The organism is Actinoplanes ianthinogenes, from assembly GCF_018324205.1.
GTDB classification, from domain to species: Bacteria; Actinomycetota; Actinomycetes; order Mycobacteriales; family Micromonosporaceae; genus Actinoplanes; species Actinoplanes ianthinogenes.
This window is the reverse complement of sequence record NZ_AP023356.1, coordinates 1,766,628-1,879,679: the sequence shown is the minus strand read 5'-3', so window position 1 is coordinate 1,879,679 and position 113,052 is coordinate 1,766,628. Positions and strand designations below refer to the sequence as shown.

The following is a 113,052-nucleotide window of genomic DNA, read 5'->3' as shown; positions in this document are numbered from 1 at the left end:
CAGGTGGAGGACCTTTCCGATCAGCTCGGCCTCCATGGTGGCCAGGGCGGCGTCACTCATGGACGTCCCACACCCCTTTCAACTGCTCGGCCGCGTCCTCGTCGTTGCGTTCGTAAAGGTCGGCGACTCGGTGCAGGGTCACGCAGAGGTCGAGGGTCTTCTCCCCGGCCTGCGCCAGCAACCGCGCGGTCTTCTCCTGGATCTCCTGATAGGTCGCGAGGAACGGGGTCCGGGCGACCATCTCGGAGACCTCGTGCGCGGTCAGCCCGAGCCCGCTCGCCTCGTCCGCCGCCAGTTTCGTCACGTGTGAGACGCGTTCCCAGGTGTCCGCGTCGTGTCGCAGGGCGTCGAGCGCCACCCGTAATGTCATCTGCCCGTGCCTCCCCGCTCACCGCAACCGCAGCCGGGTGGCCAGCTCGAACGGATCCTGGACGGCCCGTTGTGCCGCACCCAGCCGGCTCTCGGCGATCACGGTGTCCACGCTGTCCCGGGCAGCCAGGGCATACGCCGCCTGGAACGCCGCGACCGTCTGCCGGCCGATGTTCGCCTCGTGCGCCTCGGCCAGCCAGCGGCTGTGGTAACGCACCTCGCTCACCTCGCCGCCCCCGGTGACCGTCACGGTCACGTCCCGGCGCGGGCTGTGCCCGGTGTAGTTGTTCGACCGCGCCGCCGTCACCCTGTCGAGCGCCTGGTCGAGCCCCTGCTCGACGTCCTCCAGGATCGCCAGGAGTTCGCTCAGCGCCACCCGGCTGTCGTCCGAGCTCATCCGCCGCGTCGCCAGCCGACTCAGCTCCCGGGCGAAGTCGCCGCTGCCAAAGCCGGAGCCGGAGCCCGAGGCCAAGGCCGAGCCGTGACCGGAGACCGCACCCCCGCCGCCCCCGGCCGGCTGCGCGCCGTCGGCGAACGTCGCACCCCAAGCCGCAAACCGCGCCATCCCTGCCGCCCGCACCGCCTCCACCACGGCATCCCCCAGCGCCGAGGCCGCGACCCGCTCCCGCCAGCGCTGCGTCACCCGTACCGAAGCCACCCGCCCGTTCCCGTCGAGCCTGACCAGCACCGCCCCGCTGTCGTCCTCGCCCTGGCCGCTCAGTTCGGCGCTGCGCATGGCCGCCGCGGCCCGGGCCGCGAGCGGCTCGAAGTCGTTGCTCATGGACACTCCCGCCCATCGGTGAGTTCGCCGGTCTTCGATAACAACACCTGGCCGGACCGAAAGGTTCATCGACCAGCTTGATCACCTTGGGGCGCGTCGCTGCGGTCCGGATGCGGCGCGGTGTCCCCTCCTCGCCGCCTATGACCGTTTTTGATTCCTAGCCTGGCGGTATACCATCCGGCGCACGCTCGATCGACGATTGACTCCGCGTCACCAGCGCGGCGATCGTGCCGGGGGCGATACGGGGGACGTGGCGGAGGTTCGACGGGCATGAGCACGGACGCGGGAACATCCGACCGGGTCGCGCCCGCGGTCCTGCTGCCGCTGGTCGAGGCGAAGACGTCCCGCCCGCAGACGGTCCGTGCCGGCGTCGCCCGCCAGCGGCTGCACGACCTGCTGGACGCCGCGATCGGCAAGCCGGTGACGCTGGTCTGCGCCGGCGCCGGGTGGGGCAAGACCACTGTGGTGTCCGGGTGGGCCCAGCGGCATCACGCCCCGGTCGCCTGGTTGAGCGTCGACCGGCACGACAACGATCCCCAGGTCTTCTGGGCCTACCTGCTGGCGGCGCTGCGGGTGGCCGGCGTCGTCCCGGCGGGCAACCCGCTCGCCGACCTCGGGGCGGTCCCGGCCGATCCGCGAGAGCGTGGCCGGCTGTTCGCCGCCGGACTGGCCCGGCTGGCGGCCGGCACCGTGCTGGTGATCGACGACGTCCAGGAGATCGACGACGCGGACGTGCTGCGCGAGCTGACCGATCTGCTGCGCCACCCGCCGGCGTTGCGGCTGCTGCTGATCGGCCGGTCCGAGCCGCCGCTGCGCCTGCACCGGCTGCGTGCCGCCGGGCAGCTCGCCGAGATCCGGGCCGAGCAGCTGGCGTTCGGGCACGACGAGGCGGCCGAGATCGTCGGGCGGCACGGGCTGTCGCTGTCCGCCGAGGAGATGACCACCCTGGTGGACCGCACCGAGGGGTGGGCCGCCGGGCTCCAGCTGGCGGCCGGCTTCCTGGCCGCGCACGACGGCGCCCGCACCATCACCGAGTTCGCCGGCAATGTGCGAGGCGTGGACGACTACCTGACCGAGGAGGTGCTGGCCGACCGCACCCGGCGGCAGCGGCGGTTCCTGTTGCAGACCAGCATCTGCGAGAACGTCTGCGCCGGCCTGGCCGACGCGATCACCCAGCGGACCGACGGGCAGCGGATCCTCGAGGAGCTGGAGCACGACAACGACTTCGTGGTCCGGCTCGGCGCCAAGCCGCTCTGGTTCCGCTATCACCAGCTGCTGCGCGACGTGCTCGGGCACCGGTTGCGGGTGGAGACCCCCGGTGTGGTGCCGGACCTGCACCGCCGCGCGGCCCGCTGGCACGCCGCGAACAACTCGGTGCTGGAGGCGCTCGCCCACGCGGTCTCCGCGCGGGACTGGGCCTTCGTCGGACGCCTGGTCGTCACCCAGGCCGCGCCGCTGATCGTGTCGGCGCACCGCGCGGCGCTCGTGAAGATCCTCCGCGGCGTGCCGGCCGAGCAGCTGACCACCACTCCCGAGCTGATGTTCTGCGCGGCCCTGCTGCTGTTCCACGCCGGCGACTACGACGGCATCCCGGCCCGCCTCTACGCCGTCCGGGAGCTGTCGCACGACCGGCCGGACAGCGTCCGCGAACCGGTCGAGATCATGTCGCGCACCCTGCAACTGGCCGCCGACCGGGCTCGCGGCGACATGCCCGCCCTGCTGGCCGGTGCGAGCCTGCTGCTCGACCTGCTCGGCGGGGCCAAGGCCGTGCCGGTCTCCGCGATCGCGCAGAACCGGGCGATCGCCCTGGGCAACCGCGGCCTGGCCCTGCTCTGGCTGGGCCGGACCGAGGAGGCCGAACGGGAGCTGTGGGCCGGGTCCTCCGCCGCGCGCGTCGCCGGGGTCGAATTGACCGAGATCAACGCGTCCGGGCACCTGGCGCTGCTCAAGGTGATGTCCGGGTCGGTGCACGAGGCCGCCACGCTGGCCACCAGCGCCGTCGACCTGGCCGAGCAGCGCGGCTGGCGCTACGCGTTGCAGACCGTGCCCGCATACTTCGCTCTGGCCCTGGTCCGGCTGGAGCGGCACGACCTGGACGGCGCCCGGCAGGCGGTGCAGGACGGGCTGCGCGGTCACCACAGCGACCCGGAGGCGGCGCAGCACCTCATCGGCCTCGGCGTGCAGGCCCGGCTTGCGGCCGCCCGCGGCAACCTCGGCGCCGCCCGGAAACTGTGCGACGAGGCCCGCGTGGCGCGTACCGCGCGGATGCGGATGCCGGCCGTCGACGACTGGCTGGCCCGGATCGAGGCCGCCGTCGACCTGGCGGCGGGCGCCGATCCGGGCGGCGCCGACCCGCTTCTGCTGGCCCGGGCCGCCTACCTCAAGGGCGACTTCCGGCAGGCCCAGCGCTTGCTCGCCGAGGTGGGCACCGCCGAGCAGGACACGGTGGGCCGGGTCGAGGCCGGCATCCTGGCGGCGCTGCTGGCCGACGTGCGCGGGCAGTCGGTGCAGGCCGCCGACCTGCTCGCCGACGCGGTCTCGGTTGCTGCCGGGGAGGGGATCCGCCGACCGTTCCTGATCATGGATGACCCGCGGCTCGACGCGCTCCTACACCGGATGCGGCTGCTCGCCCCGCTGGTCGCGGACTTCGTCGGCGAGCTGCGCCCGAGCCGGGCCCGGCACCCGGTGGAGAGCCTGAGCGAGCGGGAGACCGAGGTGCTGCGCTACCTCGCGACGATGCTCACGGCCGCCGAGATCGCCGCCGACCTCGGTGTCTCGGTGAACACGGTGAAGGCACACATGCGGGCCGTCTATCGCAAACTGGGCGCCTCGCGGCGCACCGAGGCGGTCACCCTGGCCCAGGACCGCGGCCTCCTCTGACCGATCACAATCAAGATCAAGACCCGCTTTGCGTACGCCGCGGGAGCGCGTGCTCCGGGCGTACTCAAATCGGGTTTTTCCGGTCAGTAACTCATAAACCGTCCTGTGCGCCCAGGTACGCCAGGACGGCCATCACCCGGCGGTTGTCGTCGGTCGACGGCGGGAGCTGCAACTTCGCCAGGATGCTGTTGATGTTCTTGGCGACCGCCTTCTCGGTCACGAACATCGCGGCCGCGATCGCCGCGTTCGACCGGCCCTGCGCCACCAGCCCCAGCGTCTCCAGCTCCCGCGCGGTCAGCGAGGCGAGCCGGTCGCTGCGCCCGACCATCCCGGACACCACGTCCTCGTCCATCACGGTGCCGCCGCCGGCGACCGTGCGCAGCGCCGCGATGAACTGCTCGCCGTCGAAGACCCGGTCCTTGAGCAGGTAACCCACGCCGCCGGCCCCGTCGGCGAGCAGTTCGGTGGCGTAGAGCTGCTCGACGTACTGGGAGAGCAGCAACACCGGGAGACCGGGCCGGGCCCGGCGCGCCTCCAGTGCCGCCTGGAGGCCCTCGTCGGTGAAGCCGGGCGGCAGCCGGATGTCGACCAGCGCGACGTCGAACTCCTCGGCCGCCAGCGCCGCGCGCAGCGCCGGCCCGTCGGTCACCGCCCGCACGACCTGGTGGCCGTGTGCCTCCAGCAGCTTGACCAGGCCCTCCCGGAGCAGGAATTGGTCCTCCGCGAGAATCAGGCGCACGCGATGACCCTAGTCGATTGTGGTCCCAGTACCACTGACCCGGCGGCGTCCGGTTGGCATGCTTCGGACATGCTCAATGACTTGGTGCGCGGGCTGAAGCTCGCCGGACTGGCCCTGGTGGACTCGCTGTTGCTGGTCTGGATCAACTTCTGCGTGAGCGTGCTGACCATCGGCATCGGGGTGCCCCTGCTGCCGAAGGCGCTCGACGCGGCCCGGGCGCGGACCGCGCGGCAGCGGCAGCTGGCCCGGGAGTGGACCGGCGTCACCGTGGAGGAGCAGTACCTGCCGATCCCGGCCGGGCAGCCCGGCTTCATCGGCCACGTCCAGCGGGGCTGGGCCATGCTCGGCGACACGGCCACCTGGCGCGACCTGCGCTGGCTGCTGCTGAACCCGGTGGTCGGCTCGTTCCTCGGCCTGCTGCCGGTGCTCATGGTGATCGAGGGGCTGTTCGGTCTCACCGCGCCGTTCACCTGGCGGATCGTGGTGCAGGACTGGGGCTGGGAGAACAGCTGGTTCCTGTTCGTCCCGCTGGTCGACCAGGTCACCGCGAACCTGGCCGCGGTGGTCGCCGGCGCCGAGATCGCCGCCGGGTTGTACCTGAGCCGGGTGTTCCTGCGGCTGCACGGCAACTGGGTCGGTGCCATGCTCGACGGGCGCAGCCGCGCCGAGCTCACCCAGCAGGTGCGGCACCTCACCGACAGCCGCTCCGACGCGGTCAGCCAGCAGGCCGCCGAGATCCAGCGGATCGAGCGGGACCTGCACGACGGCGCCCAGGCCCGGCTGGTCTCGATGGGGATGACCCTGGCGGCCGCCGAGACGCTGATGAAACGCGACCCGGAGCAGGCGCTGGCGCTGGTCACCGAGGCCAAGAACAGCTCCGCGAACGCCCTGCGCGAACTGCGCGAACTGGTCCGCGGCATCCACCCGCCGGTGCTCGCCGACCGCGGCCTGGTCGACGCGGTCCGGGCGCTCGCGCTGACCCTGCCGCTGCACGTCGACGTCACCGCGGACGTACCGGGCCGGGTGTCGCCGCCGGTCGAGTCGGCCGTCTACTTCGTCGTCTCCGAGCTGCTCGGCAACGTGGTCAAGCACGCGCGGGCCACGCACGCGAGCGTCGACCTGCGCTACACCGACGGCAGGCTGCGGGTCACCGTGCACGACGACGGGGTGGGCGGCGCCGACCCGAGCCGGGGCACCGGGCTGACCGGGATCGAGCGGCGGCTGTCGCCGTTCGACGGGTTCGTCACGGTGTTCAGCCCGGCCGGTGGCACCACCGACGTCGCGATCGAGGTGCCCAGCGACCTCGTCACGATCGGCTGAGAGCCTGATACGTCGGGGATCCGACCGCGTGAAGAGGTTTTGCGGACGGACGTGCAGCCCCACCATGAAGAACGTGAATTTCGATCGAGTACGGGCGGAGTCCAGTGCCGTGGCGCTGGCCGAGGGACGCAAGCGGATCGCGCTCGCCGTCACCTCCGTGGCGCACGACTGGTCACCGGCCCAGCAGGAGATGCTGGCGCTGGTCGAGGAGCAGCCCGAGGACATCCTCGCAGTGATCGACCGGCTCAAGGCCGTACAGAAAGTTCTGGATCTTCTTCCACCGAGCCCGGGCACCAACCGGGTCGCGGCCTTCAACACCCTCTACCTGACCATCACCGAACAGGTGGCCGAGAGCCTGCGCAGCCCGGACTGCGTCGACCCGGAGTGGCTCGAGGTCCTCGACGTCGAGTTCGCCCGGTTGTATTTCAAGGCGCTCGGCGCCTGGGGCGTCCCCGGCAAGGACCCGGCCGACGCCTGGGAGGTCCTGTTCCGCCGCGCCTACGACGACAAGGTGACCGTGATGGACGCCGCGGTCCTCGGCGTCAACGCGCACATCAACCACGACCTGGCCCTGGCCCTGCTGGCCACCTGGGACCGCCTCGGCTACCCCGGCGACGGCCCGCAACACCCGGACTACCTGCTGGTCAACAAGATCTTTTACCAGCAGATCCCGCTGCTGCGCCGGCGCTTCGCCACCGCCTGGCAGCTCCAGATCGACAAATGCGTCGGCGACCTGGACGACTGGAGCCAGCGCATCCTGGTCCGCACCACCCGGGCCATGGCCTGGGAACAGGCCGAAACCTTGTGGGCCCTCCGCGACGACCCGAAGGATTACGACCACGCCCTGCGCGTCATGGACCGTGCCTCGGCCTGCGCCGGCGAGGCCCTGCTCAAGGGCACCAGCCTGCTCCAGGTCCTCTGGCTGACGGCCACCGCCTGGGCCACCCGCCTCTGGCGTCGCCTCACCGGCCGCCCGACGAAGCCCTGACCACCCGGGCGGGATCGCCGCCCGGTTCGGTTCGCCACCCTCGAGGCCGCTACGGCAGGCCCGCGATGCCGGCGCCGCGATGCCGTCTGGTCGCGTCGCCACCGTAGCGTTGCGACAACCTGACATGCCGCTATCCGGAGCCGATCTAGCGTGGCCGGATCGAACCGGCGGCGAATGGGTGCGCTTCGTGTCTGACGACGTTCTTGCGGTCTGGTCCTCCTCGAGCCCCAACGGGTCCCGCAACTTCGAATACGGCATCAGAACCCGGACTTGGGGATTCAAGAGTTTCGAGCCTGACTACCGCAGTTCCGTTCGTTGGGTCTTGTTCGGCTATTCGCACAGCAGCGGTGGACCGAGGCAGCCGGCCGCCGATTGGCAGAGTGGCGTCGCCGACATCCTTCTCTGCGAAGTCAGCGGTGATTTCTACACCGGTCATGCCCCGCATTGGCCGGACGAGATCGAAGATAACAAGATCATTTATCCGTGCCGGATCGGGATCACCGTCATCGGCGCTGCCACTGGCGTGAGTACCAGCGCCAACGGGCCACTCGGACTGGCCGGAAGTGAGGCCTTGCGCCTTTCCGGCACCGGTAACCGTGGCGTGTACTGCCGGGTGGACCTCAGTGACCTTCGCCAGGTGTTGGACGCACCTGTCACGTCGAGCGGAGTTGTCGATCTCAGCCGTACCGCTGGTGACGTGATTCCGGAACGGCCGAACCGTCGAAGCCAAGGGCAGGGCCGGTCCCAGGACGCCGCACTCAACAAAGCGCTCGAGGACCACGCCGTCGCGATGGCGATCGAGCATTACCGCGGTCTCGGCTGGGACGAGATCCGGACCCTCGGCAAACCCTATGACCTGGTGTGTACCAAAGTCACCGGCGAGGAGAAGCACGTCGAGGTGAAGGGCACGACCGGTGCCGGCGGGGACGTCAACTACACGCCGAACGAGGTCCAGCATTTCCGCAGCTGTCCGTTCGGAGCGGACCTGGTGGTGGTTCGCGACATCCAGGTGGATCGCTCCGTCTTCCCGCATGCCACCAGCGGTGGCGAGTTGCTTCACGTCGAGAACTACCAGGCGCCCCCCGAGGACCTGAAAGCTACCGGTTGGACCGGGAGAGTCAGCGGCTGGCACTGAGCTGTCTCTCCCGGATACCGGCCCCCCGAGCTGCTGGGGAACCGGATCGGCGGCATGCGAGCGGACTGTCAGCGGTGGGGGCGGTCTCGGCGGACGGTGGGGCGGCGGCCTCGGATGGTGCTGTGGCTCAGGGCCCGGATGACCCGGTCGGCGTCCGCCTCCGGGACCTCGACCAGCGAGAAACGGTCGGTGATCTGGATGGCGCCGATGTCGCGGGCGGGCAGGCCCGCCTCGCCGGCGATCGCGCCGACCAGGTCCTGCGGGCGCAGGCCCGCGCGCCGGCCCAGGCCGACGAAGACCCTGGTCACGGCGCTGTCGGCGGAGCGGCCGCGGCCCGGGCCGCGGTCGTTGTAGCGGTCGGCGCCGGGGCCGTTGCGGCGGGCGGCGCGGTTGTCGAACTCGCGTTCGCGCTGGGGTGCGATCGACGGGATCTCCGGCTCGTCGACGTCGCCGCCGTTCGCCTCGTGCAGCAGGTTCAGGCAGGCGAGGGCGACCTGCTCCAGGTCGGCCTCGTCGGTGAGGGAGGCCAGGACTGACCGGAAACGGTCCAGGTCGTCGGCGTCCAGACCTTCCACGACGGTGGTGCGGACCATCTCGAGGCGCCGGGCCCGCAGGTCGGTCACGGTGGGGAGCTTTTCCAGTACGATCCGCTGACCGGTCAACCGCTCGATGGCTTTGAGCATGCGCTGCTCGCGCGGCTCGGCCAGGGTGATGGCGGCGCCGGTGCGCCCGGCGCGGCCGACCCGGCCGATGCGGTGCACGTAGGCTTCCGGGGCCGACGGCACGTTGAAGTTGATCACGTGGGTCAGCTGTTCCACGTCCAGGCCGCGGGCGGCCACGTCGGTGGCGACCAGCAGCTCGGTGGTGCCGGCCCGGAGACGGCCCATCACCCGGTCACGCTGGTCCTGGCTCAGGCCGCCGTGCAGGGCCTCGGCGCGGAAGCCCCGGCCGTTCAGGCTCTCGGTGACCTCTTCCACCTCTTCGCGGGTCCGGCAGAAGACGATCGCGGCGGTCGGCGCCTCGACGTCGAGCACCCGGCCGAGAGCGGCGGCCTTGTGCGCGCGGGCGACCAGGTAGGCGCTCTGCCGCACGGTCGGCAGCGCGTCGGCCGTGGCGGTGTCCCGCCCCATCCGGATCCGCTGCGGGTCACGCAGGTGCCGCCGGGCGATCGCGTCGATCCGGGGCGGCATGGTGGCCGAGAACAGCACGGTCTGCCGCTCCTCGGGCGTCTCGGCCAGGATCGCCTCGATATCCTCGGCGAAGCCCATGTCGAGCATCTCGTCGGCCTCGTCCAGCACCACGGTCCGGATGGCGTCGAGCCGCAGCGTCTCCCGCTCGATGTGATCGAGAATCCGCCCCGGCGTGCCGACGACGACGTCCACCCCGCGCCGCAGCACCTGCAACTGCCGGTGGATCGGCTGCCCGCCGTAGACCGGAAGCACCCGGACGTTCAGCTCCCGCCCGTACCGATGCACGGCCTGCGACACCTGCTCGGCCAGCTCCCGAGTCGGCACGAGCACCAGCGCGACGGGGTCATCGGAGGTGCCGGTGGTCAGACGCTGCAACAGCGGGAGGGCGAACGCGGCCGTCTTGCCGGTGCCGGTCGCTGCCTGGCCCACCAGATCGTGCCCGGCGACGAGTGGGCCGATGGCCTCACGCTGGATGGGAGTGGGCTCCTCGTAACCGAGATCGGCTAGGGCACGCAGCAGTTCGGGACGCAGCCCCAGCTCAGCGAAGCCTGCATCGGTGCTGGTAGTGGGGTCTTCGTCCATGTGGGCAGGATACGGAGTGTGCCTGCTGATCCGCACATCGGGCGATTCACGCCACATCCCGGTGGGGGCGGGGCTGCGGGTGTCGGCGGTTCCTATGAGAGACCGTGCACGTCCCACCAGTCGGCCTGCTTGTGCTTGGTGACCACCCCGTCGATCCGGGTAAGCAGCAGCCAGTTCCCGTTCAGGTCCAAAGAGACGTCCTCGGCTCCTGAATCCAGCACACGCTCGACTACACCAACCATTGCCCGTAGGGAAGGACCTAAACTGGCCTTCTTGTTCATATGAAAGGTGAACCGCACGAATGCGGATGGCTTCCACTCCCACATGCCGTTGTCGGCTTCGGCTTCCAGATAGCCATCCCGCCCGGCATAGGCGGTGACACCGAAGCCGTATTTTTCGTTCAGGTCTGTGAGAAGAAGTGGTGGCGTGCCGCTCATGTGCTCGTCTGGATCGGGGAAGGCCCTATTGGCAAGATCCTCGACAGGGTTTCGGGTGGCTACTATCAGCCGATACTCGATCGCCATGTATTCGCTCTCACGTTTCATCCGGATGAGGGATGATCTGTATGATTTGATCATCAGGGGTGATCATCTTTACCTCTTTGATCTTAGGGAGGGGCCAGTCCCGGAATTGTCGCCATATCATCGACATGTCACCTTTCCAGTATTTGAGGTCCATCACGACGCGCTGCGTCTGCCCGTCCTCTCCTTTGTCTCTCACCTCACTCCATGCGTTGCGCGCGTTTGTGGCCGGATTCGGCGAATAGCAGTCGAATACTCGGCCTTCAAGTATGTAGTCGGGATCTTTCATCGGGCTGCCAAGATCCCCGTGTGCTTGGCGTGCTTGAGCTATCTCGGCCTTGCTGGGATTCTGCTGGATCCGGTAACCGTTTGCGGCCAGGAGCGAGGCAGCCTCGTTTTCGCGTCCAATTGATCGGCGGCCCTCCTCGTTCTGGTCGCGATCGATTTCGGTGCGCGGGCCGGTCGGAGTGCCGCCCTTCGTGCCGGTCGGTTGGGTGATGAGGGGATTGGCTGCCTGATGCGGGTCGGTGATGGGTTGTTTACCGCCGGAGCGGCCGCCCCGGCTGATCTGTTGCGCGTTCGAGTGACCTGCCGACACGTTACGGGCTTCGGGTCCGCCGCTCTGATGGTGGCGTCCGCCGCGCGGTGAATTGTTCTCACCTTCAGGTCTCTTCGACCGAGACATGAGTTACCCGTGAATGAGGTGGGAGAGGTTGGTGAGGCTGGTGGTGAGGGCGGTGGTGTAGCCGGCTATCCGGGCGGCCCACTTGGCGACCGCCAGGACGATCTGGGTGGCGACCACCGGGAGGGTGACCACGGCCATGGCCTCGAGCGCCCAGACGATCACCCGGGCCACCAGGTCGGCGATCAGATCGCGGACCAGGTCTCGGGTGAAGCGCACCAGGTTTCCCGCGGCCTCGGTGGCGGCCGACATGGCGGAGGCCGTGCCGCTCAGGATGCCCAGAGCCGCGACGTTGTGCGACATCATCGACGAGTACGCCTCCGCCGCGGTGCCCTGCCAGTCCGGGAGGTCGGCCGCCAGCGAGTGACGCAGGCCGGTGGCCGCGTCGTTCAGGGAGCCGGCGATGTTCTCCCAGGTGGCGGCGTGGGCGCTGACCTGCTGCGGCGCGCCGGTCAGTTCGTCGAGCAGGTGCCGGAGGGGCTCGAAGTACTCCATCGCCCATCCGAGACCGTTCGCCAGCAGGGAGCCGAAGGGATCGATGGCGACGGAGCCCACGCTGAGGCCGGTGGTGGCTCCGGTCAGCGCGCTGTCCACCCAGTCGCCGCCTCGGATGGTGGTGACGAGGTCGGCCATGTCCCCGATCACCGTGGCGCCGATCGCCGCGTCCGGCGCCTCCGGAGCGGCGATGAGCGATGTCATGCCGGCCCGCCCGCGTTGCGGATGGTGGTGGCGGATCGGTGGTCGGTCGTCTCGTAGTCCGTGGCGGTGGACTCCAGGTCGTGGATCAGGAAGTCGAGGTTTTCGGCGACGTAGTCGGTCAACTCCGCCTGGCGCCGGTGCCGCGCGGCCAGGATCGCCGGGAGCCAGCTGCACAGCCTCCCGAACGCCGCGTGGTCCTCGGTGATCGCGGCACTCGCCGCTCGGACGGCGTCGAAACGATCCTGGAAGCCCCGCAGGGTGCCGGCGTGCCGGCGGAGCTGGGCAGCGTCGACGAGCACCCGGCCCGGGGCTGTCACGGCTGCTCAGGGGTGCCGGTCACCATGGCGCGGATGGCGGCCGAGTCGGCGCCGACGGTGTCCGTGATGACGGCGACGGCCCGGTCGGTGGCCTGGCGGCGCGCCTCCGCGAGGGTGCTCAGCACGGTCCGGGACAGGGTGTCGGGGGCGAGGTGCGGCACGCGGGCGCTGAAGCGCAGGTCCATCAGCATGCCCTGCGCGTCCACGGTGACCTCGACCAGGTGGCGAGGATCGCTCAGGGTGAGCCGTAGCGCGGCCAGCCGGGCGCTCATCGCGCGCGTCCGGGTGACCAGTCTGTCGATGTCGTGCTGCCAGGCGGCGATGCGGTCCAGCGCCATGCCCGGCTCCAGCAGGGGTTCCACGTTCGAGGCCATGCGAAGCTCCCTCATCGCGGGTGTCCGCGAAGAATCGGCGGGCACCCGCGACGGTCGCGGGTGCCCGTGCGGGTGGTCCGAAGGGTCTTGGCTGGCCGGCCGGGTTCGACGCTAGGCGATCGCCCGGCACGTCGCGACAACGAAATTTATGCCTGTGGATAACTACGGAGAGTCGCCGTCAGCCGCAGCCGGGCAGCTGCTGCTTGGTCCACCGCTGCACGCCGCTCTGGTTGACCACGACGACCTCGTCGACTCGCTTGCAGAGGTCCGAGCCCGCTTTGCGGAACGTGGCGTCGAAATAGTCCCGGGCCGCCGCATGCGGATATCCCGCCGGCGCCTCCAGATAGAGCCACACCGCCCGGGAGCTTCCCGGCGGCGCGCCCTGCTGCAGCTCCTTCACCGCGCTCTGGAGATTCGTGCTGACCGAATCGCTGCTCACCGACTTGGTCTGGATCGCGACGGTCTGCCGGCCGGAGTGCACCAGCACATCGGCCCGGTACTTCTTGCCGTCGACCACCTCGGTCCCGTCGAGCGCCACCCGCGCTTGCGGATCCTGGCGCAGCATCGCGGCCGCGATCTGCAACTGCCGCCGCGAGCCCAGCTTCTCGTGCACCGGCGTTCCGGGCGCCCCGGTGTCGTACTCGAAAATGAGATTCTGCAGTTTCGGGTAGAGAATTTCGGGGTTCTCCAGGCGCCCGGAGCCGATCAGCTCACCGACCTCCGGCAAACCGCCGTAGGTCACCGTGTCCTCCATCGCCTGGACCGCTTTGTCGGCGTCGAAATGAGGTGCTTTCCGCATCGCGTCCAGGGCCAGCAACACCGTCGGCAACTGGCTGGGATCGAGCCCGCTCAGCAGTTCCGAGCGGCCGACGACGACGCCGTCCTCCTGCAGACGGCGCATCACTTTGAGATTCGGGCCGTGCAACTGCTCGGTGAAGACCTCGGCGCGATAGTCCGCGGAGACGTCCTGGTTGGTCGGCGCCGGGTTACGGAAACTCATTGTCGCGGTGGTCGCGATCGCTCCTGGTTGCAGCGTGCCGAGCGAGGTGACCTGGGTCTGCGTCATTCCCGGTGATACCGAGGCGACCACCGAGGCCTTGCCCGCGGCCGTCCCGGTGTTGGTCACCGTCACCGACCAGGTGCAGGTCGTCGTCCGGCAGGTGGTCGCATTGACCTCCACCTCGAAAGCCGGCCGTTTCGCCGTCGCGTTCTCCTCGACCACGGCGGCGTCCGGGAAATCGGCGACCTCGGCGTTCTCCGGCGGCGGATTCACCAGCGCGCTCACGTAGGGCGGCGTCGGCGGGGTCAGCTGCGACGACCGATAGTTGATCGGTTTACCCGGCTGGAGCGGGGCGATCGGCGCGCGATCCTGGACCGCACCGCCGAACCACACCAGCCGATGCGGCTCGGCGCTGCTGAACAGGAACGTCCAGCCGCCGCGCCGCAATCCGACCACCGGCTGCCCGGCGACGGTGCGCACGTCGGTGGCCGCCGTTCCGCCGCTGCGGACCCAGTCGATCATCCCGGCCAGGGAATCGGGTTGCAGGGCGGCTGTTTCGACCGGAAAGGCGAGGCCTTTCGGGCGTACCCAAACGCCTTGGAGAGCAGCGACCCGAGCGGCGTCGCGACGTGCCCACCAAGCCTTGTCCCCGCGGACCGCGGTGTCCGCGCGCGCAGCGCGGAAATCGGCCTTTCCGCCGCCCGCGTCGGTGAGCGTGCCCTGCGCGGTCCCACCCGCGGTGACGGTCAGATCGCCGGTCACGTCCAAACCGGTCTGGTCGAAGAAACTCACTTTGAGCGACGTGGCGTCCTGTCCGCGCAGAGCGGTCGCGGCCTGCGCCGCGGCGGCCTTCGGATCCGGTGACGAATCGGACCGGGTCTGCAGGTAAACGAGGCCGCCGGCGGCGGCGAGAACCACCAGCAACGCGATGCCGATCAGCAGGACATGTCGCCGAGGCGAGTCCGGGGGCGCTTCGATCGCGGTTTCGGTCGTTTGGGGTACGGCCGGAAGAACCATGTCGGGTACGTGCGGCGGCCGGCCGGGCGGCGCTTCCCAAGCACCCGGCGGCGGGGCCGGCTGGTGTCCCGGAACCGGCGAATAGACGGCCGGCGGCGGTGCGGGAACGGCCGGCGGCGGTGCATGAACGGCTGGCGGGGGTGCATGAACGGCCGGTGGCGGTGCATGAACGGCCGGTGCCTCCGGCGGATGTTCTCGCCGGGAGATGGTCTCGGCGCGCTGCCGGGGAACCTCCGGAACGGGGAGGGGCGGCGACTGAGGGACCTCGGGAGCGCCGAAGGGTGGCCGCCGCGGCGGCGAAGGAGTCGGCGGCGGCGCGACGGGCCGGGCGGAAGGTGGTGCCAAGGGCTGGGAGGCGGGCCCCGCGGGCCGAGTGACCGGCGGGGTGGCCGCTGAGCCCGGCGTCGGCGTGACGGGCCGTGTGGCGGGTGGCGCGGCCCAGGCAGGCGACGATCGTCCGGCCGACGGCGGAGCGTGCGGCGGCGGCGTGAGAGGCGCCGGTGCCTGCGGCGGGGGCGTCAGCGCTTCGGGCAGGCGCGGAGCGGGCGCGACAGGCTCCGGCCGGCGGGGTGCGGGAGCGGTCGGATCCGGAATGCGGGGCGCCCGACTGGTCGAGTCCGGACTGAGCGGCACCGGACTCGCCGAGTCCGGACGGTGCGGCGGGGTGGGAGGTTTCGCGGCCCGGGGCGGCGCCGCCGACGCCCACGGATTGGCCAGCCGGGTTGTCGTGACGGGTGGCGACTCCGCGGGTGGCGACGGCTCGGGCGGCGGCGAGGCCTGCCTCGGAACGGTCGGCCTCCGATGCTTGCCGGACGAACGACTGATCGGAGGAGCCGACGAACCCGAACGAGCGGGCAGGCCCGGAGGGGCCGGCGAGCCGGGAAGAGCAGACGAGCCCGGAGGGGCCGACGAGCCCGGAGGGGCCGACGAGTCCGGAGGGGCCGGCGAATCCGGAGGAGCCGGCGAACCCGGAGGAGCAGACGAGCCCGGAGGAGCAGACGAGCCCGGAGGGGCAGACGAAACCGTAGGGGGAGCGGGCACGGGGGGATCCGCGGACGACGGCGCGGGACCACCCTTGCTCGGCGGCGGCGTGTCCCACGGCCCCGGGCTCCGTGCCCGCTCCGCGTCGTTGCGCTCCGAATCCATCCATACCTCCCGTCCGTAACCGGACGGGACGATATTAGTGACGACGGCCGACAATCGCCCAGCGATTCAGGTATCTGGCACGTTCGCTGAACCGTGCGGGGTCGTCGGTGCCGGGTTAGGGTCGATCGCATGGGGGTGCGCACCTGGATCGAGGGCTGGCCGGTCTACCGGCAGCTCACCGGCACCGACCCACTGGGGCGCGGCGTCGCCGTCCAGAGTGCCCGCACCCGCGCGCTGACCGCCCGCACCGAGACCGCCGACTCGGTGGCCCGCTCGGTCTGCCCGTACTGCGCGGTCGGCTGCGGCCAGCGGATCTATGTGAAGGACGGCGAGGTCACCCAGATCGAGGGTGACCCGGACAGCCCGATCTCCCGGGGCCGCCTCTGCCCGAAAGGTTCGGCCAGCAAGAGCCTGGTCACCAGCGACCGCCGGCAGCGCACGGTGCTCTACCGCCGTCCCTACGGCACCGACTGGGAAGAGCTGGACCTGGACACCGCGATGGACATGATCGCGGACCGGGTCCTCAAGGCGCGCGCCGAGACGTGGGAGGACGCCGACGCCGAGGGCCACCCGCTGAACCGGACGATGGGCATCGCCAGCCTCGGCGGCGCCACCCTGGACAACGAAGAGAACTACCTGATCAAGAAGCTGTTCACCGCGCTGGGCGCACTGCAGATCGAGAACCAGGCGCGCATTTGACACTCCGCCACCGTTCCCGGTCTGGGAACCAGCTTCGGCCGTGGCGGGGCCACCGGATTCCTCCAGGATCTGGCGAACGCCGACTGCATCATCATCCAGGGCTCCAACATGGCGGAGGCCCACCCGGTGGGTTTCCAGTACGTCGTGGAGGCGAAGAACCGCGGCGCCAAGGTGATCCACATCGACCCGCGGTTCACCCGGACCAGCGCGCTCGCGCACAGCTACGTGCCGGTGCGGGCCGGGGCTGACATCGCGTTCCTGGGTGGGGTGATCAACTACATCCTGGCGAACGAGAAGGACTTCCGGGAGTACGTCGTGGCGTACACCAACGCGTCCATGATCGTGAGCGAGGAGTTCCAGGACACCGAGGACCTCGACGGGCTGTTCTCCGGCTACGACCCGGGCAACCGCGCCTATCACCAGGGCAGCTGGGCGTATCAGGGGCAGCACGACACTGCCCCGGACCATGAGCAGACACACATCGACCGGGAGACGGCCTCCGGCCTGGAGCAGGAGTCGCACGGCCCGCCGGTGCCCGCCGACGTGCCCCGCGATCCGACGCTGACCGACCCGCGCTGCGTCTACCAGATCCTCAAGCGGCACTACGCCCGGTACACCCCGGAGGTGGTGGAGCGGGTCTGCGGCGTGCCGCGGGACACGTTCCTCGAGGTCTGTGAGGCGTGGACGAGCAACTCCGGCCGGGAGCGCACCACCGCCCTGGTCTACTCGGTCGGCTGGACCCAGCACAGCGTCGGTGTGCAGTACATCCGCACCGGCGCGATCATCCAGCTGCTGCTGGGGAACATCGGCCGTCCGGGCGGCGGCGTGATGGCGCTGCGCGGGCACGCCAGCATCCAGGGCTCGACCGACATCCCGACCCTGTTCAACCTGCTGCCGGGCTACCTGCCGATGCCGCACCACACGCAGCACGAGACGTTCCGCCAGTGGGTGGACGCGATCCGGCACCCGGAGCAGAAGGGTTTCTGGGCCGAGGCCGAGGCCTACGCGGTCAGTCTGCTCAAGGCCTACTGGGGTGAGTCCGCGACCGCGGACAACGACTGGGGGTTCGGGTGGCTGCCCCGGCTCACCGGCGATCACGGTACGTATCAGCAGGTCCTCGACATGATCGACGGCAAGATCAAGGGGTACTTCCTGCTCGGCCAGAACCCGGCGGTCGGCTCCGCGCACGGCAAGGCCCAGCGGCTCGGCATGGCGAACCTGGACTGGCTGGTGGTCCGCGACCTGTTCATGATCGAGTCGGCGACGTTCTGGAAGGACGGCCCCGAGGTCGCCACCGGCGAGATCGTCCCCGAGGAGTGCCGGACCGAGGTGTTCTTCATGCCGGCCGCCTCGCACGCCGAGAAGGAGGGCACCTTCACCCAGACGCAGCGGCTGCTCCAGTGGCGCGAGAAAGCGCTGGACCCACCCGGCGACTGCCGCTCCGAGCTGTGGTTCTTCTCCCAGCTGGGCCGCATGGTGAAGGCCAAGCTGGCCGGCTCGACGCTGCCCCGCGATGCGGCCGTGCTCAAGCTGAACTGGGACTACGACCCGGAGGACGGCGAGAGCGTGCTCAGGGAGATCAACGGGTACGAGGTCGCCACCGGCAAGCCGCTGCCCAATTTCACCGCGCTCAAGGCCGACGGGTCGACCGCCTGCGGCTGCTGGATCTACTCGGGCGTCTTCAAGGACGGGGTGAACCAGGCGGCCCGCCGCAAACCCGGCCACGAGCAGGACTGGGTGGCCGCCGAGTGGGGCTGGGCCTGGCCGTCCGACCGCCGCACCCTCTACAACCGGGCCTCGGCGGACCCGGCGGGCAGGCCGTGGTCGGAGCGGAAGAAGTACGTCTGGTGGGACGCCGAGGCCGGCGAGTGGACCGGTTACGACGTGCCCGACTTCGAGAAGACGAAGGCGCCCGATTACCGCCCGCCGGAGGGCGCGTCCGGTGTCGCGGCGATCGCCGGCGACGACCCGTTCATCATGCAGGGCGACGGGAAAGGCTGGCTGTACGCGCCGAGCGGCCTGATCGACGGCCCGATGCCGACGCACTACGAGCCGGCCGAGTCGACCGTGCGCAACCCGCTGTACGGGCAGCAGGCGAACCCGACCCGCAAGACCTACGACCGCCCGGACAACCCGATCAACCCCACGTCCGACGTCTTTCCGTACGTCTTCAGCACCAGCCGCCTGACCGAGCACCACACCGCCGGTGGCATGAGCCGGCAGCTGGCGTACCTGTCCGAGCTGCAACCGGAGATGTTCGTCGAGGTCTCCCCGCAGCTGGCCGCCGAGCGCGAGCTGGAGCACCTCGGCTGGGCGCACGTCGTCACCGCCCGCGCCGCGATCGAGGCCCGGGTGCTGGTCACCGATCGGCTCCGGCCGTTGCGCGTCGACGGCCGGGTGCTGCACCAGATCTGGCTGCCCTACCACTGGGGCGGCTCCGGGCTGGTCACCGGCGACTCCGCGAACGACCTGATCGGGATCACCCTCGACCCGAACGTGCTGATCCAGGAGAGCAAGGTCGGGACGTGTGACATCCGGCCGGGCCGCCGGCCGCGGGGGCCGGAACTGCTCGCGTACGTCGCCGGGTACCGGAAACGGGCCGGCCTGGACACCGGGGAGCACTGAGGTGGGGAAGAACAGCCTGTACGGCCCGCTCGATCCGGCGCCCGACGCGGGGTATCCGGAGGCGCCGCCGCGGATGGGCTTCTTCACCGACACCAGCGTCTGCATCGGCTGCAAGGCGTGCGAGGTGGCCTGCAAGGAGTGGAACGCGGTGCCCGACGACGGGTTCCAGCTGCTCGGGCACTCCTACGACAACACGGGTGGGCTGAGCGCCGACTCGTGGCGGCACGTCGCGTTCATCGAGCAGCCGGCGGTCGCCGGGGACCGCGGGGCCGGTGCTCCGGGCGTACCCAAATCGGTTGATGTCTTCGCGGAGGCCGCGACCAGCGGCGGACCGCAATTCCTCGGGATGCCCGGACACGATCTTCCCGGACGCACGCCGGACGCGCCGCGCAGCGATTTCCGCTGGCTGATGATGTCCGACGTGTGCAAGCACTGCACGCACGCCGCCTGCCTGGACGTGTGCCCGACCGGCGCGCTGTTCCGCACCGAGTTCGGCACGGTCGTGGTGCAGGAGGACATCTGCAACGGGTGCGGGTACTGCATCCCGGCCTGCCCCTACGGCGTGATCGATCAGCGCAAGGACGACGGCCGGGCGTGGAAGTGCACGATGTGTTACGACCGGATCGGTGACGGCCTGACGCCGGCGTGCGCGAAGGCGTGCCCGACCCAGTCGATTCAATACGGTGAGCTGGACGAGTTGCGCGGGCGGGCACGGCACCGGGTGGAGAAACTGCACGAGCAGGGCGTGACCGAGGCTCGTCTCTACGGGCACGATCCGGACGACGGTGTCGGCGGGGACGGCGCCTTCTTCCTGCTCCTCGACGAGCCCGAGGTGTACGGCCTGCCGCCGGACCCGGTCGTCACCACGCGCGACCTGCCGCAGATGTGGAAACGTGCCGGACTGGCCGGACTCGCGATGGCCGCCGCGGTGGTCGTGTCGTTCCTGGGAGGGAAGCCGTGAAGGATCGGCCGATGGTGCCGGCAGCGGATTTCCGTTCCTATTACGGCCGGCCGATCGTGCGGCCCGCGGTCTGGACCCACGACATCGCGGCCTACCTGTTCACCGGGGGTCTCGCCGCGGGCTCCGCGATGCTGGCCGCCGGCGGTGACGCGACCGGGCGGCCCGCGCTGCGCCGCGCCGGCCGGCTGACCGCGCTCGCGGCGCTCGGCGCCAGCACCTACTTCCTGATCAACGACCTGGGCCGGCCGGACCGCTTCCACCACATGCTGCGGGTGGTCAAACCGACCTCGCCGATGTCGATGGGCACCTGGATCCTCAGCGCGTTCGGCGCCGCCGCCGGGATCTCGGCCGCCGCCGAGGTGGCCCCGCGGATCCCCGGGCTGCGGACGCTGGGGCGGGCCGGGCAGTACGGCGCGGCGGCCGTGGCGCCGGCCCTGGCCACCTACACCGCGGTGCTGCTCGCCGACACCGCCACGCCGAGCTGGCACGCGGCGTACCCGGAACTGCCGTTGATCTTCGGCGGCAGCGCGCTGGCCAGCGGCGCCGGTGTCGGGCTGCTCGCGGCGCCGGTGGCGCAGGCCGGGCCGGCCCGGCGGATGGCGGTGCTGGGCGCGGCGCTCGAACTTTACGGCGCCCATCGGGTCGAGACGAGCAAAGGCGTTTTGAGTGAACCGTACGCCCAGGGCCGCCCCGGCCGGCTGTTGCGTGCCGGGCGCGTCCTGACCGCGGCCGGGGTGGCCGGCGCGGTGCTCGGCCGGCGCAGCCGGGTGGTCTCGGCGCTGTCCGGCTTGTCGCTGCTCACCGCGTCGCTCGCCACCCGGTTCGGGATCTTCGAGGGTGGGGTCGCGTCGGCGGTGGATCCGAAGTACACGGTGGTACCACAGCGCCATTCCGGGAAAATCGCTTAAATCTCGCTCGAAGCTGCATTTCTCCTGGAATACCCGGAGGGAAACTCCTGGCGTGGGTTCGGTACGCTGCGGTCCTGGTCGATGGATTGCCCGTCGCCCACGGGGGAGGAAATGGACATGACGGATCGATGCAGTCGCGCTGAACGCCATTGATCGTTCTAAAATTGTTGACTATTCGCGTTGGTCGATCTGTTATCCGTCGAACCCTGTCCGCACGTCTTCAGCTCGGGGGAGCACTATGACCCAGCCGCCGTCGGGTTGGCAACCACCACAGCCGCCGCCGTCCGGTGACGGGCAGCCGCCGCAGGTGCCGCGTCAGCCGCAGCCCCAGTCCGCATCCGAACCGGAGCCGCCGACCACACCGACGCCGGCGGAGCAGCCGGCCGAGCCGGTGTCCGCCGACCAGCCGACCGCGCCGGTGTCCGCCGAGCCGCCGACCGCCCCGGTGTCCGCCGCCCCGGTTTCTGCCGCCCCGGTCTCTTCCGAGCCGCCGGCCGCGCCGAAGTCCGCTGAGCCGCAGACGCCCGCCGAGCCTCCGACCACCGCGCTGTCGGCCGAGCCGCCGACCGCCCCGGTGTCCGCCGCCCCGGTGTCCGCCGGGCCGTCGGCCACGCCGACGCCCGCCGAGCCGCCGACCACGGCGTTGCCGGCCGAGCCGCCGACCGCCCCGGTCTCCGCCGCCCCGGTCTCCGCCGAGCCGTCGACCACGCCGACGCCCGCCGAGCCGCCGACCACAGCGTTGCCGGCCGAGCCACCGGCCACACCGGCTGATGTGGACCCGCCGACGACGGCATTCCCGCCGCCGCCGGCCTGGACCCAGCAGCCGCCCTCTCCGGAGCAGGGCTGGCCGCAGCATCCCGCGCCGCAGCCGCCTCAGCCCGGCTGGCAGCCCCCGCCGCCGCAGCAGCCGGGCTGGCAGCAGCCGTCCCAGGGCTGGCCCCAGCAGCCGGCTCAGCCGCAGCCCGGTTGGCCCCAGCCCGGTCAGCCCCAGCCCGGTCAGGCTCAGTCCGGTTGGCCCCAGCAGCCCGGTCAGCCGCAGCCTGGTCAGCCGCAGCCCGGTCAGCCGCAGCCTGGTCAGCCGCAGCCCGGTTGGCCCGCGCCCGGACAGCCGCAGCCCGGTCAGCAGCAGGGCTGGCCGCCGCCGCCCCAGCAGCCGGGCTGGCCGCAGCAACCGCAGCAGCAGCAGCCGGGCTGGCCGCCCCAGCCGCAGCAGGGCTGGCAGGCCCCGATGGCCCCGCCGATGCCGCCGCCCCCGCCGAAAGAGCCGAAGAAGGCCGACAAGATCGCCGTCGCGATCGCCAACGCGTCGTTCCTGAGCATCGGCTACTTCATGATGCGCCGGGTCGGCCTGGGCCTGATCACCCTGCTGGCCAGCTTCATCCTGCTGTTCTTCGTCGTCCCGTCGGTGCACACCGTGCTGATCGAGATCGTCGTCGTGCTCTGGTGGGCCGCGATGATCGCGCACGGCTACTTCCTGGCCAAGGGCCCGGTCGAGCCGGCCGCCAGGCTCCGCCAGCGGATCGTCGGCGGCGCGGCCGCCGCGGTCGTGCTGCTGGTGCTCGGCCTGCTGCGGGTGCAGGCCGGCAGCATCGGTCAGACCGTCACCGACGCGAAGGCCAGCGGCGACTGCAAGCACGCCATGGAGAGCCTGGACAAGGTGTGGCTCGGCCTGCGGATGGCCGACGCTCCCCTGGCCGCCGAGGGTGACGACACGGTCAAGGCCTGCCGTCAGCTGACCGAGGCCGGCGAGACGCTCACCTCCGGCGTCACCGAGGCCGACATCACCGAGCTGAACACCGGCTTCAACCAGATCAACACGGTGCTGGCCACGCTGCCCGGGCACGAGAAGATGGCCGACGCGGTCGTCGACAAGTTCATGACCCAGCTGCCGGCCAAGGACGGCTGCGACACGGCGACGATCATGGATTGGCTGGCGAAGCGGCCGAAGACCAGCAACACCCTGGACCGCACCGCCGACCTGGTGCCCCAGCAGGAGCCGGCCGCGTTGCTCAGCTGCGGCGACTCGTTCATGGCGCTCAGCGCGTGGACCGACGCCCGGGGTGTCTACCAGCACCTGATCGACGCGTACCCGAACGACGCCGGCAAGGCGAAGGCGCAGGAGGGCATCGCCAAGGCCAACCTCCAGATCGAGCTGAAGACGGTCAAGGAGAAGCTGGCCACCGGCAGCGGCAGCAGCAATCCGACGTATTGCAGCAGCCCGTCGAAGTACAGCGCGGCCAAGCCGTACGGCAAGGGCACCAACCGGGCGCTGTTCTACGGCAACTCCGGGCAGTCCGGCGTGCTGCCGAAGACCTGGTCGGCCGGCGACGTCACGAACGCGACCCTGGTGGTCTGCATCGGCGCCGACGCGCAGGGTTCCTCGGTGCAGACGTGCAGCTATCGGAGCAACTACGGGTCCGGCCCGAGCTACAAGGTGACGTTCCACAAGGTCAAGGTGTCGGTCAAGGCGATCGAGATCCGCACCGCCCGAGTGGTCTACAGCGGCACGATGCAGTTCGGCGGGTCCGCCTGCCCGGAGACGGTGCACTACCAGTCGGCGTTCGGCACCGACCTCGGGCCGCCGCGTCACATGGACGTCGACGTCAGCAAGTCCGACGTGACGAAGCAGTTCCAGAAACTGATCGTCAAGTAAGCGCGGGACAGGAGCGCCACCCGGCCGAGCACGACGGCCGGGTGGCGCTTTCTCGTCATGCGGATCAAAACCGCTTTTCGGTACGCCCGGAGCACGGTCTCCGGTCCACCCGCCGGGGACCGTGCTCCGGGCGTACCGAAAGCGTTTCAGCGGACCGTGAGCGTGATGCCCTCCCGGGCCGGGAGCAGTTCGCCGATGATCGGATATCCGGGGACCTCGCCGGCGATCAGCAGGCCGCCGGACGTCTGCGCGTCGGCGAGCAGCAGCAACTCGTCCTCCGTGAGGGCGCCGGTGTCGAGGTGCGGGCGGACCCAGTCGAGGTTACGGCGGGTGCCACCACTGACGTAGCCGTCGGCGAGTGCCTGGCGGGCGCCGTCGAGGTAGGGGACGGCGGCCGCGTCGACGCGCGCGGTGACGCCGCTGGCGCGGGCGAGCTTGTGCAGGTGGCCCAGGAGACCGAAACCGGTCACGTCGGTCGCGCCGCGGGCACCGGCCGCCAGGGCGGCGGTGGAGGCGGCCCGGTTCAGCTCTGTCATCGTGGCGACGGCCTGCGGGAACACCTCGCCGGTCTGCTTGTGCCGGGAGTTGAGCACGCCGATGCCGAGCGGCTTGGTCAGGGTGAGCGGCAGGCCGGGGCGGGCGGCGTCGTTGCGCAGCAGGCGGTCCGGGTCGGCGATCCCGGTGACCGCCATGCCGTACTTCGGCTCCGGGTCGTCGACGCTGTGCCCGCCGGCCACGTGGCAACCCGCCGCCCGGGCCACGTCCAGGCCGCCGCGCAGCACCTCGGCGGCCAGCTCCATCGGGAGCACGTCGCGGGGCCAGCCGAGCAGGTTCACCGCGACGACCGGGGTGCCGCCCATGGCGTAGACGTCGGAGAGCGCGTTGGCGGCCGCGATCCGGCCCCAGTCGTAGGCGTCGTCGACGACCGGGGTGAAGAAGTCCGCGGTGGCCACCACCGCGGTGCCGCCGGCGATCCGGACGACCGCGGCGTCGTCGCCACCGTCCACACCGACCAGCAGATCCGCGTTGGCGTCCGGCTGCGCGCCGCTCAGACCGGAAACGATCTGCTCCAGTTCACCGGGAGGGATCTTGCAGGCGCAACCGCCACCGTGCGCATACTGCGTCAGACGCGTCATAACGACACACACTATGACGGCAAGCTTCGGCTACGGTGATCACGGAGGCGTTCAGGCGGCTGGTGCTCCTCGCGGTCTTCAACACCGACGTGACCCGGTATCCGGGTCAGGCGGGTTCGATTCCCGTCCGCCTCCGTTCATCACCCGGGAGGTCTGTCGCCGCCACGGCATTCGTCTCCTTCGCGGCACGGGAGGTCTGCGTGGATCGGCGACGGGACATTCCCCGGACGGACGTGGTGCTGGCCGATCCCCGGCTGCGGGCCGCGACGGAGCGGCTCGGGCGGGAGCCGGTCAAGGCCGCCGTCCACGCCGCTCAGCAGCGGGCGCGGGCCGGGAAGCTGGCCCCGGAGGACGTGACGGACGCGGCCGTGGCGGGCCTGCCGGGCACCGCCGGTGGCCTGCGGCCGGTGCTCAACGCCACCGGCGTCGTGCTGCACACGAACCTCGGCCGGGCTGCCCTTTCATCCGCGGCGGTCGATGCGATCGTGGCGGCGAGCGGGGCCACCGACGTCGAGCTCGATCTGAGCAGCGGCAAACGGGCGCGCCGTGGGCGTACCGCGCTCGCCGCCCTGGCCGCCGCCGTCCCCCGGGCCGAGGCGGTGCACGTGGTCAACAACGGCGCGGCCGCCCTGGTGCTGGCCGCCACCGCGCTCGCCGCCGGTCGCGAGATCGTCGTCAGCCGCGGTGAGATGGTCGAGATCGGCGACGGGTTCCGCCTGCCCGACCTGCTGGAGTCGACCGGGGCGCGGCTGCGCGAGGTGGGCACGACCAACCGCACGTCGCCCGCGGACTATGCGGCGGCGGTGGGGCCGGAGACCGGGTTCATCCTCAAGGTGCATCCGTCGAACTTCGTGGTGCGCGGCTTCACCAGCGCCGCCCCGGTGCGGTCGCTGACCGGGTTCGGTGTGCCGGTGGTGGTGGACATCGGTTCCGGGCTGCTGGCGGCCGATCCGCTGCTGCCGGACGAGCCGGACGCCGCCGGGACCCTGCGCGACGGCGCGGACCTGGTGATCGCGAGCGGGGACAAGCTGCTCGGTGGCCCGCAGGCCGGGCTGCTGCTGGGCTCGGCGGCGCTGGTCGAGCGGCTGCGGCGGCATCCGCTGGCGCGCGCGTTGCGGGTGGACAAGCTCACCCTCGCCGCGCTGGAGGCGACCGTCGCCGGGCCGGTGCCGCCGACCTGGCAGGCGCTGCGCTACGACCCCGAGGAGCTGCGGGAACGCACGGTTCGCCTGTGCGCGCGGCTGGACCGTGCCGGGGCCGAGGTGATCCCGTCGGTCGCGGTCGTCGGTGGCGGGGGCGCGCCGGAACTCCAGCTCGCGTCGTGGTCACTGTCGCTGCCATTGGCGTACGCCGAGCCGCTGCGTCACGCGGATCCCCCCGTCGTCGGCCGGGTCGAACGGGGGCGCCTGCTGCTCGACCTGCGGTGCGTACCGTCCGCGGCCGACGAGCTGGTGCTGCGCGCGATCCTGGCGGCGGGGGACTGAACCATGTGTGTAGTGGTTGTTGCCGCGTTCGCCTCGTTCGTCGCGTCGGCCCCGTCGGCCCGTTGGGCCGCGTGCGTTGTCTTCGCCCTGTCCGCCCCGTGGGCCCGGCGGGCAGTGTGGGCCGCGTGCGCCGGCCTGGCCTCCGCGGTTTCCTCTGCCTTGGCGGCGTCCTCCTTTGCCGCGTTCGCCTCTTCCGCGGCTGCTGGGGAGCTGGTCTGACGATGCATGTGGTGGCCACCGCGGGGCACGTCGATCACGGGAAGTCGACGCTGGTCCGGGCGTTGACCGGGATGGAGCCGGACCGGTGGGCGGAGGAGCGGCGGCGGGGGATGACCATCGACCTCGGGTTCGCCTGGACGGCGCTGGGGTCGGGGGAGACGGTCGCGTTCGTGGACGTGCCGGGGCATGAGCGGTTCGTGCCGAACATGCTGGCCGGGGTCGGGCCGGTGCCGGCCGCGATGATCGTGGTGGCGGCGGACGAGGGGTGGATGCCGCAGTCGGCGGAACATCTGGCGGCGCTGGACGCGCTCGGGGTCAAGCATGGGCTGCTGGTGGTGAGCCGGGCGGACCTGGCGGATCCGCGGGCGGCCACGGCGGCGGCGCTGGCGGAAATCGCGGAGACCTCGCTCGGGCGGGTCGAGGCGGTGGCGGTCAGCGGGGTGACCGGTGCGGGGATCGATGAGGTGCGGGCCGCGCTGGATCGCCTGGTCGGACGACTGCCGACGGCGGACGCGGGTGGGGCGGTGCGGCTCTGGATCGATCGGGCGTTCACGATCCGGGGCGCGGGGACGGTGGTCACCGGGACGCTCGGGGCGGGGGTTCTGCGCGCCGGGGACGAGCTGGAGCTGGCCGGGAGCGGGCGGATCGTCCGGGTGCGCGGGTTGCAGAGCCTCGGGCAGGCGGTGGCCGAGGCGGGCGCCGTGGCCCGGGTGGCGGTGAACCTGCGCGGGGTGGAGAAAGAGCTGGTCGGGCGGGGAGAGGCGCTGCTGACGCCGGGGCGGTTCCGGAGCACCGACGTGGTCGACGTGCGGGTGCGCGGGGACGCGGTGGCGGCGCTGCCGGAGACGGTGACGCTGCACGTGGGGTCGGCGGCGGTGCCGGTGCGGGTGCGGCCGTTGGGGGTGGACACGGCCCGGCTGCGGTTGGGCCGGGCGTTGCCGCTGCGGATCGGGGACCGGGCGCTGCTGCGGGATCCCGGGCGGCACCACGTGGCCGGCGGGGTGACCGTGCTCGACGTCGCGCCACCGAGCCTGCGGCGGCGGGGATCGGGGGCGGCCCGCGCGGCCGAACTGGCCGAGATGGACGGAAGCCCCGACCTGGTCGGCGAACTGCGGCGACGCCGATTGATCCAGCGCGACGACCTGCTCCGGATGGGCTTCGCCGAGTCGTTGCCCGGCCGTGCGGCGAGTACCTCCCGGACGGCCCGCTCCGCGGCGGTCTTGGCGGCGGATCCTGGGCCTGCCGGGCAGGCGGCGAATGCTGCGGTCGTGGCGGTCGTGGTGGGGGACTGGTTCGTGGATCCCGGCTACTGGGCGGCCCTGGGGGCGCGGCTCGTCGCCGAGGCGACAGACTATGTCGCGAAAAATCCTTTGGAAACGGGCGTTCCGGTGGAGACGATGCGGCATCGGCTCGGGCTGCCGGATCGGCGACTTGTCGAGGCGCTAGTGGAGGCACCGATGAGCTTGCAGGGCGGGCGGATCGGGCCTGCGGCCTCGGGAATGCCTGCGGCCCCGGGAATGCCTGCGGCTCCGGGAGGGACTGCGGGTTCGGTGGGGGCGCTGCGGGAGGCGGTTCGGGCGGCGTTTGATGTCGAGCGGCCGTTTGTGGCGCCGGAGAGTGGGCGGCTGGCGGAGCTGGGGATCGGGGTTCGGGAGATCGGGGCGGCGGTTCGGCTCGGGCTGGTGGTGCAGCTGGCGCCTCAGGTGGTGCTTCCCGCCGATGGGCCGGGGCGGGCCGCGGCGATTCTGGCGGAGTTGCCGCAGCCGTTCAGTGTGAGTGAGGCTCGGCAGGCACTCGGGACCAGTCGCCGGGTCGCCGTGCCGCTGTTGGAGCTGCTGGACCGGACCGGTGTCACGCAGCGGGGGGCGGGCGATCGGCGTACCGTCAAGCGTCTTTGATCTTGTCGGCCCGGCCTCGGGCGGCCTCGACGGTGTAGCGGGTCGCGGAGTCGGCCAGTTTGGCGAGAGCGGCCTGGACCAGGTCGATGCCGAGGACGTCGGCCAGCCGCACCAGATAGATGGTGACGTCGCCGATCTCCGCCCGAACCCGTGGCCCGAGCTCCGGGTCGGCCATCACCTGCGCCGACTGCTCCGGGGTCAGCCACTGGAGCTCGGCGAGCAGCTCGCCGACCTCGCCGGCCAGGGCCATCGCCAGGTTCTTCGGGGTGTGGAACTGCTGCCAGTCCCGCTCGTGCGCGAAGGCGCGCACCCGTTCGGTCAGGTCCTCGACGTTCGGCACGACCGACGATCGTAGCCGTCAGCCGACGGCGACGGCGGGAGGGCCGTCGCCGTGGGCCGAGGTCAGGCGGTTGCCGGGGACTTGCGCAGGGCGTTGCTCTTGAGCTGCTCGAACTCGGCGGCGCTGATGGTGCCCGCGTCGAGCAGTTCCTTGGCGGCCGCGATCTCGCCGGCCGCGCCGGACGCCTGGGCCGGGGCCGGGGTGGCCACCTGCCGGATGTAGGCCTCCTGGCGCTTCTGCGACTCCACCGCGGCCTGCATCGAGCGCTCGGTCATGCCGTTGCCGCGGGCGATCAGGTAGACCAGCATCGCGATCACCGGCAGGAAGATCAGGAAGAGGGTCCAGAGGGTCTTTCCCAGGCCGCCCAGGTCCTTGCTCCGGAACAGGTCACCGAAGATCCAGAACAAGCACATGAACCAAGCCAGGAAGATGAAGAATTCCAGTGTTGCCAGCAGGAACGATCCGTTGTTATCGAACATGGACACAGTGCACCGCTCGACGGTCACCCTCTACCTCATCCGCAACGGACCATTTCTGTCCTGGAGTCGGGTGATGAACGTCGATGAGGCGCGGAATCGGCTCGCGGTGCGCGAGGTCAGCAAGGGCGTCCGGGATCAGGGGCGGTATCACCACTTCCGGCTGGACCGCGCCTGACATGTTGATCCACGCCGCGCTCGGGGAAGCCGCCGGTGGCCCGTTCATCCTCCACGAAGGAGAAGTCGCGGGGTGCAAGACCATGAACCTGAGCTGATGCCGTAAGCCTGTGGGTCTGAGCGGGTTTGGGGTTCGGTGAGCACCCGCAGACGGTGAAAGCATCCCAGGTGCCAGGGGTGTCAAGCGGCTTGGCCCCGTCCCGCGTCTGCCCAGGGCGCTGGGGCAGCCGGGAAGTGTCCGGCTGGTCCTGGTGGCCCTATCCGGGCATGGGTTAGGGCGGTGGGGGCCAGCCGGGGGGTGTCGGGCTGGTCCTGGTGGCCCTATCTGGGGACGGGTTAGGGCGGTGGGGGCCAGCCGGGGGGTGTCGGGCTGGTGTTGGTGGCCCTATTCGGGGGTTGGATAGGGCGGTGGGGGGCAGCTGGGGGTTGATCTCCGGGAGCAGCGGCGGACAGTGAAGAGGGCGGCGATTGGTTTGGACGCGTCAGCGGCCAGATCGCCGGCCTCGGCCCGCGCGGGAGCGTGCGGTCTGTAGAACGCTGGGCGCGCGTAGATGAAGATTTTGAAGGGTGGTGGGGTGAGAGCGCGGGGGAGCAAGAAAATGATCTCTTGTAGGCTCCGCCTGGTGGACACAGGGGATCGCTCGATGGATGAGTCCGAGTTGCGTGCGGACCGTACCCAGGAGATGTTTCTTCCCGCGGTGGTGAAGCCGGTGCCGCCGCAGCATGGCGGGGCCGAGGTGATCGAGGTCGCGGCCTATCGCGGGGACACCGTTTTCGAGCGCGAGGTGATCGAGAAGCTGGCCGCCGCCGCGGCGCGGTCGGTGCCCGGGGTGGCCGAGCTCGGTGGGGACGTGGCGCGGTTCTTCAACTCGGTGCTCGACAAGGTCGGCCTGGACAAGGTCGGCGACGCGACGCGCGGGGTTACGGCCAAGGTGGACGGCATCGACGTGGACATCACCGTGGTGCTCTGCCTGCGGGCCGGCGAGGTGATGTCCGAGGTGACCAGCGAGGTGCGCGGCCGGGTGATCGAGGCGGTGGAGAAGTACGGCGTGCACGTCAGCAACTGCACGGTCAAGGTCGACGACATCCTGATGGCCTGAGCGTGCTCCAGCACGAGCTGATCCGGCGGGTCGGCGAGCTCTGCCGGGGTGACGACGACCTGGTGGCGGCGCTGACCTATGGGTCGTTCCCGGCCGGGGAGGCGGACGAGCACAGCGACATCGAGTTCTGGCTGTTCTTCGGTTCGGCGCAGCCCAATCCGGTGGGGTGGCTGGAAATGATCGCCCCGTTCCGGCACGTGGTGGTCAACGAGTTCGGGTCGCACGTGGTGTTCTTCCCGGGGCTGGTGCGCGGGGAGTTCCACTTCGCCACGGCGGACGAGATCGGGTCGGTGCGGACGTGGCCGGCTCGCAGCGCGGACCTCGGCCGGATGATCGTGGTGGATCGGACCGGGGAGTTGCGGGCCGCGCTGGCGTCGCTGCCCTCGTCACCGGAGCTGCCGGATCCGGCGGAGCTGTGTGGGCGGTTCGCGAACTGGCTCGTGCTCGCGCACCGGGTGGCGCAGCGCGGAGAGTTGCTGCGGGCGGTGGACGCGCTGGGGCAGGTGCAGCGTCATCTGCTGTGGATGGTGCGGCTCGCCGAGGGGCGGACGGAGCACTGGCTGACGCCGTCCCGGGCGGCGGAGGAGGAGTTGCCCGGGCCGGTGGTGGCGGCGCTGGGCCGGGCTACGGCCTCGGCGGCGGATCCCGGGGCGGTGCGGGAGGCGATCGCGGCGGCGTGGGGCTGCGGGGCGGGGTATTGGCGGCGGCTGGTGGATGCGGTTCCGGAGGAGCTCTTCGCGGACCTGACCGTTTTGTCGATGGGCGCCCAGCGCCACGACTAGTGCGGCGGGGCGGTGCTCTCGCGGATCACCAGGCTGGTGGTCATCTCGACGTACGGGGTGGTCAGGGGCTCGCCACGGACCAGCGACAGCAGGGCGCCGGCCGCGTATCCGCCCATGTCGCGCAGCGGCTGGCGGACCGTGGTCAGCGGCGGTGACGCCCAGCTCGCGCCGGGCAGGTCGTCGAAACCGACGACGCTGAGCCGCTCCGGGATCGGGATCCGCCGCCGCCGGGCCGCCTCGTAGACGCCGAGCGCCATCCGGTCACAGGAGGCGAAGATCGCGGTCGGCCGGTCCGCCCGGTCCAGCAGCCGGAGCCCGGCGGCCAGCGCCGAGCCGAAGTCGAAGTTGCCGTGTTCGACCAGGTCCGGCCGGTACGCGACACCGCCCTCGTCGAGCGCGGCCCGATAACCGTCGAGGCGGGTCCGGCTGCACCGCAGGTTCGGGGCACCGGCGATCATCGCGATCCGCCGGTGCCCCAGGCCGAGCAGGTGCCGGGTGGCGCTGCGCCCGCCGGCCCAGTTGGCCGCGTCGACCGTGGGGATCTCCGCGGACACCGGGCTCGCCGGGTCGAGCGCGACGACCGGCACGTTCAGGCTGCTCAGCGCGGTCCGCATGGCATCGGTCCCGCTCTGCGCGGCCAGGATCACCCCGTCGGTGCGACCGCCCCGCAACCGGCGCAGCAGCTGGCCGGTCGCGTCGCCGCCGCCCCACAGGGTGTTCACCACGATCCCGACGCCGGCCGCCGAGGCCGCCGCCTCGATGCCGCGGATGTGCTCGGTCTCCCAGGCGCAGGTGATCTCCGGGAAGACGACGTCGATCAGGGCCGAGTGCTGCGCGTGCCGGGCCCGGTAACCCCGCTCGCGCAGCAGGCCCTCGACCCGCTCGCGGGTCCTGGGGGAGACGCCGTCCCGCCCGTTCAGCACCCGGGAGACGGTGGGGACGGACACGCCGGCGGCCTGAGCGATCGCCACCATGGTCACCCGTTCGGAGGTCATGACCGACCATCTTCCATGGACGGTTACGGCGTCAACGTCAAAAGGTGGGGCAAAGCCGGGTCCGGACCACGGTGATGATGCGCGCGGCGGCGGCCGCGCCCAGCCCCTCCGGCGCCTGCGGGGTGGTGAAACGCTGGTTGGCGGCGGCCGTCCAGTCCTTCTCCGGGCGGACCTTGAGGTCGCGGCACTGGTCACGGCCACGGTTCACCAGCGCGGCCGGATCGCCGGAGGAGACCAGCGCCGGGTCGATGCTCTTCAGGTCGGCGAGGTAGGCCTGCGTGGTCCGCTCGTCCGGCTTCGGCGGGAAGCCGAGCTGCGCCTCCATGCTGGCCCGCAGGTCAGGCTGCGACTGGCCGGACACCGGCGGCGGGGAGTTCTGCGCGGCCGGGGCGATCGTCGAGTCGGAGCCGCTGGAGCAGCCGGCGAGGGTGACGGCGAGGGCGGTGGCGGCGATGACAAGCGTGCGAGACATGCCCGGCTCAACGACGAGCGTGCGCGGTCGGGCACGGGCCCGGGTGGTCAGCTCATCCGGCGAACCGCGTCGCGCAGCCGCAGGACGTCGCGGCGGCGCTGCTCCATCGTGGTGGCGATGCCGACGAGCAACAGGCCGCTGATCGCGAGCGGCACCCACCGGGGGACGAGGTCCCAGAACCGGACGAGTTCGTGCAGCGCGATCAGCACGACGACGGTGCCACCGGCGATCACCGGGGCCTGCAGACGGGCCCGGGCGCCGATGATCAGGACCACCAGGCCGCCGACTCCCAGCACCAGGCGGCGCAGGTATTGGGGGTCGCCGGTGTCGCTGTTGGCGATGATCGCCAGGCTGGGGAGGAAGCCGGCGGCCAGGGCGGGGCCGTAGGCGGTCCAGGACGGCAGTTCCAGGCGGGATCGGCGGGCTTGCCAGCCGCCGGCCAGGGCCACCAGAGCGGCCGGGACGGTGTAGATCTCGACGGTGCCCACGTGGCGGGAGGTGAGGAACAACCACCAGCCGAGCAGGGCGCATGCGGCGGCGGCCAGCGCGTAGCGGGCGCGGATCGCTCGGTGTTCGGCGGGGCGCAGGGCGCGGATCGCCAGAACCAGGGACCAGAGGGTGGCGATCAGGGCCGCCCGGGCCGGTGTCCCGGCGATCAGCAGGGCGATCACGGCTGTCGAGTGGGCCACCGCGGCCAGGGCGGGAGCCTCGCGCGGGCGGCGGGCGGCCAGGAACCACTCCAGGGTCGCGGCGACGGCCGCGGCGGCCAGGACGGGCAGGGCGGGTTGGCGGGTGGCCAGGTCGGCGGCGGTGTAGGCGACCACGGACAGGGACAGGCCGGCGACGGTCCAGCCGGTGATCCGGGCTGGTTCGTCGCGGGCGGCGGTGCCGATCGTCGCGCCCGATATCACCAGCAGGGCGAAGGCGGCCAGCATGGGGCCCTGGAGCGGGGTGGTGCCGGCCAGGCCGGCGCCGGCCAGCCAGCCGAAGGCGACCAGCAGGGGAGTTCGCCACGGGGCGGGCACCGGCAGCAGGGTGCCCGCGATGAGGCCGGCCAGGCCGGTGACGAGGGTCGTCAGCGGAACTGCCGGCCATGGGGCGTCAGCGGCTGCGGCGGTGAGGGGGATGGCGAGGCCGGCCAGGGGCGCGACCGCCCAGACGGCGTGGCCGAGAGCCTTCATCGAGAACCACGCCGCGACCGCGCTCATCAGCACCGCTGCCACGGTCGCCCACGACCCCGGCGCCGGCTCCGGAACCACCCCCGACCAGGCCGACCCCACCGCCCGATACGGATCGACCAGCACCGCGAGCAGGTCCGGCCCGGCCGCGACGACCAGCCCGGCGACCAGCACCGCCGCCGCGCCCAGCGACCCCGGACCACGCCCCTGCGGCACCGCCGTCAGCGACGCCACCAGCAACAACCCGGCCGCCGCAGACAACGAGACCGGGTCGTCACCGAGAATCCCCCAGAGCGGCGCGCCCGCCGCGAACAGCAGCGCCACCCCGGTCACCTGCGCCACATACCCCGGCGTCCGCCGCGCCACCAGGCACAGCGCCACGGTCACCACGAGCAGGGCGCGTACCCGTACGGTCGCCGAGGCCTCCACCGCCAGCAGCCCGAACCACACCGCCGGGCCGATCGCGAGCAACCCGGTGGTCAGCCCGCCGGCCCCCACGTCCGCCCGGCGCGGCCCGGACCGCACGAGCACCGCCACACCCACGCCGGCCAGCGCGATCGTCGCGCACACCCCGGCCACGACCGCGGCCGCCCCGAAAGCGACCACCACCGCGTGCCCGCCCAGGATCACGCACACCGCGAGCCGCACGTCGAGACCGCGCACGTCGCGGGCCCGCGCCGCGAGCGCGAGCGCCACCACGGCCACGATCGTCCCGAGCACCGCGGCGCTCCACCACGGCAGCCGCAGCGCCGCCGGCGCCAGCAGCGTCACCACAGCGAGGCCGCCCAGGGCCAGGTCCGCCCGGGGCAGGGTGGGCAGCAGGATTGCGTACGCCGAGAGCACCGCCACCGCCGCGACCGGCAGATCCCAGCCCGCCCCGCTGACCGTCACGTCCCACCCGGCCGCCAGCAGTGGCCGGGCGGCCTCGGCGCTGCTCACCACGGCTCGCACGGTGGCCGCCAGAACCCCGGCGGCGGGAACCGTGGCGACCAGCAGCGCGCCGGCCCACGGCCCCTGCCCCACCGGCTCCGGCAACCGGGTGCGCAGCAGCGCGGCGGGGACGGCGACGGCCAGGGCGATCACGGCGAGGCGGAGGACGGGCGTACCGGGACTGATCAACAAGGCCCACCCGGCCACCGCGACGCAGGTCGCGATCGTGAGCAGCCCGGCCGTGACGGTCTGCGCGGTCCGGTGCCGGGCGAGCACCGCGGCGCCGGTCGCCACCGCCGTGACCAGCACCAGCGCCCCACCGGCCGCCGCTGCCCCGCTCGCGCTGCGCGCCATCGTGAGGTCGGCGACGGCCGCGGCTGCGGCGCAGGCCGCGGCGATCGAACCGCAGACGTACGCCACCAGGCCCGCCCCGGCCGGAGCGAATCGCAGCCGCCACAGCACCGCGACGTTGACCGCGGCGACCCCGGTCAGCGCCACCGACCACCCGGTCACGCCGGCGTCCGCGGCCACCGCGATCAATGGCACCACCGGCTGGACCAGGAGCAGGGCGGCGATCCGCGGCCCCGGCAGCCGGACCAGCTTGCTGTAGGCGAACGCCGTCCCGGAAGCGACCGCGCAGACCACCGCCGCGTAGGCCGCGGGCGCCATCGCGCGTACGCCGAGGAAGTCGACCGCCCAGGCCGCGTATCCGTCCAGCAGGATCATCAGCAGCCCGACCGCGGCGAGCGTCTCGGCCGCGCCGGTCAGACCCCGCCGCACCGCGAACGGCGGCACCGCCAGGATCGCCCCGGTCGCGATCGCCAGGATCGCCGCTCGCCCGACGACCCCGACCTGCGCCCAGGCCACGGCCGTGAAGACGGCCGCCGCCACGACGAGCAGCAGTCCACCGAGCGCGAACAGCACGTTCTGCGCGGTGAGGGTGGTGAGCCGGCGTTCCTCCAGCACGCCGGACGGCCGCCCGCCCCACGGCTCCGGATCCGGGTCCTCCCGCCCGGTGCGCACCGCTCGCGGAGCAGCAGCCTGCCCCGCCCGGACCGCTTGCCGGACTCGTTGCGCCGCCGCGTTCCGCCGCGCCGCCACGTCCCCGATCCACGCCTCCAGCGTGATCACTTCGTTCCGGGCCGCCCGAAGCCGCTTGTGCAGCCCCTCGAGTTCGACGTTGAGCCGGATCACCTCGACCGCATCCGTGTCTGGTCCCCGCCCGCACCCCGGGCAGCCCTGCGTCACCGACGCCACCGCCGAACAGTGCGGGCACGGATACGTATCGACAGCGGTGCTCATCGCGTCAGTCTCACCCACCCCCGCAAGCCGTAATTCCTGATCACCGCCCCTGCCCCTTGTCGCTAGTCACCTGCTCCGCGTAAAGTTGTCCCATGCCATCCATTGAACCCGAACAGGGATCCGCAGAAAGCACCACGTCCGGCACACCGGCGGCAGACCGCAGATTCGAGGAACTGCTCAAGGCGTTGCTGATGGCGAACCCGAGAGACACCCTGCGCCTGCTCTGCAACGTCCCCGTGGACGACGACACGGAGGTCGAGGTCGTGGACCTGGGTCTCGCAGGTCAGTGGGAGGCGGTGGTGCGGAGGAAGGACGCCGGCGACACCTGATCCGAGGCCGCGGATCAGGGGGCGGGTGGCGCGAGGCTCACGGCGTACCGGAATGCAGGGATGCGCAGGCGGGACCGTGAAGGAGGGGGAGCAGGGACTCCGGCGGGAGGGGCCGGGAGAACAGGTAGCCCTGTGCGGTGTCGCATCCCAGCTGCCGCAACCGGTCCGCCTGGTCCCTGGTCTCGACCGCCTCGGCGGTCACACTGCACTTCAGGGCATGCGCCATGGTCACGATCGTCCGCACGATCTGCTCGTCCACCGACGACGAGTGGCGCAGCCCGTCCACGAACGGCCCGGCCAATTTCAGGATGTGCACCGGCAGTCGCCGCAGATAGGCGAGATTCGAATACCCGGTCCCGAAATCGTCGATCGCGATCCGGATCCCCCGAGCCGCCAGCCCGTCGAGCGCCGCCAGCGGCGCCCCATCCGTGTCCATGATCGCGCTCTCGGTCAGCTCCAGGACGAGCCGCCGGGGATCCAGCCCGGTCTCCGCCAGGATCGCCGCCACCTCGGCGGGGAAACTCGGCTCCCGCACCTGCGCCACCGTCACGTTCACCGCGACGAACACATCGGTCCACGAGGCCGCCTGCGCACACGCCTCCCGCAGCACGTGCCGCCCCAGCGCCACGATCACCCCGGTCTCCTCGGCGAGCGGGATGAACGTGTCCGGCGAGAGCAGCCCGAGCAGCGGATGCTGCCACCGGACCAGGGCCTCGACCCCGCACAGCCGCTCGTCGGCGAACGCCACCAGCGGCTGGTAGACGACGGTGAACTCGCCGCGTTCGAGGGCGTCCGGGATGGCCGCGGCCAGTGTGTACCGGGCGGCCTGCCGCGCGTTGCGGTCCGCGTCGTACATCACGAAGCGGGCCTTGCCCTCCGACTTCGCGACGTACAGGGTCAGGTCGGCGGCCTTCATCAGCTCGGCCGGTGACGTGCCGGACACGTCGCTGTCGACCACCCCGATGCTCGCGGACACCCGCAGCCGGTGCCGCCCGATCTCGTAGGGCCTGGTCAGCTCGGCCAGCAGCCGTTCGGCCAGCTCCCGCATCTCGGCCGGCCCGGACGGGTCGCGGACCGCGAGGACGAACTCGTCGCCGCTCATCCGCCCGGCGATCCGGCACGGCTCGTCGGCGCACGCCGCGATCCGCTCGGCGACGGTGACCAGCAGCTCGTCGCCGACCTGGTGGCCGAGCGTGTCGTTGATCCGCTTGAATCCGTCCAGGTCCAGGTAGCACAGGCCGACCCGCCCGGCGGTCGCGAAGACCCGCTCCAGGTGGGCGGCGATCATCACCCGGTTCGGCAGGCCGGTCAGCGGGTCGTGGCTGGCCTGGTGCTCCAGGCTCTCCTTGAGCAGGCGCCGGTCGGTGATGTCGTGCACCATCGCCATGATCAGCTCGGGTTTGCCGTCCTCGTCACGGATCAGCGAGGACGTCAGGTCGGTCCACACCACGGTGCCGTCCTGGCGGTAATACGCCTTCTCCAGCCGCACGTGGTCCCGGTCGCCCCGGATCATCTCGTCGTAGAGCCGCCACATGCCGGGCGGGTCGCTGGGGTGGGCGAGCTGCGGGACCACCATCGTGCACAGCTCGTCCGGCGTGTACCCGAGCAGGTCGGCGAACGCCTGGTTGACCCGCACGATCCGCCCGTCCATGGTGCACACGCCGATCCCCACCGCGGCGCTGTGGAAGATCGCGCGCAGCCGGGACTCGCTGGCCCGCAGCGCGCGTTCGGCGGTGGCGTGCGCGTCCAGCACCGCACGGCCGAGTCGCTCCTGCTCGGCCATGGTGGCCTCGCGCAGGGCGTGCGCGTACCCCTCGGCGACCGCGGCCTGGATCTCCGCGAGCCGCGCGCTGGGCAGGGCCGCGCCGATCGTCACGATGGTGGCGGCGAGCACGGCAGGATCGGTCAGGTGGGCGTGGACCAGTTCGGCGCCGACCTCGCGGGCCGCCGCCGGATCGTCCTCGAGAAGCCGGCGGGTCAGCCGGTCCAGCAGGGCTTCCAGGGCGGCACCGTCCAGCGGCACGAAACCCTCGGGCGCCACCCGCTCCCGCCAGAGCTGGGCGAAGTCGGTCATCCCTTGCGGCCGACTCCGGCGTAGGCGCCCACCCGCTCAGGGTGCTCGTCGACCGGATCGCTCGGATCCGGCCGCCACTGCGGGATGAAGACCAGGCCAGGTTCGACCAGATCGAAGCCCTTGAAGTACGCCTTGAGCACGCTCGCCGGCCGCAGCACGATCTCCGTCCCGGTACGCCCGGACAGCCGTTGCGCCTCGATCACCTCGGGCGGCTGCCCGTCCGCCGTGGCGTGCGAGATCAGCAGGTAGCTACCCGGCACCACGGCCGCGCCGAGCGCCGCCACGAGCGCTCCCGGGTCGTCGCCGTCCGGCACGAAGTGCAGCACCCCGGCCAGCAGCACCGCCACCGGCTGGGTGAAGTCCAGCCCGGCCTTCTCCGCCTCGGCCAGCACCCGGTCCACCTCGCGCACGTCGGCGAGGATCACCCCGGTGCCCTCGATGCCGGCCAGGATCGCCCGGCTGTGCTCGACCGCCACCGGGTCGATGTCGACGTAGACCACCCGCGCGTCCGGGGCGGCGGCCAGCGCGATCTCGTGCACGTTGCCCGCGGTCGGGATGCCGGAGCCGATGTCGAGGAACTGCCGCACCCCCTGCTCGGCCAGGAACCGCACCGCCCGGCGCAGGAAGACCCGGTTGGACCGCATCGTCTCGCCGATGTTCGGCGTCATGGCGGCGATCTGCTCGGCGAGTGCCCGGTCCACCGCGAAGTTGTGCGCCCCGCCCAGGAAGTAGTCGTAGACCCGGGCGGCGCTCGGCTGGTTGACGTCGATCCCGGCCGGCACCCAGTCGTTCGGCTCCGTCACGGCCACCCCTTCACGATCCCTATCGGACAGACATCACTGTCTATCGTTCGCGGTCCGGAAAGGCAACCGTCAGAGCCCGGCGCGCAGCACCGCGGCCCGTTCGTCGTAGGGCGGGCCGGCCCGATCGACCTGCCGCAGCAGATGCTCGATCTCCGCCCGGTCACCAGGGCGTTCACCGTGCCGCAGCCGGATGCTCAGCGCCTCGGCCAGGTCCAGCCGGGCCTGTGCGCGCTGCCCGGCGGGCAGCCGTTCGCCGAGGCCGCGCCGGATCAGCGCGATGCCCTCGTCGATCCGGCCCGGCGTGTTGCAGCAGAGCAGACCGAGCGCGGCGCTCTCCCGGGCCCAGTCCGCCCCGCCCGGCGGCGCGGCGTCGATCGCGGCCCGCAGCTCCGTCTCGGTGCGCCGGAACAGCTCGTCGAGCCGGCCGGGCAGGGCCGGATCGTCCTCGGGCAGGGCGTCGGCCAGCCGGCCCGCCTGGAACATCAGGAACTGCGCACGGTGACTGTGCAGCTGGGTGCGGCCGCCGGGGACGTCCGGGTGGCGCTGCACCAGGTCGGTGAGCACGGCCAGGGCGGCGGCGTAGGGACGCTCGTCCCGCGTCTGCTCGGCCCGCCGGCTCTCCGCCTCGACGAGGTCGTCCGCAACCCCTAGCGCCGCCGCCGGATCGATCTCCGGGTCGCTGATCGCCATTTTGAGTACGGGTAGAGCGGCGCCCGGCCCGGTCCCGTCCAGCAACGCCCGCGCCTGGGCGAGCTGATCCGGCGGCGCCGGGGCGGGCCCGCTGGTTGCCGGTGCGGCCGGCGGCCGGGGAGGCCCGGTTCGTGCCGGGCTCGGGGACAGGGCCGGGGCCGGCCCGGTCGGCGCGGGTTTTGTGGCCGGCGGGGGTGGCCCTGTCCATGCGGGGCTTGTGGGCGGCGGTGGGGGCGCGGTCCGTGCCGGGTTCGCGGGCGGCGGCGGGGGTGGCGCGGTCCGTGCCGGGTTCGCGGGCGGCGGCGGGGGAGGCGCGGTCCGCGCTGGGTTCGCGGGAGCCGGGATGAACGGTGGCGGCGTCAGAGCTGTCGGCGGCGGTGGCGTCGGCCAGGTTCGCGGGTGCCGGGGGCGTGGGGTGGTCAGGTGGATCGCGGTGGCGCCGGTCAGCAGCACCAGCCCGGCCGGGATCGCCCAGATCAGGCTCAGCCCGAGCAGGGCCAGCAGCATCGTGGTGACCGTGGCCGGGAGCACGGTCAGGCACAGCGCCAGGGTCCGCCGCGCGGCCCGGCGGTCCAGCGCGCGGAACCAGGCGCTGCCGGCCATCCGGCTGACCCCGACCGCGAGCAGCGTGGTCAGCAGCGCCGCGCCGGGCAGCGCCAGCACCGGGCCGTAGGGCAGGCTGAGCACGCCCCAGAGCAGCAGGAACAGCAGCGGGAAGTGGAGCGGCGAGAGCAACCCGCCGGCGTTCAGCTCACGTCTCATCGGCCTGCTCCGCACCGGACTCGTCGGCGTTCCCGACGCCGGCCGCCCCGCCGTGTTCCTGGGTGAACGCGGCGCGCTCTTCGGTGAACGAGGCGCCGCGCTCATCAGTGAACGAGGCGCCGCGCTCATCAGTGAACGAGGCGCCGCGCTCATCAGTGAACGAGGCGGTGGGCGAGGCGGCGAACGAGGCGCCGCGCTCATCAGTGAACGAGGCGGTGGGCGAGGCGGTTAACGAGGAGGTGGGCGAGGCGGTGGCTGAGGCGGTGAGGGAGGCGGCTGGCGACGCGGTGACCGGTGTGGCGGATGGCGCCGTCGGTGGCGTGCCGCGCCACACGACCACGGCGGTGCGGTCGTCGTGGGAGCCCTGCCGCCGATACCGCAGCGCGTCGCCGACCCCGAACGGCAGGTGCGGCACCCGCCAGCGTTCGCCCAGCCACGCCCGCAGGTTTCCGGAGTTGCGCAGGTCGTTCGCGAGCCCGTCGGTGCCGAGGACCAGCACCGGAGCGGGCGGCACGTCGACCAGCTCGATCTCCTCCTCCCGTTCGCCGGGCATCGACGCGGTCACGATGTTGACCAGGCCCTCGTCGGCCGCGAACAGCTCGGCGAACTCCCCGTCGACCAGGCTGAACGCGGAGACGTCCCCGATCCGGGCCAACCGGCCGCCCGCCTCGGTGATCACCGCCACCGCTCCGACGAACCCGGCCGCGCGCGGATCCTGCCCGTAGACTCCTTCCACCAGCTCGGCGGTGCGCCGGCTGGCCTGGCGCAGCAGCGCCGCCGGGTCCGGCTCACCGGTACCCGCGTCCTCCGCCTCCGCGGCGGCGAGCAGCACCGACTCGGCGAACAGGTGCGAGCCGAGCTGGGAGACCGGCCGGGAGCCGAGGCCGTCGGCGACCGCGATGTACAGGCGCCCGGAGTCGCCGACCATGAAGTTGTAGGCGTCCTGCCGCGGATGCCCGGACGCCAGGTGGCCGGTTCCGATCATCGAAGCGGCGGCCACCCGGAAGGTACCGGCGGTGGTGCCGTCGAGGGCGATCGCCGGTGGCCGCAGCGGCGTGTCCGCGTTGAGGCGGCCCAGGTGCGGCGCCGTCGCCCGCCCGATGGTGGGCGCCTCGGAGGCCAGGTCCACCGGCCCGGCCGGCGTCGGCTCCTCGTCTGTGCGAGCCGCGGGTGGCGTGGAAGCCGCGGGGGCGCCGGGAGCCGTGGAGGCCGCGGGATGCCCGGGAGCCGTGGAGGCCGCGGGATGCCCGGGAGCCGTGGAGGCCGCGGGATGCCCGGGAGCCGTGGAGGCCGCGGGATACCCGGGAGCCGTGGAGGCCGCGGGATACCCGGGATCTGTGGAAGCCGCGGGAACCAGGGGAGGGCCGGGCGACCCGGAAGCCTCGGCGTTCTCGTCCGGCGGCGCGGGCGGCTCCGGGACCGGTTTCCGCAGGCGGGACAGGTCGGGGAAGCGGCGACGATCAGATGTGCGCATGACCACCCGATCAGATCGTCAGCGTCGGCAGCTGGGTGAACGTCTCGGTCGGGGTGTCCAGGTACAACCCCTGCGCCTTGGACGGATCGGCCAGGCTGGTCGACGTGGTCCGGATGCTGCGCACGATCGCGCTCATGATCTCCCGCACCTGATTGACCGTGTCGTCGCCCTTGGCCTGGAACGCGAACCGGGTGGCGATCTTCTGCAACGACTCCCGCTGCGACGCGCCGAACCCGAAGGTCACCACCTCCGGCGCGAACTTCCACCCGTCCCGCAGATCGCGCAGCGGTCCCACCCAGTCCTCGTGCGACTGGTGGGCGCCGTCGCTCATGAAGAAGACCACCGGCCGATAGACCGGGGTGCCCTTGGGCAGCGAGGTGAGTCCGGATTCGATCGCCTGCTTGACGCCCCGGAACGCGGCCGCGAAGTTGGTCCCGCCCTCCACCATCAGCTCCGGCAGATGCGCTTCGGCCAGGTCGCACATCGGGATGACGACCCGTGCCTCGTCGGAGAACGTGGTCAGCCCGATCCGGGCGATCTCGCCGACCATCGGGTTGACCCGCATCTCGTTCTGGATGTCGGGCAGTGCCTTGTTGACCGCCTCGATCGAGCCGCCGGCCATCGACGCGCTGACGTCGACCAGCAGGAAGACGGGGAAGACGGTGAAGAGTTCGGACTGGGTCATCGGATTCTCCTGGAAGGACGGTCAGCTGAAGGCGCTGAGAAGTTCGGCGGTGCAGATCGCCAGGACCACGCTGCTGCTGACCACGGCCGGGGTGCGGCCGGGCCGGTCGTGGTCGACCTTGAGGGTCTGGAGCAGGACGATCAGGGCGAGGATCCCGGCGACCGGGAAGAGGCAGAGGGTCATCAGGCCGATCGGCAGGTACCAGCGGATCCCGCCGTCCATCGCCCAGGTCGCGAGCGTCCCGGCCGGCTTCCCCGAGGGGTGCGGCGGGAACCGGGGCGGCGTGGGTTGCGGCGGGAACCGCGGCGGCGTGGGTTGCGGTGGGAACCGGGGCGGCGGGAACCGGGGCGGCACCGGCTGAGCCGGCGGCATCCGCGGCGGAGCCGGTGGCGGCGGCCGCATCCCCGGTGGCATCCCCGGCGGCGGAGCGGCCGGCGGACCCGGGGCCGGCGGTGGCGGGGTCGGCGGCAGCGGCGTGAACGTGACCGGGTCCAGCTTCGCGAGCGCCGCGTCGTCGTACCTGCCGTCGACGATGTACACCGCCATCAGCGTCGACACCCACTCGGCCGGCTCCGGCCGCCGGCTCGGGTCCAGCGGGTCGGTCAGCCCGCGCCGCAGCAGCGCGGCGATCCGCGGATCGAGGTCGGCCGGGATCTGACCGGGCGGCGCCCACTTGCCGTTGACCTTCGGCAGGTTCCCGCCGGCCGGCAGCAGCAGCCCGCGGTAGAACGCGAGCGCCAGGCAGTACCAGTCGCTGTAGTGGTCCTGGGCGGGCACCACCCGGTCCACCACGCGCGGATCGGTCCAGTAGTTCGCCTGCACCCCGCTGACCGGCGGCGGGTCCTGCGGCACCATGCCGTCACAGTCGATCAGGTACGCGGCGGGCTCCGGCCGCAGCGTCCAGGCCACGTTCTTGGCGTTCACGTCACCGTGCACCAGCCGCTTGCTGTGCACGAAGGCGAGGATCTCGGCCATCCGCAGCAGCACCACCATCCGGTACGTCGCGGCCGGCGGCTTGGACCGGCGCATGACCAGGAACTCGATGGTGTTCACGCAGTTCAGCGTCGGGTGGAAGTAGCGGTCCGGGATGGCCGGCAGGACACAGCCGACGATCCGGCCACCGGACCCGCGGACGATGTCCACCGGCCAGTTGATCGACGACTCGGGCCGCGACCCGATCTCCTGCCCCTGCCGGATCAGTACGTCCCGGCCGATCTCCACCAGCCGTTGCAGGTGCTCCGCGGGCGGCGCCTTCTCCGGCGAGTGGTACTCCTTGTACACCCACTTCGGATCGGTGGTGCGGAAGATGCTGCCCACCCCGCCCGCGTTGATCGCCTCGCCGACCACCGTGTAGTCGCCGTGCGCCCCGCGCACCCTGCGGGTCGTCTGTGCCGGGCTCATGCCGCCACCTCCGCTTCGCTCCGGCGTCGGCATGAGCTGATGACTGAGCTGACCGATTCGCTCGCAAGCTCGCTCATGCGGTACCCAGGCCGGAGACGGAGTCGATGGTCCCGGTGATCCGGCCGGAGTTGCCGCACCGCGGACAGGTGAAGATCTCCCAGCTGTCGTCATAACAGCTGAGCTCCTTGCACCGGCCGCAGTGCACGAACCCGTCGGCACCGCAGTAGGGACAGCCCGGGTAGTCCGGGGTGGTGCCGAACCCGCCGTGCACCGGGCCGCCGTCACCCGGTGGGATGACACTTCCCGGTCGCTGCTTGGACGCTCCCACCGCCAGGAACATGCTCCCGTCCCAGCGGAACCGCAGGACCGTGGGCAGGCGCTGCGAGCTGCAAACCATGCTGACGAACATCACTTCCTGGTCCATCGCCGGCGCGCTTCCTCTCGTACGTCTTCTTCGCGTCCTCATCTGACGGACAGGACGGCGCGGCTCCGGGCGTACGAAAACGGTCCGTCAGATTCCGGTGGTGAGACGACCTGGAGGTGGCGGGATGACCGAGGCGGGGATCGGCGTGCGGTGCGCGGCCATCGGCCGCGCCGCACGCGGCGAGGGAGATCTCGACGCGGCGGTCGCGGACCTGTTGCGGATGCCGGCCGGATTTCCGGTACGCGGACCGCTGGCCGCCGCCCTGATCGGCAGACTGTTGCGGGACACCGCCGACGGTTCCGACGTCCGCCGGATCCAGCAGGTCGACGCGCTGCTGACGCTCGCCGACGCCGATCCGCCGGCCGACCCGGGGTGGCCCCGGCGGCGATGTGCCGCCCGGGCCGCGTCGATGCTGCTGGCGATCGCCGAGTCGAGGCTGGCCGACCCGCGTGCCGCGCTCGCCGAGCTGGCCACGTTCCCGGACGACCCGGCGGCCCGCACGCTGGTCGGGCTGGCCCGGATGGCGGTGCTGCGGGAGCAGGCCCGGGCCGACGGGGACGAGGCGCCGCTGCTGCGCGTCGACGAGGAGATGGCCGCGATGCGGGAGCGGGCCGCGGGGCTTCCCGGGGCGGCCGCCCACGTCGATCTGCTCGACGCCGCGTATCGCGCGTGGACCGCCAACGAGCGGGGGGAGAATCCGGCTGCCGCGTACCGTGAACTGGGAAAGGTCTTCGATCGGCTGCCCGCCGGGCATCCGATGCGATCCGGCCTGGACGACCTGATGCGGGCCGCGGAACCGTTCGCCCGGCTGCTCGACGACCCGCACACCCCGCTCGACCCGGAGCAGGTCGCCGCGCTCGGCGACCTGGCCGCCCAGCCCGGTCTGAGCGACCACGACCGGGCGCTGCTGCTCGGCGGCGCGGGGCTCGCCGAGTTCGCCGCGGACAGCGACCGGGACCGGGCGGACGCCGGGATCGACCGGATCCGCCAGGCGCTGCGGGTGCTTCCGGCCGGCAATCCGCAGCGGGTCGGTCAGCTCGGACTGCTCGCCTCGGGCCTGTTCCGCCGGAGCGAGCTGGGCGGCGGGATCGCCGACCTGCGGGCCGCGGCCGAGGCGCTGGAGGAGGCGCGGACGCTGGCCGGTGGGCCGCGGCACCCGCTGTGGGCGACGATCAACGAGATGCTGTCGGTGGCCCGGCGGCGGCTGCCCGGCAGCACCGACGCCGGGCGGGCGTCGCTCGACGGGCTGCGCCGGCACGCGTGGCGGGCGTTGATCCAGTCCAGCCCGGCGGCGACCCGGTCGGCGGTGCGGGACGCGGCCCGGGACGCGGTCGACGTGGCGCGGCAGTTCCTCGGCGACGACGATCCGGCGGGGGTGCTGCGGGCGCTGGACTCGGGGCGGGGGCTGGCGCTGTACGCGGCCACCGAGACGGCGGGGGTGGCGGAGCGGCTGGACCGGGCCGGGCACACCGGGCTGGCGCGGCGCTGGCGGGCGGCCCAGGCCGGTGGCGATCCGGGTGATTCGGGGAGCGGGCCCGCCGCGGTGCGGGCTTCGCGGGCCGGTGGTGATCCGGGGAGCGGGCCCGCCGCGGCGCGGGCTTCGCGGGCCGGTGGTGATCCGGGGAGCGTGCCGGCTGCGCTGCGGGCCGAGGTGTGGTCGGCGCTGGCCGAGAGCGGGGACACCGCGCTGCTCGACCCGCCGTCGCTCGACGAGATCCAGGCCGCGCTGGCCCGGCTGGACGCCGACGCGCTCGTCTACCTGGTGCCGGCCGACGGGGTGCAGCCCGGGTTCGCGGTGCTCGCGCCGGTGAGCGGGCCGCCGGCGTACCTGATCCTGCCGTTCCTGCGGGTCGACGCCGAGGTCGACGTGGAACGCTACCTGCGCAGCCTGGCCCGCGACCTCGGACCGGCCGCGGCGCCCGGCGGCGACGACCTGGCCGGCGCCGTCGACCGGATGTGCGACTGGGCCTGGCGTGCGGCGATCGGCCCGCTGATCGAACGCGCCCTGCCCCAGGTCACCCAGCCGGTCCCGGGCCGGGTGCCGCGGGTCGTCCTGGTGCCGATGGGCGAACTGGCCCGGATCCCGTGGCACGCGGCCCGCGGCGGCGACGGCCGGTACGCCGTGCAGCGGATCGCCGTCTCGCAGGCCGCCTCGGCGCGGATGCTCTGCCACTCGGCCGCCCTGGCACCGGTGCCGGTCAGCCCGCTTGGCCTGGTCGTCGGCGACCCGGACACCGGCGGCGCGGCCCGGGACCTGCCCGCCGCCCGGGTCGAGGCGTTCGCGGTGCAGCGCACGTTCTACGGCGGGGCCCGCTACGTCGGCCGGCTGCCCAGCGGGAAGGTCAGCCCGTCCGGGGCGGGTACCGCCGCCGAGGTGCGTGCCTGGCTCGGCGGCGGTGGGACCTGGTCCGGTGATCTGCTGCACCTGGCCTGCCACGGGGTGGTCGACACCGCCGCCGGGGAGGCGTATCTGCTGCTGGCCGGCGGCGACCGGCTGACCGCGCGGGACCTGGCCGGCGGCCGGGACCTCGGGCTGGTGGTGCTCGCGGCCTGCCACACCGGGCGGTCGGTCCACGGGTACGACGAGGCGTACAGCCTGGGCACCACGTTCCTGGCGGCCGGGGCGCGCTCGGTGCTCTCCACCCAGTGGGCCATCCCGGACGGGGCGACCGCGCTGCTGATGGTCGTCTTCCACCACCACCTGGTGGTCCGGGGGATGCCGCCGTGGCAGGCGCTGCGCGAGGCCCAGCTCTGGATGCTCGACCCGGACCGGGACCGGGATCTGCTGCCCGGGCCGCTCCGCGCGCAGCTCGACCGTGCCGACCCGGCCGACCTGGTCGCCTGGGCCGGCTTCACCCACTGGGGACAGTAGGAGCCGACCATGTACGACGACCGCATCACCGCCCTGCGTACCGAGCTGTCCCGGCGCACCGGCCCGGCCCGGTACCGCCCGCTCGCCGAACTCGGCCAGTTGCTCGCCGCCCGGGCCTGGGAGACCGGCATCGGCACCACGGGGGCGAAGCCCGACGTGGACGCGGCCATCGAGGCGCTCACCGAGGCACGCTCCTGGAGCGATCCGGAGGATGTCCACCGGGCTCGGCTAGCGGCGATCCTCGGGAGCATGCTGGCGGGTCGGGTGCTGGCGTACGGCGGGCCGGACGCCGATCGGGAGCGGGCCGTCGAGATCCTCGAGGAGGCGCTGGACGGGCCGGCGGTGCGGGGGCCGGTCGACGACGGATGCCAGCTGTTTCTCGGGCTGCTGTTGATGAGCCGGGCAACGGGGTCGCTGCGGGACAGCAATCTGCTGCTCACGGCCGTCCGGACCGGCGCGTCGCTCGCCGGGACCGGTGATCTGGACCGGGCCATCGGGCTGTTCGAGCCGCTGATCGCGCGCCATCCGGCCGATGCGGAGATCGGGCGGATGGCGCGGACGTCCCGGTCGGCGGCGGAGGCGATGCGGGACCTGATCGGTGGGTTGGGTGGGGGAGCACCGGGTTTCGACTTCGGGGCGATGATCGGGGCGTTGCGGCGCTTGCAGGAGACCCAGCAGCCGGCCGCCGGGATGAGGGTGCCGATGCCGTCCTTCCTCGACGCCGAAGCGATGATCCGGGGCGACGCCCTGGATTACCCGGTCGCCGTGGTCACCGCCACGCCCGCTCCCGCCACGCCCGCTCCTGCCCCGGCCGCTCCCGCCCCGGCCGCTCCGGCCCCGGCCGCTCCGGCCCCGGCCGCTCCGGCCCCGGCCGCTCCGGCCCCGGCCGCTCCGGCCGCTCCGGCCCCGGCCGCTCCCGCTCCCGCTCCGGCCGCTCCGGCCCCGGCCGCTCCGGCCCCGGCCGCTCCGGCCGCTCCCGCTCCCGCTCCCGCTCCGGCCGCTCCGGTCGTGCCTCGGCAGCGGGTGAGCGCCGACGCGGTGGACGCGCTGCGTCGGTCGGCCCGGGAACGGCTGGTTCGCGGCGCCGGACTGTGGACCGCGGTCGCCACCCGGCTGCTGCCCGGTGCGGCGCCGCTTCCGGCCGACGTGGTCGACGACCTCGCCGGGATCACCACGGCGGTCCTGCACCAGGGCGGCGCCCGGGCCGGTGACCACGTGCTCGCGGCTTTTGCCAGATATCAGCGCAGCAGACTCAGCGGCAGCGACGCGGGGGAGTGGGACGACGACCCGCGGATGGCCGGCCGGCATCTGCTCGACGCCGCCGATCTGCTCCTGACCGAACCCGCCGACCTGTTCTCCGTGACCTGCACCCTGGCCGACCTGCTCGACCGGCAGTTCCCGGCCGGTGCCGTGCGGACCGGCCTGGAGGAGCGGCTCGCCCCCGCCCTGGAAGCGGTCCGCCAGGCCGGGGCGCAGGCCCTCGCCATTCCCCGGCCCGGCGGTTTCACCCTGGTGGGCGCCACCACCGCGGACCGGGTCATCGCCCTCGGTCCCCGCCCGTTGCCCGGCTGTGACGGAGTCGTCTCCTACGTCCCCACGGTCGCAACCCTGATCGACCTGGCCCAGCGACCCCGCCCGGCCGAACGCATGCCGGTCTTCCTCAGCGATCCGAGTGGTGCCTCGTCCGCGCTCTACGAAGCCTTCTACCGCCACCCCGCCGCAGCCGACCGTCTCGTCTCCTACCTGGACGAGTCCAGCACCCCGGAGGAACGGCACGGCCTGGCGATCCTCAGCCGCCCCACCGGCACCGACTTCCCGGATCGCGCCGACGCGCTTCTGGCCGCCGGCCTGACCAGCGTCATCGGCTGGCACCGCCCGGTCCCGCCGGAGGCAACCGCCCCCGCCCTCTTCGTCCTGCACCATCACCTGCTGAGGCAGCGCCAGTCCCCGCCTGTCGCCGTGCACCGGACCCGCGAATGGATGCGTGACCCCGCCCGCCCCGACATCCCCGGCCTGCCGATCCGCCCCGCCGACCGGAGCCTGCGCGACCACGCCGACGCCCTCCTGGCGCGAGGCATCTGACGCGGATCAGCGTCCGATTTCGGTCAGCAGGCCGGCGGACCGTGCGACCCGTACCGGGAGACTCTCGTCCCACCGCACCGTCCCCAGTGCGCCGAACGGCACCACCACCACCCGCCCGGGAACCCCGGCGCACCGCCCGAGCAGTTCCTCCAGCACCGCCTGCCCAGCCCAGTCCCGCAAATCCTCGATCCGGGCCCCGAGCAGCGGCGACGTCACCACCTCGACCGACCCGTCCACCGTGATGACCACGGCCCGCCCCGGCAGCACCTGCACCAGCACGTCCGCGTCCACCTCACCCAGCGCCGCCCGCACCGCGCCCAGCCCGACCGGCGCGGCCGTCCGTCCCAGCTCCCGGTTCCGCGCCGCGTCCAGCGCCACCACCAGATCCTCCGCGGCCCCGGGGTCGCTTCCCAGGTCGGCGGCACACCAGCCGATCACCTGCGCCACCCACTCGGCCTGCTCCTCGACGACCGCTCCGGTGGCCGGGTGGCGCAGGGCGTCCAGGCCCAGGCGGCGTACCCGGGCCAGGTCCGCGGTGCCGCTCAGGCGCAGCATCTCGCCGAGGGCGATCCTCAGATCCGTGCCCTCCACGGTTCGCGGACCGCCGTTCAGTCGCATCGCCCGCTCGTGCAGCCGCACCGCGTGCGCCGCCGCCTCCAGGTCCCCGATCAGGCCGCGGGCCAGCGCCGCGTCCACGTTCGCGGCCAGCGCGGCAATCCGGGCCCGCAGCGGCCCGTATCCCTCGGCGACCCGGTCCACCAGCAGCTCCAGGGCATCCCGCGCGGACCGCACGCCCGCCAGGTCACCTTTCTGCCCGGCCTGCACCGCGGAGGCCGCCGCCACGGTCATGGCCCCCGCGACCTGCATGACGTCCATCTGCCCACCGCCCGCCGCGCCGGCGCCGATATCCGGGATTCCGGGCATCTCCCCGTGGCCGGCCAGTGAGCTGAGCACGCCCCTCACGGTTCGCAGATACGGTTCCGCCTCGCTGCCGTCCACCAGGCCCTCGACCTCACCGGCCAATGCCCGGGCCCCGGCCAGATCGCCGTCCCGCAGCTTCGCCATCACCCCGATCAGCAGGTCACCGGCGGCTGCGCCGGACGGCGCCGGTGCCGGCGGGGGCGGCGTGCCGCTCCGGGCGGTGAGGGCGTCGTACTGGCGCAGCAGCGTGCGCACCTGCGCCAACGACTCCGCCCAGTCCGGGCCGCCGTCGCGGGCGCTCTCGGCCAGCGGCAGCAAGGCGCGCACCCGCTCGCCGTCGAACGGGCCCAAGTCCGCCTTGACGGCCATCACCTCCGCGCAGGCGAGCAGTCCGGCCAGCACCGCCCGCTGCTCCGGGTCCTCGGCGCGATCCAGCACCCGGAGCCCGTCGGCGATCAGGGCCCGGATCGGCGCCGGCCCCGCGCCGACGCCTGTCCGTCCGCTTTCGATCAGGCCGACCTCGGTGCGCAACCGCTCCTGCATAACCAGCACCAGCACGTCGTCCGGCAGCTCGCGCCGCCGCAGTTCGTCCAGGGTTCGCGCCGAACTCTCCTGCGCGGCGACGTCGCGGTGCTGAAAGCCGGTCATCCGCTCCGCCGCCGCGCTCTGCAACCGCTCCCGCCAGTCCTCGCCGCTCACGAGGGATCCCCGCCGAGCGCCGCGCCCTCGCCGAGCCGCGGCACGAAGATCTCCAGCGGCACCGTCGCCGTGGTCCAGTCGTACGCCCCGCCGCCGTCCCGGGCCGCCCCGAGATCCCGGTGGACCGCCGCCTCACCCAGCCGCTCCAGCAGCCCCCGCCGCCCGAGGGCCCCGCGGCTCGCGACCGGTTCGCCCAGCTCCGGCATCAGGAACGGCTGCTGGCTGAACTGCTCCTCGGCCACGAACAGCTTCAACCGGTCCCGCACCCGGACACCCGGTTTGACCGGCGCCCCGTCCGGCAGGAACGCGCGGACCCGCTGCCCGTCGAGTGCCACCCCGCGCTCGCCCGGCCCGATGAAGTCCCCCGGGAACAGCAGCGCGTGCACCTTGAACCGCGGTGTCAGGTCGAGCAGCACGCAATACAACTTCCGATCGCTGGTGTTGTGCAGCCGCAGGAGGAACTCCGGCGGGTGCCAGCCGGTGCCCGACCACCGGTACGGCAGCCGGTACACCCCGTCGACCGAGCCCAGCGACTCCCCGCCGGTCCGAGGCGCCAGCGCCTGCCCCGGCTCCGGCCTGATCAGCTCGATCCGCACCGCCCCGCTCAACGACGGCGCCGGATTGTCCAGCCGGGCCAGCAGCCGCCACCGCGCGATGTGCTCGATCGCCGCCACCGCCCGGTCCGCACCCACCTCGGCCAGCGCCCCGCCGTGATGGTCCACGATCGTGACCCGCCCGGCCCGACCGGCTCGGACCCGCAGATCCGGCACCGTCAGGTCACCGGAAACCACCCGCACATGCGGCGACCCGGCAAGCCCTGCGAACCCGGCCGCGTCGACAGCCACCGTCGTCCGGGGCAGCGGCACCTCGGTCACCACCACCGGAAACTGCTCGCCCACCCCCGGCGTCCACCCGTCACCGGGCTCGACCAGGCTGGTCACCGCCCGCACCCGGGTGACCACCGCCTCCTGCTCCGGCCCGCCCCGTGCACCCCCACCCGCACCCCGCCGTCCTCGGGCAGCCCGTGCACCATCCCCGCGTCGATCACCCACCCCTCCCGGGTGAACCGCATCCGCATGCCGGTTCCCACCCGGCGCACCGTCCCGTCCAGGAACACGTGGTCGGCGAGCGGCGAAGCACCCGGCCGCAGCTGAGGCACCTGCCGCCGGGACCGGAACTCCACCGCGGTCTGCGTGGCCGCCAGCAACTCCCGATACGTGGCACCGGGGCCGAGCCGCCGCACCGCGTCCAGCAACGCCCAGCTGAACACCCCGTGCACCACGCCGCCGATCGTGCGTTCCTGCGCCGACTCGTCCGACCGGCAGGCGGCCAGCGCCACGTGCTCCGGGGCCGGCCGCCCGGCCCGCCGCAGCACCTCCTCGGCCAGCGAGTCCAGGCCGCGTTCCGGGGCCGGCGGCACCGACCGGGCGCGCGCCGCCGGTTCCTGGTCGGCGAGTTCCCGGGTGGCGCCGTCGGCGTGGCAGCTGTCCAGCACCACGGCCACGTGACCGGCCCGTTCGGCGATCACGTCGAGCAGCACCGACAGCTCCTTGTCCCACAGGTCCGGCACGCCCGGCGTCCGGCTGTCCGCGCAGACCAGGGTTTGCAGCATGCCGGTCGGTTCCCGGAACCATGCCCATGCCGGTACGGCCGCGGCCGACCCGTGCCCGGCGAACCAGAACAGCGCCGTGTCCGCCTCACCCGCCCGGCCCAGATGGGCCCCGATCGCGGCGACCACCGCGGCCCGGGTCGCCTCGCCGTCGAGCAGCATCCGGGTGTGCACCCGGCACCCGGGCGCCGCGTCGGCGGTGAGCTGGGCGGCCGCGGCGCGGACGTCGTTGGCGCACCCGTGCAGAGACGGGATGTCCGGTGACTGGTACCGGTCGATGCCGACCAGCAGTGCGTACAGATCCCCCATGAGCGTCCCCTCCGGCGGTCGGCAACCACGACACCGGTGTCTGACGGACCGGACGGGCCGGTATCCACCGGAAGGGTCGCCCGGGGTCGACGGATATCGCCGTGGGTGGGGCTATTGGTACTGAACGCGTACCTGAACCGGGTTACCCCGCGGGCCGGGCTCTCGCGAAGTGCCGGGCGGCCCGGCAAAGCTGCAAGTCGGCGAAGGCCAGGCGACAAGGAGTTCAGGTGGGCGAGACGAGCGTACGAATCCGGCCGGCGCGACCCCCGGGCGGCACGCTCTACGCCTCGAAGGCCGCCGGGCCACGGGACGCGGCGACCGGCGTACGCATGCTGTCCGATCTTGCCGCGGACGGTCTGCTCGCCGCGGCCGCGGCCCCGGGCAGTCCCCGCCGGGCGGCTCTGACCCGGGCCGCCTACGACCTGGTGTGGCCGATCGTGTTCACCCGGCTGACCCGCCGCGTCGAGTTGCGGCGCGGCCATCCGGCCTGCGCGTCCGGTGTGGAGCGGCTCGCCGACGGGTGCCTGGACCGGTTCCACGACGACGTCGAGGCGGTTGTCGACGACCTGCTCACCCACGCCCACCGGCCGATTCTGCGCCTGGAGGCGTGGGTGGCGGCCCGGGTCGGCGCCGCGACCGTCAACGCGCACCGGCGCCGCCGCGGCGAACGCGGCGCGCTGCAACGGCCCCGGCTGCCCGGGTGGCTCGCCGCCGAGCTGGGCGGGGACCGCTGGCTGTGTGCCCTGGCGATCGACATCCTGGTCTGGGTCGGCGTCCGGGGCACCGCCGGGACGGGCACCTGGCCGCTGGAGTCGTGGGCGCAGGACCGGGCCCGGCACACCGGTGACTGGGTGGCCAGCGACCCGGGCACCGTGGCGCGCGAGGTCGACCGGGTGCTGGCCGCGATGCGACGTCGCCCGTCTTGGTACGAGTCGTTCGTCGAACGTCCGCTGGGCGCCAAGCAGCCGCCGGTCGCGGTGGCGAGCGTCGACGCCTGGGGGGAGCCGGTCGCGCCGTTCCCGGTGTCCGCTCCGGATCAGCAGGTCGAGTCCGAGTTGCAGCGCCTCGCGGCCGAGGCGGTCCGCACCCTGCGCGCCCGCCTGGCCACCGGCGAACCCGCCGAGCCCGCCGTGGTCGAGGTGATCCGCACGGTTTTCGGCGGCATGCTGACCAGCACCCTGGACCAGCCGCCCCACCTCACCTGCGATCCGGTCGGCGGCATCACCGGCGCCCTCACCGAGCCGGCCCGCCGCGACCGGATCGTCGCCGCGGCCCTCACCATCGTCGCCGGCCCGGACTGACACCGGGCGGCACCCGCGGCGCGGCGCGTCCGTCAGAGATGGGCGGACCCCGGGAGGTGCCATGGCGGGTGCAGAATCTTCACATGATCACCAGGTGCGGACACCGCTGATGGAGCTCAGCCCCGAGCAGGCCGCCCGCCTGCGGCGCCTGCTCGAGGACGAGCTGCGAGCCGCCGCCCGGGCCGCCCGCGACGACGGCGTCCCGGCCACGGTCCTGGCCGACGAGCTGGCCGCCCGCCGCCGGGCGCTCGAGGAGCTAGCCCACGATCTCGCCGATGAGCCGGACGACCCGGCCGATCAGGGCGTCCCGGGCGACGGGGTCACCGAGCAGCGCTGACAGCCGCGCCTCCGCCCAGGCCCCGGCCCCCGGCGGCCGATCGATCTCCTCCACCCCGGTCCCGTCCAGGAACAGCGTCCGCAGCACCCGCTCCACCGTCCCCGCCACGTCCCGCCCCGACGCCAGGCCCGCCGCGAGCGCCTGGACCGCCGCCGCCGCGGTCTCCACGATCCGGGTCTCGGCGATCTCCCCGGGATCGGCGGTCAGCGGTCGCGGATCGCCGGGACTGTCCCCGGGCGACCCGGCCACCGGCGCGGTCTTGCCGCCCAGCGGCCGTTCCACGTGCGCCGCGTACCAGTCCGGTCGCCGGCGCATCGCCGCCAGCACGACGTCGACCTCGGCCTGCACCCGGGCCGGGGTGCTGCCCTCCCGGTCGCCGGTGAACGCGGCCCGGTCCCGCGCCCACACCTCGATCGGCCAGAGCACCGCGCCCGCTCCGACCGGCAGCCCGACCCAGACCAGCAGGCGCAGCGCCAGCTCGTGCAGCCACGGGTCGTCGGGCAGGGCGGCGGCCAGCGTCCGGGTCATCCGCGGGCGTTGCAGGGCGCCCCGGTCGCCGCGCCGGCGGCGGTGCCCGTCGATGGTGGCGTTCGGCGCCCGGGCGGTGAGCCACGCCTCCAGGTCGTGGATCGGCCGGCTGGTCGCGAAGAGGTGATCGACGACGGCTTCCACGTCGTCGTGGAACCCGTCCAGGCAGGGACCGTCGAGCAGGCGCAGGCCCCGGGCGCAGCGCGCGTGGCCGCGGCGCTGCTCCAACCGGCGGGTGACCGCGTCGAACACGATCGGATGGGCGACGCTCCACGCCGCCCGGTAGAGCGCACGCCGGGCCGCGCCCGAGGTCGTGCCGAGCTCGCCGCGAGCGGCGAGCTCGCGCAGAGAGGCCGGTTCGCTGGAAGGTGCCCCCCACCCGTCAGCGACAGTCATCAGACCCTCACTTTCAGTTATGAAACCTCCGTCTGGCCCGCAGGTCCGGGCCGGTGGAAGCACATTGGAGCACCCTCGGGGCAGTGACTTTCCGTTATATGGCGGAGTCCGCTCAGGTCCACTCGGCGTTCTCGACCAGATCGCGCAAGCCGTCCTCGTCGAGCACCACGATCCGCCGGTACCCGGTCCGCAGCAGGCCGTCGGTGCGCAGCTGGCGCAGCGCCCGCTGGACGGTGTCCTCGCGCGCGCCGATCAGGTAGGCCAGCTCGGTCTGGGACAGCTCCACGGCGATCCGCACGCCGTCCTCGACCGCCTCGCCGCAGCTCGTGGCGATCTCCAGCAGCACCCGGGCCAGCCGCACGTGCGCCGGGAAGGCGGAGAACTCGGTGCGGCGCTCGTTCGCCCACCGCAGCCGCCGCCCGATCGTTGCCGCGACCTGCACCGCCACGTTCGGATGCCGGCCGACGAAGTCCATGAAGTCGCGCTGCCGAATCACCGTGGACACCACGTCGCCGCAGGTGGTCACGGTCGCGGTCCGCTCGCTGCCGGTGAACGCGGCGAACTCGCCGACGATGTCCCCGGGCAGCCGGATGGCCAGCAGCCGCGGCACCCCGCCGACCTGCCGGGTCACCTTGACCTGTCCCTCCCGCAGCACCTCGACCTGGGTGTCCCGATGCCCCTCGGCCAGCAGCGTGCGCCCGGCGGGCAGCCGTCGCGTGGCGCCCAGTGCGAAGAGCTCGTCCCGCTCGGCCGCGGTGATCAGGTCCAGGAAGGACCCCGGCGCCCACGCCGGCTCGCCAGCACCCGTCATGCCGACATTGCATCCGTTCGCCGGTCGGCTTCGCAACACCACAAACCGCTTTCGATACGCCCACCGCCCTCCCGGACCCGCTGGTTGCGGTTCTGCGCGCCAGGCCACCCGGGCTGTCGGCCGCCGGTCACCGCCGACCGATGCTCCGGTCCGCTGTCCACTCGCCGCCCGAAGTCCGACTTTTCCGGTACGCCCGCAGCCGTGCCCCGGGCAGCGTCCCCTGCCTCGCAGTGCACCACCCCGGCTGGCCCTGGTGGCCCTATCAAGGCGCCCGATAGGGCCGTGGGTGCCAGCCCGGTAGTCGGGGCTGGTCCTGGTGGCCCTATCGGGGCGTGGGATAGGGCCGTGGGCGCCAGCCCGGCAGTCGGGGCTGGTCCTGGTGGCCCAATCAAGGCGCCCGATAGGGCCATGAGTGCCAGCCCGGCAGTCGGGGCTGGTCCTGGTGGCCCTATCGGAGCGTGGGATAGGGCCATGGGCGCCAGCCCGGCATTCCCGCCAGCCCCGGCAGTCGGGGCTGGTCCTGGTGGCCCTATCGGGGGATGGGATAGGGCCGTGGGTGCCAGCTCGGTAGTCGGGGCTGGTCCTGGTGGCCCTATCGGGGCGTGGGATAGGGCCGTGGGTGCCAGCCCGGCATTTCTGCGAGCCCGGCCGGCTCGCGTGGCCGGGACCGGGAATTCCGCGTCGTGGGGTGACGCTGAGGTCGTACCGTCAAGCGGGTCTCAGCGGTCGTATTGGAAGATCTTGGCGGCCAGGTCGGCCATCACCTCCGTGGCCCCGGCGCCGATCCCGAGGATCCGGCTGTCGCGGTAATGCCGTTCCACCTCGGACTCGCGCAGATAACCCATCCCGCCGTGCAACTGGACCGCCTCGTCGACGACGTGCTTGCAGGCCTCGACCGCGGCGTTCTTGGCCAGGCAGACCTCGCCGGCCACCCACTCGCCGGCGGCGTGCCGGGCGGCGACCCGGCGGGTGAACGTGCGGGCCAGCTCGATCCGCTGCCGCATCTCGACCAGCTTGTGCCGGACCACCTGCCGGCTGATCAGCGGCCGGCCGAACGTGTCCCGCCGCCGCACCTGCTCCAGGGTCAGGTCCAGGCAGCGCTGGGCGACCGAGTAGGCGTGCACCGCCGCGATGATCCGCTCCGGCACGAAGACCTGGGCGATCAGCGGGAAGCCGCCGTTCTCCGCGCCGACCAGGTTGGCGGCCGGCACCCGGCAGTCGGTGAACGACAGCTCGGCGGTGTCGGAGCAGAGCCAGCCCATCTTGTCGAGCTTGCGGGACACCGCGAAGCCGGGCGTGCCGCGCTCGATCACCAGCATGCTGATCCCGGCCGAGCCGGGGCCGCCGGTGCGCACCGCGGTGGTCACGAAGTCGGCGCGGGTGCCGGAGGTGATGAACATCTTGGCGCCGTTGACCACGTAGTCGTCGCCGTCGCGGACCGCGGTGGTGCGCAGCGCACCGACGTCGGAACCGGCGTCCGGCTCGGTGACCCCGAGCGAGCACAGCACGGAGCCGGCCAGCGCGGGGCGGACGAACCGGTCGATCAGTGCCGGGTCGCCGGTCGCGATCATGTGGGGGAGCGCGATGCCGTGGGTGAACAGCGCGGCGTGGCAGCCGGACGAGCCGCCGGCCTCCAGGAACGCCTCGGTGGCGACCACCATGTCGACGGTGTCGCCGCCGTCACCACCCACCTCCTCCGGGAAGCCGACGGCATAAAGTCCCGCCTTCGCGGCGCCGGCGTGCAGCTCGCGGGGGATCTCGCCGGCTCGCTCCCAGTCGTTCAGAAAGGGCAGGACCTCTTTGCGTACGAAAGAAGCCATCGCCTCCCGCAGTGCGGTGCGTTCCGCGGTCTCGAACGGGTCTTCGTACATCCTCAGGTTCCCTTCGCGCGTTCGACGAGGGTGTCCGGGGCGCGCCGGCCGAGCAGGATCGCGGCCGCCCTCTTCCACCGGCGGATCAACAACTCGCGGCGGCCCAGCTCCCCGCTGACGATGCCGGTCATCACCAGGCCGGTCATCACCTCGAAGGTCATCTGGACCACGGTCGGCACCCGGGGGTCGTCGCCGAGCAGCGCGCTCGCCCGCTCGTGCAGCACCCCGAAGATCTCTTTCTCCACCGGCATCAGCGCGGCGCGCAGCTCGGCGTCGGTGCGGGCCGCGTTCCACAACTCCAGCGCGGCCCAGAACAGCGGGGCGGAGAAGTGGTGCCAGACGCCGTCGATGAACGCGTCCAGCTCGTCCGCGTCGTCGGGCAGCGCGGACAGCTCGGCGGCGAGCGCGTCGAGCCGCCGCCGGGCGACGTGCTGCACCGAGGCGACCAGCAGGTCGACCTTGGTGGGGAAGTGGTGCAGCAGGGTGCCGCGGGGCACGTCGGCGCGGGCCAGCACCTCGGCGGTGGTGGTCTCGGCATAACCCCGCTCGACGAGTGACTGGCACGTGGCGTCGAGGATCCGGAGCCGGGTGGCCTCGCTGCGCTGGGCTTGCGTCCGCCTCACGGCACTTACCGTACGACCTGACGGTTAGTGGAGTCCACTGCGGATTTTCCTGGCCGTTTTCGGTCTTGTCGTGATGCAGGTCACTGGATTACCGTCACGCGAGACTGTTTGGGGGTTCGTCGATGCGGTTTCGCCGCCGAGCTGTGCCCGCACCACCGCCCGTCGTCGAGCCGCCACGGCTGCTGAGCCGCCCCTGGACCCTGTCCGTCTCCGTGGCCGCGCCGCCGGAGCGGGTGCTCGCCCATCTCACGGACCCGGCGCGGATGGCGGACTGGCTGGTCATGCACAGCGGGTGGCCGGCCGCACCGCCGGGTGCGCTGGTCGAGGGCGGGCGGTTCGCGCAGCGGGTGAAGCTGATGGGGACGCCAGTCGAGGTGCGCTGGACGGTCCGGGGTCTTTCCGGCCGGACGGTCTGGCTGGACGGGACCGGGCCGATGGGGATCGAGGTCGGGGTCTACCTGTCGGTCGCGCCTTCGGATGGCGGGACGCTGGTCCGGCTCGACGGTGGGGTGCAGGGCGGGCCGACCGACGGTCCGCTGGGGCCGATGGTGGCGCGGAGTCTCACCGAGGCGTTGCGGGCTTCGCTGGAGCGGCTGGCTCGAGCCGACTTCACCGGCCCGTCCAGCGGCTCTGACCGAACTTTGACACTGATAAAGCGCGAAAAGCCCGGAACGATCAGGCATCTGCGGACGGGGCGGGAGATCGATCCGTGGACGCCCGTCATCGTCGGCATCGGTCAGTGTCGCGAGCGCACCACCAACCCGGCCGCGGGCGATCCGGTCTCTCTCGCCGCCCGCGCCATGGAGAGCGCCTCCACCGACATCCTCATCGAGCACAACCTGGTGACCTCGGCCGACACCGTCGGCTGGGTGGCCAGCGTCTCCTGGCAGTACCCGGACGGCGCCGCCCTGCTCGCCGAGCGGGTGGGCGCCCGCCCGGCCCGGACCGTCCAGACCGGACTCTTCGGCGGCGACGGCCCGCTGCGCCTGGTCAACGACCTCGCCGCCGCGATCAGCCGGGGCGAGAGCCGGATCGCGCTGATCGCCGGCGCCGAGGCCGCCGCCACCGCCGCGGCCGCGGAACGCGCCGGCAAGCCGCTGGACTGGCCGACCCAGCCCGACGGTACGGCACCGACCCGCACCCTCGGCACCGACCGGGAACCGAACAATGCCGCCGAGACCGCCGCCGGCCTGGTCTCCCCGCTGCACTTCTACGCCCTGATCGAGAACGCGCTGCGCCGCCGCGACGGGCTCAGCGTGGCCGAGCACCGGAAGAAGATCACCGAGCTCTGGTCCCGGCTCTCCCAGGCGGCCGCCGGCAACATGTACGCCTGGCTTCAGGAGTTCCGGACCCCGGAGCAGCTCGCCACCGTCGACGGCGACAACCGTCTGGTCTGCGCGCCGTACACCAAGCTGCTCGCCGCGAACCTCCAGGTCAACCAGGCCAGCGCGCTGATCGTGTGCAGCGCCGAGGTGGCGCGGGAGGCCGGGATCGACCAGCGGCTCTGGATCTTCCCGCACGTGGGGGCGCACGCCACCGACGAGTGGCACGTGACCGAGCGCGCCGACCTGACCCGCTCACCCGCCATCCACGCGATCGGCCGGGCCGTCCTTGACCACACGCGGCTCACCATCGACGACATCAGGTACCTCGACCTGTACGCCTGCTTCCCCTCCGCCGTGCAGATCGCCGCCGCCGAGCTCGGCCTGCCGATCGACGACCCGGAGCGGCCGCTGACCGTCACCGGCGGCCTCACCTTCGCCGGCGGCCCGGGCAACAACTATGCCGGGCACTCGCTGGCCAACCTGTGCTTCCGGCTGCGCCACGACCCGGGCAGCTACGGCCTGGCCACCGCGGTCGGCTGGTACATGACCAAGCACGCGGCGACGGTTCTCTCCACCGACCCGCCCGTGGGGGAGTTCCGCGACATCGACGCGGACATACGGCTGCACCGTCCCACCCGCTCGGTCGCCTTAAATGCTGATAGATCGGGCATTGTTGAGGCGTATACCGTCACCTACCGCCGGGACGGCACCCCGGAGGCCGGGATCGTCACCGAGATCCTCGACGACGGCTCCCGGGTGGTGCGGGCCACCGAACCGCTGGACGGGGATCCGTTCGACGACACCCCGGTGGCGCTGCCGCCGCCGGGGGAGCCGCCGGTGGTGGTCGAGTGGCACGGCCCGGTCACCGTGATCCGGCTCAACCGGCCCGCCGTCCGCAACGCCGTCGACCTGGCCACCGCCCGCGGCCTGGAACGCGCGATCGACGAGTTCGAGGCCGACCCGGACGCCCGGGTCGCGGTGCTCACCGGCAACGGGCCGATGTTCTGCGCCGGGATGGACCTGAAAGCCGCCGCTCGCGGCGAGTACCCGATCACCGAGGGCCGTGGCCTGCTCGGGCTGACCGCCGAACCGCCGAGGAAGCCGCTGATCGCGGCGGTCGAGGGTGCGGCGCTGGCCGGTGGGTTCGAGCTCGCGCTGGCCGCCGACCTGATCGTCGCGGCCGAGGACGCGCTGTTCGGCATTCCCGAGGTCAAGCGCGGGCTGGTCGCCGCGGCCGGGGGAGTGCTGCGGCTGGCCCGGAGCCTGCCCCGGGCGACCGCGCTGGAACTCGCGCTGACCGGGGAGCCGATGCCGGCTCGGCGGCTGCACGATCTCGGGCTGATCAACCGGGTGACTCCGGTCGGGAAGGCGTACGCAACGGCCTTCGATCTGGCGGTCTCGATCGCGGCGCACCCGGCGCTCGCCGTCCTCCTGGCCAAACGCATCGTCGACGAGCAGGGCGACTGGACGAGTGCGGAGGCCTTCGACCACCTGTCCGAGATCGCCGGTGTGGTGCTCGGCTCCGCGAGTTTCGACCTACCGAAGGCCTACCGAAGGGCTGATCGTGAGCGCTCTTGAGAACCTGCACGCGGTGCTGCGGATGCACCAGATCGGCATCGTCAACCTGCTCCGGCCCGATCATCTGGTGAGCGCCGCGATCCGCAACGGACGGCTCGGGCCGCAGGCCGCCCTGATCATGAAGGCGGCGATCGAGCACCCGCACGGGCCGGCCCTCACCGACGAGCGCGGGACGCTGAACTATCGGCAGCTGGACGAGCAGTCCAACGCGCTCGCGCACGCCCTCAAGAGCCTGGGTCTCCCGGACAGATCGGTCATCGGGGTGCTGGCGAGGGATCACCGGGGACTGGTGCTGACGATCAGCGCCGCGGCGCGTGCCGGGCTGCGGCTGGCGCTGATGAACACCGGCCTCGCGCCGCAGCAGTTCGCCGAGGTGGTGGCCCGGGAGAACGTCCGCGCGGTGCTGTACGACAGCGAGTTCGCCGATCTGATCGACGCCCTGCCGGACGCCGTCCCGCGATACCTGACCTGGGCCGACGAGGGCGCCGCCGACAAGACCATCGACATGCTGATCGCCGGGCAGCCGGTCACCCCGCTGCCGCTGCCGGACCGCCCGGCCGGTTTCATCATCCTGACCAGCGGCACCACCGGCCTGCCCAAGGGTGCCCCGCGCACCAAGGTGTCGCCGCTGGCCAGCGCGCTGATCGCGGACCGGATCCCGTTCCCGCGGCAGGGGACCATCGTGGTCGCGTCGCCGCTGTTCCACAGCACCGGGTTCGGCGCCTGGACGGTCGGGATGTCGCTCGCCGCGCACGCCGTGCTGATGCGCCGGTTCGACGCCGAGGGCATCCTGCGGGCCCTCGCCGAGCACCGGGCGCAGATGCTGGTCGCCGTGCCGACCATGCTGACCCGGATCCTGTCGCTCGGCCCGGAGATCATCGGCAAGTACGACACGTCGGCGCTGCGCACGGTCTTCGTGGCCGGCTCGCCGCTCGCGCCCGAGCTGACCAACCGGTTCCAGGACCAGTTCGGCGAGGTCATCTACAACGTGTACGGGTCCACCGAGGTCGCGGTCGCCTCGGTCGCGCAGCCGGCCGAGTCGCGCCGGGCGCCCGGGACGGTCGGGAAGCCGCCGGTCACCGTGCGCGTCGCGATCTACGACGACCAGGACCGGCGGGTCGATCGGCCGCACGTCACCGGGCGGGTGTTCGTGCGTACCGGCATCCCGTTCGAGGGCTACACCGACGGGCAGCACAAGCAGGTCATCGACGGCTACATGTCCACCGGCGACCGGGGCCACTTCGACGAGCACGGCCTGCTCTACATCGACGGCCGCGAGGACGACATGATCATTTCGGGCGGGGAGAACGTGTACCCGCTCGAAGTCGAGAACCTGCTGGCCGAGCGGGACGACGTCGTGGAGGCCGCGGTGATCGGCGTCGACGACCCGGAGTTCGGCCGCCGGCTGCGCGCCTTCATCGTCCCGACCGAGGACGCCAGCCGCGACCCGCAGGAGATCCGGGACTATGTGCGGGCGCTGCTCGCCCGCTACAAGGTCCCCCGCGACGTGGTCTTCATCGACGAGCTGCCCCGCAACCCGACCGGTAAGGTGATCCGCCGTGACCTACCCACCGGCCCCCTCCCCTGAGCAGTGGTCCCGCCTGGATCTGGGGGCCGCCGAGGCGGTGGCGAGGTCGATCGCCGCGCGGTCCGGCGCCACGCTGATCGAGGTCCGCGCGCACGAGTACGCCGGCCGGCCCGGCCCGGTCGCATTCTTCCTGGTGGCCGGCGAGCGGTTCGCGTTCGTGCCGGGCGGGGAGGTGACGGTCGGCTTCGACGGCGACCGGTTCGAGCCGACCCCGCGGCAGGCGGCCAGCTTCGCGGAGAGCGCGGACGAGTACGGCATCGAGCAGGACATCCGGCAGTTCACCGACGCGGTCACCGCCGCCCGCCGGACCGTCGTGGTGCCGCCGCTGCTGGTGGCCGTGGAAGCCGCCGAGGCGGGCGTGGTCGCGGTGCCGCCGGACCATCCGGAGATCGTCCGCCGTGTCGAGCGGGCCCGGCGGCGTCCCCGGCCGGCGGCGGAGCCCGCGCCGGGAGAGATCGAGTGGTCGGGCGCCGCCCGCGCGATCCTGCGACCTGACTGGACCGTTGAGGCTGCCTGGCTGCTCGGCAGCCCGTCCTACGACGGCGAGGTCGACCGGCTGGCCGGGCTCGGCCAGCGGCTGCTGACGCCGGACGAGTGGGAGCACGCCTGCGGCGGCGGCGTGGCCACCCTGTTCCGCTGGGGCGACGACAACCCGGACGGCGACCCGTGGTCGGCGGAGACCGGTCCGCACCGCGAACCCAACCGGTTCGGCCTCCACATCGGTCAGGATCCCTACCGCGAGGAGCGCACCGCCAGCCGGGACGTGGTGTGTGGCGGTGACGGCGGGAGCGCCGTCTGCGGTGGCGCCGGCAGCTTCCTCTCCTGGCTGACGATCGCCACGGCGTACCGCGACTCCGGCTACGACGGTGACTACGGCACGATGCGCATCCGTCCCGCGATCCCGCTGGCCTGAACGGCGGTTAGATTGGCCGGATGGCTTGGACTTTCCGGCGGGTCGGCACCGGTGACTTCGAGCTGCTCGCGCGGTGGCTGTCGCATCCGCACGTGGCGCGCTGGTGGAACCACGAGTGGTCCGCCGAGGCGGTGGAGCGGGACTTCGGGCCGTCCGCGCGCGGCGAGGAGCCGAACGAGGACTGGCTGGCGCTGCTCGCCGGACGCCCGGTCGGGCTGGTGCAGCGCTGCCTGTGGACCGACTACCCGGAGTACCTGGCCGAGATGGCGCCGGTCTACCCGGTGCCGCCGGGCGCGGTCAGCATCGACTACCTGATCGGCGAGCCGGGTGACGTGGGACGCGGCCTGGGCACCGCGATGATCGCCGCCTTCGTCGCGCGCACCTGGGCCGATCTGTCCGAGTCGTCGTGCATCGTGGTGCCGGTCGCCAGGGCGAACCGGGCGTCCTGGCGGGCCCTGGAACGGGCCGGGTTCGTGCCGGTCGCCCAGGGCGAGCTGGAGCCGGACAACCCGATCGACGACGGGCAGCACCTGGTGTTGCGGTTGGACCGCTCCGGCGGCTGGACACCAAGATCGACGGGTGGTTGAGTGGCCGCTGTGCGTGCCCGCCTCGTCCCGGTCCTGGTGGCCGCCGCTCTGCTGGCCGCCGCGGGCGGATGCGGCGGGGAGGCGCCCGATCCGCGGGAACGTCTCGCCGTGTGCCTGACGCCGACCGCCGAGCGCCCGGCCGGCAAGCAGGTCCGGATCGAGTTCCGCACCGCCGGCAAGATGGTCGCCGGCGGCTCGATCCCGGTCGGCAACGTCTTCCACGCGCCGATCCCGGCCGGCGCCGACATCGAGGTGTACGTCGACGGCAGCCTGGTCGGCGACAGCGGGTCCGCCCACGTTGCCGGGGAAGCCCTGTACCTGCGGGGCGAGGGCTGCCCGGAGATCCCGGACGTCGACGACGACGTCGAGTGACCGGCGGACGCCGAGGAGCACGCCGGGTTCCCCTCAGCCCGGTCCGCGGACCGAGGTCGGCACGGGCATGTGCAGCGCGAGCTGCCCTCGGTGACCACGTCGAGCTGGATCGTCCGCAGCGGCCGCAGGGATCGGACGTCGTCGGAGAGCCGGCCGTTGCCCAGCTCCAGGCGTACGCCCCGGGGAAAGCGGGAGGTGCCGGCGGAGAGCACGTTGGTCTGGCTGAACGTCGCGTGCCAGGCCCCGCCGATCGTCGTGTACGACGTCAGCGCCGTGACCACCTCGCCGCTGCGGTGTGCCGTCTGCCGCGGCGTGGCAGCGGACAGCGCCAGATCACCCGCCACCCGGGCGCTCGTGCGCCGTCCGTCGATGTCGACGTCGAGATCGGCCACCCACTTGGGGAAGCCGTAGCCGTCGTGCCCGCGGACCTGGGCGATCTGGCTGCTGACCGGCAGCGACAGCACGTAGGAGTACAGATGCTCGTTCGTCAGGGCCGCGACCGTGTCGACGAGGCCGAGCCCGCCGTGCCGGGCCGGCCGGACCGCGACGCCGACCGCGGCCTCGGTGTAGAAGTCGATGTCGCACACGTCGTAGCGGAAGAACATGACCGAGACCAGCCCCAGGCCGGGCGCCACTTCGAGGGGCGCCAGCTCCCTGGGCAGTCGCCCGCGGATCGCCCGGGAGGGCGCGACCATGGTGAGCCGGGCGGTGGAGATCCGGTAGTAGAAGTTGGGCGTCAGGGTCTCCCCGATCGGGGAGTCGACCCGCGCCTTGGGCAACTGCCGGAAGAAGTCGACGCTGCTCACCCGCGGGTCCCCGGCGACGACGTCGAGGTCGGCGCCCATCCGGTAGCGGTCGTACAGCCCGCCCTCGGGGACCTCGACCGGGCGGCCGCCGAGATCGACCGTGACCATCCTCTGCGCCATCGCGCCACCTCTTCATGTTTGCGGTGCTTACATGGCGAGGCTAGGGCGCGATGTAAGCATCGTCAACACTGCGGACCGACAGGATGGCGGCCAGGGCGGCGCGGACGTGGGCGGCGACCTCCTCGTCCGACCGCGCCGGGAGCTTGCCGTCCAGGTGCAGGAACGCCAGCCCGTGCGCCAGTGCCCAGCCGGCGGCCGCGAGCCCCTCGGCGTCGCCGGCCGGAAAGACCCGTGCCATGGCGAGCCGGAGCAGGTCGTGTATCTCGGCGGCGGCCTTGACCCGCTCCTCGCTGCCCTCGTCGCAGGCGTTGCCGAACATCAGCCGGAACAGGGCCGGGCGGCGCAGCGCGAAAGCGACGTAGGCGACCGCCAGGTCACCGAGGTCGTCCGGCGAGGCGGGCGGGTCCCGCCCCTCGGTCAGGTCCGCCCGCAGGTCGCGCAGGCCCTGCGCGGCCAGGGCGGACTCCAGGGCGTCGCGGTCGGCGAAGTGACGGTACGGCGCGGCGGTCGAGACGCCCGCCTCGCGCGCCACGGCGCGCAGGGAGAACGGTTCACCCGCCTCCAGCATGCCCATCGCGGCGGTCAGCAGCGCGGCGCGCAGGTCGCCGTGATGGTAGCCACTCTTCTCCGAAGTTGACACCGCTAACATCCCCTCTTTACGCTCATGTAAGCACCGTAAACATACCGCAACCCGGGAGCCATGATGTCCTCGGTCTTCACGCCCTTCACCCTCCCCAACGGCATCGAGTTGCCGAACCGGCTGGTCAAGGCCGCCATGGAGGAGAACATGGCCGTCCGCGGCCAGCTGCCGGACGCCGCGCTGTTCCGGCTCTATCGACAGTGGAGCCGGGGCGGGGTCGGCCTGATCATCACCGGCAACGTCATGGTCCACGCCGAGGCGCTCACCGGCCCCGCGGGTGTCGTCCTGGACGCTCGGGCACCGCTGGAGCCGTTCCGGGAGTGGGCGACCGCCGCCAAGAGCGGCGGCGCCCGGGTCTGGATGCAGATCAACCACCCCGGCCGGCAGGTGCGCGCCGACATGCCGGGCGTCGCCTGGGGCCCGTCCGCGATCCGGGTCGACCTCGGGAGGAACAGCAAGCGGTTCGCCGAGCCGGTGGCGATGTCGCAGCGGCAGATCGAGGAGACGGTCGCCCGGTTCGCGACCACCGCCCGCCGTGCCCACGAGGCCGGCTTCGACGGTGTGGAGATCCACGCCGCCCACGGTTACCTGCTCTCCCAGTTCCTCTCACCCTTGGCCAACCGGCGCGCCGACCGGTGGGGCGGCTCCCTGGAGAACAGGGCCCGGCTGCTGCTCGACGTCGTCCGCGCCGTGCGTGCCGTGGTGCCTGCGGAGTTCGCCGTGGCCGTCAAACTCAACTCGGCCGACTTCCAGCGCGGTGGCTTCGACGCCGACGACGCGCGAGCGGTCATCGCCATGCTGGCGCCGCTGGGCGTCGACGTCGTCGAGCTCTCCGGGGGCAGCTACGAGAGCCCGGCGATGACCGGGCAGGCCGGCGACGAGCGCACCCGCGCCCGGGAGGCGTACTTCCTGACCCTCGCCGAGGATCTGGTGCGGACGAGCGCGATTCCGCTGATGCTGACCGGGGGCGTGGTCCGCCGCCCGGTCGCGGAGGAGGTGCTGGCCGGCGGCGTCGAGCTGGTCGGCATGGGCAGCGCCCTGGCCGTCGACCCGCACCTGCCGGACAGGTGGCGCCACGACCCGGCCGCCAAGGTCGAGCTCGCGCCGGTCCGCATCGAGGACAAGGCGATCGCTTCGGCCGCGGGCATGGCCCGGGTCCGCGGGCAGCTGCGCCGCCTGGGCGCTGGCCGCCCCACCAAACCGGGCATCAGCCCCCAACTCGCGCTGCTGACCGATACGGTACGGCAGCGCGCCGCCCTGCGCCGATACCGTAGCTGGTTGCGGGACCGTCCGGCGCACTAGTGGGGAGCAGCGCATGCAGGGCTGGATCGAGCACGCCGTCTGGTGGCACGTCTATCCGCTCGGCTTCTCCGGCGCCCTCCGCGCCGGACCCGGCCACCGGCTGCCACATCTGATCGACTGGCTCGACTACGCGGTCGAGCTGGGCGCGTCCGGCCTGCAGCTCGGCCCGATCTTCGCCGCCGAGACGCACGGGTACGACACGGTGGACCACTTCACCGTCGATCCGCGGCTCGGTGACGACGCCGACTTCGACAAGCTCGCCGGCGCGGCCCGTGACCGTGGCCTGCGCCTGCTGCTCGACGGCGTGTTCAACCACGTGGGCCGCGGCTTCCAGGCCCCGGAGTCCTGGTTCCGGCGGACCGGGCCGGGATCCGCCGACCGCGCCGTCTTCGAGGGGCACGACTCACTCGTCGCCCTCGACCACGACGAGCCCGAAGTGCTCGACCACGTGGTCCGGGTGATGGATCACTGGCTGACCCGCGGCGCGTCGGGCTGGCGGCTCGACGCGGCCTACGCGGTGCCACCCCGGTTCTGGCGCGCCGCGCTGGAGCGGGTGCGGCCGCTGCACCCGGACGCCTGGTTCACCGGCGAGGTCATCCACGGCGACTACGTGGCGTACCTGCGGGACAGCGGCCTCGACTCGATCACCCAGTACGAGCTGTGGAAAGCGATCTGGAGCGGGCTCAACGACCGCAACTTCTTCGAGCTGGCCTGGGCGCTCGACCGGCACAACGACGTGCTCGGCGCGGGCCTGCCGCTCACCTTCGTCGGCAACCACGACGTGACCCGGCTGGCCACCCGCCTCACCGACGAGCGGCACGTCGGGCACGCCCTGGCCGTGCTGTTCACCGTCGGCGGCGTGCCGAGCGTCTACTACGGCGACGAACAGGCGTTCCGCGGGCTGAAGGAGGATCGCGCCGGTGGTGACGACGCGATCCGCCCGGCCTTCCCGGACCGGCCGGAGTCGCTGGCCCCGTTCGGCTGGCCGACCTATCGCCTGCACCAACGCCTGATCGGCGTGCGCCGCCGGCACTCCTGGCTCGCGCACGCCCGCACCCGAGCGATCCACCTGACCAACACGGCCGCCGCCCTGGAGTCCGCCGGCGCGGCCGACCGGCTGGTCACGCTGCTCAACGTCGGCGACGCCGCCGTCGACTTCCCGATCGATGCGGCCGAGCTGACCCTGCTCGACGCCGACACGCCCGGTGACGGGCGCGGTCGCACGACCGTCCCGGCCCACGGCTGGTCAATCCTGGGGACCTGAGCTGCCCACCGGGTATTCCAGCAGCGGGACCTCGCCGGCCCGCCAGGCGGCCTGCACCGGCTCGACGATCCGCCAGCACTGTTCGGCGACGTCGCCGCGCACCGACAGCAGCGGGTCGTCCTCGAACACCCCGCGCAGCACCTCGCCGTACGGCGGCAGCTCGCCCGGCCCGAACTCGGCCTCCAGGGTCACCGGGTCGAGCACGAAGGGGTCGCCCGGCCCGTTGATGTCGAAGTCCAGCGCCAGCCGGTCGGGTCCGAAACTGATCCGGAGCCGGTCGGGCTGGTCCGGCCCCCGGAACCCGTCCGGGATGCGCGGCGGCTCCTTGAACAGGATCACCGCCTCCTTGCGCCCGGTGCCCAGCGCCTTGCCGGAGCGCAGCCGGAACGGCACCCCGGCCCACCGCCAGTTGTCCACCGCCAGCACGATCTCGGCGAGCGTCTCGGTCTGCCGGGCCGGGTCCACCCCGGCCTCCCCCGCGTACCCCGCGTATCGGGCCCGCACGCTGGACGCCTTCGGGTCGCCGCCCCACAGCCGGACGGCCCGCAGCGCCTCCGCGATCCCGTCCCGGAACACCTGCGGGTCCAGCGACAGCGGCGCCTCCATGGTCAGCAGCGCCAGGATCTGGAGCAGATGACTCTGGATCATGTCGGCCAGCGCACCCGCCTTGTCGTAGTAACCGGCCCGCCCCTCCAGGGCCAGCTCCTCGTCGAAGACGATGTCCACCGATTCCACGTGCTCCGAGCCGAGCAGCGGTTCGAAGATCCGATTGGCGAACCGCAGTCCGAGAATGTTCAGCACGGTCGACTTGCCGAGGAAGTGGTCGACCCGGTGGATCCGCTCCTCCGGTGCGAGCCGGGTGAGCAGCCGGTTGAGCGAGGCGGCCGACGACGCGCTGGTCCCGAACGGTTTCTCCAGCACCAGCCGGGTCCCCTCGGGCAGCCCGACGTCGAGGAGCGCCTCGCACGCCTTCACGGTCACCGCGGGCGGCAACGCGAAGAAGATCGAGATCGCCCCGTCCGCCCCGTCCAGCAGCCTCCGCAGGTCGTCCGGCTGGGTGACGTCGGCCCGCACATACCGCGTCCGGTCCAGGGTTTCCGCCGCCCGCTTCGCCTTGCCGTGCTCACCGAAGGCCGTCGCCACCCGTTCCCGCCACCGCTCGGCGTCCCACTCGTCCGTCCCGGCCCCGACCAGGGTCACCGGCGGCGCGTCCCCGGCGGCCAGCAGCGCCCCGAGCCCGGGCAGCAGCAGCCGCGCCGTCAGATCCCCGGAAGCGCCCAGAATCACCAATGTCTGCGTGGCGTCCTGTTTCGTCATGACTTCCAGGGTTGCCCCACCAACCTCGAATACAACCCCGATTCGGGTACGGCGGGTCCGCCCGCCCCGCGAAGCTCTCGAACGGCCCGACCGTGGACCGGCAGCCGCCGCCGGCACCTCAGCTCCCGAGCCGCTCCCGCAGGAAGCCGGCGATCTCCTCCCGGGCGGCCCGCGCCTGCGGCACCACCCCGGGCATGCTCACGAACGCGTGCGTCGCCCCGGGGTGCTCGGTGAGCCGCACCGGCGTCCCGGCCACCCGCAGCCGCTCGGCGTAGGCCCGCCCCTGATCGGCCAGCGGATCCACGGTCGGCACCACCACCAGCGCCGGCGCCAGCCGGGCCACGTCCCAGGCGTGCAGCGGCGACACCGCCCGCGGGTCCGCCCCGTCCGGCACCGCCATCCGCTGGAGGAACCGCATCACCCCCAGGCTCAGCCCCGGGCTGTCCGCGTGCTCCCGCATCGACGGATAGTCGAACGCCGTCGCGGTCAGGTCGGTGCACGGATTGACCAGCACCTGCGCCCGCAGCGCCAGCCCGGCGTCCCGGGCGCGGAGCGCGGCCGTCCCGGCGATCGCCGCGCCGGCGCTCTCCCCGAACACCGCGACCCGGCCCGGGTCGACGCCCCACCGCGCCGCGTGCCGGAACACGTGGCACAGCACCTCCCAGGCGTCGTCGACGCCGGCGAGCAGCGGAACCGCCGGCGAGACCAGCCGGTGCTCCACCGACACCACGACGGCGGGGAGCCGGGCGGCGAGCGAGCTGTTGATCCAGTCGCTCTGCGCCGCGGTGCCCACGAAGCCGCCGCCGTGCACGTGCAGCACCAGCGGCAGCTCACCCGGCGCCGACTCCGGCCGGTGGACCCGGACCGGCACGTCCCGCCCGGTCAGCGCGACCCGCTCCCACGCGATCGTCACCCCCGGCTCTGGGAACCCGGTGATCACCCGCATCAGCCGGGACGCCCGTCGCCGGTTCTCCGTCACCTGGAGGGCGGCCAGCCGCTCGGCGGTCATGGTCGCCCAGTCCGGCTCCCGGCGCACCCGGTCCAGCAGCCGCACCGCCAGCGGCGCCTCGATCGTGTTCGGCATCGGCCCTCCCCAATTACGCTACCTTCGGTATCGATACTAAAGGTAGCGTAATTGATAGGGTGCTGCCATGCCCAGCACCGCCGAACCCGCCCGCCCGCCCGGCCGGCCCCGCGCCGGCGTCGACGCGACCGTCTTCGCCGCGACCCTGCGCACCGTCGACGAGGTGGGGTACACGCGCGCCACGGTCGACCGGATCGCCGCCACGGCCGGCGTCGCGAAGACCACGATCTACCGGCGCTGGCCGTCCAAGGGCGAGCTGATCGTGGCCTGCCTGCTGGACGCCTTCGGCCCGGTGCCGCTGACCGGCGCCACCCGCGGCGAGATCCTGGCGAACGCCGTGCGCTGGATCGACGCCCTGATCGGGGAGCCCGGCATCGGCGCGGCCTTCGCCGGTGTCTTCACCGACGCGGTCAACGACCCGGCGCTGCGCGAGATCCTGGCCACCCGTTTCCAGGATCCGTACCGGCTCGCCTTGCAGGACGCGCTCGGCGAGCCGGAGCACCGCGTGCTCTTCCTCATCGACGTGATCGTCGGCACGCTGCTGCACCGTCTGGGCATGACCGGCGAGCCGATGGCGCGGCGCGACGTGGACGCCCTGATCGCGATCACCCGGCATGCCTTGGAAGGCTGATCGACCCCTATGTAGAAAAAGTTGCTAGGGCTATGTAGCGTATGCCGGCATGGCGTCACCCCTACGAATGACGGCCGCCCTGGCCGGGGTCATCCAGGTGTTTCTGGACGACCCCGCCGCCGAGCGCTACGGCCTCGACATCATGCAGGCGACCGGCTGCCCCAGCGGCACGGTCTACCCGATCCTGATGCGACTCCATCGAGCCGGCTGGCTCGAGTCGCACTGGGAGGAGATCGACCCGTCGCTGGCCGGACGGCCGGCCCGCCGGTGGCACCGGCTCACCCCGGACGCGGCCACCACGGCCCGGACCGAGCTCGCGGCGTACCGTCAGCGGCACGCGACCGCGGGCGCCGCGGTGAAGGCGAGGCCGACATGGGTTTCCTGACCCGGCTGACCGCCGCCTGCCTGCGCGCGGCGGCCCGGCGCTGGCCCGCCGACCTGCGCGACGACCTGGCCCGGGAGTGGGCCGCCGAGCTCGCCGCCCTGGAGGGCCGGTCCGGCACCGCCTGGCGGCGGCTCGCCTTCGCGATCAGCCTCGCCGTCACGCCGCTGACCTTCGACGAGGAGGGCGCGCCGCGCGGCGGCTGGGAGTGGCTGCGGGCCGGCGCCGCGCTGCGGTCGGCGTCGCAGGTGGCGCTGGCCGGCGCGTTCGGGATGGGCCTCGCCATGGTCGTCCGGTCGATGCTGGGCAGCGTGCTCTCCGATTACGGCGACAATGAGAACTCCTGGCTGCTCATCGGGGCGCTGACGGGCATCGGCATGGCCGTGCTGATGTCCGGTTACGCCGTCCTGGCCGGCCGGTGGATCGGCCGGCGCGGGGCGCCCGACCCCGGCCCGGCCGGCAGCCTGGGTGTCGCCGCCACGGTGGTGCTGCCGCTGGCCGCGCTGCACTCGTTCTTCCTCCTGGTGCGCAGCGAGGGCATCTTCCTGAACTGCCTGCTCGCCGCCGGCGCCTGGGCGATCCTGATGATCCCGCTGGTCGCGGCCACCGTGCGAGCGCTCAGCGCCGGCCGGCACACCCGAGCCTGGGCGCTGGCCGTGGTGGGCGTCCCGCTCGCCTCGGCGCTGCCGGTCGCCCCGCTCTACCTCGGCGACTCACTGGTGATCGAGCCGATCTACGTGCTGTCCGGCGTGGTCGACATGGTCGCCTTCCTGCTGCCCTGGTCGGTGTTCGCCGTGGTGTTCGCCCGGGCCACGGTCCGCCGGTGGGCCAGCCCGGTGGTGCCGGCCGACCCGGAACCCGAGCCGGTCCCGGTGGACCGGGCCGCCGCGCCGGCGCCCTGGTGGCGGCCGGCCCTGGAAAGGTTCGTGCTCGCCGGTCTGGCCTCCGCCGGTGCGGCGTTGTGGGCGCTGGGCGTGACCGTGCTCCAGCCGCTCAGCGAGCCGGTCCACGATCTGGACGCGACCGGGGAGAACAACACGTACTGGGCTCGGGAGCTGCGCTGGGGCGCGCTCTTCGCGGTGCTGATGATCCTGCTGGTCGCCGTGCGCGGCGACCGCCGGGCCACCCGGCGGGTGCTGTTGGGCGGCCTGCTCTGGCTGGTGGTCGACATCCAGCTCGACCGGATCGATCCCACCTCGGGCACCGTCCTGCTCGCCGCCGTCGCGGTGGTGGCCGCGCTGGTGGCCGGCACCGTTCCGGTCGTGCCCCGCCACCGGGTGCTGCTGACCGTGGCGCTGACCGCCGCCGTGATGGCCGCGCTGGCCACCGAGACCGAGTCGCCGACCGACGTGGAGCGCGCGCTCAACCTCGGCAGCGCGGCGGTCGGCTCGCTGCTGGCCATGGTCGCGGTCGCCGTCGCGGTCCGCGCGGCCGGGACGGTCAGCCGGCTGCGCGGCGCCGTGGCGCTGCTCTTCGGCGCTCTCGCCGGGGCCGGGCCGTGGCTGATCCGGCTGCGCCATCCGCAGCCGGACGACGGCCGGTTCCAGGAGATCCTGCTGCTGATCGTCCTGCTGCTGTTCGCGGTCGTGGTGCTGGCCGGCCCGCGTCCCCGGCACTGGCGGGACTGGTTGCGGTACCCGGCGTCGACGGCGATGGCCGTGGTCGTCGTCCCGGTGGTGCTGGTGCCGTTGCTGTACGCGTCCATCGCCCTGCCGGTCGCCGCCCTCTTCACCGCTCTGGCCGGCAACCCGCCGGTCAACGGCGCCGACACCGACCTGATCGCGGTCCTGATGGCCATCCCGGCCGGCCTGGTCGCCGGCCGCCTGCCGCTGACCCGTCCCTACCCGCCGGGTCGCACCCGCGTGGCCCGGCCGGTGCCCCCGCCGCGGCCCGTCCTGGTGCCACCGGACCCGAGCTGACCGGCCGTCCGTATGGGGGGGGACCGGCGCCGGCGATCGCTCGCCGGCGCCGGTCCGGGCGTACCGGAAACTCGGTTTTAAGGTTTCTTAAGGGTTTGATCGGGACCGATCGGTTGACCCGGGTATCGACCGCCTGCTTTATTGGCAACCAACTTGCCAATTCCCCCTCAGGCAAGGCCGATCCCTATCGCATCGAGGTCTCTCCCATGCGCAAGCGCACTCTGCTGGCCCTCGCCGTCTCGACGGTCGTCGTCGGCGGGCTCGGCGTCGCGGGCATCACCGCCGCGTCGGCGGCCACCCTCGACCCGGCCCTGCCGCCCGGTGGCAACTTCGACCTGTCCGTCTGGCAGCTCCAGCTGCCCACCGGCTCACCCGGCAAGCCGGACACCATCCCGCCGGCGCAGCTCAAGGGCACGAACGGGTACAGCAACCCGGCATACTTCTGGACCGACAAGAACGACGGGTCGATGACCTTCTGGGCGCCGGAGAAGGGCGTCACCACGCCGAACTCCAACTACGCCCGCTCCGAGCTGCGCGAGATGAACCCCAACGGCAGCGCCGCGGACTGGACCCTGGCCGGCAACCACACGCTCAGCGCCCAGCTGCGGATCCCGTCGGTCACCAAGAACGTCTGCGTCGGCCAGGTGCACCTCGGCTCCGGCGGCTCGTCGACCAAGCCGCTGCTGGAGCTGTACTACCGGCCGAACGGCGACATCTACCTCGGCACCGAGAACTCGCCCGCCGGCGGGCAGACCCTGCACAAGGTGGGGAACGTGGCGCTCGGGGTGAAGTGGGCCTACGTCATCAACGTGACCGGCAACACCATCAACCTGACCGTGAACGGGACCAGGACCAGCTACCCGATCCCGTCCTCGTTCAACCCCTACCGGCAGTACTTCAAGGCCGGCTCCTACAATCAGTCCTCGTCGGACAGCACCACGAACGGCGCGAAGGTCAAGTTCTACAGCCTGACCGTCAAGCACGGCTGAGCGCGGGCGGGCCGGGAACCGGGCGAACCGCCCCGGCCCGGCCCGCCGTCGTGAGAACGTCAGAGGGGAACCGAGGAGGAAACCATGATCACGGTGTCCGCCGGAAGCACCCTCACCCTGCGCTGCCCGGACATGGAGACGATCCCGCTGATCTGCCTCGCCGAGGCGAAGGCGCCGTTCATCGCCGACCTGCCGCCGATGCCGGTGCTCACCTTCGACGACCCCGGCCCCGGCGTCCGCCGTTACGGCATCCTGGAGCTGACCAGCAACGCCGGCGTCGCCTGGGTCGAGGCGGAGCTGCGCGGCGGCCTGATCACCGTGCTCGGCGACTCACCGACCGGCGTGGTCCAGCGCCGCGACTCGCCCCGGCGCCCCGGCTCCTACCCGGCTACCGGCACCGCGCAGGTGGACACCGGTGCGGACCAGCGCCTGGTCGCGCTGGCCGGCGAGGTCCAGGACATCTCCACCAGCGGCCTGCTGCTGCGCGCGACGGCCGGCGAGGACAGTCCGCACCTGCCCTCGGCGATCCTGCGGACGCTGCTGCACGTCACCATGCCGTGGGGCGAGATGACCGCCGCGGTGAGCACCGTCGACCAGCGCTCCGACCAGCTCCGCGGCACCTTCGAGTGGATCGACCCGGGCGACGCCAAGGCGCTCGCCGCGTTCGTCCTCGGCCGCGCCTGATGCGCTCGCCGCGTTCGTGCCCGGCCGCGCCTGATGCGCTCGCCGCGTTCGTGCCCGGCCGCGCCTGATGCATGAGTCTTGCCGAGCCGGGCAATGATCGAAGTATGACCTGGCTGGAATTCGCGCTGCTGCACACGCCGGCACCGACCACGGTGCGCGTCACCGCCCGCCACGGCAACCGCTACGCCGAACCCACCGTGATCGGCCCCGTCGTGGTCAACCCCACCCGGACCGTGGTCTTCTGCCCACCGGACACCGACGTCCCACCCGGCTCCCTGGTCACCCTGCCGACCGGCCAGACCACCCGGGTCCGCGCGACGTGCCGGCTGGACGCGCTCGGCTTCCGCCTGCCCGGCCACCTCCAGCTCGACCTCGAACAGCCCGCGATGACCTGACCGCCGTCTCAGGCGGTTTCGGCCGGCTTGCGCTCCGGGCGGCGCCGGCGGTCACGCACATAGATGACCGCCGTCTTGCCCTTCTCGGTCGGCCGGCGCTCCGATTCGAACAGGCCGACGGCGGTGAGCAGATCGCTCAATTTCGTGTACCCCCAGTTCCGCGCGTCGAAATCGGGACTCTGCTTGGTCAGGATGTGCCCGACCGCCGCCAGCGCCGCCCACCCGTCGTCGTCCGAGGCCGCCTCCACCGCATTACGCAGTTTGTTGACGAGCGCGCTGTCCGACCGCAACGGCGCGGTGCCGGCCGCGGGCCGGGGCGCGACCGGCGAATCGTCCGGCTCCGCGGTCAGGTTCTCCGAATAGATGAACTTGTCGCACGCCGCCACGAACGGTTTCGGCGTCTTCCGCTCCCCGAACCCGTACACGATCAGCCCGGACTCCCGGATCCGCGCCGCCAGCCGGGTGAAGTCACTGTCACTGGAGACGATGCAGAACCCGTCCAGCCGCCCGGAGTACAACAGATCCATCGCATCGATGACCATCGCCGCGTCGGTGGCGTTCTTCCCGGTGGTGTAGGCGAACTGCTGAATCGGCTGAATACTGTAGGCGAGCAGGTGCTCCTTCCACCCGCGCAGATTCGTCCCGGTCCAGTCGCCATAGGCCCGCTTCACGTGCGCGGTCCCATATTTCGCCACCTCGGCCAGCAGCCCCTCGACAATCGACGGCTGCGCATTGTCCGCGTCGATGAGCACGGCGAGGCGGGCGGTTTCAGTGCTGACGGTCATCGGTTCTCCTGCTCGCGGTTGTCCGCTTACGGTAGGCGATTCTCACCGCCAACCCGCATTTTGTACGCCTACCCCTGAGCCAACCACAACGACCCTGTCCCGTGGCTGCACGCGAGGCACGCTCGCCGCAAGACCGCCCGGCGACCGCCGGGCTGAATCCCGGCTCCCGGTCGCCGGTCCCGCATCCCGCGCCAGTTCCGGGTCCTGTCGATCCATGCGTCCCACTTGCCGCGCCGGTTCTCGGTCCGGTCGGTCCGTGCGCCCCCGTCTCGCGCCGGTTCTCGGTCCGGTCGGTCCGTGCGCCCCCGTCTCGCGCCGATTCCGGTTCGGTCGGCCCGTGTGTCGCGCGCCGGTTCCCGGTCCTGTCGGTCCGTGCGTCCCGCAGTCGGCTCCGCTTTCCGGTCCGTCGGCCCGCGGGTTTCGCCGGGCCCGGAGCTACGCCCGGGACAGCCGGTCGTGAATCTCAGCGAGCATCGCCGCGTTGCCGGGCCGCATCATCCCGATGTCGACCACGAACGCCGGTGCCCTGCGGCGCCGCACCGGACGCTGGGCCGGCACGCCACCCTCCATCACGATCACCGCGTCCACCGTCTCCGGGGTGATGACGAGTTCGGCCAGCGGCCCGGCACACCGCACCCGCACCGAACGCACCGCCGTCCACGGCACGAACCGTGCCGCCCGCCGATAGGCGGCGAACGCCAGGCCGGCGTCCGAAGTCCGCACCCAGGCGAACCGCTGCCCTTTGCGCCCGATCAGCAGCCGCCCGCAGACACCGGCCTGCGTGAACAGGAAGATCAGAACGGTGTCGCGCAATGCTTGCCAGAGGTGGGCGGTGTGCCCCAGGAGTGAGAGCAGCGCATATGACAACCCCAACCCGACCGGAAGCAGCACCGCCAGGATCGTCACCATCCGGAGCGCCATCCCCGACCGCCGGACCTGATAGGTAACCGATCCCGCCGCTCCCGCCGCCGAGTTGATCTTCATCACCGGCCGAGTATTTCCCAGCCCGACAAGCCCGTGACCAGCCATTCAGCCAGTATTCAGCCGGCGGTAGCCCGTGACGACGGCCGTCGAGCGGCGCTCGGGTTCCGGCTCGCGCCAGGGCCGGTTGGTGGTGGTCGGTTGCGGGGTGTCGCTTGCGCTGAAGGCCGGTTGCGCGGCGGATGGTTGCGGTTTGTCGGCTTGGGCTTGGCGCCGGTTGCGCGCGGATGGTTGGGGCTTATCGGCTTGGGCTTGGCGCCGGTTGCGTGCGGATGGTTGGGGCTTATCGGCTTGGGCTCCGGGCCGGTTGAGCGCCGTTCGAGCGCGGGTTGTCGGCTCGCGCTGAGGGCCGTTCTCGGAGGTGCTCAACGGCCCTGAGCGCAAGTCGGGTGCCGGCTCCCGTGGCGGAGGCGGCGGAGGCGCGTGGCGGTCCCGGGTGGGCCGGGCCTCGCGTGGGGTGGCGCGGGACGGATGCTCCGGGCGTACCGAAAGAATCAGTCGGCTCGGCGGACCGCGATGATGCCCTTGATCAGGCGGTAGAGGCCGTAGAGCATCGGGCCCCACGCCACGATGTAGACCGCGGCACCCGACGCCATGGTGGCCAGCGTGATGAAGATGCCGGCGCCGAGCCAGATGCTGCCGACGGTGATGTCGCGCTTACCCTGGGCGGCGGCCTCGGCCCGCTTGATCTGCTGCTGCGCGGGGTTGGACAGGTCGCCCTCGGCGGTCCACTGGTGATAGGGCGCCGGGGTGCCCGGCTGCTGCCCGTACTGGCCCGGCGCGGGCGGGTAGGCGCCGCTCTGCTGACCGTATTGGCCGGCCGGGGGAGCGCCGAATGGCGGTGCGCTGGACGGGGGAGCGCCGAACGGCGGTGCGCTGGACGGCTGCGGGTGCTGGTCGGCCTGGGGAGCACCGAACTGCTGGTACTGGTTGGCCGGCGGAGTGCCGTAGTGCTGCCCGTACTGGCCCGCCGGCGGAGCGCTGGACTGCTCCGGGTACTGACCCGCCGGGGCGCTGGACTGGGGGTACTGGCCCGCCGGGGCGCTGGACTGCGGGTACTGGCCCGCCGGAGCGCTGGACTGCGGGTACTGACCCGCGGAGGTCCCGGACTGCGAGGAGTACTGGCCCGCGGAGGTGCCCGGCTGCGACGAATACTGGCCGCTGGACTGGGGCGAGTACTGGCCCGCGGAGCCGCCCGGCTGCGACGAATACTGGCTCGGCGGGTACTGGTCCGCGGAGGTGGAGGAGTACTGGCCGGGCGAGGTGCTGTACGGCGGGTACTGGTTCGCCGGAGGGCCGCTGTACTGCTGCGGGCTGTACTGATGCGGCACCGCGGCCGACCCGCTCTGCTGCGGATGAGCGGAGGAGCCGGGATAGGCCGAAGCGTCCGGGTAGGCGGGAGATCCGGGATAAGCGGAGGCCCCCGGCTGCTGCTGGCCCGGCGCGGCGGGGCGGGGCGTGACGGCCGGCCAGCCGTCCTGGTCCGCCTGCGGCGGCGGATAGCTTGCCGGGTTGGGTCCGGCGGTCGGGTCCGGGTACGTCATGGTGCACCTACTTCGTCAGTCAGGCGGAAGATGTCCGGCCGGTCACCTGGGAGTACCGGTGTGTGACGGATCCGGTTCAACGAGCAACCGGAAAGGGGTCATTCAACCGGAAGTCGCACAGATTCGCTGCCCGTCCGACCTGTGAATCCGGTCCACTCCGAGACATGGCACTTCTGCGCACCACACTCGGCGCCCTGTGCGCCGCCGTCCTGACCGCCACCCCGGCCCTGGCCGCACCCCCGCCCGGCCACCTGGAGCTCCAGTATTTCGGCGATCTCACCGATCCGTCCCATGTAGCCGACAGCAGCGGCAACCACCTGGACGGCGCCATTCTCGGCGGCGCCGGCGGTTTCGTGACCTCGGTCACCGAGCCGGACGGCAACCGCATCCTGCGCTTCCCGGGCGGCAGCTGCACCACCGCCGTGCCCTGTCCACAGGCGATCATCCGCCCGTCGAGCACCGTCACGCTGGTCCCGGGCGACGACGGTGAGGGGCGGTTCGTCTACGGCGCGGACGTCCGGCTCACCGAGACGCCGTCGCCGGACGCCGGGATGAATGTCTTCCAGTTCGGCGCGGCCGGCGCCGGTCTCAGTCAGTGGAAGCTCCAGGTCGACTATGGCCGCCCGTCCTGCCGCTGGTCGGACGGTTCCCGTTTCGTCCTGCTCCCGGCCGGCCCGGACGACTTCACCATGACGGTCGGCCGGTGGTACCGGGTCACCTGCATCCGGCTCTCCCCGGTGCTGTTCCAGATCCGGGTGCACGATCCGCTCACCGGCCGCCAGCTGCTGCCGCCCGCGCAGCAGACGAGCCCGCTCGCCGACATCCTGCCCAGCGGCTTCGTGGTGATCGGCGGCAAGCGGATCAACGCGGCGCAGACCGATGTGGACACCGATCAGTTCCACGGTGACCTGGACAACGTCGAGTTCGGCCGCAAACTGGTGCCGGCCGACGCGCGTTGACGGATCGGAATCGGTGCCGTAGGTTGGCGCGGAAAGCGCATTCCCGCACGTCGTTCCTCCTGGCGGCGGCTGGCTGAGGTCAGCGGAACCAGTCGAGGTCGACAGCTCCGGCGATCACCTGCATGCCCTTGTCGCCAGGGTGCAGGTGGTCGCCGGAGTCGTTAGCGGGCAGGAACCGGGTCGGCGCCGCCGGGTCGTGCGTCGCGGTGTCCTGGTCGAGCACCGCGTCGCAGCCGCTCCCGGTCCCGCGGACGAAGGCGTTCACCGCGGCGCGCCCCTGCTCCCCGCGACTGCTCCAGTAGTCCGCCCCGGCGAACGGCGTGAGCGTCGAGCAGATCACCGTGATCCCGGCCGCGTGCCCGCGAGCGATCAGCTGCCGGTACGCGCCGACGATCTGGTCGACGCCCGGCGGATGCCTGCTGCCCAGGTCGTTCAGCGGATCGTCCGCGATGATCACCCACTTCACCCCGGTCCGCCGGAGCACGTCCCGCTCGAAGCGGTGTGCCGCGCTCTCGCCCCGCCCGTCCTTGCCGTCGGCGGTCAGCCGGTTGCCGCTGATCCCGGTGTTGACCACGCCGATCGTGCGCCCGGCCGCGCGCAGCCGGTCGGCGAGCAGGTCCGGCCACCGGTGGTTGGCCCCGAACGCCGAGTCGAGCCCGTCGGTGATCGACGCCCCGAACGCCACGATCGTCCCGTCCGCCGCGCTGTTCAGCACGTCCAGGCCGCTGAGGAAGAAGTAGTTGCTCGACGTCTCGACGCTGTGCATCGTCGCGGCGGTGAGCTGGTCGCCCGTACCGATGTAATTGTTCTGCGTGCCCAGCGGGTGCCGGGTCGTCTCGCCGGTCGCCGCCGGGAGATAGAGGCTGACCGCCAGGTCGGTGTCCGCCGGCACGGCGAAGGCGACCTCGTCGCTGGTCACCGTGGCACCGGCCGGGACGGTCACCGTGGCCTTGCCGCCGAAGGTGACCGCGGTGTCGGTGGCCGGGTCGATCCCGCTCCCGGTCGCCCGCCGCGCCACGTGCACCCCGCCGACGACCAGCGGCGTCCGGCCGAACGTGTTGGCGAGCTGCAACCGCGCGCCGTCCCCGCCGACGCTGGTGTGCACGATCTGCCGCACCGTCTGCCGGGTGAAGGGCTGGCCGCCGTCGGTCATGGCGACGCCCCAGGTGGCGACCCAGCCCGGTGCCGCGGAGGCCGGCGGTGATGCCGGGACCACCGAGGGCGAGACGGATGCGGGGGAGGGGCCGGCCTGTGCCGTCGCGGTCCCGCATCCCCCGGCCAGCAGCATCACGCCGGCCGCCATGACCCACCGCATCTGTTCCCCCGTGTTCCTTGCCCGCTTTCCGCCGCACATCCTCACATCCGGACATGTGCGGGAGCTGTCAGCAGGGACAAGGATCACCGGGTGTCAGCCGATGGGGATGCCGGACACGTGCCTCGGTCCGGTCATGCGGCCGTCCGGACGGCCGCATGACCGGGGATCACCTTGTCAGAGACGGATGCGCTGACCCGGGTAGATCCGGCTCGGGCTGCTCAGCTTGTTCTTGTTGAGCGCGTACAGGGTCCGCCAGCCGCCCTTGATGTGGTACTTCCGGGCGATCTTGGCGAGGGTGTCACCGGACTTGACCACGTAGGTCTTCCCGGAGCTCTTCACCTTCTTCTTCTTCGGGGTGTGCGACGGGGTCGACTTCTTGTGGACGCCGGACCTCTTGCCGCACACCGGCCACGGGCTCAACCCGCGCTTGGCGTACAGCTTCTCGGCGATCCTGATCTGTTCGGCCTTGGTGGCCTTGTCCGCGGTCGAGGCATATTTGCCCCCGCCGTTCGAGAGCCACGTGCCGCGGCTGAACTGCAAGCCGCCGTAATACCCGTTACCGGTGTTGATGTGCCAGCGGCCGCCCGATTCGCACTTGGCGACCACGTCCCAGTTGACGCTGGAGGCCAGGGCCGGGGTGGCCGGCGCGAGCAGCACGCCCGCTCCGGTCACGCCGGCGGCCACCAGGCTGAGGGCAGCAAGGCGCGTTCGTCTACCGATCCGAGACATGGATGATCCTCCACGCCTGCGAGGTGAGCTGTCGGGTTCGGGCAGATCGGCCCGGCCGCGCGTCACGTGGCGGCTTCACCCCAAGGCGCTGTCCCAGCGCCGGAAAACGGTGGTTCCCCCGCTCCTGCCCTTTCATCGAGTCTGTGGATCGGCGGCAGGATTCGGCGGTCCGTCCACAGTGCCCGCCATCGCGGGACGACCGACGGTAACCACAGCCCCGGTCGTTCATCCAAGTTTTTGACGGCCTTTAGTGACGTTCTTCACGGTATTTGCCCGATTTGATCTTGTTCGTGCCCCGGAAAGCCAGGCATTTCCGAAACCGGTGATCCGCCCGTCCTCCCGGCATCCCCCACGAACGGCAGAAAGGGCGGAACCGCCGCTGGTCACGCTGCGTCAAACCGCGCATGGCCGCTCTCCGCCGGCGCCGAACCGCGCTGCTCACCGCGATCTCCGCCCTCACGCTGTCCGCGTGCGGCAACACCCTTTCCGGTACGCCCGGAGCATCGCGCGACGCCGTCCACGCGGCAGCCGCGAACCTGCCGTCGCGGTACACCTACGTCCTCACCTCGACCTGCGGCGAGCGGGCGCTGATCGGCCGATACCGGATCGCCGTCGACGGCGCGGCGGCCACCGGGGAACCCCTCGGCCCGGACAGCAACCAGGACGTCACCCATTACCCGGCCATCACGGAGCTGCTCGCCGAGGTCGACACGGCCGGACCGGACGCCGTGATCGAGTTCCAGGCCGACGCCGCCGGTCTGCCCGCCTCGCTGACGGTCGACCCGGTCCCGAACGCCATCGACGACGAGGCGTGCTACACCTTCACCGACATCCGGCCGGGTGCGCCGCGGGAGTCCCCGGGTACCGCCCAGGGCCACCCCCTGGGGCGAACGACGTACCGGCCGGACGACCATGGACCGCATGCGAAGCTTTGATGTGGTGGTGGTCGGCGCCGGACCAGGCGGCGAGGTGGCGGCCGGACGACTGGCCGAGGCCGGGCTGGACGTGGCGATCGTCGAGGCCGACAAGGTCGGCGGCGAGTGCTCCTACTACGCGTGCATACCGTCCAAAGCGCTGCTGCGCCCGGGCGAGCTGCTCGCCGAGGCCCGGCGCACGCCCGGGGTGGCCGCCGCGGTCACCGGCGACCTCGACGTCGCGGCGGTGCTGCGCCGCCGCGACGAGCTGATCGGCAACCTGGACGACGCCGGGCAGGTGCCCTGGCTCACCGAGCGCGGGGTCACCCTGATCCGCGGGTGGGGCCGGCTCGCCGGGGAGAAACGCGTCCAGGTCGGCGACGAGACCCTCGAGGCGCGGCAGGCGGTCATCCTGGCCGGCGGCACCCGGGCGGCGCTGCCGGACATCGACGGGCTGGCCGAGTCCGAGCCGTGGACCAACCGCGAGGCGGTCACCACGCCGACCGTCCCCGAGTCGCTGATCGTGATCGGCGGGGGCGTGGTCGGGACCGAGCTGAGCCAGGCGTTCACGTCGCTCGGCTCGCGGGTGACCCTGATCCCGGGGAAGCGGGGGCTGCTGCCGCGGGAGGAGCCGTTCGCCGGGGAGCAGGTGGCGCAGTCGCTGGTGGAGCAGGGGGTGGACATCAGGTTCGGGGCGCGGGCTCAGGGCGTACGCCGAACCGGTGTTGATGTTGAAGTGACCCTGAGTGACGGGACTGCCGTGAGGGCGGCGGAGATCCTGGTGGCCGCGGGGCGCACGCCGCAGGCGGCGGACCTCGGGCTGGAGACCGTCGGCGTCACCGCGCTGCGGGTCGACGAGAACATGCGGATCCCCGGCTTGAGCTGGCTCTATGTGGTGGGCGACCTGAACGGGAAGGCGCTGTTCACGCACATGGCGAAATATCAGGCGGCGATCGCGGCCGGCGACATCCTGGGCAAGCCGATGGCCGCCGAGCATCTCGCCGACGGCCCGGGATCACCGCGAGTGATCTTCACCGAGCCGCAGGTCGCCGCGGTCGGGCACACCGCCGCGACCGCCGCCGCGGCCGGTCTGACCGTCCGGGTGGTCGACCTGCCGACCGACGGCAACGCCGGCGGCGCGTTCACCGGCGGGCCGCGCGGCACCAGCCGGTTCCTCGTCGACACCGACCGCAACGTGCTGGTCGGCGTCACCCTGACCGGCTCGAACGTCGCCGATTTCCTCCAGGCCGCGACGGTCGCCGTGGTGGGCGAGGTCCCGCTCGGCCGGCTGCGGCACGCCGTTCCGGCCTTTCCCACCCGCAGCGAGGTGTGGCTGTACCTCTTCAACGCGCTCGGGATCTGAGGACCACCATGGACTATCGACTGGAGCTGATCGCCGTGCCGGTCAGCGACGTCGACCGGGCGAAGCGGTTCTACCGCCGGCTCGGCTGGCGCGAGGACCTCGACTACGTGTGCGGCGACGACTTCCGGGTGGTGCACTTCACCCCGCCCGGGTCGAGCTGCTCGATCGTCTTCGGGGTCGGCATCGGCACCGCCCGTCCCGGCACCCTGGAGAACGTCCACCTGATCGTCCGGGACATCGAGGAGGCCCGCGCCGAGCTGCTGGCCCGGGGCGTCGAGGTCAGCGAGATCTTCCACGACGCGGACGGCGTCTTCCACCATGCGGGCACCACGAAACGGGCCGCGGGCCTCTACCCGGGGCGGTCGTCCTACGGCTCGTTCGCGTCGTTCGGTGACCCGGACGGCAACGGCTATCTGCTGCAGGAGGTCAGCGAGCGGGCCGCGAGTAGTGTCGCCGCGTGATCGAACTGCGGGGGCGAGTCCGTGAGCGGGACCAGCTCGACAGACTTCTCAAGGACGTCCGGGCCGGTCAGAGCCGGGTCCTGGTGCTGCGCGGCGAGGCCGGCGCGGGCAAGTCGGCGCTGCTCGACTACCTCGCCGGGCACGCGCCGACCGGCCGGGTGGTCCGGGCCGCCGGTGTCGAGCCGGAGACCGAGCTGGCGTACTCGGCCCTCCACCAACTGGTCGCCCCGCTGCTGCCGCACCTGGACCGGCTGCCCGAGCCGCAGCGGCTCGCCCTCGCCACCGCGTTCGGCCTCGCCGCCGGCCGGCCGCCCGAGGCGCTGCTGATCGGGCTGGCCGTGCTCGGCCTGCTCGCCGAGGCCGCCGTCGAGCAGCCCCTGATCGTGGTCGTCGACGACGCCCAGTGGCTGGACCGGATGTCCGAGGTGATCCTCACCTTCGTGGCCCGCCGGCTCGACGCCGAGTCGGTCGCCCTGGTCTTCGCGGCCCGCACCCCGGCCGACGACGCCCTGCTCACCGGCCTGCCCGAGCTGCGCGTCGAGGGCCTGCCGGACGCCGACGCCCGCGCCCTGCTGGCTACCGTGCTGCCCGGCCTGGTCGACGCCCGGGTCCGCGACCGGATCGTGGCGGAGACCCGGGGCAATCCGCTGGCCCTGCTCGAACTGCCCCGCGACATGGATCCGGCGTTCGGGTTCGGCGCGCCCGGGCTCTCGTCGCTCGCGGCCGGTGCCTCGTCTGTTGGTGGGGCCGCGTCGCCTGCGGGTGGGGCTTCGTCGTCGGGTGGGGCCGCGTCGTCTGCGGGTGGGGCTTCGTCGTCTGCGGGCGAGGCCGCATCGTTCGCAGTCGAAGTCCGGTCGTTCGAGGCCGGAGTCCGGTCGTTCGGGGCCGGGGCTTCGTCGCCGGCCGGCCGGGTCGAGGGGGGCTTCGAGCGGCGGATCGCCGCGCTGCCCGCGGACAGCCGGACGCTGCTGCTGGCCGCCGCGGTCGAACCGGTCGGTGACGTGACGCTGCTCTGGCGGGCGGTGGAGCGGCTCGGGATCAGCCCGGACGCGGCCGGCCCGGCCCAGGCCGCCGGGCTGGTCGAGATCGGAGCTCGGGTGCGGTTCCGGCACCCGCTGGCGCGGTCTGCCGCATGGCGTGGCGCCGATGCCGCCGAGTTGCGGGCCGTGCACCGGGCGCTGGCCGAGGTCACCGACGCGGACCGGGACCCGGACCGGCGCGCCTGGCACCGCGGCCACGCCGCCGTCGGCCCGGACGAGGCGGTCGCGGCCGAGCTGGAGGGATCGGCCGGCCGTGCGCTGGCGCGGGGCGGCCGGGCCGCTGCGGCCGCTTTCCTGGAGCGGGCCGCCGAGCTCACGCCGGACCGGAACCGGCGAGCGGCGCGGATGCTGGCCGCGGCCCAGGCCCGGCTCGCATCCGGCGCTGCGGCAGCGGTCCCGGACCTGCTCGCGGCCGTCGAGATGGGCCCGCTCGATCCGGTCCAGCAGGCCGGCGTGGAGCGTCTCCGCGCCCGGGTGGCCTTCGTCCTGAACACCGGCCACGAGATCGTCCCGCCACTGCTCGCCGCCGCCCGTCGCCTGGAAAGCCTGGACCCGGCCGCCGCCCGGGAGACGTATCTGTCCGCGGTCGGCGCGGCCATCAACGCCGGCCGGCTCGGTTCCGTCGACCGTGCGGGCGGTGTCGGGTCGCTGGATCGTGCGGGCGATGCCGTGGCTGCTCCCGCTGATGCTGGTGTGCTGGGGCGCGCGATCGAAGCCGCGGCAGCGGCTCCGGTCGGGGACGAGCCTGCCGGGTTGCTGCTGGCCAGCCTGATCATCTGGCATCGGGAGGGGCATGCCGCGGCGGTGCCGGCGTTCCGCGAGGCGCTGGCCGCGGTGCCGGCGGACAGCGAACTGGACCTGCTCTGGCTGACCGGCATGCTGGTCCACGAGGTGTTCGACGACGAGGCGTTCCAGGACCGCACCGAGCAGGCGGTCGCCTTCGCCCGCGCCGCCGGGGTGCTGTCCCGGCTGCCCGGTGCGCTCACCTTCCGGTCGACCGCGCTGATCTACGCGGGGCGGTTCGCCGACGCCTCCGACCTGATCGACGAGGCGGCCGCACTGGCCCGCGCCACCGGCCCGGCGCCGCACCCGGCCAGCGCCGGCATCCTGGCCGCGTTCCGGGGACGCACCGAGGAGGCGCTCGCCCTGATCGACGAACTCAGCCGCGACGCGACGGCCGGCGGCGTCGGCTGGCTGCTGAGCACCGCCGGGTACAGCAAGGCGGTCCTGCACAACGGGCACGGTGACTATGCGGCGGCGCTGACCGCGGCGCAGGAGGCGGCGGCCTACGAGGACCTCGCGGTTCTCCAGTGGACCCTCGGCGAACTGGTCGAGGCCGCGGTCCGGGCCGGTGCACCGCGGGTGGCGGCCGAGGCACGGGACCGTCTGGTGGCCCGGGCCGCGGCTGCTGACACCCCGTGGGCACGCGGGGTGCGGGCTCTCGCCGACGCGCTGGTCGACGACACCGAGAGCGCCTACCAGGAGGCGGTCACCCAGTTCGCCGCGAGCCGTCACAAGGTGCAGCTCGCCCGGGCCCGCCTGCTCTACGGCGAGTGGCTGCGCCGCGCCAACCGCCGCGGCGATGCCCGCGACCAGCTCCGCCCGGCGTATGAGGCGTTCACCACGATGGGCGCCGAGGCGTTCGCCGAGCGGGCCGGCCGTGAACTGACCGCAACTGGCGAGACCGTCCGCAAGCGATCCCCGGGGACGGCCGAGGAACTGACCCCGCAGGAGTCCCAGATCGCCCGGCTGGCAGCGGCCGGCCGCACCAATCCGGAGATCGGCGCGGTCCTGTTCCTCAGTCCCCGCACCGTGGAATGGCACCTCCGGAAAATCTTCACCAAGCTCGGGATCACGTCCCGCCGCGAGCTGCCCACCGCCGTCGGCCGCGCCTGAGTCCCGCGATCCGGCTCACCGGCCGGTGAGCCGGCGCTTGATCACGCGCTCTCCGCCGGTGCCGGCGATCCGGGCGCGGGGAGGAGAGCCGCGGCGACGGTGTCGACGTACCAGCGTCGGAAGCGCTCGGGCGGCCAGCCTCGCTGGCGCACGAGCCAGTCGTAGTTGCGCACGTCCATGGCCAGCCACAGCACGTCGGCCGCGGTGTCGACGGTGTGCTCGGGCCGCAGCCGGCCGGTCGCGACCAGTTCGGCCGCGAACATGCTCATCCCGGTGCGGCGGTCGTCGGCGTTCTTGCGCCAGATCGCGGCGGCCTCGGGATCGGCGGTCGCCGCCGCGGCGAGGGCGAGCATCACCTGGGCCTGCCGGGCGTGGGTGTCGACCAGGTGGCGTGCGTAACGGTCAAGCTTCGCCCGCACCTCGGGCAGCGCCCGGATGTCCGCGACGAACTGGCGGTCGGGCAGCGCGACGGGCTCGTCGTCGCCGGCCACCGTGACGTCGACCAGGGCCGAGAGCAGCGCCTGCTTGCTGCCGAAGACCTTGTACACCGTCTGGATCGCGACCCCGGCCTCCGCCGCGACAGCCGTCAGCGGGGTAGCCGCGTAGCCGGGCTCGACGAACAGGACCGCCGCCGCGTCCAGGATCGCCCGGCGCGTCTGCCGAGCCTGCTCCTGTCGATGTGCCGACTCGTACCGGCGCTTGACAGTCATCGCAGGAGTGTAGTGCTCTATTGGTTAGAGTTGGACTCTACCGAAGGGCGAGGCGATGTCGGCTACTGCGGGAGCACAGCGAGGCGCTCGGGTGATCTTCATACCGCCGCCGTTCTACTACGCCGCCGGTTTGGCCGGCGGCATGGCGATCAACAGCGTGGTTGCACTCCCGCTCGGTGGGGGCTCGGGCATCGCGGTCGCTGGGGCGGTGCTCACCGCGCTCGGGCTGGCGCTGACCTTCGCCGGCGTCACCGCGGTGATCCGGCACCGCACCACGATCGTGCCCCACCACCCGGTTGCCACCCTGCTCACCGGCGGCGCCTACCGGCTGTCGCGCAATCCGATGTACACCGGCCTGGCCGTCGCCTATCTGGGTCTGGCCCTGGTGTTCGGTTCCTGGTGGCCGGTGGTGCTGTGGCCGCTCGTGATCGTCGCCGTGCGCCAGTTGGTCATCCGGCCCGAGGAGCGGTATCTCACCGAGCGGTTCGACCGGGCCTACACCGACTATCAGTCCCGCGTGCGGCGGTGGCTCTAGCAGTCTCGGAGCCTCGACCAGGAATACGGACCCGTACCGTCGTCGCTGCTTCCCGGGTTCGTGCTCCATGCGCCGGCCTGGCCGGGTTCTGATGGCGACCGATTCCTTACCGCGTCCTCCTCGCCGCGGCCCGGCGTTCGGTACGTCCGCAGCCCGCCTGCCCGGCCGTGGGGGACGCGGACGAGGCGGTCCGGGGTGGGGTGGGTGTCGCGGAGGCCCGGGACATCCGTGCGTCGCGGGTCGGTCCGGGGAACGGCGGGCGTCGCGGTGCCCCGGGACACACCCGTGCGTCGCTGATCGGTCTGGGGTGGGACTGCCTCGCGCGGTACGTGGGGGACGGCGCTGATGCGGTTGGCGACGACGCAAAGCGTACAAAATATGGTTTAGAAGGTTATTTTGAAGGTCGCGTCCTGCCTGTCGCCGCTCGCGGAGGCGGACGTGAGCGGGTCGATGCGCAGGACATAGTTGGCGTGGCGCAGGTAGCGGTCCGGATAGTTGTGCGAGCGGAACGACGTCCACGACGAGTCGGCGAGGCCGGGCGTCTTGTGGAAGGTGGCGTCGGCCGCGAAGGTGCTGGTGCCGTCGTTGGTGTCGAGGACCATGGCGTAGTTGTAGTGGCGCAGGTATCGGTCCGGATAGTTGACCGAGCGGAACGAGACGCCGGACGTGTCGGCCAGGCCGGGGACCAGGGTCCAGAGCTGGTCCTGGTAGGGGTCGAACGGATAGGCGTCGATCCGCCCCACGTTGTCGGCGTGCCGGATGTAGCGGCCCGGGAAGTTGTAGGACTTGACCCGGTTCCAGGTGGGGGTGCCCCACTTGGCGGTCACGGCGGACAGCTCCGTCGCGGTGATCGGGACGATGCCGCAGTGCTTCGCGTTGAGCGGCTGGGTGTAGGAGCGGTCGTTCAGCAAGGTCCAGGAGCCACCGGCCACGCTGGTGGTCTGCCAGCAGAAGAAGCGGCCGTTCGGGCTCCACGTGTCGCCCCACATGTACCAGGTGTCGGACGTGTTCGACTTGCTGATCTGCGGCGCCTCGACCCCGCGGCCGGGCGTGATCGCGCCGGAGTAGATGCTGAACGAGCCGGCGCCCAGCGAGGACGATCTGGTGCCGAGCAGGGTGCTGTTGGTGTTGTTCTTGTAGTACATGTAGTTCACGCCGCCGACGGTCACGAACGAGCCGTCGATCGCGTCGTACCCGGGGTCGTAGAAGACGGCGGGCGACCCGGCCGTGACGAAGTCGCTGGTGTAATTGATCATCAGGACGTTGTGACCGGAGCTGTTCACCGCGGAGTACACGATGCCGTACTGGCCGCGCGAGGCGTCCCAGAAAGCTTCCGGGGCCCAGGCGTGGGTGGCCAGCGAGTGCACCTTGAGCAGCCGGTAGTTGCTGAACGTGCGCAGGTCGGCGGAGTCCCAGACGTGCAGGTACTGGCTCTGGTAGGACCAGTCCGTGCCGTTCAGGTCGGTGGCCAGGACGACGAACGTGCCGTCCTGCTTGCGCAGCAGGAACGGGTCGCGCAGGCCTTTACTGCCCAGGGCCGGCGTGGCCACGGCGTTGTTCTGGTTCAGCGGTGTCCAGTTCAGGCCGTCGCCGCTGACCGCGAGGTGCAGGCCGTAGTTGGCGGCGGCCATCGACGGGGACTCGGTGAAGTAGGCCATGGCGTAACCGGAGTAGGTCGCGGCCCGGGCGGCGGCGGGCAGCAGGAGCGCGCCGGCGGTGGCGCCGCCTACGGCGGCCAGCAGGTCACGACGTTTCATGCGGGGCTCCTCGGTGGCTGTTAGCGCTAACAATTCAGCGCGCACGGGGATGTGCCGGAGTGAAGGCAGGGGGGAGCGACCTGGGGTGAAGTCGCCAGTGGTTCGAAGTTTCTGAATGATTGCGCTCAGATTGCGGCGCTGTCAAGGACGCCGGCGGGTCGGCGTCGTGGCAACCGGCCCGGCCCGCGCTCGCCCCCTCAGCCGGTGAGCGCGGGCCGGAGTCCGTCCGGCCGGGCCGGCCACGGTCGCCGGGACCGCGACGGTGGCCTGCCCGGCCGTTCAGCCGTCACCAGGGCTGAGAACGGGGATCGGTGACGGCCGCGGGGCTTCCCGGGGCGCGGCGCCTGACTGAATTCGATCAGGGTGCCGCGGTGGGTTCGCCCGAGGTGGAACGGCTCAGGCGGAGCGACGTTCGGAAGCGGCCGCGAGGTTCGCGGACTCCGCCTCCTCGGCGGTCGCGCAGGCGACGACCACGTCGTACATGGTGCGGTAGAACGCGGTCGCGGCCAGGGTCGAGCGGCGGTCGACGCCACCGACCAGCTTCGCGCGGCCGTGCCGTTCCGGGGAGAACGCCAGGTGATACCGGGCGCTGCTGCGGGCCGCGAGCGCGTCCTGGAAGAGACCCCGGGTGGTGCCCGGAGTGACCCAGGACTCCAGGGCGACCAGGTCGTGGTCGCGCAGGTGGCCGGCCACGGTGTCCGCGGCGGTGAGCACCAGGCTCAGGTCGGGCCGGCCGCGGCGCAGCGGGACCGGCGCGGCGATCAGATAGACGGTGCAGCCGGCGAGCCAGTCCGGGTCGTCGGTCGCGTGGTACCGCCCGGTCTCGTGCATGGCCGTCAGCGCGTCGCCGAGCGGCGACCGGCCGGCGCGCAGCTTGGCGACGACCTCCGGGTCGTGGTCGAAACCGGCGACCGTGTGCCCGGCGGCGATCGCGGTGCGGGCGAGGGCGAGTCCGGCGCGGTCCTGCCCGACGACGGCGACGCGGTGGCCGTGCCCGGCGGGCTGGGGCGTGGTGGCGATGGCAGCACTCCTTGCGAGAGATCGGACGAGAAAGAACCGTAAGGCAGTTCGGCTCTTTCGGTAATCGCTCGCCGGTGGTACTCCGATCGGTGTTTTTCGTTCCGCTCGGGCGATTCCGCTGTCGGTTTATGGTCAGACCCTTGAGCCCGGGCGTCACTGACCGTATGGATGAGCCCCTGCCGCGGGGTAACCGGGACGTGACCTGCGACCTTGACACGAGCGGTCCATCGCAGCAGGGTGTAGCGCCTACGGCCGGTTGATCTCGGATGTCTCCGCAGCACACTCTCCGGCAACACGCCAGTTGGCACATGGTTACACACGGTGAGGGGAAGCCGGGATGGACCTGGATCCGCAGGACTACGACGACCTGCTGCACGGCCAGTCGATGGTGGAGCGCTGGCGGCGCAGCGACCACGCCGTCGCGGTGGCCGCCGAGCTGATGAAGCTGCACGGCGGCACCGTCCCGATGAGCGAGCTGCTGTGGGCCGGCGCCGAGGCCTTCCTGCCCCGCCAGTGGCAGGCCGGGCGCGCCGCCGAGCCGCCCGCCGCCGCCTTCGAGGTCTACGACCGCTGGCGCCGCCTCCAGGAGCGCCGCCTCCAGCGCAAACAGCAGCAGCAGGAACAGGCCGACGGCAAGAGCTGACTCGCCGCCGTCGCTTCAGGGTGCGCTCGTAGTCCCCACGATCCCAGGTACCTCGCGCGCGCCGGGAACGCCGCCAGGCGATTCCGGGGCCTATCCTGGGCTGGGCATCGTCGGGTGTGGATCTTTGGAGGGGCTCGTGGCGGAGGCGTTGGACACCGGGCGGCCGCATCCGGCCCGGGTCTATGACGTGTTGCTCGGGGGCAAGGACAACTTCGCGGCGGATCGGGCCGCGGCGGCCGAGGGGCTGCGGGTCAATCCGAACGCGGCGACCGCCCCGCTGCAGAACCGGGCGTTCCTGCGGCGCACCGTGCGCTACCTGGCCGGGCAGGGAGTCCGGCAGTTCCTGGACATCGGCAGCGGGCTGCCCACGGCGCTGAACGTGCACGAGGTGGCGCAGCAGGTCGACCCGTCGGCGCGGGTGGTCTACGTGGACCGGGACCCGATCGTGCTCACCCACGGACGGGCGCTGCTGACCAGCACCCCGGAGGGCCGGACCGCCTATGTGGACGGTGACCTGCACCGGATCGAGGAGATCCTGGACGCGCCGGAGCTGCGGGAGACCCTGGACCTGGAGGAGCCGGTCGGGGTGCTGCTGTTCGCGGTGCTGCACTTCATCGAGGACGACGTCGAGCCGTACGACATAGTGACCAAGCTGATGGCGGCCGTGCCGCGCGGCAGCCACCTGGTGATCTCGCACATCACCGCGGATTACGACCCGGTGTCCTGGGGCAAGTTCGCCGCGGTGATGCGGGCGCAGGGGATTCCCACCCGGTTGCGCGACCGGGACGAGGTGGCCGGGTTCTTCGACGGCCTGGAGCTGGTGGAGCCGGGCGTGGTCCCGATCCTGCGCTGGCGTCCCGAGGAGGCGACGCCGTTCACGGACGCGCAGGTGGCGCTCTATGGGGGAGTGGCCCGCAAGCCGTGAGACCCGCGGGCCACCCGGGGATCAGTTGACGAAGATCGGGGACGAGGCGGAGTTCACCACCGGGGTGTACTTCGCGGTGAAGTAGCCGTTGGCCACGCACGCGGCCGGGCCGCTCGACTTGGTGAACTGCTGATCGGTGAACGTGATCGAGTTGTCGGTGTTGTCGGCGACCGCCGTGATCGTGTTGCCGGTCGCCACGAAGTTGCAGATCACCGAGCCCAGCAGGGACTTCAGGTTCAGCGTCGCGGAGATCGGCGCGGCGTCGGTGCCGGTGACCGTCACGGTGCCGTCGCTGGCGACCGTGGTGGCGTACGGCTGGTTGTTGATCGTCACGCTGTTGACGCCGGTCACCCCGGGGACGCCGGTGACCGTGCAGCCGGAGACGGCGAGCGTGGAGCCGAGCGCGGCGGCGCCGGGCGCCGCCGGGTTGTCGTTCACCACGGCGCTGAAGCTGGAGGTGGTGCACTTCATGCCGTTGGCGCCGCCCGGCGCGGTGGCGAAGACCGCCTGACTGCCGCCGACGATGCCGGCCGAGATGGTGTCACCGACGGCGACCGCGGGGCCGGCCAGGCTGTCGGTGGTCAGGACGGCGGGGTCGTCGGCCATCGCCGGTGCGGCGAACAGCAGGGCGGTGGTGGCGCCGCTCAGGACGGCGGCGGTGATCCGGAACTTGTGCATGGGGGTGCACCTTTCGGTCAGGAGGCGGCGAGCGCCCCGGTGAGGTCGTCCAGGCTCGGGGAGAGGGCGAAGGCGGTGTTGTTGCCGCTGAACACCACGGCGTTCTTGCCGGGCGCGGAGGGAAGTCCGAAGGCCAGGTTGATCAGCGCGTCCAGGCTGCCCGGGATCAGGCCACAACCATTCGCTTTCGGTACGCCATAAGCGTTGTCCACCAGCGTCGCGCCGGTGAAGCCGACGCCCAGCGTCTCGAACCCGTTGGGGTCGGGCACCACGGTGAGCGTCCCGGGATCGCCGGTGATCGGCTGGTTCGGGGCCGGCGGGCTGGTCGTGCCGGTGGTCGGGCTGAACCTGATCGGGTTGCTGTCCGAGCCGATGTAGCACTTGGTCCCGAACAGCGCGTTGTAGAGGTGCAGCTTGACCGGCAGCACGAAGACCGGAGTGTCCTCGCCGGTGGCCAGCGGCACGAAGCCGGTGATCGACCCGGCCAGCTCGACCTGGGCGAAAACGCTGGTCACCCCGGGGATGATGTTGGCGATGCCGGGGATGGACACCTGTAACGGCTTGGCCACCAGGGTCTTACCCTTGGCGGCGGGGACGGTGGAGTAGACGTTGGCGACGGTGCCGTCCGGGAACTCGCGGACCGGTGCGTCGGCCGGCCAGTAGACACCGAATTGGATGGTGATCGGGCTGTCCAGCGGCACGACGTTCGCGCCGATCGTCACGCTGCCGCCGGTGGTGACCGAGTGGACGCAGCCGACCTGGAGGTTCGTCGGGTCCTTCATGGTGGCCGAGGTGAGCGGACAGTTGTCCAGGCCGGCGTAGGCGCCGCCGGGTGCGGCTTGGGCGGGTGTCGCGGTGAGTGCCAGGATGGCGGCCACGGCGACGAGGACTCGTGACGCTTTCATGGCGTCACTCCTTCGGGGACTCGGTGGGACGGGTACCCGGCCGTTTCCGCAGCGTTCCGGGACTTGAGTGGGAGGCGATACTGGGGGAACCCGCCTCACGCACCATCGAGATCCGTACCTCACGGTATAAAAAACCCCGGCGGTATGCCATGTCAAGACATTGAGGGACGACGATGACGAAACCAGTACTCAGTCCGCTGCCGGGCGCCCGGGCGGGACGTGATCCGGCCCGCGCCATCAAACGCGGCCCGCGATCGCTGCCGCCCGAGGTCATCGCCGCCACGCAACGGGAGCGGCTGTTCGACGCGCTGGTGCACACGGTCGCCGAGAAAGGGTACGTGAATGCCCGAGTGAGCGACATCTGCACGGCGGCCGGGGTGACCCGTCCGGCGTTCTACGCGCTCTTCGCCGGCAAGGAGGACGCGTTCCTGGACACCTACCGGCACGGGACCGGGGTGGTGCTGCGGATGATGGACGAGGCGTACGCGGACGCCGCCGACTGGCGGGCCGGCGCCCGGGCCGCGCTCAAGGTGCTGCTCGACGTGCTGGCGAGCGTGCCGGCGTTCGCCGCCATGGCGATCGTCGAGATCGACGCGGCCGGCCCGCTCGCCCGCCGGGACCGCACCGAGTTGCTCGGCCGGTTCTCCCGGTTCTTCAAGGAGGCGCCGGAGGTGCCGGAGGGCCTGGTCGACACGGTGGTGGGCGGCGTCTACTCGACGATTTACGGGTACGTCTCGGCCGGCCGGGCCACCGCGCTGCCGGAGCTGCTGCCGATGCTCAGCTACTTCATGATGGCGCCGTTCGTGGGCCGCGACGCGGCCGCCACCGAGCTGACCGTCCAGGCCGGCGGTGACCGGGTGGTCGCGCCGTGCGCGGCGTCAGATACCGACGGGGTTTTTCACTGACTGAATCAGGTGCGGCTCAGCTTGACGCCTCTGTTACTGCGGCGTAACTTTCCCGAAATCCATCGAGAAACGCCAATAACGAGGCGTTGGGCGGCATCCGCAGTGCCGGCCGCGCGTGATGAGGAGAGTCATGTCCCCTACACGTCTCGGAAGGACCCGCTGGCGCCGGTTCACCGCGATGCTGCTCGGCGGCCTCGCGGCGATGACCGGCCTGATCCTGCTGACCGGCAAGGGGGTGCTCGCGGCGTCCTTCTCGATCTCCGGCATGCCGTTCACCGTCACCTCGCCCAAACTGCACGGTTACGGCTTCGAGCAGTACGCGGAGCTCGACCACATGGCGCCGGGCAGCCCCAACGAGGGTGACACCGGCGGCCAGGTGGTCGTCATCGTCTCCGCGATCAGGGACGCCCAGCTCGACGGGCTGTGCCAGAGCATCGAGCTCGGCGGCATCAACATGAAGCTCACCGCGGGCAGTGCGAGCAACAAGGTCACCGCCGACACGCTGGTCGTCGACTCCGACATGATCAGCGGCAACGGCGACTTCAAGAACATCGACATCGGCCAGGACGCGAGCACGCTCGACCGGGTGCCCGGCAAGACCGGGGCGATCGGCGTCTTCGGCCAGCAGGCCGAGGAGGTGACCATCACCAACGTGCGGCAGAACAACTACGCCACCACGGCGGTCACCTTCCACCTGCCCAACCTGCGCATGTCCTTCACCTCGGACGGCTGCTGACCGTGTCCGGGACCGGAACGCATCGAGTCTCGCCGGGCGCCCGCGCCTGGCGGGGCTTCCGGACGTGGCGCCGCAGCCGGCCGTTCTGGGGCGGGCTGCTGGTCCTGCTCGGCGGGACCGAGATCCTGATGACGGTCTGGGCGCCGCTGGGCGTGGTGCTGCACGTCGGCATGCAGAATTTCATCGGTTACCTGTTGCCATTCGTGATCATTCTGCTCGGCGTGCTGCTCATCCTCAATCCGGCGCAGCACGTGTTCTATGCGCTGATCGCCATGGTGTGCGGGCTCGGCACCTTTCTGACCTCGAACATGGGCGGATTCCTCATCGGTCTGCTGCTGACGCTGGTCGGCGGGGCGCTGGGGTTCGCCTGGGCGCCGATCTCCGCGGAGCCCACGGCCCCGCCGGGCGCGGAAGCCCCGGACGACGCGGCCGCGTCCGGTCCGGCGACCGAGGGCCCGCCGGCGGCCTTCCCGCCTCTGCCCGGCTCCGGTCAATCCGCGGCGCCGGTCACTCAGAAGCCGGCTCCCCAGTAGGCCGCTCGGTCCCTCATCCCGCCGGCCCAGCCCCTTTCCGACGTTCGGCCGGTCTGCCCGGCCGAACGGGGGAACCGGAATTCGGCCGGGCTGCGAACGGTGTCCGCAAACGCGCTCCCCGTCTCCGAAAAATGGCGCGGAAATCGCTGTTCGGCAGCGGTTCCGAAACAGCGGCGTACATTTTTCAGGTGCCGGGCCCGAAGGCTTGGCATCGCAACGGGGGGAGACGTGACGATGAGCATCCGTAAAATGAGCGCCGTGACCGGGACCCTGCTGTTTCTGGGCGGGATCGGGATCGTGCAGGGCGTTGCCGTGTCGCCCGCCGCGGCCGCACCCGTGCCGTCCGCGGTCCTCGCCACCAGCGGGAGCGTCGGTGTCGGCGCCGGCGACCGGGATTACCGCCAGGGCTACCGGGACGGTTATCGCGACGGCTGGCAGGCGGCCGAGGACGACTGCACCGAGCCGATGAGAGGCGCCGCGGGCCTGCGTGCCCGCAACAGCGATTACGAGCAGGGGTATGACCGCGGATTCGCGCGGGGTTTCCGCGCGGGATTCCGCGAATACTGCTGACCCACCGGAGTGGAACAGGGCGGGCCCGACGGCCCGTCCTGTTCCCGTCGGTCAGGCTCGGCTCGCCGAGGCTTCCCGTCGGTGACGAAGTCGAGGCCGCCGCCGGACGAGGTGATCTCGTAATGCCCCGCTTCGACTCCCGGGGATTGGCATCGGCGCTGTTCGATATGGAGTGCCTCAGAGCTTAGAGCCCGATCGGGACCGCGCGACACCCGGATTGCCGTCGTGGTGCGCGATCCATTGACGAGGCTGGATCGGGTCGCCTACGGTGCCGTGAGGAAAGCCCTTTCCCCCAGCTAGGGCCGGGAGGCCATGATGCGCCGACGACACTTCCTCGAACTCTCCGCCACGCTCGGCGCCGGTGCTGCCGTCGCCTGGTCCGGCCCGGCGAACGCCCGTCCTGGCCATGATCCGGGCCTCGACCTGATCGTCGCCGCCGACGGCGGGGGCGACGTCACGACCGTGCAGGCGGCGATCGACGCGGCGCCGGCCGGCGCGCTGACGCCGTACCGTATCGGGGTCCGGCCCGGCAGCTACCTGGGCCAGGTCATCGTGCCCGCGGACAAGACGAACCTCGAACTGCGCGGCCTCGGCCGCGCCCCGGCCGAGGTTCTGATCGCCGACGACCGGGCCAACGGCACCCTCAAGCCGGACGGCACCCCGTGGGGCACCTCGGGCAGCGCCTCGGTCACCGTCAACGGCGCCGGGTTCCGCGCGCGGAACCTGACCTTCGCCAACCTGTTCGACGAGGCCGCGCACCCGGAGATCACCAACCGGCAGGCGGTCGCCGTCCTCACCCGCGCGGACAAACTGATCTTCGAGCGGGTGCGCTTCCTGGCGAACCAGGACACCCTCTACGTCAACAGCACCGCGGCCGGGGTCGTCGCCCGCGCCTCCTTCCGCGACTGCTACGTCGAGGGCGACGTCGACTTCATCTTCGGCCGCGCCACGGCCGTTTTCGATCGCTGCCGGGTGCACTCGCTCAACCGTGGCAGCACCCCGAACGGCTACGTCACCGCGCCGAGCACCGACATCACCAACCCGCACGGGCTGCTGTTCACCCACTGCCGCCTCACGTCCGACGCGCCCGCCGGCACCGTGTACCTCGGCCGCCCCTGGCATCCGAGCAACGACCCGAACGCCATCGGCCAGACGATCATCCGCAACTCCTGGATCGGCGCGCACATCGGCGCCACCGCCTGGAGCGACTTCGGCACCTGGCCCTGGTCCGAGGCCCGCCTCGCCGAGTACCGCAACACCGGGCCCGGCGCGCTCACGTCCCCGGACCGCCCGCAGCTCACCCCCGCCGAGGCCGCCGGCAACGACGTCGCCGACTTCCTGACCGGCTCCGACGACTGGCACCCCTACTGCTGATCGCGCTCTGCCGGCCATCGGACCGCCCCGCGCCGATCGTGGAAGGCACCTCCGCGACCGGCCGAAGGGCCCGGCCCGACGCACTGGCCGCTGCCGGCGCGACCGCGTGGGCCGGCGCGGCCGCGCCGGCAGCCGGGCCGGTGCGGTCGCCGTCATCGACACCGGCTCAGTCACCCTGTCCGGGTGGCACCGTCACCATCGGCTGATCGGGGCGGGGCGCCTCTTCGGCGGGCACGGTGGGGCGGGTGGCGGCCGCCCACCGGGTGACCGGACCGTAGAGCAGGCCACCGCCCGCGAAGAGCAGGCCCAGCAGCAGCCAGCCGTAGCCGTGCAGGCCCAGCACGCAGGCGGTGACCAGCGGCGGCGCGACCATGTCGCCGAGGCCGCGGCCGGCGAAGTAGGCGCCCTGGTACTGACCCTGGGCCCAGGGCGGGGCCAGCTCGAAGACGATGCCCCAGCTGCCGGTGGACAGCCACACCTCGCCGAGCACGTGGATCACGGCGGCCAGCCCGATCAGCGTGCCGGCGAGCAGTGGTGATCGATCGCTGCCGGCCGCGATCACCGCGCAGGACAGGGCCACCACCAGGCTGCCGCGCAGCGCGGACCGGCGCGCGGCGGCCAGCCCGGACACCCCGCCGGCCATCCGGACCTGGAGCAGCACGCATCCGGCCGTGTTGATCACCAGGGCCACCGAGATCAGCCAGAGCGGGGCGTGCGCCCGGGTCGCCAGCCACAGCGGCAGGCCGAGGCCGAGCAGGTCGTTGTAGGTGCTGGTGAGCAGCCCGTCGAGCGCCGCGAAGGACAGGAACGCCCGATCCCGCAACGCCACCAGGCGCGGTCCGCCGGCCGGGGTCACCTGTGGCGGGACCTGCGGGGCGCGGGTCAGCAACAGGGCCGCGGCCAGGAACGTCAGCGCGTTGGCGAGCAGGATCACGACGTACCCGGCATGGCCCTGGATCAGCAGCGGACCGCTCCCGGCGAGTGTGCCGATGCCCATGCCCGCATTGGTGAGGCTGCGCATCCGGGCCCGCATCCGCAGCCGCTCGGTCGCCGGCACGGCGCCGGCGGCGAGCGCCCCGTTGGCGCCCTTGGCCAGCGCGGTGGCCACCGCGATCACGCAGGAGAGCAGCGTGAACGGCACCGCCGAGTGCACCCCGAGCAGGGCGGTGTACGCCCCCGCGAGCACCACCATGGCCAGGATGGACAGCCGTCTCGGTCCATATCGGTCGGCGAGGTAGCCGAGCGGCGTCATCGCGAGCACCCCGGCCGCGGCCCCGGCGCTGAGTCCGATGGCGATCGTCGCGGGGCTGAGCCCGGCGACCGTGGTCAGGAACAGCACGCTGGTCGTCAGGTAGGCGCCGTTGCCGAACGCGTTGACCAGCGTGGCGAGGAGGAGCACACGCATACCGGAGATCTAACAAGACGTACGTACGGTTTGCAAGTGGTTGCCGGGTGGCAAATAGACACATCGCAGTTTTTGCGAGCGTGAGTGAATAGGCGCGAGATGGCGGCCCGTCACCCATTCGTACGTGCTCATATGCGCATTTCTGTGAATCACCGACAGATCCATTGACACGGCATTCACCCGATCCCGGACTGGCGACGAATCCCTTTGTCGGTTACGTTGAAAAAACGCCGGTGAAATCGGGAGACGCAGATGCTCAGTCTGACGCCCAAAATCGATCCGACCATCCAGTCCCTGCTCGACGACCGTGACTTCCTGGGCGAACTGCTGGACGCGCTGGGCTCCCCGCTCGGCCTGATCCTGCCGCAGCGGGCGACGAGAAATGTGCACACCTTCCGCGAGACCTACCGCCGGCACCGGTTGACCGGCCGGCTCTACTACGCGCACAAGGCCAACCGTTCCAGCGCGATCCTGCGCGAACTCGCCGCCGGTGACGCCGGCGTCGACGTGGCCTCGCTCGGCGAGTTGCAACACGCGCTGAGTGCCGGATTCACCCCCGGCCGGATCGTCGCCACCGGGCCGAAGAACCGGGAATTCCTCTGGCTGGCCGCCCGCGCCGGGGTGACCGTCAGCGTCGATTCCGCCGACGAACTCGCCGAGCTCGCCGGCATCGTGGCCGGGCACCGGCTGCCCAGGGTCCCGGTCAGCCTGCGGCTCTCCGGATTCGCCTCGGCCGGGGTGCGGGTGCTGACCCGGCGCAGCCGCTTCGGCACCCCGGCCGGGGACCTGGCCGACCTGCTCGACCTGCTGGAGAAGCGGGCCGATCAGGTCGAACTGACCGGGGTGGCCTACCACCTGGACACCATCGGGCTGCCGGAGAAGGCGGTCGCGCTGGAAAGCTGCCTGACGGCGCTCGACGAGTGCCGGGCCCGGGGCCTGCGGCCGCGGTCGCTGGACATCGGCGGCGGCTTCGGGGTGAACTACCTGGCCGACGGCGCCGAGTGGGAGCGGTGGACGAGCGAGCTCGGGCAGGCGGTGCTCGGTCGGCGGCCTCCGCTGACCTGGGAGGGGCACGGGTACGGGCTGCGCGCCGAAGGCGGCACCCTGCGGGGCAATCTCGCTCTGTACCCGGCGTATCGGCCGGTGGCCGGGGCGGCCTACCTGGACCGCCTGCTCGGCACCCCCGCCCCCGAGCGAGGCCGCCCACTCGGCGAGTTGCTGCTGGACCACATGTACGACCTGGACGTCGAGCCGGGCCGGGCACTGCTGGACCAGTGCGGCCTCGTGGTGGCGAGGGTGATCGCCAGTGACAACGACCGGATCCGGCTCGATCTCAATGCCCGTGACGTCAGCCTGGAGGAGCACGGCGTTCAGATGGACCCGGTGGTCATCGCCCGCACGGGCGACCGCCGCCCCGGCCCGGCCGGCGTCCACCTGCTCGGCAACCTCTGCCTGGAGGCCGACCTGATCACCCGCCGCAAGGTCTTCCTCCCGGTCGTGCCCCGCCCCGGCGACCTGCTCGCCTTCGTCAACACGGCCGGCTACTTCATGGACTTCAGCGCCACGAACGCCCTGCACCAGCCGGTGGCCCGCAAGGTCGCGGTCTACCGGTCCGGCGGCGTCCGCCGGTGGTGCCTCGACGAGCAGTACTGGCCTGTCCACCCCCGGCAGGAGACGCCATGAGACATGACGACATCACCGACGCGATCGGCAACACCCCGCTGGTGCGGATCGACCCGGCCGTGCACGGCCTGCGCAACATCGACCTGTACGCCAAGCTGGAGCTGCTCAACCCGTTCGGCTCGGTCAAGGACCGGGCGGCCTGGCAGATGGCCCGCCCGCTGCTGGCCGGCGCCCCGGCGGACGCCACCCTGGTCGAGCTGTCCAGCGGCAACACCGCCAAGGCCCTGGCGCTGCTCGCCGGGATGCACGGGCTGCCGTTCAAGAGCGTCACCAACCGGATGAAGGTCCCCGAGATCAAGGAGCTGTTGCTGCTGCTCGGAGCGGAGATCGACGAACTGCCCGGCCAGTCCGAGTGCCTCGACCCGACCGACGCCGACGACCCGCTCACCCAGATGTACCGGCAGGTCTCCGCGGAAGACGGCGAGTTCCTGCACACCGATCAGTACTTCAACGAGCGCAACGTCGAGGCACACCTGCACGGCACCGGTCCGGAGATCATCAAGGACCTGGACGGCCGCGCCCCGGACTACTTCATCGCCTGCGTCGGCACCGCGGGCTCGTCCACCGGCGTGGCCCGGGCGCTGCGCCAGCACGACCCGGACGTCGAGGTGATCGGCCTGGTCGGCGCCAAGAGCGACTTCATCCCGGGCATCCGGACCATCGACGAGGTGCAGCAGGTCGGCCTCTTCGACCCGGGCGTCTACGACGCCGTCGAGACGATCACGTCGGACGACGCGATCGACGGGTTGCTCACGCTGGTCCGCCGGTGCGGGATCCTGACCGGTCCGACCGGTGGCGGCGCGTTCGTCGGAGCCGTCCGAGTGCTGCGTACCCTGGACCCGCTCCTGACCAGCCGGAAGACCGCCGTCTTCATCGTCTGCGACCGCGTCGAGAGCTACCTTTCGTACGTCCGCGACCGCCGCCCCGAGGTCTTCGGCCGCCCGCCCCGGCGCAACTCCACCCGCACCCTGACCGACGCCGAGGTCGCCGCCGCCCCGGCCCTCGACGCCCGCGCCGCCCAGTGCTGGATCGCCTCGACCAACGCCCTGGTCGTGGACCTGCGCAGCCCGTACGCCTTCCAGGCGCTGCACATCCCCGGCTCGCTCAACATCGTCGACGAGGTCTTCGCCGACCTGCTGCACGCCGGTCTCCCGATCAGCCGGCACCGCCCGGTCCTGCTGGTCTGCCCGGTGGGGGAGAAGTCCGCCCGGTACGCCGCCCTGCTCCGCCGGATGGGCCACCCGGACGTGCAGTCCCTGGCCGGCGGGGTGATCGCCTGGCGCGACGCCGGACTCGAGCTGGTCCGATGAGCGAGCTGGCGAGCGAATGCATGAACTCAGTTGCCGACGCGATGAGCGAGCTGGCGAGCTGGCAGGCGGAGCTGCGTGCGCAGTTTCCGATCGTGGCGGCGCACCCGGAGATCGCCTATCTGGACAGTGCCGCCACCGCGCAGAAGCCGCAACCCGTCCTGACCGCCGTCATGGACTATCTGACCAGCGAGAACGCCAACGCCGCCCGCGGCACGTACCCCTGGGCCACCCGCACCACGGCCCGGGTCGAGCAGGCCCGTGACCGGGTCCGCGCGTTCCTCGGCGACCCGGACCCGGACCGCTCGGGCGTCCACTTCGTCAGCGGCGCCACCGAGGGCCTGCGCGCCGTCGCCCGGGACTGGCTCGCCCCGCAGCTGCGCGACGGTGACGAGATCGTGGTCCCGTACGCCGACCACAACGCCAACATCGTCCCCTGGCACGAGGCCGCCGCCCTGGCCCACGCCCGCGGCGTGCGGGTAACCCTGCGCGCCATGCCCTACGACGCCGCCCACGACTACGACGCCGCCCGCCTCGCCGACCTGGTCACCCCGCGGACCAGGATGATCGCGGCCACCCACGTGCACCACGTGTACGGCAACGACATGCACGTGTCCCGGCTGCGCGCGGCGGCCGGCCCGGGCGTGCCGATCTGCCTGGACGCCGCGCAGAGCGCCGGGCACCTGCCGCTCTCGGTCCGCGAGCTGGACGTCGACTTCCTGGTCTTCTCCGGCCACAAGGCGATGGCCCTGCCCGGCACCGGCGTGGTCTGGGCCGGCAACCGGCGCGGACCGGAGTACACCCAGGCCGGCTGGCACGGGACGCCGAACACCAGCGGCATCGTCAGCCTGGTCGCCGCCCTGGACTGGCTGGACGCGGCGGGCGTCGACCGGATCGCCGCGTGGACCCGCGACCTCGGCGCGCGGCTCACCGACGGCCTGGCCCGGCTCGACGCCTACCAGGTGCTCGGCTGTCAGGGCAGCCTGGCCGCCGACTCCGGGGTGCAGCGGCGGCAGGGCATCGTCACCTTCCGGCACCGCGCGATCGGCGCTCACGACCTCGGGTTCATCCTGGCCGCCGACGGGCTGCTGGTCCGGGCCGACGGGCACTGCCAGGGGGATCAGGGGGAGAAGACCTCTTCGGTACGGGTGAGCCTGCACGCGTACAACACCCCGCAGGAGATCGACCGCCTCCTGCGGCGACTCGCCGAGCTGAATACCGGCTGACCCGCAACCGGCGTCTGTTAGAAACGGTTGTCATTGCCGTGTGACTCCGAAGGCAGCCGCCCATGACGCCGATCGCCCTCGACCCCGCCCGCGTCGCCGGCTGGCGGACCACCTGGGACGCGATGATGCTCGGCTTCGTCCCCGGCCTGCCCGCCCTGGAGCGGCTCATCGCCACCGCCGTCGAGGCCGTCCGCGGCGCGCCGCCCACCCGGGTCCTCGACCTCGGCGGCGGTCCCGGCCTGCTCGCCGAGCGGATGTCCCGGCGCTGGCCGGACGCCACGGTCACCCTGCTCGACCTCGACCCGGTGCTGCTCGAACTCGCCCGAGCCGGCCTGCCGTCCGCGATCGGCGTGGTCCGCGCCGACCTCACCTCACCCGCCTGGCCGGCCGCCACCGGAACCGGATACGACCTGATCACCGCGGTGATGACGGTGCACTACCTGGCGCCGGAGGCGATCCGCGCGCTGTACGCCGCCGCCCGGGACGCGCTGGCGCCCGGCGGGTTGCTGGTCGTCGCCGACCTGATGCCCGACGACGGGCTGCCGGGGCTGATGCGCGCGCTCGATCCCGCCCCGGGCGAGGCGGCCGCGGAGCTCGCCTGGGCGCAGTGGTGGTGCGGGCTGATGGGCGTACCGGAAATCGTCGGTCTGCTCGCGGCCCGGGCGGACCTCTTCCGGGATCGGCCGCCCGCCGGTTTCACCGCGGACCTGGGCTGGCACGCGGCCGCGATCCGGGCGGCCGGCTTCGCCGAAGCCGGCGCCCTCTGGCGTGAGGGCCGCCATGCGGCGCTCGCCGCCCGCCGCCTCTGATGAACGGTTGCGCATTAGACAATTGAAAATGATTCCCATTAGCGTTCCGGGTCATGAGTCACCGGCACCGCATCCTCGCCCTCGCCGCCGCGGCGGCGGCCCTGATCCCCCTGACCGCCTGCGACCGGGCCGACGGCGCCGCTCCCGCCGGGCTCACGGTGGTGGCCACCACCCCCGAGGTGGCCGATTTCGCCCGCAACGTCGGCGGGACCCACGTCACCGTCACCCAGCTCATCAAGGTCGGCGTCGACCCGCACGACTACGAGCCCAGCCCGGCCGACATCAAGGCCGTCGGCGACGCCGCGGTGGTCCTGGAGAACGGCGTCGGCCTCGAGGAATGGCTCGCCCCGGCGATCTCGTCGGCCGGCTTCCGCGGCCCGGTCGTCGACGCGAGCCAGGGCGTCACGCTGCGCCCCGAGGACCCGCACATCTGGCACAACCCGCGGAACGCCAAGGTCATGGTCGGCAACATCGCGAAGGGACTGTCCGCGGCCGATCCCGCGCACGCCGCGGACTTCGCGACGAACAGCGCCGCCTACACCGCCCAGCTGGACGACCTCGACCGGGACAACCAGGCCGCCTTCGACGCCCTGCCCGCCGCGGACCGCAAACTGGTCACCGACCACGACGCGTTCGGCTACTACGTCGACCGGTACCGGCTGGAGTTCGTCGGCTCGGTGATCCCCAGCATGGACACCTCCGCGGAACTCTCCGCCCGGCAGCTCACCGACCTGGTCGCCAAGATCAGGGCAACCGGCACGAAGGCCATCTTCACCGAGAGCTCCCTCCCGCCGAAGACCGCCGAGGCGATCGCGAAACAGGCCGGCGTCCAGGTGATCGGTGGCGAGGAAGCGCTGTTCGGCGACAGCCTCGGCGAGCCGGGCACGCCGGAGGGCACCTATCTCGGCGCCGAGCGCCACAACACCCGGGTCATCACCGCCGCGCTGGCCGGTCGCTGATGGCCGCTCCACCCCAGACCGACGCATCGCCCACGGCGGTCCCGGCGCGGCCTCCGGCGGGTTTCCGGTACGCCGAGAGCGCCGCCGCCCAGCCGATCCTGTGTTTCCGGCACGCCACGGTCGGGTATCCAGGGGCGCCGGTCCTGACCGGACTGAACCTGGAACTGCGGGCCGGCGAACGGCTCGCGCTGATCGGCCCGAACGGCGCCGGCAAATCCACTCTGATCAAGAGTGTGCTCGGACTCGCCGCCGTCCTCGGCGGCGCGGTGGAGGTGTTCGGCCGCTCCCCCGGCCGGGCAGGCGGCCTGTGCGGATACGTCCCGCAGGCCGCCGACCTCGACCCGGACTTCCCGATCACCGCGGGCCACGTGGTGCTGCTCGGCCGTTATCGGCGCACCGGCTGGTGGCGGCCCACCCGCGCGGCCGATCGCCGGGCCGCCCGCGACGCCCTGGCCCGGGTCGGTCTCGCCGACCGCGCCGAGGTCCGCTTCGGCCTGCTCTCCGGCGGCCAGCGCCAGCGCGTCCTGCTGGCCCGTGCGATCGTCACCGAGGCGTCGTTGCTGCTGCTGGACGAGCCGTTCAACGGCGTGGACGCGGAAAGCCGGCAGGCCCTCCTGACCGTCCTTACCGAACTCACCACGGCCGGCGCCGCCCTCCTGGTCAGCACCCACGACGACGCCCTGGCCCACCAGTTCGCCGACCGTGTGCACACCGTCGGCGCCGCCGCAGCCGATTCCCTGACGGTCCCTCCCGAGGGCGTCCACACTCCCGGCGCCCTTCCGCCGGCGTCCTCTCCCGCCGATGACCTCGCGGCTGCGGCCGGCCCGGTCGTCGCTCGCGGCGGCACGGGCGGCGCCTGATGGACGTGTTCGCTGTGCCGTTCATGGGGCGGGCGCTCGCCGAGCTGGTCCTGCTCGGGCTGGTGTGCGGGCCGATCGGGTTCTTCGTCCTCACGCGGCGGCTGTCGTTCACCGCGGACGCCCTCACCCACACCGTCCTGCCCGGAGTGGTGATCGGATTCCTGGCCGGTGGCACGACCGGCCTGGTCGCCGGCGCCCTGCTCGCCGCGCTGCTGACGGCCGTGGCGCTGACCCTGATCACCCGCCGTGGCGGCGTCACCGACGACGCCGCCACGGCGGTCCTGCTCACCGCGATGTTCGCGATCGGCGTGGCGCTGGTGTCCCGCAAGCCGTCCTACACCGCCGACCTGACCGCCTTCCTCTTCGGCCGCCTGCTCACCGTCTCCCCGGCCCAGCTCGCCGAGACCGCCGTCCTGGCGCTGCTGATCCTCGCCGGACTCGCCCCGCTCAGCCGCGCCCTGCTGTTCCGAGCCTTCGACCCGGCCGGCGCCGCCGCGGCCGGCTACCGCGTCTTCCGGCTCGACCTCGGGCTGAACCTCCTGGTGGCCCTGGTGGTGGTAGCCGCCGTCCAAGCCGTGGGAACCATCCTGGTGGTGGCCCTCCTGGTGGTCCCGCCGGCCGCGGCCCGCCTCCTGACCACCCGCCCGATCCCGCTCGTCCTCGTGGCCACCGCCCTGATCCTGGCCACCGCCCCACTGGGCCTGTGGCTGAGCTGGACCGCCTCGGTCGACCACGGCATCCCGCTCGGCGCCGCCCCCACCGTCGTCCTCCTCCTGGTCCTCACCTACCTGCTCGCCCTGCCCCTCGCCGCCCTCCGCCGAGTCCGGGCCGGTGGCGAGGGGCGTCTCGGAAGCCAGGACGCGGCCCTGAGCGGCCGGCGGGTCCCCGCCGGCCGGGACGTGAGCCTCGGCAGTCCGGGCAGAGCCCGGAGCGCCGGCCGGACGCCTGCCGGGAACGGAGGTGGCAAGCGTGAGCTGGTGGGATGACGCGGTGCATCGGGCGGTTGCCGAGGCGCTGCTGGCCGGTGCGCTCGGCGCGATCGTCGGCGTGCGGGTGGTGGTGCGGCGGTTGTCGTTCTTCACGATGGCGCTGACGCACGCGACCTTTCCCGGGGTGGTGGCCGCCGCGCTGCTCGGGATCAACGTCATGATCGGCGGGGTGGTCGCCGGGACCGTCGTGACGCTCGGGGTGGTGGCGCTCGGCCGCCGCGCGGGGCAGGGCGCGACGGCGGCGACCGGGGTGCTGCTGTCCGCCGGGTTCGCGCTGGGCGCGGCGCTGGTCGCGACCCGGAACGGCTTCGGCAAGGACCTGTCCGCCCTCCTGACCGGCTCCGTCCTCGCCGTCGGCGACGGCGACCTGATCGCCACGGGGGTGGTGCTAGCCCTGGTCGCCGCCGTGCTGCTGGTCTTCGGCCGGCAACTCACGTTCAGCGGTTTCGACCCGGCGGGGGCGAGGTCCGCCGGCCTGGCCGTGCCGTCCTGGGACCTGCTCCTCCTGCTCACCGTGCAGGTCACCGTCGTGGCGATGGTCCCCGCCGTCGGCACCTTCCTCGCGGTGGCGCTGATCGTCGCCCCGGCCGCCGCCGCTCGCCTGTGGTCCGACCGGATCCCGGTGATCACCGCGCTGGCGGTGCTGTTCGGGACCACCTCCGGGCTCGCCGGCCTCTACGCCTCCGCCCGCTGGAACGTCGCCGCCGGCGCCGCGATCACCCTGGCCGCGGCCTCGGTGCTGCCCCTGTCCATGCTCCTGAGCTGGTGTTCACGGTCCGTTCCCGGCAGGGGCCTCGCGCGGGTGGCCACGGGACCCGGCGATGTGCGTACCGAAAACGGGTCTTAGCCGGGCCTTAACGATCGGACAGCGTGCGGATAGCGATCTCCAGGCGAAGGTCTTCCTCAACGGATCGACTGGAGGTTTCACCAATGTTCAAGGTTCGCACCGCGATTGTCCTGGCCACTGGCACGCTCGCCGTCCTCGGCGCGGCGGGCACCGCGCTCGCCGCCGACGGAGGCTTCTCGGGCTCGCCCTCGACCTCCGCGAGCGGCGGGGTCGCGGTGAGTGTCGAGGCGGCCAAGGCAATCGCGATCCGGGTGGCCGGGGGCGGCACGGTCGAGTCGGTGGAGCGGGAGATCGAGCACGGCGTGCTGGTCTGGGACGTGGACGTGATCGTCGGTGGGGTGGAGCACGACATCGACGTGGACAGCGCCACCGGGGCGGTGCTGCGGCACCGGATCAAGGGGGGTGCGGAGGTCCGGGTGTCGGCGTCCCCGAGCGTGTCGGCCAGCGCGGACGACCACGGCGGCCGGGGCCGGGGGAGCGACGACAACGGCCGGGGAGTGACGACAAGGGCGGTCGCAGCACGCGGCACGCCGAGCCGGGTGACGACAAGGGCGGTGACCGGACGCGTAAGGCGGAGGCCGGTGACGACAACGGTGGCAGCCGGACGCGTAAGGCTGAGGCCGGTGACGACAACGGTGGTAGCCGGACGCGTAAGGCTGAGGCCGGTGACGACAACGGTGGTAGCCGCACGCGTAAGGCTGAGGCCGGTGACGACAACGGTGGCAGCCGGACCCGCAAGGCTGAGGCCGGTGACGACAACGGTGGCAGCCGCACGCGCAAGGCCGAGGCGGGCGACGACAAGGGCGGGCACGACAAAGGCGACGACAAGGGTGGCAAGGGCCGCGGCTCCGACGACTGACCTTTCGACCGGAACGGGCATCCGGTGATAGAAAGACCGAGTGATCATCGATGACCGTTCGGCCCCTTTCGCTGACCTCGATGCCTACGTCGCGCTGCCCCGGATCGCCGGCCTGCGACTGTCCCCGGACGGTCGCCGGCTGGTGGTCGGGGTCAACACCCCGGACCGGAAGAAGAACCGGTACACCACCGCCCTCTGGGAGGTCGACCCGGCGGGCGTCCACCCCGCCCGCCGGCTGACCCGCAGCGACAAGGGCGAGACCGCGGTCGCGTTCACGCCCGACGGTGACCTGCTGTTCACCTCGGCGCGCCCGGACCCGGAGGGCGACCCGGACGAGGAACCCATCTCCGCGTTGTGGCTGCTCCCGGCCGCCGGTGGAGAGGCGCGGGTGGTGGCGTCCCCACCCGGCGGCGTGCAGGGCCTGGTCGCCGCCCCGGACGGGACCCTGGTGTTCGGCTCGGCCCTGGCCGCGACCTCGGCCGGCCCGGACGAGGAGCGCGAGTTCCGGAAGAAGCGCAAGGACGCCGGCGTCACCGCGGTCCTGTACGACGAATACCCGATCCGCCACTGGGACCAGTCGTTCGGCCCGGACCGCACCCGGCTGCTCACCGCCGAGCTGGACGGAGAGCCTCGCGACCTCACCGGTCACGTCGGCCGGGCGCTCGGTGTGCTGTCCACGTGGGACCTCTCCCCGGACGGCCGGACCGTGGTCGCCACCTGGGCGGTCGCCGAGCCGGCCGGTTCGCAGCGCTACATCCTGGTGGCGATCGACGTGGCGACCGGCGAGCGCCGCACCCTGGCCGACGACGCGGCGTACGAGTTCGAGGCCCCGCGGATCTCGCCGGACGGCACCCGGGTCGCGGTCGTGGTCTACCGCCGATCGACCGCCGACGACCCCGGGGACCGCTGGCTCGCCCTCGTCCCGCTCGACGGCGGGCCGGTGCGGGACCTGACCACGGCGTGGGACCGCTGGCCTGCCGATCCCCGCTGGCTGCCGGATGGGAGCGCGCTGATCGTGGCCGCCGACCACTACGGCCGTGCCCCGCTCTGGCGGGTCGACGCCGCCACCGGGCAGACCACCCGGCTGACCACCGACGACGGCTGCTACACCGATTACGAGGTGGCGCCGGACGGCCGGTCGATCTATGCGCTCCGCTCGACCACCGACAGCCCGTCCGCCCCGGTCCGGGTCTCGATCGAGGGCACCCCGGCGGTGGAACACCTGCTCAGCCCGGTCGCCGACCTGCCGGTTCCGGGACGCGTCGCCGAGGTGACCGCCACGGCCGACGACGGCACCCCGCTGCGCGCCTGGCTCGTCCTGCCGGCCGACGCCGGTCCGGACCGTCCGGCGCCGCTGCTGCTGTGGGTGCACGGCGGGCCGCTGGCCTCGTGGAGTTCCTGGTCCTGGCGGTGGAACCCGTGGCTCGCGGCGGCCAAGGGGTACGCCGTCCTGCTCCCCGACCCGGCCCTGTCCACCGGCTACGGGCTGGAGTTCATCAGGCGCGGCTGGGGTGCGTGGGGTGCGGCGCCGTACACCGACCTGATCGCGCTCACCGACGCCACCGAGCGGCGGGCGGACATCGACGCCGGCCGGACCGCGATGATGGGCGGCAGCTTCGGCGGCTACATGGCCAACTGGATCGCCGGGCACACCGACCGGTTCCGGGCGATCGTCACGCACGCGTCGCTGTGGTCGCTCGACCAGATGCTGGGCACCACGGACGCGTCGTACTACTGGATCCGGGAGATGACCCCCGAGGCCGCGCAGGCCAACTCGCCGCACCGGTTCGCCGACGAGATCACCACGCCGATGCTGGTGATCCACGGGGACAAGGATTACCGCGTGCCGATCGGCGAG

99 protein-coding genes, 1 tRNA gene, 2 pseudogenes and 1 riboswitch (2 of these 103 running past the window's edge) are annotated in these 113,052 nt (G+C 72.5%); of the genes and pseudogenes, 55 read left to right on the top strand and 47 right to left on the bottom strand.

Going from position 1 to position 113,052, the window contains the following annotated elements:
* The 3 genes in view from Aiant_RS08625 to Aiant_RS08615 are tightly spaced (at most 18 nt apart) and all read right to left on the bottom strand, a layout consistent with a single transcriptional unit that may run on beyond the window.
* A protein-coding gene (locus Aiant_RS08625) for a WXG100 family type VII secretion target (RefSeq protein ID WP_189332535.1) crosses the window boundary here: on the bottom strand, window positions 1-60 show its start. Its footprint begins 687 nt before the window's first position; 60 of the gene's 747 nt are visible here — the first part of the coding sequence; the start codon lies at window positions 58-60; the stop codon falls past the left edge of the window.
* Window positions 53-370, bottom strand: coding sequence for a hypothetical protein (locus tag Aiant_RS08620; protein ID WP_189332536.1), 318 nt, complete (start codon window positions 368-370; stop codon window positions 53-55). Before Aiant_RS08620 ends, Aiant_RS08625 begins: the two co-directional genes overlap by 8 nt.
* 18 nt (window positions 371-388) lie before the next feature.
* The gene (locus tag Aiant_RS08615) at window positions 389-1,150 is read right to left on the bottom strand and encodes a hypothetical protein (RefSeq protein ID WP_189332537.1); all 762 of its coding nucleotides are present in this window, start codon (window positions 1,148-1,150) and stop codon (window positions 389-391) included.
* Between the two features lie 270 nt (window positions 1,151-1,420).
* On the opposite strand from Aiant_RS08615, the gene Aiant_RS08610 reads away from it, so the two are divergent.
* Window positions 1,421-4,030, top strand: a complete 2,610-nt coding sequence (locus tag Aiant_RS08610; protein WP_189332538.1) for a winged helix-turn-helix domain-containing protein — start codon at window positions 1,421-1,423, stop codon at window positions 4,028-4,030.
* Window positions 4,031-4,121: 91 nt separating this feature from the next.
* Here Aiant_RS08610 and Aiant_RS08605 read toward each other — a convergent pair whose 3' ends face one another.
* A complete protein-coding gene (locus Aiant_RS08605) occupies window positions 4,122-4,769 on the bottom strand; it encodes a response regulator transcription factor (protein WP_189332539.1) in 648 nt (215 codons plus the stop codon).
* Window positions 4,770-4,838: 69 nt separating this feature from the next.
* On the opposite strand from Aiant_RS08605, the gene Aiant_RS08600 reads away from it, so the two are divergent.
* The 3 genes from Aiant_RS08600 (at window position 4,839) to Aiant_RS08590 (ending at window position 8,212) form a co-directional block, all read left to right on the top strand.
* Window positions 4,839-6,089, top strand: a complete 1,251-nt coding sequence (locus tag Aiant_RS08600; protein ID WP_189332540.1) for a sensor histidine kinase — start codon at window positions 4,839-4,841, stop codon at window positions 6,087-6,089.
* A 73-nt stretch (window positions 6,090-6,162) separates the two neighbouring features.
* Window positions 6,163-7,077 (top strand): DUF5995 family protein, encoded by a 915-nt coding sequence (locus Aiant_RS08595; RefSeq protein ID WP_189332541.1) that lies wholly within the window; start codon window positions 6,163-6,165, stop codon window positions 7,075-7,077.
* 187 nt (window positions 7,078-7,264) lie between these two features.
* Complete coding sequence (locus tag Aiant_RS08590; protein ID WP_189332542.1) at window positions 7,265-8,212, top strand: protein NO VEIN domain-containing protein; 948 nt, start codon at window positions 7,265-7,267, stop codon at window positions 8,210-8,212.
* A 68-nt stretch (window positions 8,213-8,280) separates the two neighbouring features.
* On the opposite strand, the gene Aiant_RS08585 is transcribed toward Aiant_RS08590, so the two are convergent.
* The 7 genes from Aiant_RS08585 to Aiant_RS08555 form a co-directional block, all read right to left on the bottom strand.
* Window positions 8,281-9,984 (bottom strand): DEAD/DEAH box helicase, encoded by a 1,704-nt coding sequence (locus tag Aiant_RS08585; protein ID WP_189332543.1) that lies wholly within the window; start codon window positions 9,982-9,984, stop codon window positions 8,281-8,283.
* 92 nt (window positions 9,985-10,076) lie between these two features.
* On the bottom strand, window positions 10,077-10,529 hold the full coding sequence (locus Aiant_RS08580; protein ID WP_189332544.1) for a SitI3 family protein: 453 nt from the start codon (window positions 10,527-10,529) through the stop codon (window positions 10,077-10,079).
* Complete coding sequence (locus Aiant_RS46845) at window positions 10,519-11,190, bottom strand: CdiA C-terminal domain-containing protein (RefSeq protein WP_189332545.1); 672 nt, start codon at window positions 11,188-11,190, stop codon at window positions 10,519-10,521. The genes Aiant_RS08580 and Aiant_RS46845 overlap by 11 nt, the downstream gene beginning before the upstream one ends.
* Window positions 11,191-11,193: 3 nt before the next feature.
* Window positions 11,194-11,886, bottom strand: coding sequence for a WXG100 family type VII secretion target (locus Aiant_RS08570; protein ID WP_189332546.1), 693 nt, complete (start codon window positions 11,884-11,886; stop codon window positions 11,194-11,196).
* Entirely contained in the window at window positions 11,883-12,203 is a 321-nt protein-coding gene (locus tag Aiant_RS08565; RefSeq protein ID WP_189332547.1) for a type VII secretion target, read from the bottom strand. The genes Aiant_RS08570 and Aiant_RS08565 overlap by 4 nt, the downstream gene beginning before the upstream one ends.
* Complete coding sequence (locus Aiant_RS08560) at window positions 12,200-12,577, bottom strand: YbaB/EbfC family nucleoid-associated protein (protein WP_189332548.1); 378 nt, start codon at window positions 12,575-12,577, stop codon at window positions 12,200-12,202. Before Aiant_RS08560 ends, Aiant_RS08565 begins: the two co-directional genes overlap by 4 nt.
* A 178-nt stretch (window positions 12,578-12,755) precedes the next feature.
* The gene (locus Aiant_RS08555; RefSeq protein ID WP_189332549.1) at window positions 12,756-14,594 is read right to left on the bottom strand and encodes a hypothetical protein; all 1,839 of its coding nucleotides are present in this window, start codon (window positions 14,592-14,594) and stop codon (window positions 12,756-12,758) included.
* A gap of 1,275 nt (window positions 14,595-15,869) precedes the next feature.
* On the opposite strand from Aiant_RS08555, the pseudogene fdh reads away from it, so the two are divergent.
* From fdh to nrfD, 3 genes and pseudogenes are all read left to right on the top strand, one after another.
* A pseudogene (gene fdh, locus Aiant_RS08550) lies at window positions 15,870-19,046 on the top strand (formate dehydrogenase); the annotation flags it as partial.
* A gap of 19 nt (window positions 19,047-19,065) precedes the next feature.
* Entirely contained in the window at window positions 19,066-20,025 is a 960-nt protein-coding gene (locus tag Aiant_RS08545) for a 4Fe-4S dicluster domain-containing protein (protein ID WP_189332552.1), read from the top strand.
* 11 nt (window positions 20,026-20,036) lie between these two features.
* Entirely contained in the window at window positions 20,037-20,933 is an 897-nt protein-coding gene (nrfD, locus tag Aiant_RS08540) for an NrfD/PsrC family molybdoenzyme membrane anchor subunit (RefSeq protein WP_189332553.1), read from the top strand.
* A 315-nt stretch (window positions 20,934-21,248) separates the two neighbouring features.
* Here nrfD and Aiant_RS08535 read toward each other — a convergent pair whose 3' ends face one another.
* Window positions 21,249-21,695: a hypothetical protein gene (locus Aiant_RS08535; protein ID WP_189332554.1), complete on the bottom strand. Its 447-nt coding sequence runs from the start codon at window positions 21,693-21,695 to the stop codon at window positions 21,249-21,251.
* Window positions 21,696-22,161: 466 nt separating this feature from the next.
* On the opposite strand from Aiant_RS08535, the gene Aiant_RS08530 reads away from it, so the two are divergent.
* Window positions 22,162-23,586, top strand: a complete 1,425-nt coding sequence (locus Aiant_RS08530; protein ID WP_189332555.1) for a tol-pal system YbgF family protein — start codon at window positions 22,162-22,164, stop codon at window positions 23,584-23,586.
* Between the two features lie 146 nt (window positions 23,587-23,732).
* Here the strand turns inward: Aiant_RS08530 and selD are convergent, their stop codons facing one another.
* Entirely contained in the window at window positions 23,733-24,722 is a 990-nt protein-coding gene (gene selD / locus Aiant_RS08525) for a selenide, water dikinase SelD (RefSeq protein ID WP_189332556.1), read from the bottom strand.
* A 43-nt stretch (window positions 24,723-24,765) separates the two neighbouring features.
* On the opposite strand from selD, the gene Aiant_RS08520 reads away from it, so the two are divergent.
* The 3 genes from Aiant_RS08520 (at window position 24,766) to selB (ending at window position 28,323) form a co-directional block, all read left to right on the top strand.
* Window positions 24,766-24,858 (top strand) — tRNA-Sec (locus tag Aiant_RS08520).
* 64 nt (window positions 24,859-24,922) lie between these two features.
* Window positions 24,923-26,206, top strand: a complete 1,284-nt coding sequence (gene selA, locus Aiant_RS08515) for an L-seryl-tRNA(Sec) selenium transferase (protein ID WP_189332557.1) — start codon at window positions 24,923-24,925, stop codon at window positions 26,204-26,206.
* Between the two features lie 221 nt (window positions 26,207-26,427).
* Window positions 26,428-28,323, top strand: coding sequence for a selenocysteine-specific translation elongation factor (gene selB / locus Aiant_RS08510; RefSeq protein WP_189332558.1), 1,896 nt, complete (start codon window positions 26,428-26,430; stop codon window positions 28,321-28,323).
* On the opposite strand, the gene Aiant_RS08505 is transcribed toward selB, so the two are convergent.
* Together Aiant_RS08505 and Aiant_RS08500 are read right to left on the bottom strand one after the other, a co-directional pair.
* A complete protein-coding gene (locus tag Aiant_RS08505; protein ID WP_189332559.1) occupies window positions 28,310-28,663 on the bottom strand; it encodes a nucleotide pyrophosphohydrolase in 354 nt (117 codons plus the stop codon). The genes selB and Aiant_RS08505 overlap by 14 nt on opposite strands.
* Window positions 28,664-28,725: 62 nt before the next feature.
* Window positions 28,726-29,142 carry an SHOCT domain-containing protein gene (locus tag Aiant_RS08500; RefSeq protein ID WP_189332560.1) on the bottom strand — a complete coding sequence of 139 codons (417 nt, stop codon included), beginning with the start codon at window positions 29,140-29,142 and terminating at the stop codon, window positions 28,726-28,728.
* On the opposite strand from Aiant_RS08500, the gene Aiant_RS08495 reads away from it, so the two are divergent.
* The 3 genes from Aiant_RS08495 (at window position 29,141) to Aiant_RS08485 (ending at window position 31,198) form a co-directional block, all read left to right on the top strand.
* On the top strand, window positions 29,141-29,317 hold the full coding sequence (locus Aiant_RS08495; protein WP_189332561.1) for a hypothetical protein: 177 nt from the start codon (window positions 29,141-29,143) through the stop codon (window positions 29,315-29,317). The two genes, Aiant_RS08500 and Aiant_RS08495, sit on opposite strands and share 2 nt — an antisense overlap.
* 643 nt (window positions 29,318-29,960) lie before the next feature.
* Window positions 29,961-30,416, top strand: a complete 456-nt coding sequence (locus Aiant_RS08490; RefSeq protein WP_189332562.1) for an Asp23/Gls24 family envelope stress response protein — start codon at window positions 29,961-29,963, stop codon at window positions 30,414-30,416.
* A gap of 2 nt (window positions 30,417-30,418) precedes the next feature.
* Window positions 30,419-31,198, top strand: a complete 780-nt coding sequence (locus Aiant_RS08485) for a nucleotidyltransferase domain-containing protein (RefSeq protein ID WP_189332563.1) — start codon at window positions 30,419-30,421, stop codon at window positions 31,196-31,198.
* Here the strand turns inward: Aiant_RS08485 and Aiant_RS08480 are convergent.
* The 3 genes from Aiant_RS08480 to Aiant_RS08470 are packed head-to-tail and all read right to left on the bottom strand — an operon-like array spanning window position 31,195 to window position 36,030.
* The gene (locus tag Aiant_RS08480; RefSeq protein ID WP_189332564.1) at window positions 31,195-32,193 is read right to left on the bottom strand and encodes a LacI family DNA-binding transcriptional regulator; all 999 of its coding nucleotides are present in this window, start codon (window positions 32,191-32,193) and stop codon (window positions 31,195-31,197) included. The two genes, Aiant_RS08485 and Aiant_RS08480, sit on opposite strands and share 4 nt — an antisense overlap.
* Window positions 32,194-32,230: 37 nt before the next feature.
* Window positions 32,231-32,665 carry a hypothetical protein gene (locus Aiant_RS08475; RefSeq protein WP_189332565.1) on the bottom strand — a complete coding sequence of 145 codons (435 nt, stop codon included), beginning with the start codon at window positions 32,663-32,665 and terminating at the stop codon, window positions 32,231-32,233.
* A gap of 47 nt (window positions 32,666-32,712) precedes the next feature.
* On the bottom strand, window positions 32,713-36,030 hold the full coding sequence (locus tag Aiant_RS08470; RefSeq protein ID WP_189332566.1) for an SCO7613 C-terminal domain-containing membrane protein: 3,318 nt from the start codon (window positions 36,028-36,030) through the stop codon (window positions 32,713-32,715).
* A gap of 137 nt (window positions 36,031-36,167) precedes the next feature.
* Between Aiant_RS08470 and Aiant_RS08465 the strand changes: the two genes are divergently transcribed.
* Window positions 36,168-36,404 carry a hypothetical protein gene (locus Aiant_RS08465; RefSeq protein WP_189332567.1) on the top strand — a complete coding sequence of 79 codons (237 nt, stop codon included), beginning with the start codon at window positions 36,168-36,170 and terminating at the stop codon, window positions 36,402-36,404.
* A 37-nt stretch (window positions 36,405-36,441) separates the two neighbouring features.
* Here the strand turns inward: Aiant_RS08465 and Aiant_RS08460 are convergent, their stop codons facing one another.
* The 7 genes from Aiant_RS08460 to Aiant_RS08430 form a co-directional block, all read right to left on the bottom strand.
* Window positions 36,442-38,478 (bottom strand): putative bifunctional diguanylate cyclase/phosphodiesterase, encoded by a 2,037-nt coding sequence (locus tag Aiant_RS08460; RefSeq protein ID WP_189332568.1) that lies wholly within the window; start codon window positions 38,476-38,478, stop codon window positions 36,442-36,444.
* Window positions 38,475-39,281 (bottom strand): SAM-dependent methyltransferase, encoded by an 807-nt coding sequence (locus tag Aiant_RS08455; protein ID WP_189332569.1) that lies wholly within the window; start codon window positions 39,279-39,281, stop codon window positions 38,475-38,477. The genes Aiant_RS08460 and Aiant_RS08455 overlap by 4 nt, the downstream gene beginning before the upstream one ends.
* Window positions 39,282-39,350: 69 nt before the next feature.
* Window positions 39,351-40,733, bottom strand: coding sequence for a hypothetical protein (locus Aiant_RS08450; RefSeq protein ID WP_189332570.1), 1,383 nt, complete (start codon window positions 40,731-40,733; stop codon window positions 39,351-39,353).
* Window positions 40,723-41,862 (bottom strand): protein phosphatase 2C domain-containing protein, encoded by a 1,140-nt coding sequence (locus Aiant_RS08445; RefSeq protein WP_189332571.1) that lies wholly within the window; start codon window positions 41,860-41,862, stop codon window positions 40,723-40,725. Before Aiant_RS08445 ends, Aiant_RS08450 begins: the two co-directional genes overlap by 11 nt.
* A 355-nt stretch (window positions 41,863-42,217) precedes the next feature.
* Window positions 42,218-42,892: a vWA domain-containing protein gene (locus Aiant_RS08440; protein WP_189332572.1), complete on the bottom strand. Its 675-nt coding sequence runs from the start codon at window positions 42,890-42,892 to the stop codon at window positions 42,218-42,220.
* A gap of 21 nt (window positions 42,893-42,913) precedes the next feature.
* Window positions 42,914-44,293, bottom strand: a complete 1,380-nt coding sequence (locus tag Aiant_RS08435; RefSeq protein WP_189332573.1) for a hypothetical protein — start codon at window positions 44,291-44,293, stop codon at window positions 42,914-42,916.
* Window positions 44,294-44,366: 73 nt separating this feature from the next.
* On the bottom strand, window positions 44,367-44,717 hold the full coding sequence (locus Aiant_RS08430; protein WP_189332574.1) for a hypothetical protein: 351 nt from the start codon (window positions 44,715-44,717) through the stop codon (window positions 44,367-44,369).
* A gap of 124 nt (window positions 44,718-44,841) precedes the next feature.
* Here Aiant_RS08430 and Aiant_RS08425 point away from each other — a divergent pair, with 124 nt between their 5' ends.
* A complete protein-coding gene (locus Aiant_RS08425; protein ID WP_189332575.1) occupies window positions 44,842-47,589 on the top strand; it encodes a CHAT domain-containing protein in 2,748 nt (915 codons plus the stop codon).
* A 9-nt stretch (window positions 47,590-47,598) separates the two neighbouring features.
* Window positions 47,599-49,671 (top strand): hypothetical protein, encoded by a 2,073-nt coding sequence (locus tag Aiant_RS08420; protein WP_212847006.1) that lies wholly within the window; start codon window positions 47,599-47,601, stop codon window positions 49,669-49,671.
* Between the two features lie 6 nt (window positions 49,672-49,677).
* Here the strand turns inward: Aiant_RS08420 and Aiant_RS08415 are convergent, their stop codons facing one another.
* The 3 genes from Aiant_RS08415 to Aiant_RS08405 are packed head-to-tail and all read right to left on the bottom strand — an operon-like array spanning window position 49,678 to window position 53,209.
* Window positions 49,678-51,291: a hypothetical protein gene (locus tag Aiant_RS08415; protein ID WP_189332576.1), complete on the bottom strand. Its 1,614-nt coding sequence runs from the start codon at window positions 51,289-51,291 to the stop codon at window positions 49,678-49,680.
* The gene (locus Aiant_RS08410; protein ID WP_212847005.1) at window positions 51,288-52,253 is read right to left on the bottom strand and encodes a hypothetical protein; all 966 of its coding nucleotides are present in this window, start codon (window positions 52,251-52,253) and stop codon (window positions 51,288-51,290) included. The genes Aiant_RS08415 and Aiant_RS08410 overlap by 4 nt, the downstream gene beginning before the upstream one ends.
* Entirely contained in the window at window positions 52,229-53,209 is a 981-nt protein-coding gene (locus Aiant_RS08405; protein WP_212847004.1) for a caspase family protein, read from the bottom strand. The genes Aiant_RS08410 and Aiant_RS08405 overlap by 25 nt, the downstream gene beginning before the upstream one ends.
* Before the next feature lie 227 nt (window positions 53,210-53,436).
* Here Aiant_RS08405 and Aiant_RS08400 point away from each other — a divergent pair, with 227 nt between their 5' ends.
* Both Aiant_RS08400 and Aiant_RS08395 read left to right on the top strand, forming a co-directional pair.
* On the top strand, window positions 53,437-54,510 hold the full coding sequence (locus Aiant_RS08400) for a hypothetical protein (RefSeq protein ID WP_189332578.1): 1,074 nt from the start codon (window positions 53,437-53,439) through the stop codon (window positions 54,508-54,510).
* A 94-nt stretch (window positions 54,511-54,604) separates the two neighbouring features.
* Window positions 54,605-54,847 carry a hypothetical protein gene (locus Aiant_RS08395; RefSeq protein WP_189332579.1) on the top strand — a complete coding sequence of 81 codons (243 nt, stop codon included), beginning with the start codon at window positions 54,605-54,607 and terminating at the stop codon, window positions 54,845-54,847.
* Here Aiant_RS08395 and Aiant_RS08390 read toward each other — a convergent pair.
* From Aiant_RS08390 to Aiant_RS08375, 4 genes are all read right to left on the bottom strand, one after another.
* Window positions 54,767-55,771: a hypothetical protein gene (locus Aiant_RS08390; RefSeq protein WP_189332580.1), complete on the bottom strand. Its 1,005-nt coding sequence runs from the start codon at window positions 55,769-55,771 to the stop codon at window positions 54,767-54,769. The two genes, Aiant_RS08395 and Aiant_RS08390, sit on opposite strands and share 81 nt — an antisense overlap.
* A gap of 112 nt (window positions 55,772-55,883) precedes the next feature.
* Complete coding sequence (locus Aiant_RS08385; protein WP_189332581.1) at window positions 55,884-56,582, bottom strand: Crp/Fnr family transcriptional regulator; 699 nt, start codon at window positions 56,580-56,582, stop codon at window positions 55,884-55,886.
* A gap of 719 nt (window positions 56,583-57,301) precedes the next feature.
* Entirely contained in the window at window positions 57,302-58,453 is a 1,152-nt protein-coding gene (locus tag Aiant_RS08380; RefSeq protein WP_189332582.1) for an acyl-CoA dehydrogenase family protein, read from the bottom strand.
* A 2-nt stretch (window positions 58,454-58,455) separates the two neighbouring features.
* Complete coding sequence (locus Aiant_RS08375) at window positions 58,456-59,076, bottom strand: TetR/AcrR family transcriptional regulator (protein WP_189332583.1); 621 nt, start codon at window positions 59,074-59,076, stop codon at window positions 58,456-58,458.
* Between the two features lie 122 nt (window positions 59,077-59,198).
* Between Aiant_RS08375 and Aiant_RS08370 the strand changes: the two genes are divergently transcribed.
* The 5 genes from Aiant_RS08370 to Aiant_RS08350 are packed head-to-tail and all read left to right on the top strand — an operon-like array spanning window position 59,199 to window position 65,439.
* Entirely contained in the window at window positions 59,199-61,979 is a 2,781-nt protein-coding gene (locus Aiant_RS08370) for a type II toxin-antitoxin system Rv0910 family toxin (protein ID WP_189332584.1), read from the top strand.
* Window positions 61,966-63,567 (top strand): acyl-CoA synthetase, encoded by a 1,602-nt coding sequence (locus Aiant_RS08365; protein WP_189332585.1) that lies wholly within the window; start codon window positions 61,966-61,968, stop codon window positions 63,565-63,567. Before Aiant_RS08370 ends, Aiant_RS08365 begins: the two co-directional genes overlap by 14 nt.
* Window positions 63,539-64,480, top strand: a complete 942-nt coding sequence (locus Aiant_RS08360; protein ID WP_189332586.1) for a hypothetical protein — start codon at window positions 63,539-63,541, stop codon at window positions 64,478-64,480. The genes Aiant_RS08365 and Aiant_RS08360 overlap by 29 nt, the downstream gene beginning before the upstream one ends.
* Window positions 64,481-64,500: 20 nt before the next feature.
* Window positions 64,501-65,067 (top strand): GNAT family N-acetyltransferase, encoded by a 567-nt coding sequence (locus tag Aiant_RS08355; RefSeq protein WP_189332587.1) that lies wholly within the window; start codon window positions 64,501-64,503, stop codon window positions 65,065-65,067.
* The gene (locus Aiant_RS08350) at window positions 65,068-65,439 is read left to right on the top strand and encodes a hypothetical protein (protein ID WP_189332588.1); all 372 of its coding nucleotides are present in this window, start codon (window positions 65,068-65,070) and stop codon (window positions 65,437-65,439) included.
* A gap of 398 nt (window positions 65,440-65,837) precedes the next feature.
* Here the strand turns inward: Aiant_RS08350 and Aiant_RS46985 are convergent.
* Window positions 65,838-66,134 (bottom strand): annotated as a pseudogene (locus tag Aiant_RS46985) (acetoacetate decarboxylase family protein); the annotation flags it as partial.
* A gap of 271 nt (window positions 66,135-66,405) precedes the next feature.
* Window positions 66,406-67,005 (bottom strand): TetR/AcrR family transcriptional regulator, encoded by a 600-nt coding sequence (locus Aiant_RS08345; RefSeq protein ID WP_189332589.1) that lies wholly within the window; start codon window positions 67,003-67,005, stop codon window positions 66,406-66,408.
* A 60-nt stretch (window positions 67,006-67,065) separates the two neighbouring features.
* On the opposite strand from Aiant_RS08345, the gene Aiant_RS08340 reads away from it, so the two are divergent.
* Both Aiant_RS08340 and Aiant_RS08335 read left to right on the top strand, forming a co-directional pair.
* Window positions 67,066-68,307, top strand: coding sequence for an NADH:flavin oxidoreductase/NADH oxidase family protein (locus tag Aiant_RS08340; RefSeq protein WP_189332590.1), 1,242 nt, complete (start codon window positions 67,066-67,068; stop codon window positions 68,305-68,307).
* 13 nt (window positions 68,308-68,320) lie between these two features.
* Complete coding sequence (locus Aiant_RS08335; RefSeq protein WP_189332591.1) at window positions 68,321-69,571, top strand: alpha-amylase family glycosyl hydrolase; 1,251 nt, start codon at window positions 68,321-68,323, stop codon at window positions 69,569-69,571.
* On the opposite strand, the gene Aiant_RS08330 is transcribed toward Aiant_RS08335, so the two are convergent.
* Entirely contained in the window at window positions 69,554-70,888 is a 1,335-nt protein-coding gene (locus Aiant_RS08330; protein ID WP_189332592.1) for a glucose-6-phosphate dehydrogenase, read from the bottom strand. The two genes, Aiant_RS08335 and Aiant_RS08330, sit on opposite strands and share 18 nt — an antisense overlap.
* A 118-nt stretch (window positions 70,889-71,006) precedes the next feature.
* Window positions 71,007-71,972 (bottom strand): alpha/beta hydrolase, encoded by a 966-nt coding sequence (locus tag Aiant_RS08325; protein WP_189332593.1) that lies wholly within the window; start codon window positions 71,970-71,972, stop codon window positions 71,007-71,009.
* Between the two features lie 67 nt (window positions 71,973-72,039).
* Here Aiant_RS08325 and Aiant_RS08320 point away from each other — a divergent pair, with 67 nt between their 5' ends.
* The 6 genes from Aiant_RS08320 (at window position 72,040) to Aiant_RS08295 (ending at window position 76,972) form a co-directional block, all read left to right on the top strand.
* Entirely contained in the window at window positions 72,040-72,603 is a 564-nt protein-coding gene (locus Aiant_RS08320; RefSeq protein ID WP_189332594.1) for a TetR/AcrR family transcriptional regulator, read from the top strand.
* A 49-nt stretch (window positions 72,604-72,652) separates the two neighbouring features.
* Window positions 72,653-72,988 (top strand): PadR family transcriptional regulator, encoded by a 336-nt coding sequence (locus tag Aiant_RS08315; RefSeq protein ID WP_189332595.1) that lies wholly within the window; start codon window positions 72,653-72,655, stop codon window positions 72,986-72,988.
* Entirely contained in the window at window positions 72,976-74,904 is a 1,929-nt protein-coding gene (locus Aiant_RS08310) for a hypothetical protein (protein WP_189332596.1), read from the top strand. Before Aiant_RS08315 ends, Aiant_RS08310 begins: the two co-directional genes overlap by 13 nt.
* Before the next feature lie 206 nt (window positions 74,905-75,110).
* A complete protein-coding gene (locus Aiant_RS08305; protein WP_189332597.1) occupies window positions 75,111-75,893 on the top strand; it encodes a polysaccharide lyase family 7 protein in 783 nt (260 codons plus the stop codon).
* Between the two features lie 84 nt (window positions 75,894-75,977).
* A complete protein-coding gene (locus Aiant_RS08300) occupies window positions 75,978-76,577 on the top strand; it encodes a PilZ domain-containing protein (protein ID WP_189332598.1) in 600 nt (199 codons plus the stop codon).
* Window positions 76,578-76,681: 104 nt separating this feature from the next.
* Window positions 76,682-76,972 (top strand): hypothetical protein, encoded by a 291-nt coding sequence (locus Aiant_RS08295; RefSeq protein WP_189332599.1) that lies wholly within the window; start codon window positions 76,682-76,684, stop codon window positions 76,970-76,972.
* Window positions 76,973-76,980: 8 nt separating this feature from the next.
* Here Aiant_RS08295 and Aiant_RS08290 read toward each other — a convergent pair whose 3' ends face one another.
* From Aiant_RS08290 to Aiant_RS08280, 3 genes are all read right to left on the bottom strand, one after another.
* Window positions 76,981-77,757 carry an NYN domain-containing protein gene (locus Aiant_RS08290; RefSeq protein ID WP_189332600.1) on the bottom strand — a complete coding sequence of 259 codons (777 nt, stop codon included), beginning with the start codon at window positions 77,755-77,757 and terminating at the stop codon, window positions 76,981-76,983.
* 435 nt (window positions 77,758-78,192) lie between these two features.
* Window positions 78,193-78,744, bottom strand: coding sequence for a hypothetical protein (locus Aiant_RS08285; RefSeq protein WP_189332601.1), 552 nt, complete (start codon window positions 78,742-78,744; stop codon window positions 78,193-78,195).
* Window positions 78,745-79,232: 488 nt separating this feature from the next.
* Window positions 79,233-80,282: a hypothetical protein gene (locus Aiant_RS08280; RefSeq protein WP_189332602.1), complete on the bottom strand. Its 1,050-nt coding sequence runs from the start codon at window positions 80,280-80,282 to the stop codon at window positions 79,233-79,235.
* A 164-nt stretch (window positions 80,283-80,446) separates the two neighbouring features.
* Between Aiant_RS08280 and Aiant_RS08275 the strand changes: the two genes are divergently transcribed.
* On the top strand, window positions 80,447-81,241 hold the full coding sequence (locus Aiant_RS08275) for a hypothetical protein (protein ID WP_189332603.1): 795 nt from the start codon (window positions 80,447-80,449) through the stop codon (window positions 81,239-81,241).
* 79 nt (window positions 81,242-81,320) lie between these two features.
* Here the strand turns inward: Aiant_RS08275 and Aiant_RS08270 are convergent, their stop codons facing one another.
* A complete protein-coding gene (locus Aiant_RS08270) occupies window positions 81,321-82,556 on the bottom strand; it encodes a GDSL-type esterase/lipase family protein (RefSeq protein WP_189332604.1) in 1,236 nt (411 codons plus the stop codon).
* Between the two features lie 174 nt (window positions 82,557-82,730).
* Complete coding sequence (locus Aiant_RS46445) at window positions 82,731-83,285, bottom strand: LysM peptidoglycan-binding domain-containing protein (RefSeq protein WP_189332605.1); 555 nt, start codon at window positions 83,283-83,285, stop codon at window positions 82,731-82,733.
* Window positions 83,284-83,462: riboswitch (cyclic di-AMP (ydaO/yuaA leader) on the bottom strand. Its footprint overlaps the gene before it by 2 nt.
* 227 nt (window positions 83,463-83,689) lie before the next feature.
* Between Aiant_RS46445 and Aiant_RS08260 the strand changes: the two genes are divergently transcribed.
* Genes Aiant_RS08260 through Aiant_RS08245 form a run of 4 tightly spaced genes read left to right on the top strand, consistent with a single transcriptional unit; the run spans window position 83,690 to window position 88,959 of the window.
* Window positions 83,690-84,220, top strand: a complete 531-nt coding sequence (locus Aiant_RS08260; RefSeq protein WP_189332606.1) for a hypothetical protein — start codon at window positions 83,690-83,692, stop codon at window positions 84,218-84,220.
* Window positions 84,207-85,562: a dihydrolipoyl dehydrogenase family protein gene (locus Aiant_RS08255; protein WP_189332607.1), complete on the top strand. Its 1,356-nt coding sequence runs from the start codon at window positions 84,207-84,209 to the stop codon at window positions 85,560-85,562. The genes Aiant_RS08260 and Aiant_RS08255 overlap by 14 nt, the downstream gene beginning before the upstream one ends.
* Before the next feature lie 8 nt (window positions 85,563-85,570).
* A complete protein-coding gene (locus tag Aiant_RS08250) occupies window positions 85,571-86,023 on the top strand; it encodes a VOC family protein (protein WP_189332608.1) in 453 nt (150 codons plus the stop codon).
* Window positions 86,020-88,959 (top strand): helix-turn-helix transcriptional regulator, encoded by a 2,940-nt coding sequence (locus Aiant_RS08245; protein ID WP_229830493.1) that lies wholly within the window; start codon window positions 86,020-86,022, stop codon window positions 88,957-88,959. Before Aiant_RS08250 ends, Aiant_RS08245 begins: the two co-directional genes overlap by 4 nt.
* 41 nt (window positions 88,960-89,000) lie before the next feature.
* Here the strand turns inward: Aiant_RS08245 and Aiant_RS08240 are convergent, their stop codons facing one another.
* Window positions 89,001-89,669: a TetR/AcrR family transcriptional regulator gene (locus Aiant_RS08240; RefSeq protein WP_189332609.1), complete on the bottom strand. Its 669-nt coding sequence runs from the start codon at window positions 89,667-89,669 to the stop codon at window positions 89,001-89,003.
* A 91-nt stretch (window positions 89,670-89,760) separates the two neighbouring features.
* Between Aiant_RS08240 and Aiant_RS08235 the strand changes: the two genes are divergently transcribed.
* On the top strand, window positions 89,761-90,204 hold the full coding sequence (locus tag Aiant_RS08235) for a methyltransferase family protein (protein WP_229830495.1): 444 nt from the start codon (window positions 89,761-89,763) through the stop codon (window positions 90,202-90,204).
* 383 nt (window positions 90,205-90,587) lie between these two features.
* On the opposite strand, the gene Aiant_RS08230 is transcribed toward Aiant_RS08235, so the two are convergent.
* A complete protein-coding gene (locus Aiant_RS08230) occupies window positions 90,588-91,961 on the bottom strand; it encodes a glycoside hydrolase family 43 protein (protein WP_189332610.1) in 1,374 nt (457 codons plus the stop codon).
* A 396-nt stretch (window positions 91,962-92,357) separates the two neighbouring features.
* Window positions 92,358-92,891: a nucleotide sugar dehydrogenase gene (locus Aiant_RS08225; RefSeq protein ID WP_229830554.1), complete on the bottom strand. Its 534-nt coding sequence runs from the start codon at window positions 92,889-92,891 to the stop codon at window positions 92,358-92,360.
* Between the two features lie 427 nt (window positions 92,892-93,318).
* On the opposite strand from Aiant_RS08225, the gene Aiant_RS08220 reads away from it, so the two are divergent.
* Together Aiant_RS08220 and Aiant_RS08215 are read left to right on the top strand one after the other, a co-directional pair.
* Window positions 93,319-93,624 carry a hypothetical protein gene (locus tag Aiant_RS08220; protein WP_189332611.1) on the top strand — a complete coding sequence of 102 codons (306 nt, stop codon included), beginning with the start codon at window positions 93,319-93,321 and terminating at the stop codon, window positions 93,622-93,624.
* Between the two features lie 136 nt (window positions 93,625-93,760).
* The gene (locus tag Aiant_RS08215; protein WP_189332612.1) at window positions 93,761-94,549 is read left to right on the top strand and encodes an SAM-dependent methyltransferase; all 789 of its coding nucleotides are present in this window, start codon (window positions 93,761-93,763) and stop codon (window positions 94,547-94,549) included.
* A 21-nt stretch (window positions 94,550-94,570) separates the two neighbouring features.
* Here Aiant_RS08215 and Aiant_RS08210 read toward each other — a convergent pair whose 3' ends face one another.
* Together Aiant_RS08210 and Aiant_RS08205 are read right to left on the bottom strand one after the other, a co-directional pair.
* Window positions 94,571-95,227 (bottom strand): Tat pathway signal sequence domain protein, encoded by a 657-nt coding sequence (locus Aiant_RS08210; RefSeq protein WP_189332613.1) that lies wholly within the window; start codon window positions 95,225-95,227, stop codon window positions 94,571-94,573.
* 17 nt (window positions 95,228-95,244) lie between these two features.
* Window positions 95,245-96,132, bottom strand: coding sequence for a hypothetical protein (locus Aiant_RS08205; RefSeq protein WP_189332614.1), 888 nt, complete (start codon window positions 96,130-96,132; stop codon window positions 95,245-95,247).
* 173 nt (window positions 96,133-96,305) lie between these two features.
* On the opposite strand from Aiant_RS08205, the gene Aiant_RS08200 reads away from it, so the two are divergent.
* The 5 genes from Aiant_RS08200 (at window position 96,306) to Aiant_RS08180 (ending at window position 100,250) form a co-directional block, all read left to right on the top strand.
* A complete protein-coding gene (locus Aiant_RS08200) occupies window positions 96,306-97,037 on the top strand; it encodes a TetR/AcrR family transcriptional regulator (protein WP_189332615.1) in 732 nt (243 codons plus the stop codon).
* Window positions 97,038-97,167: 130 nt separating this feature from the next.
* Window positions 97,168-97,773 carry a DUF6230 family protein gene (locus Aiant_RS08195; RefSeq protein WP_189332616.1) on the top strand — a complete coding sequence of 202 codons (606 nt, stop codon included), beginning with the start codon at window positions 97,168-97,170 and terminating at the stop codon, window positions 97,771-97,773.
* Window positions 97,774-97,775: 2 nt separating this feature from the next.
* Window positions 97,776-98,306 (top strand): DUF6114 domain-containing protein, encoded by a 531-nt coding sequence (locus tag Aiant_RS08190; RefSeq protein WP_189332617.1) that lies wholly within the window; start codon window positions 97,776-97,778, stop codon window positions 98,304-98,306.
* Between the two features lie 234 nt (window positions 98,307-98,540).
* Window positions 98,541-98,876, top strand: coding sequence for a hypothetical protein (locus tag Aiant_RS08185; RefSeq protein ID WP_189332618.1), 336 nt, complete (start codon window positions 98,541-98,543; stop codon window positions 98,874-98,876).
* A gap of 312 nt (window positions 98,877-99,188) precedes the next feature.
* Window positions 99,189-100,250 carry a pectinesterase family protein gene (locus tag Aiant_RS08180; RefSeq protein WP_245006647.1) on the top strand — a complete coding sequence of 354 codons (1,062 nt, stop codon included), beginning with the start codon at window positions 99,189-99,191 and terminating at the stop codon, window positions 100,248-100,250.
* A 166-nt stretch (window positions 100,251-100,416) separates the two neighbouring features.
* Here the strand turns inward: Aiant_RS08180 and Aiant_RS08175 are convergent, their stop codons facing one another.
* Window positions 100,417-101,655: an MFS transporter gene (locus Aiant_RS08175; RefSeq protein ID WP_229830497.1), complete on the bottom strand. Its 1,239-nt coding sequence runs from the start codon at window positions 101,653-101,655 to the stop codon at window positions 100,417-100,419.
* A gap of 252 nt (window positions 101,656-101,907) precedes the next feature.
* On the opposite strand from Aiant_RS08175, the gene Aiant_RS08170 reads away from it, so the two are divergent.
* The 10 genes from Aiant_RS08170 to Aiant_RS08125 form a co-directional block, all read left to right on the top strand.
* Window positions 101,908-103,338 (top strand): alanine racemase, encoded by a 1,431-nt coding sequence (locus Aiant_RS08170; protein ID WP_189332620.1) that lies wholly within the window; start codon window positions 101,908-101,910, stop codon window positions 103,336-103,338.
* A complete protein-coding gene (locus Aiant_RS08165; RefSeq protein ID WP_189332621.1) occupies window positions 103,335-104,648 on the top strand; it encodes a pyridoxal-phosphate dependent enzyme in 1,314 nt (437 codons plus the stop codon). The genes Aiant_RS08170 and Aiant_RS08165 overlap by 4 nt, the downstream gene beginning before the upstream one ends.
* A gap of 20 nt (window positions 104,649-104,668) precedes the next feature.
* The gene (locus Aiant_RS08160; protein WP_229830499.1) at window positions 104,669-105,871 is read left to right on the top strand and encodes an aminotransferase class V-fold PLP-dependent enzyme; all 1,203 of its coding nucleotides are present in this window, start codon (window positions 104,669-104,671) and stop codon (window positions 105,869-105,871) included.
* 62 nt (window positions 105,872-105,933) lie between these two features.
* Window positions 105,934-106,680 (top strand): class I SAM-dependent methyltransferase, encoded by a 747-nt coding sequence (locus tag Aiant_RS08155; protein ID WP_229830501.1) that lies wholly within the window; start codon window positions 105,934-105,936, stop codon window positions 106,678-106,680.
* A gap of 53 nt (window positions 106,681-106,733) precedes the next feature.
* Window positions 106,734-107,639, top strand: coding sequence for a metal ABC transporter substrate-binding protein (locus Aiant_RS08150; RefSeq protein ID WP_189332623.1), 906 nt, complete (start codon window positions 106,734-106,736; stop codon window positions 107,637-107,639).
* Window positions 107,639-108,499, top strand: coding sequence for a metal ABC transporter ATP-binding protein (locus Aiant_RS08145; RefSeq protein WP_189332624.1), 861 nt, complete (start codon window positions 107,639-107,641; stop codon window positions 108,497-108,499). The genes Aiant_RS08150 and Aiant_RS08145 overlap by 1 nt, the downstream gene beginning before the upstream one ends.
* Window positions 108,499-109,485, top strand: coding sequence for a metal ABC transporter permease (locus tag Aiant_RS08140; protein ID WP_229830503.1), 987 nt, complete (start codon window positions 108,499-108,501; stop codon window positions 109,483-109,485). The genes Aiant_RS08145 and Aiant_RS08140 overlap by 1 nt, the downstream gene beginning before the upstream one ends.
* Complete coding sequence (locus Aiant_RS08135; RefSeq protein WP_189332625.1) at window positions 109,469-110,335, top strand: metal ABC transporter permease; 867 nt, start codon at window positions 109,469-109,471, stop codon at window positions 110,333-110,335. Before Aiant_RS08140 ends, Aiant_RS08135 begins: the two co-directional genes overlap by 17 nt.
* Before the next feature lie 83 nt (window positions 110,336-110,418).
* The gene (locus tag Aiant_RS08130; protein ID WP_212847003.1) at window positions 110,419-111,222 is read left to right on the top strand and encodes a PepSY domain-containing protein; all 804 of its coding nucleotides are present in this window, start codon (window positions 110,419-110,421) and stop codon (window positions 111,220-111,222) included.
* Between the two features lie 12 nt (window positions 111,223-111,234).
* On the top strand, window positions 111,235-113,052 hold the 5' portion of the coding sequence (locus Aiant_RS08125) for a S9 family peptidase (RefSeq protein ID WP_189332627.1). The gene runs 201 nt beyond the window's last position; 1,818 of the gene's 2,019 nt are visible here — the first part of the coding sequence; the start codon lies at window positions 111,235-111,237; its stop codon lies beyond the right edge, outside the window.

What these genes read in the sequence shown, in the direction of transcription:
- Aiant_RS08620 (WP_189332536.1), bottom strand. Translation starts at nt 370, where the DNA reads ATGACATTACGGGTGGCGCTCGACGCCCTGCGACACGACGCGGACACC.
- Aiant_RS08615 (WP_189332537.1), bottom strand. Translation starts at nt 1,150, where the DNA reads ATGAGCAACGACTTCGAGCCGCTCGCGGCCCGGGCCGCGGCGGCCATG.
- Aiant_RS08610 (WP_189332538.1), top strand. Translation starts at nt 1,421, where the DNA reads ATGAGCACGGACGCGGGAACATCCGACCGGGTCGCGCCCGCGGTCCTG.
- Aiant_RS08600 (WP_189332540.1), top strand. Translation starts at nt 4,839, where the DNA reads ATGCTCAATGACTTGGTGCGCGGGCTGAAGCTCGCCGGACTGGCCCTG.
- Aiant_RS08585 (WP_189332543.1), bottom strand. Translation starts at nt 9,984, where the DNA reads ATGGACGAAGACCCCACTACCAGCACCGATGCAGGCTTCGCTGAGCTG.
- Aiant_RS08580 (WP_189332544.1), bottom strand. Translation starts at nt 10,529, where the DNA reads ATGAAACGTGAGAGCGAATACATGGCGATCGAGTATCGGCTGATAGTA.
- Aiant_RS46845 (WP_189332545.1), bottom strand. Translation starts at nt 11,190, where the DNA reads ATGTCTCGGTCGAAGAGACCTGAAGGTGAGAACAATTCACCGCGCGGC.
- Aiant_RS08570 (WP_189332546.1), bottom strand. Translation starts at nt 11,886, where the DNA reads ATGACATCGCTCATCGCCGCTCCGGAGGCGCCGGACGCGGCGATCGGC.
- Aiant_RS08560 (WP_189332548.1), bottom strand. Translation starts at nt 12,577, where the DNA reads ATGGCCTCGAACGTGGAACCCCTGCTGGAGCCGGGCATGGCGCTGGAC.
- Aiant_RS08555 (WP_189332549.1), bottom strand. Translation starts at nt 14,594, where the DNA reads ATGGTTCTTCCGGCCGTACCCCAAACGACCGAAACCGCGATCGAAGCG.
- nrfD (WP_189332553.1), top strand. Translation starts at nt 20,037, where the DNA reads ATGGTGCCGGCAGCGGATTTCCGTTCCTATTACGGCCGGCCGATCGTG.
- Aiant_RS08530 (WP_189332555.1), top strand. Translation starts at nt 22,162, where the DNA reads ATGGCCCCGCCGATGCCGCCGCCCCCGCCGAAAGAGCCGAAGAAGGCC.
- selD (WP_189332556.1), bottom strand. Translation starts at nt 24,722, where the DNA reads ATGACGCGTCTGACGCAGTATGCGCACGGTGGCGGTTGCGCCTGCAAG.
- selB (WP_189332558.1), top strand. Translation starts at nt 26,428, where the DNA reads ATGCATGTGGTGGCCACCGCGGGGCACGTCGATCACGGGAAGTCGACG.
- Aiant_RS08495 (WP_189332561.1), top strand. Translation starts at nt 29,141, where the DNA reads ATGGACACAGTGCACCGCTCGACGGTCACCCTCTACCTCATCCGCAAC.
- Aiant_RS08500 (WP_189332560.1), bottom strand. Translation starts at nt 29,142, where the DNA reads ATGTTCGATAACAACGGATCGTTCCTGCTGGCAACACTGGAATTCTTC.
- Aiant_RS08490 (WP_189332562.1), top strand. Translation starts at nt 29,961, where the DNA reads ATGGATGAGTCCGAGTTGCGTGCGGACCGTACCCAGGAGATGTTTCTT.
- Aiant_RS08480 (WP_189332564.1), bottom strand. Translation starts at nt 32,193, where the DNA reads ATGACCTCCGAACGGGTGACCATGGTGGCGATCGCTCAGGCCGCCGGC.
- Aiant_RS08475 (WP_189332565.1), bottom strand. Translation starts at nt 32,665, where the DNA reads ATGTCTCGCACGCTTGTCATCGCCGCCACCGCCCTCGCCGTCACCCTC.
- Aiant_RS08465 (WP_189332567.1), top strand. Translation starts at nt 36,168, where the DNA reads ATGCCATCCATTGAACCCGAACAGGGATCCGCAGAAAGCACCACGTCC.
- Aiant_RS08460 (WP_189332568.1), bottom strand. Translation starts at nt 38,478, where the DNA reads ATGACCGACTTCGCCCAGCTCTGGCGGGAGCGGGTGGCGCCCGAGGGT.
- Aiant_RS08450 (WP_189332570.1), bottom strand. Translation starts at nt 40,733, where the DNA reads ATGAGACGTGAGCTGAACGCCGGCGGGTTGCTCTCGCCGCTCCACTTC.
- Aiant_RS08440 (WP_189332572.1), bottom strand. Translation starts at nt 42,892, where the DNA reads ATGACCCAGTCCGAACTCTTCACCGTCTTCCCCGTCTTCCTGCTGGTC.
- Aiant_RS08435 (WP_189332573.1), bottom strand. Translation starts at nt 44,293, where the DNA reads ATGAGCCCGGCACAGACGACCCGCAGGGTGCGCGGGGCGCACGGCGAC.
- Aiant_RS08430 (WP_189332574.1), bottom strand. Translation starts at nt 44,717, where the DNA reads ATGGACCAGGAAGTGATGTTCGTCAGCATGGTTTGCAGCTCGCAGCGC.
- Aiant_RS08425 (WP_189332575.1), top strand. Translation starts at nt 44,842, where the DNA reads ATGACCGAGGCGGGGATCGGCGTGCGGTGCGCGGCCATCGGCCGCGCC.
- Aiant_RS08420 (WP_212847006.1), top strand. Translation starts at nt 47,599, where the DNA reads ATGTACGACGACCGCATCACCGCCCTGCGTACCGAGCTGTCCCGGCGC.
- Aiant_RS08405 (WP_212847004.1), bottom strand. Translation starts at nt 53,209, where the DNA reads ATGGGGGATCTGTACGCACTGCTGGTCGGCATCGACCGGTACCAGTCA.
- Aiant_RS08390 (WP_189332580.1), bottom strand. Translation starts at nt 55,771, where the DNA reads ATGACTGTCGCTGACGGGTGGGGGGCACCTTCCAGCGAACCGGCCTCT.
- Aiant_RS08385 (WP_189332581.1), bottom strand. Translation starts at nt 56,582, where the DNA reads ATGACGGGTGCTGGCGAGCCGGCGTGGGCGCCGGGGTCCTTCCTGGAC.
- Aiant_RS08380 (WP_189332582.1), bottom strand. Translation starts at nt 58,453, where the DNA reads ATGTACGAAGACCCGTTCGAGACCGCGGAACGCACCGCACTGCGGGAG.
- Aiant_RS08370 (WP_189332584.1), top strand. Translation starts at nt 59,199, where the DNA reads ATGCGGTTTCGCCGCCGAGCTGTGCCCGCACCACCGCCCGTCGTCGAG.
- Aiant_RS08355 (WP_189332587.1), top strand. Translation starts at nt 64,501, where the DNA reads ATGGCTTGGACTTTCCGGCGGGTCGGCACCGGTGACTTCGAGCTGCTC.
- Aiant_RS08340 (WP_189332590.1), top strand. Translation starts at nt 67,066, where the DNA reads ATGATGTCCTCGGTCTTCACGCCCTTCACCCTCCCCAACGGCATCGAG.
- Aiant_RS08335 (WP_189332591.1), top strand. Translation starts at nt 68,321, where the DNA reads ATGCAGGGCTGGATCGAGCACGCCGTCTGGTGGCACGTCTATCCGCTC.
- Aiant_RS08330 (WP_189332592.1), bottom strand. Translation starts at nt 70,888, where the DNA reads ATGACGAAACAGGACGCCACGCAGACATTGGTGATTCTGGGCGCTTCC.
- Aiant_RS08325 (WP_189332593.1), bottom strand. Translation starts at nt 71,972, where the DNA reads ATGCCGAACACGATCGAGGCGCCGCTGGCGGTGCGGCTGCTGGACCGG.
- Aiant_RS08320 (WP_189332594.1), top strand. Translation starts at nt 72,040, where the DNA reads ATGCCCAGCACCGCCGAACCCGCCCGCCCGCCCGGCCGGCCCCGCGCC.
- Aiant_RS08315 (WP_189332595.1), top strand. Translation starts at nt 72,653, where the DNA reads ATGGCGTCACCCCTACGAATGACGGCCGCCCTGGCCGGGGTCATCCAG.
- Aiant_RS08310 (WP_189332596.1), top strand. Translation starts at nt 72,976, where the DNA reads ATGGGTTTCCTGACCCGGCTGACCGCCGCCTGCCTGCGCGCGGCGGCC.
- Aiant_RS08305 (WP_189332597.1), top strand. Translation starts at nt 75,111, where the DNA reads ATGCGCAAGCGCACTCTGCTGGCCCTCGCCGTCTCGACGGTCGTCGTC.
- Aiant_RS08300 (WP_189332598.1), top strand. Translation starts at nt 75,978, where the DNA reads ATGATCACGGTGTCCGCCGGAAGCACCCTCACCCTGCGCTGCCCGGAC.
- Aiant_RS08295 (WP_189332599.1), top strand. Translation starts at nt 76,682, where the DNA reads ATGACCTGGCTGGAATTCGCGCTGCTGCACACGCCGGCACCGACCACG.
- Aiant_RS08290 (WP_189332600.1), bottom strand. Translation starts at nt 77,757, where the DNA reads ATGACCGTCAGCACTGAAACCGCCCGCCTCGCCGTGCTCATCGACGCG.
- Aiant_RS08280 (WP_189332602.1), bottom strand. Translation starts at nt 80,282, where the DNA reads ATGACGTACCCGGACCCGACCGCCGGACCCAACCCGGCAAGCTATCCG.
- Aiant_RS08275 (WP_189332603.1), top strand. Translation starts at nt 80,447, where the DNA reads ATGGCACTTCTGCGCACCACACTCGGCGCCCTGTGCGCCGCCGTCCTG.
- Aiant_RS08270 (WP_189332604.1), bottom strand. Translation starts at nt 82,556, where the DNA reads ATGCGGTGGGTCATGGCGGCCGGCGTGATGCTGCTGGCCGGGGGATGC.
- Aiant_RS46445 (WP_189332605.1), bottom strand. Translation starts at nt 83,285, where the DNA reads ATGTCTCGGATCGGTAGACGAACGCGCCTTGCTGCCCTCAGCCTGGTG.
- Aiant_RS08260 (WP_189332606.1), top strand. Translation starts at nt 83,690, where the DNA reads ATGGCCGCTCTCCGCCGGCGCCGAACCGCGCTGCTCACCGCGATCTCC.
- Aiant_RS08255 (WP_189332607.1), top strand. Translation starts at nt 84,207, where the DNA reads ATGCGAAGCTTTGATGTGGTGGTGGTCGGCGCCGGACCAGGCGGCGAG.
- Aiant_RS08250 (WP_189332608.1), top strand. Translation starts at nt 85,571, where the DNA reads ATGGACTATCGACTGGAGCTGATCGCCGTGCCGGTCAGCGACGTCGAC.
- Aiant_RS08240 (WP_189332609.1), bottom strand. Translation starts at nt 89,669, where the DNA reads ATGACTGTCAAGCGCCGGTACGAGTCGGCACATCGACAGGAGCAGGCT.
- Aiant_RS08230 (WP_189332610.1), bottom strand. Translation starts at nt 91,961, where the DNA reads ATGAAACGTCGTGACCTGCTGGCCGCCGTAGGCGGCGCCACCGCCGGC.
- Aiant_RS08220 (WP_189332611.1), top strand. Translation starts at nt 93,319, where the DNA reads ATGGACCTGGATCCGCAGGACTACGACGACCTGCTGCACGGCCAGTCG.
- Aiant_RS08210 (WP_189332613.1), bottom strand. Translation starts at nt 95,227, where the DNA reads ATGCACAAGTTCCGGATCACCGCCGCCGTCCTGAGCGGCGCCACCACC.
- Aiant_RS08205 (WP_189332614.1), bottom strand. Translation starts at nt 96,132, where the DNA reads ATGAAAGCGTCACGAGTCCTCGTCGCCGTGGCCGCCATCCTGGCACTC.
- Aiant_RS08200 (WP_189332615.1), top strand. Translation starts at nt 96,306, where the DNA reads ATGACGAAACCAGTACTCAGTCCGCTGCCGGGCGCCCGGGCGGGACGT.
- Aiant_RS08195 (WP_189332616.1), top strand. Translation starts at nt 97,168, where the DNA reads ATGTCCCCTACACGTCTCGGAAGGACCCGCTGGCGCCGGTTCACCGCG.
- Aiant_RS08185 (WP_189332618.1), top strand. Translation starts at nt 98,541, where the DNA reads ATGAGCATCCGTAAAATGAGCGCCGTGACCGGGACCCTGCTGTTTCTG.
- Aiant_RS08180 (WP_245006647.1), top strand. Translation starts at nt 99,189, where the DNA reads ATGATGCGCCGACGACACTTCCTCGAACTCTCCGCCACGCTCGGCGCC.
- Aiant_RS08175 (WP_229830497.1), bottom strand. Translation starts at nt 101,655, where the DNA reads ATGCGTGTGCTCCTCCTCGCCACGCTGGTCAACGCGTTCGGCAACGGC.
- Aiant_RS08170 (WP_189332620.1), top strand. Translation starts at nt 101,908, where the DNA reads ATGCTCAGTCTGACGCCCAAAATCGATCCGACCATCCAGTCCCTGCTC.
- Aiant_RS08165 (WP_189332621.1), top strand. Translation starts at nt 103,335, where the DNA reads ATGAGACATGACGACATCACCGACGCGATCGGCAACACCCCGCTGGTG.
- Aiant_RS08160 (WP_229830499.1), top strand. Translation starts at nt 104,669, where the DNA reads ATGAACTCAGTTGCCGACGCGATGAGCGAGCTGGCGAGCTGGCAGGCG.
- Aiant_RS08155 (WP_229830501.1), top strand. Translation starts at nt 105,934, where the DNA reads ATGACGCCGATCGCCCTCGACCCCGCCCGCGTCGCCGGCTGGCGGACC.
- Aiant_RS08150 (WP_189332623.1), top strand. Translation starts at nt 106,734, where the DNA reads ATGAGTCACCGGCACCGCATCCTCGCCCTCGCCGCCGCGGCGGCGGCC.
- Aiant_RS08145 (WP_189332624.1), top strand. Translation starts at nt 107,639, where the DNA reads ATGGCCGCTCCACCCCAGACCGACGCATCGCCCACGGCGGTCCCGGCG.
- Aiant_RS08140 (WP_229830503.1), top strand. Translation starts at nt 108,499, where the DNA reads ATGGACGTGTTCGCTGTGCCGTTCATGGGGCGGGCGCTCGCCGAGCTG.
- Aiant_RS08130 (WP_212847003.1), top strand. Translation starts at nt 110,419, where the DNA reads ATGTTCAAGGTTCGCACCGCGATTGTCCTGGCCACTGGCACGCTCGCC.